81 protein-coding genes and 1 tRNA gene are annotated in these 86,509 nt (G+C 53.3%); 40 read left to right on the top strand and 42 right to left on the bottom strand.

Features of this window, described 5'->3' with window-relative positions:
• Positions 1-94: 94 nt before the first annotated feature.
• Together QWY20_RS10935 and rpmE are read right to left on the bottom strand one after the other, a co-directional pair.
• Positions 95-1,963 carry a pre-peptidase C-terminal domain-containing protein gene (locus tag QWY20_RS10935; protein ID WP_330129048.1) on the bottom strand — a complete coding sequence of 623 codons (1,869 nt, stop codon included), beginning with the start codon at positions 1,961-1,963 and terminating at the stop codon, positions 95-97.
• Positions 1,964-2,333: 370 nt separating this feature from the next.
• Positions 2,334-2,546 (bottom strand): 50S ribosomal protein L31, encoded by a 213-nt coding sequence (rpmE, locus tag QWY20_RS10930; RefSeq protein ID WP_091338805.1) that lies wholly within the window; start codon positions 2,544-2,546, stop codon positions 2,334-2,336.
• A 229-nt stretch (positions 2,547-2,775) separates the two neighbouring features.
• Here rpmE and priA point away from each other — a divergent pair, with 229 nt between their 5' ends.
• From priA to QWY20_RS10905, 5 genes are all read left to right on the top strand, one after another.
• A complete protein-coding gene (gene priA, locus QWY20_RS10925; protein ID WP_330129055.1) occupies positions 2,776-4,950 on the top strand; it encodes a primosomal protein N' in 2,175 nt (724 codons plus the stop codon).
• Between the two features lie 94 nt (positions 4,951-5,044).
• Entirely contained in the window at positions 5,045-5,572 is a 528-nt protein-coding gene (locus QWY20_RS10920; protein WP_330129047.1) for an SPOR domain-containing protein, read from the top strand.
• Positions 5,573-5,641: 69 nt separating this feature from the next.
• Complete coding sequence (gene hslV / locus QWY20_RS10915) at positions 5,642-6,160, top strand: ATP-dependent protease subunit HslV (RefSeq protein ID WP_330129046.1); 519 nt, start codon at positions 5,642-5,644, stop codon at positions 6,158-6,160.
• Positions 6,161-6,172: 12 nt separating this feature from the next.
• Complete coding sequence (gene hslU, locus QWY20_RS10910) at positions 6,173-7,501, top strand: HslU--HslV peptidase ATPase subunit (protein ID WP_330129045.1); 1,329 nt, start codon at positions 6,173-6,175, stop codon at positions 7,499-7,501.
• Between the two features lie 2 nt (positions 7,502-7,503).
• Positions 7,504-7,905 carry a DUF971 domain-containing protein gene (locus QWY20_RS10905; protein ID WP_330129044.1) on the top strand — a complete coding sequence of 134 codons (402 nt, stop codon included), beginning with the start codon at positions 7,504-7,506 and terminating at the stop codon, positions 7,903-7,905.
• Positions 7,906-7,923: 18 nt separating this feature from the next.
• Here QWY20_RS10905 and QWY20_RS10900 read toward each other — a convergent pair whose 3' ends face one another.
• Complete coding sequence (locus QWY20_RS10900) at positions 7,924-8,652, bottom strand: substrate-binding periplasmic protein (RefSeq protein ID WP_330129043.1); 729 nt, start codon at positions 8,650-8,652, stop codon at positions 7,924-7,926.
• Positions 8,653-8,711: 59 nt separating this feature from the next.
• Positions 8,712-10,580 carry a methyl-accepting chemotaxis protein gene (locus tag QWY20_RS10895; RefSeq protein ID WP_330129042.1) on the bottom strand — a complete coding sequence of 623 codons (1,869 nt, stop codon included), beginning with the start codon at positions 10,578-10,580 and terminating at the stop codon, positions 8,712-8,714.
• A 462-nt stretch (positions 10,581-11,042) separates the two neighbouring features.
• On the opposite strand from QWY20_RS10895, the gene rraA reads away from it, so the two are divergent.
• Both rraA and QWY20_RS10885 read left to right on the top strand, forming a co-directional pair.
• Entirely contained in the window at positions 11,043-11,528 is a 486-nt protein-coding gene (gene rraA, locus QWY20_RS10890; RefSeq protein WP_330129041.1) for a ribonuclease E activity regulator RraA, read from the top strand.
• A 3-nt stretch (positions 11,529-11,531) separates the two neighbouring features.
• A complete protein-coding gene (locus QWY20_RS10885) occupies positions 11,532-12,611 on the top strand; it encodes a formimidoylglutamase (RefSeq protein WP_330129040.1) in 1,080 nt (359 codons plus the stop codon).
• Here the strand turns inward: QWY20_RS10885 and QWY20_RS10880 are convergent.
• Together QWY20_RS10880 and hutI are read right to left on the bottom strand one after the other, a co-directional pair.
• Positions 12,559-14,094, bottom strand: coding sequence for a putative bifunctional diguanylate cyclase/phosphodiesterase (locus QWY20_RS10880; protein ID WP_330129039.1), 1,536 nt, complete (start codon positions 14,092-14,094; stop codon positions 12,559-12,561). The two genes, QWY20_RS10885 and QWY20_RS10880, sit on opposite strands and share 53 nt — an antisense overlap.
• Positions 14,095-14,153: 59 nt before the next feature.
• Entirely contained in the window at positions 14,154-15,386 is a 1,233-nt protein-coding gene (hutI, locus tag QWY20_RS10875; protein WP_330129038.1) for an imidazolonepropionase, read from the bottom strand.
• Between the two features lie 123 nt (positions 15,387-15,509).
• Between hutI and hutC the strand changes: the two genes are divergently transcribed.
• The 4 genes from hutC to QWY20_RS10855 all read left to right on the top strand — a co-directional run bounded on the left by hutC (position 15,510) and on the right by QWY20_RS10855 (position 21,638).
• The gene (gene hutC / locus QWY20_RS10870; RefSeq protein ID WP_330129037.1) at positions 15,510-16,238 is read left to right on the top strand and encodes a histidine utilization repressor; all 729 of its coding nucleotides are present in this window, start codon (positions 15,510-15,512) and stop codon (positions 16,236-16,238) included.
• On the top strand, positions 16,238-17,917 hold the full coding sequence (gene hutU / locus QWY20_RS10865; protein ID WP_330129036.1) for a urocanate hydratase: 1,680 nt from the start codon (positions 16,238-16,240) through the stop codon (positions 17,915-17,917). Before hutC ends, hutU begins: the two co-directional genes overlap by 1 nt.
• Before the next feature lie 3 nt (positions 17,918-17,920).
• Positions 17,921-19,456, top strand: coding sequence for a histidine ammonia-lyase (gene hutH, locus QWY20_RS10860; protein WP_330129035.1), 1,536 nt, complete (start codon positions 17,921-17,923; stop codon positions 19,454-19,456).
• Positions 19,457-19,610: 154 nt separating this feature from the next.
• Complete coding sequence (locus QWY20_RS10855; RefSeq protein WP_330129034.1) at positions 19,611-21,638, top strand: methyl-accepting chemotaxis protein; 2,028 nt, start codon at positions 19,611-19,613, stop codon at positions 21,636-21,638.
• Here QWY20_RS10855 and QWY20_RS10850 read toward each other — a convergent pair.
• From QWY20_RS10850 to typA, 6 genes are all read right to left on the bottom strand, one after another.
• Complete coding sequence (locus QWY20_RS10850) at positions 21,594-22,241, bottom strand: restriction endonuclease (RefSeq protein ID WP_330129033.1); 648 nt, start codon at positions 22,239-22,241, stop codon at positions 21,594-21,596. The two genes, QWY20_RS10855 and QWY20_RS10850, sit on opposite strands and share 45 nt — an antisense overlap.
• 121 nt (positions 22,242-22,362) lie before the next feature.
• Positions 22,363-23,172: a Rossmann-fold NAD(P)-binding domain-containing protein gene (locus QWY20_RS10845; protein WP_330129032.1), complete on the bottom strand. Its 810-nt coding sequence runs from the start codon at positions 23,170-23,172 to the stop codon at positions 22,363-22,365.
• Positions 23,169-24,074: a bifunctional GNAT family N-acetyltransferase/hotdog fold thioesterase gene (locus tag QWY20_RS10840; RefSeq protein ID WP_330129031.1), complete on the bottom strand. Its 906-nt coding sequence runs from the start codon at positions 24,072-24,074 to the stop codon at positions 23,169-23,171. The genes QWY20_RS10845 and QWY20_RS10840 overlap by 4 nt, the downstream gene beginning before the upstream one ends.
• A gap of 3 nt (positions 24,075-24,077) precedes the next feature.
• The gene (gene dtd / locus QWY20_RS10835; protein ID WP_330129030.1) at positions 24,078-24,524 is read right to left on the bottom strand and encodes a D-aminoacyl-tRNA deacylase; all 447 of its coding nucleotides are present in this window, start codon (positions 24,522-24,524) and stop codon (positions 24,078-24,080) included.
• On the bottom strand, positions 24,521-25,393 hold the full coding sequence (locus QWY20_RS10830) for a virulence factor BrkB family protein (RefSeq protein ID WP_330129029.1): 873 nt from the start codon (positions 25,391-25,393) through the stop codon (positions 24,521-24,523). The genes dtd and QWY20_RS10830 overlap by 4 nt, the downstream gene beginning before the upstream one ends.
• Before the next feature lie 106 nt (positions 25,394-25,499).
• Positions 25,500-27,338, bottom strand: a complete 1,839-nt coding sequence (gene typA, locus QWY20_RS10825) for a translational GTPase TypA (RefSeq protein ID WP_330129028.1) — start codon at positions 27,336-27,338, stop codon at positions 25,500-25,502.
• Positions 27,339-27,684: 346 nt separating this feature from the next.
• Here typA and glnA point away from each other — a divergent pair, with 346 nt between their 5' ends.
• The 4 genes from glnA to glnG all read left to right on the top strand — a co-directional run bounded on the left by glnA (position 27,685) and on the right by glnG (position 32,359).
• A complete protein-coding gene (glnA, locus tag QWY20_RS10820) occupies positions 27,685-29,091 on the top strand; it encodes a glutamate--ammonia ligase (RefSeq protein WP_330129027.1) in 1,407 nt (468 codons plus the stop codon).
• 160 nt (positions 29,092-29,251) lie between these two features.
• Positions 29,252-29,770: a DUF4124 domain-containing protein gene (locus QWY20_RS10815; protein ID WP_330129026.1), complete on the top strand. Its 519-nt coding sequence runs from the start codon at positions 29,252-29,254 to the stop codon at positions 29,768-29,770.
• A gap of 79 nt (positions 29,771-29,849) precedes the next feature.
• Positions 29,850-30,941 (top strand): nitrogen regulation protein NR(II), encoded by a 1,092-nt coding sequence (gene glnL, locus QWY20_RS10810; protein ID WP_330129025.1) that lies wholly within the window; start codon positions 29,850-29,852, stop codon positions 30,939-30,941.
• Positions 30,938-32,359 (top strand): nitrogen regulation protein NR(I), encoded by a 1,422-nt coding sequence (gene glnG / locus QWY20_RS10805; protein WP_330129024.1) that lies wholly within the window; start codon positions 30,938-30,940, stop codon positions 32,357-32,359. Before glnL ends, glnG begins: the two co-directional genes overlap by 4 nt.
• On the opposite strand, the gene QWY20_RS10800 is transcribed toward glnG, so the two are convergent.
• Positions 32,346-32,888, bottom strand: a complete 543-nt coding sequence (locus tag QWY20_RS10800; protein ID WP_330129023.1) for a Spy/CpxP family protein refolding chaperone — start codon at positions 32,886-32,888, stop codon at positions 32,346-32,348. The genes glnG and QWY20_RS10800 overlap by 14 nt on opposite strands.
• 165 nt (positions 32,889-33,053) lie before the next feature.
• Between QWY20_RS10800 and QWY20_RS10795 the strand changes: the two genes are divergently transcribed.
• From QWY20_RS10795 to QWY20_RS10785, 3 genes are read left to right on the top strand one after another with little or no spacing between them, the layout of a single operon-like run.
• Complete coding sequence (locus QWY20_RS10795) at positions 33,054-33,755, top strand: response regulator transcription factor (RefSeq protein WP_330129022.1); 702 nt, start codon at positions 33,054-33,056, stop codon at positions 33,753-33,755.
• The gene (locus tag QWY20_RS10790; RefSeq protein ID WP_330129021.1) at positions 33,749-35,140 is read left to right on the top strand and encodes an ATP-binding protein; all 1,392 of its coding nucleotides are present in this window, start codon (positions 33,749-33,751) and stop codon (positions 35,138-35,140) included. Before QWY20_RS10795 ends, QWY20_RS10790 begins: the two co-directional genes overlap by 7 nt.
• A complete protein-coding gene (locus tag QWY20_RS10785) occupies positions 35,127-36,122 on the top strand; it encodes an alpha/beta fold hydrolase (protein WP_330129020.1) in 996 nt (331 codons plus the stop codon). Before QWY20_RS10790 ends, QWY20_RS10785 begins: the two co-directional genes overlap by 14 nt.
• 8 nt (positions 36,123-36,130) lie before the next feature.
• Here the strand turns inward: QWY20_RS10785 and trmL are convergent, their stop codons facing one another.
• Positions 36,131-36,595 carry a tRNA (uridine(34)/cytosine(34)/5-carboxymethylaminomethyluridine(34)-2'-O)-methyltransferase TrmL gene (gene trmL, locus QWY20_RS10780; RefSeq protein WP_330129019.1) on the bottom strand — a complete coding sequence of 155 codons (465 nt, stop codon included), beginning with the start codon at positions 36,593-36,595 and terminating at the stop codon, positions 36,131-36,133.
• Positions 36,596-36,938: 343 nt separating this feature from the next.
• On the opposite strand from trmL, the gene QWY20_RS10775 reads away from it, so the two are divergent.
• A complete protein-coding gene (locus QWY20_RS10775; protein WP_330129018.1) occupies positions 36,939-38,675 on the top strand; it encodes a putative bifunctional diguanylate cyclase/phosphodiesterase in 1,737 nt (578 codons plus the stop codon).
• A gap of 65 nt (positions 38,676-38,740) precedes the next feature.
• On the opposite strand, the gene secB is transcribed toward QWY20_RS10775, so the two are convergent.
• Genes secB through QWY20_RS10760 form a run of 3 tightly spaced genes read right to left on the bottom strand, consistent with a single transcriptional unit; the run spans position 38,741 to position 39,962 of the window.
• Positions 38,741-39,241: a protein-export chaperone SecB gene (gene secB / locus QWY20_RS10770; protein ID WP_330129017.1), complete on the bottom strand. Its 501-nt coding sequence runs from the start codon at positions 39,239-39,241 to the stop codon at positions 38,741-38,743.
• Positions 39,242-39,268: 27 nt separating this feature from the next.
• Positions 39,269-39,523, bottom strand: coding sequence for a glutaredoxin 3 (gene grxC / locus QWY20_RS10765; RefSeq protein WP_330129016.1), 255 nt, complete (start codon positions 39,521-39,523; stop codon positions 39,269-39,271).
• A gap of 7 nt (positions 39,524-39,530) precedes the next feature.
• A complete protein-coding gene (locus tag QWY20_RS10760) occupies positions 39,531-39,962 on the bottom strand; it encodes a rhodanese-like domain-containing protein (protein ID WP_330129015.1) in 432 nt (143 codons plus the stop codon).
• A gap of 161 nt (positions 39,963-40,123) precedes the next feature.
• Between QWY20_RS10760 and gpmM the strand changes: the two genes are divergently transcribed.
• From gpmM to QWY20_RS10745, 3 genes are all read left to right on the top strand, one after another.
• Positions 40,124-41,668: a 2,3-bisphosphoglycerate-independent phosphoglycerate mutase gene (gpmM, locus tag QWY20_RS10755; protein WP_330129014.1), complete on the top strand. Its 1,545-nt coding sequence runs from the start codon at positions 40,124-40,126 to the stop codon at positions 41,666-41,668.
• A 2-nt stretch (positions 41,669-41,670) separates the two neighbouring features.
• Positions 41,671-42,801 carry a murein hydrolase activator EnvC family protein gene (locus QWY20_RS10750; RefSeq protein WP_330129013.1) on the top strand — a complete coding sequence of 377 codons (1,131 nt, stop codon included), beginning with the start codon at positions 41,671-41,673 and terminating at the stop codon, positions 42,799-42,801.
• A 133-nt stretch (positions 42,802-42,934) separates the two neighbouring features.
• A complete protein-coding gene (locus tag QWY20_RS10745) occupies positions 42,935-43,708 on the top strand; it encodes a divergent polysaccharide deacetylase family protein (RefSeq protein ID WP_330129012.1) in 774 nt (257 codons plus the stop codon).
• A 54-nt stretch (positions 43,709-43,762) separates the two neighbouring features.
• Here QWY20_RS10745 and QWY20_RS10740 read toward each other — a convergent pair whose 3' ends face one another.
• The 3 genes from QWY20_RS10740 to rpoH all read right to left on the bottom strand — a co-directional run bounded on the left by QWY20_RS10740 (position 43,763) and on the right by rpoH (position 45,611).
• Complete coding sequence (locus QWY20_RS10740) at positions 43,763-44,101, bottom strand: zinc ribbon domain-containing protein YjdM (RefSeq protein ID WP_330129011.1); 339 nt, start codon at positions 44,099-44,101, stop codon at positions 43,763-43,765.
• Between the two features lie 102 nt (positions 44,102-44,203).
• A complete protein-coding gene (locus QWY20_RS10735; protein ID WP_330129010.1) occupies positions 44,204-44,632 on the bottom strand; it encodes a lysozyme inhibitor LprI family protein in 429 nt (142 codons plus the stop codon).
• 127 nt (positions 44,633-44,759) lie between these two features.
• On the bottom strand, positions 44,760-45,611 hold the full coding sequence (gene rpoH, locus QWY20_RS10730; RefSeq protein WP_330129009.1) for an RNA polymerase sigma factor RpoH: 852 nt from the start codon (positions 45,609-45,611) through the stop codon (positions 44,760-44,762).
• A 182-nt stretch (positions 45,612-45,793) separates the two neighbouring features.
• Here rpoH and QWY20_RS10725 point away from each other — a divergent pair, with 182 nt between their 5' ends.
• On the top strand, positions 45,794-47,002 hold the full coding sequence (locus QWY20_RS10725; protein WP_330129008.1) for an EAL and HDOD domain-containing protein: 1,209 nt from the start codon (positions 45,794-45,796) through the stop codon (positions 47,000-47,002).
• An 18-nt stretch (positions 47,003-47,020) separates the two neighbouring features.
• Here the strand turns inward: QWY20_RS10725 and ftsX are convergent, their stop codons facing one another.
• The 3 genes from ftsX to ftsY are packed head-to-tail and all read right to left on the bottom strand — an operon-like array spanning position 47,021 to position 49,778.
• Positions 47,021-48,001: a permease-like cell division protein FtsX gene (gene ftsX, locus QWY20_RS10720; protein WP_330129007.1), complete on the bottom strand. Its 981-nt coding sequence runs from the start codon at positions 47,999-48,001 to the stop codon at positions 47,021-47,023.
• Positions 47,998-48,681 carry a cell division ATP-binding protein FtsE gene (gene ftsE, locus QWY20_RS10715; RefSeq protein ID WP_330129006.1) on the bottom strand — a complete coding sequence of 228 codons (684 nt, stop codon included), beginning with the start codon at positions 48,679-48,681 and terminating at the stop codon, positions 47,998-48,000. The genes ftsX and ftsE overlap by 4 nt, the downstream gene beginning before the upstream one ends.
• A gap of 2 nt (positions 48,682-48,683) precedes the next feature.
• Positions 48,684-49,778, bottom strand: a complete 1,095-nt coding sequence (gene ftsY, locus QWY20_RS10710) for a signal recognition particle-docking protein FtsY (RefSeq protein WP_330129005.1) — start codon at positions 49,776-49,778, stop codon at positions 48,684-48,686.
• Positions 49,779-49,857: 79 nt separating this feature from the next.
• Here ftsY and rsmD point away from each other — a divergent pair, with 79 nt between their 5' ends.
• Positions 49,858-50,445: a 16S rRNA (guanine(966)-N(2))-methyltransferase RsmD gene (rsmD, locus tag QWY20_RS10705; protein ID WP_330129004.1), complete on the top strand. Its 588-nt coding sequence runs from the start codon at positions 49,858-49,860 to the stop codon at positions 50,443-50,445.
• On the opposite strand, the gene rnr is transcribed toward rsmD, so the two are convergent.
• From rnr to tsaE, 13 genes are all read right to left on the bottom strand, one after another.
• Positions 50,442-52,799: a ribonuclease R gene (rnr, locus tag QWY20_RS10700; protein WP_330129003.1), complete on the bottom strand. Its 2,358-nt coding sequence runs from the start codon at positions 52,797-52,799 to the stop codon at positions 50,442-50,444. The genes rsmD and rnr overlap by 4 nt on opposite strands.
• Before the next feature lie 65 nt (positions 52,800-52,864).
• A complete protein-coding gene (locus QWY20_RS10695) occupies positions 52,865-53,500 on the bottom strand; it encodes a tetratricopeptide repeat protein (RefSeq protein ID WP_330129002.1) in 636 nt (211 codons plus the stop codon).
• A 123-nt stretch (positions 53,501-53,623) separates the two neighbouring features.
• Positions 53,624-55,006 (bottom strand): S41 family peptidase, encoded by a 1,383-nt coding sequence (locus QWY20_RS10690; protein WP_330129001.1) that lies wholly within the window; start codon positions 55,004-55,006, stop codon positions 53,624-53,626.
• 87 nt (positions 55,007-55,093) lie between these two features.
• A complete protein-coding gene (locus tag QWY20_RS10685) occupies positions 55,094-56,395 on the bottom strand; it encodes an adenylosuccinate synthase (RefSeq protein ID WP_330129000.1) in 1,302 nt (433 codons plus the stop codon).
• A gap of 81 nt (positions 56,396-56,476) precedes the next feature.
• Positions 56,477-57,652 (bottom strand): aminotransferase class V-fold PLP-dependent enzyme, encoded by a 1,176-nt coding sequence (locus QWY20_RS10680; RefSeq protein WP_330128999.1) that lies wholly within the window; start codon positions 57,650-57,652, stop codon positions 56,477-56,479.
• Between the two features lie 66 nt (positions 57,653-57,718).
• Positions 57,719-58,600 carry a protease modulator HflC gene (gene hflC, locus QWY20_RS10675; RefSeq protein ID WP_330128998.1) on the bottom strand — a complete coding sequence of 294 codons (882 nt, stop codon included), beginning with the start codon at positions 58,598-58,600 and terminating at the stop codon, positions 57,719-57,721.
• Between the two features lie 3 nt (positions 58,601-58,603).
• Positions 58,604-59,764: an FtsH protease activity modulator HflK gene (gene hflK, locus QWY20_RS10670; RefSeq protein ID WP_330128997.1), complete on the bottom strand. Its 1,161-nt coding sequence runs from the start codon at positions 59,762-59,764 to the stop codon at positions 58,604-58,606.
• Between the two features lie 37 nt (positions 59,765-59,801).
• Positions 59,802-61,082 carry a ribosome rescue GTPase HflX gene (gene hflX, locus QWY20_RS10665; RefSeq protein WP_330129054.1) on the bottom strand — a complete coding sequence of 427 codons (1,281 nt, stop codon included), beginning with the start codon at positions 61,080-61,082 and terminating at the stop codon, positions 59,802-59,804.
• A 43-nt stretch (positions 61,083-61,125) separates the two neighbouring features.
• On the bottom strand, positions 61,126-61,386 hold the full coding sequence (gene hfq / locus QWY20_RS10660) for an RNA chaperone Hfq (RefSeq protein ID WP_330128996.1): 261 nt from the start codon (positions 61,384-61,386) through the stop codon (positions 61,126-61,128).
• Positions 61,387-61,480: 94 nt separating this feature from the next.
• Positions 61,481-62,407 carry a tRNA (adenosine(37)-N6)-dimethylallyltransferase MiaA gene (gene miaA, locus QWY20_RS10655; protein WP_330128995.1) on the bottom strand — a complete coding sequence of 309 codons (927 nt, stop codon included), beginning with the start codon at positions 62,405-62,407 and terminating at the stop codon, positions 61,481-61,483.
• A gap of 1 nt (position 62,408) precedes the next feature.
• Complete coding sequence (gene mutL, locus QWY20_RS10650; RefSeq protein ID WP_330128994.1) at positions 62,409-64,196, bottom strand: DNA mismatch repair endonuclease MutL; 1,788 nt, start codon at positions 64,194-64,196, stop codon at positions 62,409-62,411.
• Positions 64,196-65,515, bottom strand: a complete 1,320-nt coding sequence (locus tag QWY20_RS10645) for an N-acetylmuramoyl-L-alanine amidase (protein ID WP_330128993.1) — start codon at positions 65,513-65,515, stop codon at positions 64,196-64,198. Before QWY20_RS10645 ends, mutL begins: the two co-directional genes overlap by 1 nt.
• On the bottom strand, positions 65,502-65,996 hold the full coding sequence (tsaE, locus tag QWY20_RS10640) for a tRNA (adenosine(37)-N6)-threonylcarbamoyltransferase complex ATPase subunit type 1 TsaE (protein ID WP_330128992.1): 495 nt from the start codon (positions 65,994-65,996) through the stop codon (positions 65,502-65,504). The genes QWY20_RS10645 and tsaE overlap by 14 nt, the downstream gene beginning before the upstream one ends.
• 151 nt (positions 65,997-66,147) lie before the next feature.
• Between tsaE and queG the strand changes: the two genes are divergently transcribed.
• Positions 66,148-67,275, top strand: a complete 1,128-nt coding sequence (gene queG, locus QWY20_RS10635; RefSeq protein WP_330128991.1) for a tRNA epoxyqueuosine(34) reductase QueG — start codon at positions 66,148-66,150, stop codon at positions 67,273-67,275.
• A 73-nt stretch (positions 67,276-67,348) separates the two neighbouring features.
• On the opposite strand, the gene QWY20_RS10630 is transcribed toward queG, so the two are convergent.
• Both QWY20_RS10630 and orn read right to left on the bottom strand, forming a co-directional pair.
• Positions 67,349-67,424 (bottom strand) — tRNA-Gly (locus QWY20_RS10630).
• A 71-nt stretch (positions 67,425-67,495) separates the two neighbouring features.
• Positions 67,496-68,047: an oligoribonuclease gene (orn, locus tag QWY20_RS10625; RefSeq protein ID WP_330128990.1), complete on the bottom strand. Its 552-nt coding sequence runs from the start codon at positions 68,045-68,047 to the stop codon at positions 67,496-67,498.
• Between the two features lie 140 nt (positions 68,048-68,187).
• On the opposite strand from orn, the gene rsgA reads away from it, so the two are divergent.
• From rsgA to QWY20_RS10610, 3 genes are read left to right on the top strand one after another with little or no spacing between them, the layout of a single operon-like run.
• A complete protein-coding gene (gene rsgA, locus QWY20_RS10620) occupies positions 68,188-69,216 on the top strand; it encodes a small ribosomal subunit biogenesis GTPase RsgA (RefSeq protein ID WP_330128989.1) in 1,029 nt (342 codons plus the stop codon).
• Between the two features lie 17 nt (positions 69,217-69,233).
• Positions 69,234-70,103 carry an archaetidylserine decarboxylase gene (gene asd, locus QWY20_RS10615; protein WP_330128988.1) on the top strand — a complete coding sequence of 290 codons (870 nt, stop codon included), beginning with the start codon at positions 69,234-69,236 and terminating at the stop codon, positions 70,101-70,103.
• A 57-nt stretch (positions 70,104-70,160) separates the two neighbouring features.
• The gene (locus QWY20_RS10610; protein WP_330128987.1) at positions 70,161-70,859 is read left to right on the top strand and encodes a glycerophosphodiester phosphodiesterase; all 699 of its coding nucleotides are present in this window, start codon (positions 70,161-70,163) and stop codon (positions 70,857-70,859) included.
• A gap of 3 nt (positions 70,860-70,862) precedes the next feature.
• Here the strand turns inward: QWY20_RS10610 and QWY20_RS10605 are convergent, their stop codons facing one another.
• Complete coding sequence (locus tag QWY20_RS10605; protein WP_330128986.1) at positions 70,863-71,291, bottom strand: MerC domain-containing protein; 429 nt, start codon at positions 71,289-71,291, stop codon at positions 70,863-70,865.
• 143 nt (positions 71,292-71,434) lie between these two features.
• On the opposite strand from QWY20_RS10605, the gene QWY20_RS10600 reads away from it, so the two are divergent.
• Positions 71,435-71,746 carry a prephenate dehydrogenase gene (locus QWY20_RS10600; protein ID WP_330128985.1) on the top strand — a complete coding sequence of 104 codons (312 nt, stop codon included), beginning with the start codon at positions 71,435-71,437 and terminating at the stop codon, positions 71,744-71,746.
• A 47-nt stretch (positions 71,747-71,793) separates the two neighbouring features.
• On the opposite strand, the gene QWY20_RS10595 is transcribed toward QWY20_RS10600, so the two are convergent.
• Complete coding sequence (locus QWY20_RS10595) at positions 71,794-72,357, bottom strand: DUF3016 domain-containing protein (protein WP_330128984.1); 564 nt, start codon at positions 72,355-72,357, stop codon at positions 71,794-71,796.
• Between the two features lie 904 nt (positions 72,358-73,261).
• Here QWY20_RS10595 and QWY20_RS10590 point away from each other — a divergent pair.
• Positions 73,262-73,699 carry a hypothetical protein gene (locus tag QWY20_RS10590; protein WP_330128983.1) on the top strand — a complete coding sequence of 146 codons (438 nt, stop codon included), beginning with the start codon at positions 73,262-73,264 and terminating at the stop codon, positions 73,697-73,699.
• A gap of 66 nt (positions 73,700-73,765) precedes the next feature.
• On the opposite strand, the gene groL is transcribed toward QWY20_RS10590, so the two are convergent.
• Entirely contained in the window at positions 73,766-75,409 is a 1,644-nt protein-coding gene (groL, locus tag QWY20_RS10585; protein ID WP_330128982.1) for a chaperonin GroEL, read from the bottom strand.
• 38 nt (positions 75,410-75,447) lie between these two features.
• A complete protein-coding gene (locus QWY20_RS10580) occupies positions 75,448-75,741 on the bottom strand; it encodes a co-chaperone GroES (protein WP_330128981.1) in 294 nt (97 codons plus the stop codon).
• A gap of 242 nt (positions 75,742-75,983) precedes the next feature.
• Here QWY20_RS10580 and QWY20_RS10575 point away from each other — a divergent pair, with 242 nt between their 5' ends.
• The 10 genes from QWY20_RS10575 (at position 75,984) to QWY20_RS10530 (ending at position 86,460) form a co-directional block, all read left to right on the top strand.
• Positions 75,984-77,768, top strand: coding sequence for a protein-disulfide reductase DsbD (locus QWY20_RS10575; protein WP_330128980.1), 1,785 nt, complete (start codon positions 75,984-75,986; stop codon positions 77,766-77,768).
• A gap of 241 nt (positions 77,769-78,009) precedes the next feature.
• Positions 78,010-78,468 carry a type II 3-dehydroquinate dehydratase gene (aroQ, locus tag QWY20_RS10570; RefSeq protein ID WP_330128979.1) on the top strand — a complete coding sequence of 153 codons (459 nt, stop codon included), beginning with the start codon at positions 78,010-78,012 and terminating at the stop codon, positions 78,466-78,468.
• Positions 78,469-78,487: 19 nt separating this feature from the next.
• Positions 78,488-78,943, top strand: a complete 456-nt coding sequence (accB, locus tag QWY20_RS10565) for an acetyl-CoA carboxylase biotin carboxyl carrier protein (protein WP_330087314.1) — start codon at positions 78,488-78,490, stop codon at positions 78,941-78,943.
• An 18-nt stretch (positions 78,944-78,961) separates the two neighbouring features.
• Complete coding sequence (accC, locus tag QWY20_RS10560) at positions 78,962-80,302, top strand: acetyl-CoA carboxylase biotin carboxylase subunit (protein ID WP_330128978.1); 1,341 nt, start codon at positions 78,962-78,964, stop codon at positions 80,300-80,302.
• Between the two features lie 127 nt (positions 80,303-80,429).
• On the top strand, positions 80,430-81,311 hold the full coding sequence (gene prmA, locus QWY20_RS10555; protein ID WP_330129053.1) for a 50S ribosomal protein L11 methyltransferase: 882 nt from the start codon (positions 80,430-80,432) through the stop codon (positions 81,309-81,311).
• Positions 81,312-81,500: 189 nt separating this feature from the next.
• Complete coding sequence (locus tag QWY20_RS10550) at positions 81,501-82,850, top strand: hypothetical protein (protein ID WP_330128977.1); 1,350 nt, start codon at positions 81,501-81,503, stop codon at positions 82,848-82,850.
• Between the two features lie 255 nt (positions 82,851-83,105).
• Entirely contained in the window at positions 83,106-84,077 is a 972-nt protein-coding gene (gene dusB, locus QWY20_RS10545; RefSeq protein ID WP_330128976.1) for a tRNA dihydrouridine synthase DusB, read from the top strand.
• A 15-nt stretch (positions 84,078-84,092) separates the two neighbouring features.
• On the top strand, positions 84,093-84,383 hold the full coding sequence (gene fis / locus QWY20_RS10540; protein WP_330128975.1) for a DNA-binding transcriptional regulator Fis: 291 nt from the start codon (positions 84,093-84,095) through the stop codon (positions 84,381-84,383).
• A 92-nt stretch (positions 84,384-84,475) separates the two neighbouring features.
• A complete protein-coding gene (gene purH / locus QWY20_RS10535; protein WP_330128974.1) occupies positions 84,476-86,062 on the top strand; it encodes a bifunctional phosphoribosylaminoimidazolecarboxamide formyltransferase/IMP cyclohydrolase in 1,587 nt (528 codons plus the stop codon).
• A 119-nt stretch (positions 86,063-86,181) separates the two neighbouring features.
• The gene (locus QWY20_RS10530) at positions 86,182-86,460 is read left to right on the top strand and encodes an acylphosphatase (RefSeq protein WP_330128973.1); all 279 of its coding nucleotides are present in this window, start codon (positions 86,182-86,184) and stop codon (positions 86,458-86,460) included.
• Positions 86,461-86,509: the final 49 nt, after the last annotated feature.

Here is an 86,509-nt window from a genome sequence, read left to right as displayed (position 1 = left end):
ACCATCCTTGAAGGTTATGAACTTGCTCAGTCTCTTGGAGCTGACTTGTGATCAAGAGACAGACCATACGGCGGGGGCTGTGTTACATGGCAACTTAAAACTGCACCCAAAGCGGAGCGGTACAAAGCCCATTCTGATCGCACAGCTGATAACTAGCGCCTGCGGCACTGGTTTTAAACTGATCGTTGTAACGACCTGGCCGTGTCAGAACGGCTACGGTTTCACCATCGCGCTGCAGCAAGAGTGGCTGTGTCGCACTGTCCCAGCGCAATTGCACCAGGGTTGCGCCTGAGCGTCCCTGATTGACCCGGATCACTTCTAACTGAGAATCCGTATCGTAGGCGGGCCCGGTATGCACATGAATAGCGCAATCGGATATCACTGATTCGACCCGGTAGTTTTGCTGCAACAGCTCACCGTAACAACCACTCACATCGGTGATTTGCCAGCCATCTTCCAGATTAATCTGAAACTCAGCTGGCTCGCCGGCGATGACATAGCGCTCTGCCGGTGTCACACTGGCGCCTTCGTCGCTGTCCGCTGTCAGGAAAAAGCTGGTGTAGTAAGGGTATGGGTTGGTTGGATGATAAGCCTGGCTATAGGGCTGACTGCCATCAATGCTCAACCGGATAGGCCGAACATCCGAGCTGTCGCTGAATAAATTGTACTGATCACCCGCCACCAAACGGTGCCGCAGCAAGTCCTGAATGATCACCGGTTGACCACACTCAGCTTGAACAAACACCGTTTGCTCATCGGCCCGCAGCACATAGACTGCACCAGTGCCATCGACAATGCCTGTGCCATCAGCGCCCACAAATAAAGAAGCACGCTCATCAATCGACACTGTGCGCCCTGACGTACCAAGATGCGCCAGCAATACCGCTGAACGTCCCATACGGTCACGGTTGGCAAAATGAGTGTCATTCAGTGTGCCTTCCAGTTGAGGAAACTGCAGGAAATCAGTGCTGATATGAATGGAGTTATCACAAAAATCTGCCACCAGCTCGCGACTGATAGCATTAGGGCGAGAGCCCGGATCGTACACGAATTCACTCAACACCATGCTACCGGCTGAAGTACCACCAATCACCCCACCCTTGCTGTACACGTATTGAATGGCCTCTTGCACCTTGGTCCCTTGCCAGTAATCGACGTAGGTGGATTGATCGCCGCCAGCCATCCAGACAAACTCGGCAGTACGAATGGCCCAGTCGACATAATCGCTGTTGGCTTTGTCACGGGAGTTAACAATAATCGACTCGACCGAAGCCGCTTCCGTCAGCTCCATAAAGTAATCGTTGTAGCCATCGGCACCCGAGGTACGTAACACCACAATATTGCCGCCCTGCAGATGTGGCCGGATCCGCTGACTAAAAGCCGCATCAACATCCGAGCCGCCCCCCATTAACAGCAAAGCCGGGCTGTCCGCATCCAAATCGATGCAGACATCGCTCGGAGTGCCCGTCAGATAACTGGTAATGTTGCTTGGCTTGGCTGGCCTGAACCCGTAACCACAATCCACTTCCTCAAACACCTCAGGCTCTGCCAGGGTCACGGTCAGTTGGTAACTTGGAGAGCCGCTCCAGCGATTCACTTCAATGTAGTAACGTCCAGCTTCAACATTACTAACGGTCCCCACTTCCGGGTTCATACTGGTGGCGCGCCGGGCAATATCCTGATTTACCGAGGTACGGCCGGCTTCATAAAAGTACCAATCGGCATCTGCTCCGGATTGATGGCTGAGCGTGATGGTGACATCACTAAGCTGTGGGATATCGATAAAAAACCAGTCGCTGCTGTCGGTGCGGCTAACACTGCCACTGACAGGGACAGCGTCACACACCGGGCCATTCGCTGCGCTGGCGGAGTTATTGGGTTCTGTTTCTGCGGTGATGCATGCAGCCGAAACGGAACCGGCAACGCAACACAGCATCGCTGTTATCGCAATGATCGCTTTCATTTTATTGCTTCCTGAGTTGTTTTTGTGGGTCTGCCAGGCAAAAGCCATGGCAACAGGCACAGGCTCAGTCAGACAGAGCCTGTTAAGGTGCTACGGTAAAGAGGGAATTTATTCGTCGAACCACTCGGATAAATGGTAGTCGACCGAGCAGGCATGCAAACCACTCAGCAAGAAAGCCGGGGTTTTTACAACAATAACAAGGCATGCTGCAATCATAACGAGGAATGAGTTTATCCAAAACACATTGGATAAATATTCGCCATCTTGTATAGATTGTCAAGCGTTAAAACTGTGGCAAAGGGCTTTGTGAAGCAAACAACAGGCACAAAAAAAGCACCCGCAGGTGCTTTTCTGTCGGTGCAAAGCGTGATTAGCGCTTACCCACCATGCTGAAACGCTTCTTGAAGCGATCAACACGACCACCAACGTCCAGTACTTTTTGCTTGCCGGTGTAGAACGGATGGCAGGCAGAGCAGACGTCCAGATGGATGTCTTTGCACAGGGCTGAACGGGTTTTAAACGTATTACCGCAGGTACAGGTTGCAGTAATTTCTTGGTATTCTGGGTGAATTCCTGGCTTCATGGGTTACCTCAGTTTAAGGCCGTATCGCCACCTGGTCGCTTAACGCCGGGCACCATACGCGGTTACAGTTCAATTAGGGCGCGTAGTTTATTCGATCTGCTTTAGGCTTGCAAGCAACTGCTGCACGATTCAGCATGCTTTTTCGGTTGCGAAGCCATGGGCCCTGTCGATACACTAACAGCTTCATTCATCGGTGGCCCTGGGCCACACTCAACGGGTAGCCGTGCCAGTGTCAGTGATCCGGGTTGCTTTACCAGTCCCCTTGCGTCAATCCTTTGATTATTTGCTACCAGCCGGTAGCGAAGTAAAGGTTGGTTGCCGCGTTCTGGTGCCTTTTGGCAAAAGGGAATTGGTAGGGATTGTCTGGCAGCTGCAACCTGCGGATGCTTATGCCGAGGATACGTTAAAACCCATTATTGAGCCACTGGATAGCACCCCGGTATTGTCTGAACGTCTTTGTCAGTTGCTGTCCTTTGCTGCCGATTACTACCATCACCCCCTGGGGGAGGTGCTGATCTCCGCCATCCCGGCGTTGCTGCGCGAAGGTAAGCCACTTCCCAGCTGCCAGTCGCTAAACTACCAGCTTACCCAGGCAGGTCTTGCTGCCACTGAGATGGATTTACAGCGCGCGCCTAAGCAGCTGGCGCTGTGGCAGCAGTTACAACAAGGGGATGTAGCCGCTGACGACATCCCCGCCGAACAACGACCGGCACTGCGGGCGCTGCTGCAAAAACAGCTGGTGGCAGCAATTGAAGTGCCTTTTGCTCCCTACCCGGTAATAACCACTGCCAGTGCCGGTTTAAAGTTAACCACCGATCAGGCGCTGGCGGTCTCTGCCATTGTGCAGGCACAGGGCCGCTTTCAGCCATTGTTGCTCGAAGGTGTGACCGGCTCCGGCAAAACCGAAGTGTATTTGCAAAGCATCGCCCCTTTACTGGCAGAGGGGAAACAGGTGCTGGTGCTGGTACCAGAGATAGGCTTAACCCCGCAAACGCTGGCACGTTTTGCCGATCGATTTGCCGTGCCGGTGCTTAGCTGGCATTCCGGACTCACCGATACCGAACGTCTGAGGTGCTGGCAGCAAGCGGCCACCGGCAGCGCGGCCATTGTGATTGGCACCCGCTCGGCATTGTTTCTACGCTTTGCCAACCTGGGGCTTATCGTGGTGGATGAAGAACATGATGCCTCGCTCAAGCAGCAGGATGGCTTTCGCTACCATGCCCGTGATCTGGCCATTAAACGGGCCGCACTGGAGCGATGCCCGGTGGTGCTGGGTTCGGCCACACCCAGCCTGGAAAGCCTGCACAATGCACTGCAAGGCCGCTTCCAGCTGTTAACGCTGAGCAACCGGGCCAGTGGTCAGCAATTGCCTCAACTTGAGCTGATCAATTTACAACAGCAACCGGTGCAGTTTGGCCTGGCCGAAAGCACCATTCAGCAAATAAAAAAGACCCTGCAGCAAGGTTTTCAGGTGATGCTGTTTTTAAACCGGCGCGGCTTTGCTCCGGCTTTGTCATGCGATGAGTGCGGCTGGGTCGCCGATTGCCAGCGCTGCGATGCCAGCATGACCTGGCATAAAAGCGATCGTCAGCTCAATTGCCACCACTGCGGCAGCAGCCGGCCGGTCCCCCGCCAATGCGGCCACTGCGGCAGTACCCGGCTGGTGCCACTGGGCCAGGGCACCGAACAACTGGAAACCCAGCTGCAACCGATGTTTCCGGATGTTCCAGTGGTACGACTGGATCGCGACAGCACCCGGCGCAAAGGCAGCCTGGCCGAAGCCCTGCAACACATTACCGAAGGCGGGCCCCAGCTGATTGTCGGTACCCAGATGCTGGCCAAAGGCCATCATTTTCCAAAAGTCACCCTGGTGGTGATTGTTGATGTCGATGGCGCTCTGTTTAGCAGCGACTTTCGCGCACCGGAGCAGCTGGCGCAATTGATCACCCAGGTGGCTGGTCGCGCTGGCCGGGCGCAGCATGCCGGCAAAGTACTGCTGCAAAGCCGCTATCCGGACCATGGCATCTTGCAGGATATCATCCACAACGGCTACGACTCCTTTGCCCGACTGGCACTGACTGAACGACAGCAAACCTTATTGCCCCCCTACCAGTTTCTGGCGCTGTTTCGCGCCGAATCGCATCAGGACGACGTACCGAGGCAATGGCTGCAGCAGTTGGTCGAGCTGGCGCAAACAGCAGCCCCGGCTATACAACTGCTGGGGCCAATCCGGGCACCGCTGGAGCGCAAAGCCGGCAAATACCGCTGGCAGCTGCATTGCTACAGCGCCAGCCGCGCTGGCCTGCACCAACTGCTTGATCAGCTGATTGCCGCCAGTCAGGGTTGGCCACTGAGCCGCAAGCTGCGCTGGCAACTGGATGTGGATCCGGTGGACTTATCCTAAACCTGGCCGAGTAGCTCTGCGGATGTCGATTGCACTGCTGTCCCCTAAACCGCTAGAATAGCCCCTGATTCGATGTTGGAGTACCAGGCCCGCCATGCCAAAACGTGATTATGTAAAAACCGCCCGCCCACAAGCCAAATCCCGTAAAAAAGCGCCGGCCAAAGCGCCTTTTCCCTGGCTGGTGCTGTCGGTCACGGCTGGGCTGGTGTTTGTTTTTGGCTGGTTTCTCTGGACCATCAACCAGCAGGAGCCGGTCGCTACCAAGCCGCAGCCAGCTGCGGTGGTCAAAGATGAATTGCCTGAGCGCCCCACGGAAGAGCCGTACCAGTACATCCGCGAACTGGAAAACCGCGAAGTGGTGGTGGAAGTGCGTGAGCTTGAGTCGCGCGGGCCGTTTCAAATGCAGTGCGCCTCCTTTCGCAGCGAGCAGCAAGCCGATGCGATGCGGGCGCAGATTGCCTTTGCCGGCTTTTCCTCCACCATTCGCCGCACCGAAGGCAGCAATGGTGTCTGGTATCGGGTAGTGCTAGGCCCTTACGACAGCCGGCGTCAGGCCGAAGCCGATCGCAACCGGCTTCGCCGCAACGGCATCAACAGTTGCCAAATCTGGAACTGGAACTAGCAAGCGCCCTTGAAAAGCGAGCATGAAGCCCTCAGATAGCCGTTATCTGAAATGCCATAAGGGCTCCACATGACTACCATCGTTTCTGTTCGCCGCAATGGCCAGGTCGCACTGGGCGGCGATGGCCAGGTTTCGCTTGGCAATACCGTAATGAAAGGCAATGCCCGCAAGGTGCGCCGCCTCTACCACAACAAAGTGCTGGCCGGTTTTGCCGGCGGTACCGCCGATGCCTTTACCTTATTTGAACGTTTTGAAGCCAAATTGGAGATGCACCAGGGCCACCTGATGCGGGCTGCGGTGGAGCTGGCCAAAGACTGGCGCACCGATCGTATGCTAAGACGCTTAGAGGCGTTGCTGGCAGTAGCCGATGCCAACACCTCGCTGATCATCACCGGCAATGGCGATGTGATCCAACCGGAACATGATTTGATTGCTATAGGCAGTGGCGGCCCTTTTGCCCAGGCTGCTGCGACCGCCCTGCTGGAAAATACCGAACTAGCCGCCCAGGACATTGTTGAAAAAAGTCTGACCATCGCTGGCAATATTTGCGTATTTACCAACCAGCACCACACCATTGAACAGTTATAAGCAGGTTACCTTATGTCCGATATGACACCCAGAGAAATTGTGCACGAGCTGGATCGGCACATCATTGGCCAGCATCAAGCCAAACGCGCTGTTGCCATTGCGCTGCGTAACCGCTGGCGCCGCATGCAGCTTCCTGAAGCCTTGCGCCAGGAAGTCACGCCTAAAAATATTCTGATGATAGGCCCAACCGGGGTGGGGAAAACCGAAATTGCCCGGCGTTTGGCCAAGCTGGCCAATGCGCCTTTTATTAAGGTTGAAGCGACCAAGTTCACCGAGGTGGGCTATGTCGGCAAGGATGTGGAAAGCATTATCCGCGATCTGGCCGACAGTGCTGTGAAAATGCTGCGCGAGCAGGAAATTGCCAAGAATCAGTACCGGGCCGAAGAAGCCGCCGAAGAACGCATTTTGGATGCGCTCTTGCCACGCGCTCGTGATAACTGGCAAGACGACCAGCCAGCAGAAAACAGCAACACCCGTCAGGTGTTTCGCAAAAAGCTGCGCGAAGGCCAGCTGGATGATAAAGAAATCGATATCGACATTGCTCAGCCGCAGCTTGGCATTGAAATCATGACCCCACCAGGCATGGAAGAGATGACCTCGCAATTGCAAAGCATGTTTCAGAACCTGAGCAGTGATCGCAAGAAAAAGCGAAAATTGAAAATCAAAGATGCCTTCAAACTGCTGGTGGAAGAAGAAGCCAGCCGTTTAGTCAATCCGGAAGAGCTGAAACTGCAAGCCATCGAATTGGTCGAACAAAACGGCATTGTGTTTTTGGATGAAGTGGACAAAATCTGCAAGCGGGAAAACACCGGTGGCCCGGATGTCTCCCGTGAAGGCGTGCAGCGTGACCTGCTGCCGCTGATTGAAGGCTGTACCGTCAACACCAAGCACGGCATGATAAAAACCGATCACATTCTGTTTATCGCTTCGGGTGCCTTCCAGATGAGTAAGCCATCGGATCTGGTGCCGGAGCTGCAGGGCCGCCTGCCCATCCGGGTGGAGTTATCTGCGCTGACTGCGGATGATTTTGAGCGGGTCTTAACTGAGCCAAAAGCATCGCTAACCGAGCAAAGCATTGCCATGCTGGCGACCGAAGGGGTGAAACTGGAGTTTACCAAAGACGGTATTCGCAAACTGGCCGATGCCGCTTTTCATGTCAATGAAAAAACAGAAAACATCGGTGCCCGTCGTCTGTATACCGTGATGGAGCGTTTGCTGGATGAAATCTCGTTTGAAGCGGCTGATCATGCCGGTCAGAGCGTGCTGGTCGATGCGGCTTATGTCGATAAACATCTGGATGCACTGGTGCAGGACGAAGACTTAAGTCGCTTTATTCTGTAATCATGGTCAAGGCTGCTGAGGTCCGCAAGCTGCATTATCACAAGCGCAGCAAACTGCTGGAGCTGCATTTTTCCGATGGCAGCAGCGCCAGCCTTTCGGCCGAGTTTTTGCGGGTGCACTCCCCCTCGGCCGAAGTACAAGGCCATGGCAAGCCAGTACTGGTAACAGGCAAACAGCAGGTTGGCATTGAGCGGCTGGAGCCAAGTGGTCATTACGGGGTGCGGATTTGCTTTGACGATGGCCATCAAACGGGCATCTACCGCTGGGCTTACCTACAGCAACTCGCCAGTGAGCAAACCGAACTGTGGCAGTACTACCAACAGCGACTGGCAGCGGCCAAAGCCAGGCAAGACAGTGTCCCCATTCGTTTTATTGATGCCGCAAAGAGCAGCAAAGACCATTGATGCGACATTGACGGGCCACTAGTCTGGTGGCCCGGTTTCCATTTCTTGTTGCTCACCGTACAATCTTTGCCAGGCCTGCTGCAGACGCTCTACCACCGCAGCACGGGTTCCTTTACTGGCCGCCAGATAAACATCCGCCCGTGATGCCGGAATAGGCAGCAACACTTGCACAGCATCGCCGGGTAATTGATAGGGCTTTAATAACTCCGGCAACAGCAAAGGGTTTTCCAACACTGCATCGATCCGGCCATTCATTAACAGCTGCAGCGCTTCATCGGTGCTGGCGGTATAAAACACATCCAACAATTCCGCTTCAGGCAAGCTTTGTACCAGGGAAGCAGCCGCATGACCTCTCGCTAACGCCAAAGATAGAGGCTGCTGATGCTGCAAACGACTTTGCAAAGACAGAAAATTATCAGCTTTTACCAGCACAGCCAGCTCAAAGCTGGCAATCCGACCAATCCACTCAAACTCCGCTTCCCGCATTGCAGTACGGGCTATGGGATAAATCAGTACATTAGATTCAGAGCGGGCCAGTTGATAGGATCTAGCCCAGGGATACATAGCAAACTCAGCCTCGACACCAGCTTCGGTTAACAGTCGGCGCACCCAATCGGTGTTGCTGCCTGATACCTCACCATGCTCCAGTGTCTGATAAGGGCTCATCGGGGTTGTCACCGCTTTCAATGGCTCGGCCTGACACCAGCCAAACAACCCCACAGCAATCGCCCATAGCAATAGTCGCATCACATCGTCCCTAATTTAGCGCATGCCTTGACTATAGAGCTGTCCCTAAAAATGTCAACTCAGGCTTTGAAGCGATCCACCGTCTGATGCAAACGAGCTGCCTGCATCGCCACTTCGTCACTGATTTCAGCATTGTGCTGCGCATGCTGATACGACTGTACTGAAATATCACGAATTTTTACCACATTTTGGTTCACTTCTGCCGCCACCTGACTTTGCTCCTCAATGGCCGCCGCGATCTGGGTGGTCATGTCCATAATGCCACTGACATCCTCAGTAATTTGTTCCAGCAGCTGCCGCGCCAGCTGCGCCTGCTCGGCACTGGATAAACCCTGCTCACGGCAGTGCAGCATGACCTGCACAATGTCCTGGGTACGGCCCTGCAAGCCACCAATGATCTGCTCAATTTGCCGGGTGGACTCCTGGGTACGCATCGCCAGGTTTCGCACCTCATCTGCCACCACAGCAAAACCACGTCCCTGCTCCCCTGCCCGGGCAGCTTCAATAGCAGCATTCAGTGCCAGCAAATTGGTTTGCTCGGCAATGCCCCGGATCACATCCAATACCGAGCCTATGGTCTGGCTGTCCTGCTCGAGTGCCTCAACTACCTGGGTCGCATCCTGCAATTCGGCCGATAAACGCTGAATACCAGCAACTGTTTTCTCCACCTCTTGTTGGCCATGCTGGGCATTGTCATTGGTGCTGCTGGCCCGACTGGCAGTGCTTTCGGTATTGCCAGCGATTTCATTGATGGTGGCCCCCATCTCAGTGACTGCGGTGGCCACCATATCGCTTTCCTGCTGCTGCAGCTGCATGCCATCGCTGGTTTCATTGGTCGATTTTGCCAGCTGCTGAGTGGCCGTATCCAGCATCTCCAAGGCCTGATTGACGTTGTTGACCAGGTCCTGAAAGTCGCCAATCATGCCATTGACGTCGGTAGCCAACTGGGTCATTTCATCTTTGCCTTCCATCTGAATACGCTGACGGAAATCATTGTCACGCCGGATCAAACCAACGGTCTGGCAAACCGCCAGGATCGGCTGCAAAATGCTGCGGCTGGTTAAAAATACCAGCCCTAGTACCACCAACAGTACCAGCACAAAGAAGCTTAGCGCCAGCCACTGGGTGCGGGCAACCGCATCGGCTATAGCCTGACCAGTCGCATCCGATAACTGCTTCAAACTTTGCTCAGTCGCATGAATAGCTCGGCGCATCTCCCCTTGTAAACCAGAGTTTTGATCCAGTCCGGCCTGCTGATAGGCAGTCACCAGATTACTAAAGGCTTGCTGATAAGCAGCTGACAATTGCTGTAGCTGCTGGCGCTCTGCGCTATCTGCAGATTGAATCGCACGCTGTAGCTGCTGGAAGTCTTGTCCAAAGCGTTGGTAATAATCTGCGTTGCGGCGCAATAAAAAATCTTTTTCGTGGCGGCGCAGCTGTAACAAGAGTGCCATCAAACGGTCATCCCCGCGTTGCTGCACCAATTGTTCTATCTCTTGAGCGGCCTGGCGCAGCTCCCCTTGCAACCCCTCGGCAGGCGTTAAGCCCATCAACTGATATTGTCGTACCAAGGCAGCAAAGCTTTGCTGGTATCGCTCGGTCAATTGACTGAACTCCTGCAAAGGCTGACGATCAATGCCATGCTGCTGTAGATCCGCATCCAGACTGGCGGCTAATTGCTGCATACCACTGTAGTGTTGTTGCATTCGCTCCAGGTAGCGCGCTTCAAACCGGAGCAAAAAATCTTTTTCATGGCGGCGAAACATCAACACATCGGTATTGAGGCGCTGCACGCTTTCCTGTGCCTTAGCCAGACTTGTCAACTGGCTGCTTTGATAAAACAGTAGCCATAACATCACCAACATCGCCAGCACCAAAGCAATGCCATTCGCCATCAACCGCTGTTTAATACTAAATTGACGAAACATAATCTCTCCCGTCAGAGCACTCCTGAGTTCATTAACAAGAATAGTGAGTAATTTCTGATACTGCGCGCAAATCAAAGAAAAAATTGATGCACCGCTAAGATTCTGCAGATAAAGGACAAAGAGCCAGGATAAGCGCTTGAGCTGTCACACCAGCGAGCTATACCCAAGTAACCTCAAGATGCAGAATTCAGCGGGAGATAAAATCACTTGAGGCAAGGCTGCTGTTGGAAGCTTTGGTGGTTCCAAAGCGAGAACAGTGAACGCGGCATCAAGCGATTTTAGCGCCGCCCTGCGGGAGCCGCTGGGCGCTTCCACTGCGGTGTTACCATGGCTAGCAAGGTAGTCGACATTGCGTCGCCAGGGTGCCTTGCATTGAAAGCGCCCAGCGTCTCTGAAGCTCGCATCTTGAGGTTACTTGGGTATATACTAGAACTCACCTCGCGCTGTTTACCGGAGCCACCCATGGAATACAACACCTCTGAACTTTCTGATCTGTACGCCGACTCAATTGATGTGGTGGAGCCCATCTTCAGCAACTACGGTGGCCGCCGCTCTTTTGGTGGCCAGGTTCGCACCATTAAGTGCTTTGAAGACAATGGCCTGATTCGTCAGGTACTGGCTGAGCCAGGAGTTGGTAAGGTGCTGCTGATCGATGGCGGCGGCTCGACCCGCCGGGCTTTGCTCGATGCCGACCTGGTGTCACTGGCCAACAGTCAGGGTTGGGAAGGGATTGTTTGTTATGGTTGTGTACGGGATGTCGATGCGCTGGAAGACTTCGACGTCGGAGTTCAGGCCATCAATGCCATCCCAGTCGGCGCCGATGATAAAGGCTTTGGCGAGCTGGATGTTCCTGTGAACTTTGCCGGCGTTACCTTTTTACCGGACGATCACCTCTACGCCGATAACACCGGTATTATTTTATCGCCCGATCCACTGGATATCGAATAAACCATGGCTTTACTGCGCTACCAAACCGAACAGCTCAAGGCCTGGTTCAACCCTCGACCAGATGAACAAAAGCAAGGCCAAAGCCTGTTGTTGCTTGATGATGCTCTGCCAATCATCGAAGCACTGCAACAGGCCAAATCGCGAGGCGCCCGCTTTGCACTGCTGGGGATCCCGGAAGATATTGGCCCAAGGGCGAATCTTGGCCAGGGCGGTGCTGACCTCGGCTGGCAAGCCTTTTTGCGCTGTTGGCTTAACCTGCAGGCCAATCAGTTTACGGAAGCAGCAGGCCCGATTTTACTGGCCGGTGAAGTGGACTGCGCGGACTTGCAGCAGCAAAGTCAGGCTTTGGACAGCAGCAAACCAGTCCAGCTGCAGCAATTACGGCAGCTGTGTGCCGAGCTGGATGTTCGGGTAGCGCAAGCCATCCAACCTTTGTTTGATGCCGGCTTTGATGTGATGGTGATTGGTGGTGGCCACAACAATGCTTATCCCATCATCAAGGCGTTGGCGCAACAAACCGGCTTGCCTGTCAGCTGCGCGAATCTGGACCCACATGCCGACTTTCGCGCGCAGGAAGGACGCCACAGTGGCAACGGTTTTAGCTACGCCAAAGCAGAGCAATTACTGGATCATTACTTTGTGCTTGGTCTGCACGAATTAAAGAACAACAGAGCCAGCCTGACTGCGCTGCAACAAGCCGGCGCTGAGTTTATCAGCTTACAAAAACTAAGCCCCCGCCAGGAGATTTCATGGCCAGAGGCCTTGGATCAATGCGTTGATTTTGTCGCCAGCTCTGAAGGGGCTATAGGTATTGAACTGGATACCGACAGCATTGAGTTGATGCCGGTCAGCGCCTTTACCAGTTGCGGCCTTTCGGTAAAAGCGGCTGAGCAATTCGTCTACCAGATGGCACAATTACCACGCTGCCGTTACCTGCATTTGGCAGAAGCCGCCCCTGGCCGCCACCCGGCCGGGCAGGCTGCCGGTATGCAACATGCGGGGCAGGTACTTGCAGCTTTATGCTATGCTTTTATTCAGGCGAGAGCGGTCCTGCCTGACCAGACGAGTGGTGCCATTGCCTAAGCCAGGGCTCTAATCCAGCTAATTCAAAAGGCCGGGAGTAATAAAACCCCTGGCCCCGGGTGCACCCCATACGCACTAACTTCTGTTCCACTAACTCTTCTTCGATCCCTTCGGCAACAACCCCCAAACCAAGATTACGGGCAATATCAATAATCGCCCCGGCAATGGCAATGTGAGTATCACTTTTGTGAAGATCATTGATAAAGCTACAGTCAATTTTGACGTGGCTGATGGGCAACTGACGCAGATAAAACAGCGAAGAAAAGCCGGTACCAAAATCATCCAGCACCAATTCCACTCCAAGATTCTTTAAACGCTGCAACATGGTAAGTGCCCGCACAGGATCATCCGTCAGAACCCGCTCGGTCAGCTCCAGTACCAGACTGGCTGGTTTTACCTGATACTCCAGCAGCAAAGCTTGAAGATAATCCACCAGCTCATCCTGCAATAAATCTTTACTGGATAGATTCACAGCCAGCTTCATGGCTGGAAACTCCCTTTTTAACGCCGCTAGACTGGCAACAGCGTGCTGCAATACCCACTCAGTGAGTGAGTAGATCACCCCCAGCTCCTCAGCGGTTTCCAGAAAGTCTTCCGGTGACAATAATCCCAGCCGAGGGTGTTGCCAACGAACCAGCACTTCGAACGCCAGCAGTTGGCGCTGTTTTAACTCGATCTGGGGTTGCACATAAAGTAACAGTTGATTTTGCTCAATACCCTGCCGTAATTCAGCCATTAAACGTAGCTTGCCGTCCGTATAATTAAGTAAAGAGGGATCAAAGACGGCATTATCCGGCGCCTGACAGCGATGATGTTGTAGTGCAAGATAGGCGCGATCCATCAGCTCATTTAGTTGACTGCCGTGCTCAGGAAAGCAGGCAATACCACTGACCAATTGATAGCTCATAGCACTACTTTGCAACACCAGAGGCTGCGTGACCGAGTCTTCAACCTGTTTAGCCAATTGCTCAGCCAGATAAGGTTTAGTGGTGATATCAACCCATGCCATAAAAGCAACCCCACCCAGATGACACAACCGAATGGCTTTTTGCTCGCGCCACTCCAGACAAAGCAATTCTTCGTGCTGATGCAACTGCTCGTTGATACGATGCGCCAGCTGCATCAGCAATAAATTACTGTTCTGATAACCTAATGCTTCGTTAATTTGTTCAAACTGAGTCACTTTAAACAACACCAACGCGAAACGTTTGCCTTCGGATTGTTGCAACACGGGTTTCAGCTGTCGCCGCAACAGCTCCTTGTTGGGATAACCACTGATTTCGTCATGCAGTAAAGCATGCTCTGGCTCAGTCAGCGGCACTCGCTGACGCAGTTGCTGCTGCAGCACCCGGATCCGCCATAACAACAGCAAGATCACAACCACCAGCGCCAATGGCCACCATAGCAACCAGGCCGGCACTGATGAAATTGCGGCAAAGGTTGGTAAGGGGATCGCCAGCAGGCAAGCAGTTAAAACGCGCATTCTTTACAACTCAGTAGCATTCATCCGCCTAGCATAGCTGCTTTGGTCTAATTGTAAAGTCAGGGACAGCCGGGTATCACTACTGGCATGCCATTCACCACCAATTGCCGCAAGGAATTCACCCCCTGCTGGTACACCAGCTCCGCCGGCTGGCTGATGGCATAACAGCCAAAGTCAGCTTTGTTGCCAATGGCCAGGGTGCCGGCATCACGGATACCCAGCGCTGTCGCGGCATGGCGGGTCACGCCAAGCAAAGCTTCTTCCGGGGTTAGCGCAAAGAAGGTGCAGGCCATATTCAGCATCAGCGGCAAATTGCACAGCGGCGAGGTGCCAGGATTGAGATCGGTGGCGATGGCCATCGGCACCTGATAACGGCGCAGCAGTTCAATCGGTGGCTTTTTGGTTTCTTTTAAAAAGTAAAAAGCACCGGGCAGCAACACGGCCACAGTGCCGGCTTTCGCCATCGCCTGCACACCGGCCTCATCCAGATACTCGATATGATCGGCCGACAAGCCACCAAACTCGGCCACCAGGGCACTGCCCCCCAGATTGGACAACTGCTCGGCATGGGCTTTGACCGGCAATCCCAGCGCTGTGGCGGTTTGAAACAGCCGGCGGCTTTGTTCGACGCTAAAGCCGATGCCTTCGCAAAACACATCGACCGCATCGACCAGCTGCTGTCGGTGCAGCTCGGGCAGCATGGTCTGGCACAGGTAATCGATGTAGGCATCGCTGTCGCTAAACTCCGGCGGCAGGGCATGAGCGCCCAAAAAGGTGGTATGGATACGAATGGGGTGATGCACCGCCAGCTCACGCGCCACCTGCAGCATTTTTTGCTCGCTGGCCAAGTCCAGTCCGTAGCCGGATTTAATTTCCACTTCGGTCACCCCTTGCGACAGCAAGGCATTGAGCCGGTCTTTGCCAAGCACAAACAGCTGCTCGGCACTGGCCTCGCGGGTGGCTTTAACGGTGGAGCGAATACCGCCCCCGGCTTTGGCAATGGCCTCATAGCTGGCGCCTTGCAGCCGCATTTCAAACTCATTGGCCCGGTTGCCACCATAGACCAAGTGGGTATGGCAATCGATCAGCCCCGGCATCAGCCACTGTCCCTGCACATCGTACAAAGGGGTACTGAGCGCATCAAAGGCGGGCAGTTCACTTTTCGGACCCAGCCAGGCAATGCGGCCGTCTTTTACCGCTATGGCAGCATCGGTGATGGCGCCATAGGGTTCGCTGCCGGCTTGCATGGTGGCCAGATTGGCATTGAGCCAAACCGCATCAAATTCAGTCATTAAGCTACTCCGGGATCAATTCAGTACTGTTTTCATAAAAATAGTGTACCGCAAAAACTTGTATATACAACCAAGATCGGCTATTTTTATTAGCAACCGTTGCCACCAAGGGATCGCCACCGCATGGCCGTCGCCAAATTTGCCGAAATCAAAGATTTCATGCTGACGCAGATCGAAATCGGTGCCTGGCCCGAACACAGCCGGGTGCCGTCCGAGAATGAGCTGGCCGAGCAGTTTGCCGTAAGCCGGATGACCGCCCGCCGCGCGCTGCAAGAGCTGACCGAGCAAGGCATTTTGTACCGCACCCAGGGTGTGGGCAGCTTTGTTGCGGCACTGAAATCGCAATCCTCCTTGCTGGAAATTCGCAACATTGCCGATGAAATCTACAGCCGCGGTCACAGCTACCGGGCCGAGCTGATCCAATTGACCGAGCTGCCCTGCCCGGCCACCGTGGCGGCGGCGCTCGGTTTAAAGCACAACGAGCGGGTGTTTTTCTCGCTGATTGTGCATTTTGAAGACCGCCATCCGCTGCAACTGGAAGCCCGTTACGTCAATCCGCGGCAAGTTCCGGATTACATGGCGCAGGATTTTTCCGCCATCACGCCGCACCTGTATTTAAGCCAGGTGGCACCGCTGACCGAGGCGGAGCATACGGTGGAAGCCATCTTACCGGACAGCTTCACCTGCCAGCATTTGCAATTGAAGAAACCCGAACCCTGCCTGCGTCTGACCCGTCGCACCTTTAGCCGCGATGGTGCCGTCAGCCTGGCGTACCTGACCTCCCCGGGCAGCCGTTACCGGCTCGGGGGCCATTTAAATTTCGCGCCAGCAGGCGCAACCAGGAGCTCATGATGTCTGATCCACGTATCGATAACAGTCGGGTGATCCGCGCCACCAGAGGTGCGGAAAAAACCGCCAAAAGCTGGCTGACCGAAGCCGCCAAACGCATGCTGATGAACAACCTGGACCCGGATGTGGCCGAGCACCCGCAATCGCTGGTGGTGTACGGCGGTATCGGCCGGGCGGCCCGCGACTGGGCCTGCTTCAATAAAATTGTTGAAGTACTGGACCGGCTGGAAGACGACCAGACCTTGCTGGTGCAAAGCGGCAAGCCGGTCGGGGTCTTCCCCACCCACCCGGATGCGCCCCGGGTGCTGATTGCCAACTCCAATCTGGTGCCGGCCTGGGCCAACTGGGAGCACTTTAACGAGCTGGATAAAAAAGGCCTGATGATGTACGGCCAGATGACGGCCGGCTCCTGGATTTACATCGGCTCGCAAGGCATCGTGCAAGGCACTTACGAGACCTTTGTCGCCATGGCCAAACAGCATTTCAATGGCGATGCCAGCGGCAAGTGGATCCTGACCGGAGGCCTGGGCGGCATGGGCGGCGCTCAGCCACTGGCCGGCACCATGGCCGGTTTTCATATGATTGCCTGTGAAGTGGATGAAAGCCGCATTGATTTCCGCCTGCGCACCGGCTACGTCGATGTCAAAGCCACCAGTCTGGATCAGGCGCTGGAGTTGCTGGAGCAAGCCAAAGCCTCCGGCAAGCCCACGTCCATCGGTTTGCTGGCCAATGCCGCCGATGTCTTTGCCGAGCTGGTAGAGCGCAACATCATCCCGGATGTGGTGACCGATCAAACCTCTGCCCACGACCCACTGAATGGGTACCTGCCACAAGGCTGGAGCATGACTGAAGCAGCCGAACGCCGCCTGCAAAACCCGGATCAGGTGGTCAAAGCCGCCAAGCAGTCAATGGCAGTGCAAGTTCAGGCGACGCTCGATATGCAGAGCAAAGGCGCCGTCGCAGTCGATTACGGCAACAACATCCGTCAGATGGCCAAGGACGAAGGCGTGCACAATGCCTTTGATTACCCGGGCTTTGTGCCGGCCTACATCCGGCCGCTGTTTTGTGAAGGTGTTGGACCATTTCGCTGGGTGGCGCTGTCGGGCGATCCGGAAGACATTTACAAGACTGACCAAAAAGTCAAAGAGCTGATCCCGGACAACCCGCACCTGCACCACTGGCTGGATATGGCGCGTGAGAAAATCCACTTTCAGGGCCTGCCAGCCCGCATCTGCTGGATTGGCTTAAAAGATCGCGCCCGGATCGCGCTGGCCTTTAACGAGATGGTAAAAAACGGTGAGCTAAAAGCCCCTATCGTGATTGGCCGTGACCATCTGGACTCCGGCTCCGTTGCCAGCCCGAACCGTGAAACCGAAGCCATGCTGGATGGCTCGGATGCTGTCTCCGACTGGCCACTACTGAACGCCTTGCTGAACACCGCCGGTGGCGCCAGCTGGGTTTCCCTGCACCACGGTGGTGGTGTCGGCATGGGCTACAGCCAGCACTCAGGTGTGGTGATCGTGGCCGATGGCACCGAAGCAGCTGCCAAACGACTGGGCCGGGTTCTGTGGAACGATCCGGGGACCGGCGTGATGCGCCATGCCGATGCCGGCTACGACATTGCCCAAAACTGCGCCCGCGAGCAAGGGCTGGATTTACCGATGTTGAGCACCAAGGAGTAAGCCATGACCACCCCATTTACATTGACACCCGGCCAGCTCAGCCTGAGCCAATTGCGCCAGCTTTGGCAAAATGACCAAGCCATTGCCCTGGATAAAGCCGCTTACCCGGCGATTGCCGCCTCGGCCAAAACCGTGGCCGATGTGCTGGCCAAAGGTAAAACCGTCTATGGCATCAACACCGGTTTTGGTCTGTTGGCCAATACCAAGATAGCCCCGGATCAATTGGAATTGCTGCAACGCTCCATTGTGCTGTCGCACGCGGCCGGCTATGGCGAGCTGATGGCCGACCAGACGGTGCGGCTGATGATGATTTTAAAGGTCAACTCCCTGTCGCGGGGCTACTCTGGCATCAGGCCAGAAATCATCGATGCGATGATTGCTATGATCAATCAAGGCGTGTACCCCTGCATTCCAGCCCAGGGCTCAGTCGGCGCCTCCGGCGATTTGGCCCCGCTGGCGCACATGGTACTGCCGCTGATTGGTGAAGGCGAGGTGCGTTATCAGGGCAAGCAACTGCCAGCCAAACAAGGCTTGCAACTGGCTGGGCTTGCACCTGTGGTGCTGGCGGCCAAAGAAGGTCTGGCACTGCTGAACGGCACCCAGGCCTCCACCGCCCTGGCGCTGGAAGGCCTGTTTAAAGCCGAAGACTTGTTTGCTGCGGCCAGCGTAATTGGTGCACTCAGTGTGGAAGCCGCCCTTGGCAGCCGCTCGCCCTTTGATGCCCGCATTCATGCCATCCGTGGTCAGCAGGGTCAGATCGATGCCGCCGCCATTTACCGCCATCTGCTCAGTGATCGCTCCGAGCTTGGCGACTCGCATCAGGATTGTGAAAAGGTGCAGGATCCTTACAGCCTGCGCTGTCAGCCGCAGGTCATGGGCGCTTGCTTGACGCAAATCCGCCAGGCGGCTGTGGTGCTGGAAACTGAAGCCAATGGCGTCACCGACAACCCACTGGTGTTTGCTGAAGAAGGCGATATCCTCTCCGGTGGTAACTTTCACGCCGAGCCGGTGGCGATGGCGGCCGATAATCTGGCGCTGGCGATTGCCGAAGTCGGCTCTTTGTCCGAACGGCGGATGGCGCTGCTGATTGATGCCAGCCTCAGCAAACTGCCGGCCTTCTTGGTCAACAACGGCGGTGTTAACAGTGGCTTTATGATTGCCCAGGTTACTTCGGCGGCTTTGGCATCGGAAAACAAGTCGCTGGCGCACCCGGCCAGTGTCGACAGCCTACCGACCTCGGCCAATCAGGAAGATCATGTGTCGATGGCCACCTTCGCCGCCCGGCGGCTGGCACAAATGGCCGACAATACCCGTGGTGTATTGGCCGTCGAGTACCTGGCTGCCGTGCAGGGACTGGATTTTCGCGCACCGCTCAAATCCACCGAGCGGCTGGAGCAGGCCAGGGCGCTGTTGCGCGACCAGGTCAGCTTTTATGCTGAAGATCGCTACTTCGCGCCGGATATCAAAGCCGCCGCCGAGCTGCTGGCCAGTGGCCGCTTAAGCAGCCTGCTGCCTGCGGCCATGCTGCCCAGCCAATAAGCGCTCACGCCCAGGTCCACTGCAGTGGGCCTGGGTCTTCTTGATAGCTCCAGAGCACACTTACTACCTCTTTATCTGGCTAGACCAGTTGTGCAAAATTTGCTAAGGTCAGGACCAGCTATAATAAAAAAAACAATCAGGCCGGGACCTTACCATGACGCTAACCATTGCTCACCGCATCATCCTTGGATTTGGCTTGATTGTCTTCTTGCTGGTAGTAGCCAGTGGCTCTGCACTGCTTAGCTTTCTATCGATTGAAGAGTCAACCCGCAATGTCAATGAACGCGCCATACCCACCCAGCAACTAAGCAATCAGGCCCAAATACGGCTTTTGAGTATGGCCAATGCCAGTGCCCAGGGCTTTTCTGCCGAAGAACCCGCCCTGATCAGTCAGCAGCAACAGCTCTTTACCCAGGCAGATAGCGGCCTGCAGCAACTGTTGCAACAAGCAGCAGAGTTAACAGAACAACATCGTGAACTGCAACAGACCCTGCAACAAGCCAAACAACAAAGCAGCGCCTACCGCCAATCCGTCCGACAGATGTTTACACTGAGGCTGGAAGTAGAGCAAAGCCGTGCTGAAGTACAGCAGGTATTCCAGCACTTAGAGCAGCAATTGGATGCCCTTGGCGCCCTGTTACTGGATTTATCCTATCTGGATGGCGCCGATAGCGATACGTTGGAGCTGATCGAAGGCACCGCCGGTCGTATTGACGGCCAGCTGCTGGGCCTCATCAATACCTTGCGGGAAGTGGCTAATGCCAACGAGCTGACACAATTACAGCGTAGCGAAGACAATATCAATTTTGCTTTTAGTGATATGCAGGTCAATATCGACTACCTGGCTCAGTTGGTGGCAAACATTGATACCGGCGGGCTTTGGTCGGATTTCGAAGCGCAGCTGCAACAACTGGAGCAACAGCTGGTGCAGCACCAAACATTGCTGAGCCTGCAACTACAGCGGCTAACGCAACAACAGGCAGCGCGTCAGCATTTACAACAGGCAGAACTGGAGTTTAGCAATGGCATCACTGCCTTGCAGCAGATGGCTAGTGCAGCTGATCAGCAGGTCAGTCAACTGCAGCAAGCCGTTAGCCGTACCATTTCGCAAGGCAATTGGCGCAATGTCATCATTTTGCTGGTGCTTATCGTGCTGGCCAGTGCTATTGCCTGGGTCACCATCCGCGCTATGCTGCAACCATTGGCCAAAATCAACCAGGTGCTGGGGGTGATGGCGCAGGGCGATCTGAGCCAGCGCCTGACCATTCAGCGGGATGACGAGTTTGGTAAGCTGGCAAGCAACGTCAATCAGCTGGTTGAGTCGCTCAGCAGTCTGGTACAACGCATCCAGAACTATGCCAGCGAACTTAACCACAGCGCGCAACGCTCTGGTACGGATGTGCAGGATATTCGTGCAGCACTGCAGCAGCAAACCAGCCAAATCGCCAGCATCAACTCAAGTACTCATCAACTCAGTGAACAAAGCCAGCACATTGCCGAGCAGGCAGCTCAGGCCGTACAAGAAATGCAACAAGGCATGCAACACAACAAGCAAGTGCATCAACTGTCTGAACAAAACAATCAGCGTATTGGTCACCTGGCCAAGCAGCTGCACAGCATTGATGATCGGATGCAGCAGGTCAATGAGCAAACCAAACAAATAGGCAGTATTCTGGATACGATTGGCAGTATTGCTGAGCAAACTAATCTGCTGGCACTCAATGCCGCCATTGAGGCAGCTCGGGCCGGTGAGCAGGGGCGCGGTTTTGCGGTGGTCGCCGATGAAGTGCGCACCCTGGCAGGCCGAACTCAGCAGGCAACCAATGACATTCAAACCATGATAGAGACACTGCAGCAAGGTACCAAAGCAGCTGTGCTAGCGGTGCAACAAGGCAATAACGATGCAAGCCAATGTGTGCAGGAAAATCAGGCGCTGCTACAAGCATTGCAACAGATTCACCATGCCATTACCCAGATGCACGGCATTAATGCCAGCATTGCTGATGCCACCGCCTTGCAACTAAGTCAGGGAGAGCAAATCAGTCAGTCCATGGAGGTCGTTGTGCAACTGGCAGAGAACAGTACCGAAAAAGCAAGTAGCACCCAGGCTCACAGCCAGGATGTGACACGGTTGGCCTCAGAATTGGAGCAGGCCAGTGCGGCTTTCCGTTTGCGACAGTAAGCCTGAGCGACTGAGCCCCTGCTCCAGTAAATTTGGTTGGTATTCAAGCAGCTCTATATTGGCTTCACGGGCAAAAATACGCTCCTGGCTGGTGAAGCCCTGAAAACTAACCAACATACCTTGCTGGCAATCGTGACTTAGCATCTGCTGAAAACGTTCACGTAAGCATTCCATCGTCACCATATTGTCTGCATCCGGATGAAAATACACCAGGGTTTTGCCGGTTTTACTGTGCCAGAAAAACACCTCAGTACCATCTGTGCTGGCAGGCTCCATCGCCCCCTGCTGCTGCAACTGCTGCTTTAAGCGACTGAAAAAAAACTCCTGCTGCTCGAATCGATCCTGTTCACGTTGAAATCGTTTAGGAAGTGCCAACCAACGATTGCCAGAATCCATTTCGATAAAAGCGATCAGATTAAACATCAGAGCCGAGACAAACAGCAGGACAAACGCCCACAACAGGAAAGTGGACCAAAACTCTGATAACACCAGAGCTGATTGGGAAAACACAATGGAATGTTCAGAAAACAACAAGAATAAAGCCCCTGCCGCTATCCCTAGCAAGGTGCTGATGGTAGATAATAACAACCATTGACTGCGCATGATAACTCGACCTTGAGTAGCAAATACTGTGAGGTGGAGTATGGGGTTTTAACAGGAACAAGTCCTGACAAAAGCCTGATAAAAGTCGGATAAAGTCACCAGCAAGCTGATAAAAATGTGTTTAAGACCTATCTTCCAGTGCTTGCAGTGCCGATGGATAGCGATATTGAAAAGGTAACTGCTGTTGAATACGCTTAGCCACTACTCTGCGCTGACTATCCGTAGTGTTCCCATCATTCAATGCATTTCGCTGTAACAGCGCCCGGGCCTTGGCATAAAACTGCTTACGGGAAACAAAATCCGGGCAGCATAGATTGTACAGTCCAGGCCATGCCTGTTGCTGCAAAATCACCCGCACTGCCTCGATCACATCACTGCTATGCACCATGTTGACCGGCGCATCCGGATCAGTCAGCACATCGTTTCGTAGGAAGTTCCCGGGGTGTCGCCCCGGGCCAAACAGGCCGCCCAACCGCAAAGTACAGGTTGGCAAAGCCTGTTGCAGCAGTTGCTCGCCCTGATAAAGCAATTGTGCTTTAGCATCCGTCAGTAACAACTGACTCTGTTCATCCACTTCACCGCTCAGGCCGCTATAAGCGCCGGTCGAACTAAAATGGATGCAAGCCAGGCTTTCAGCAGCCTGCATCAACCTGACCAAAGAATTCAGGCTATCCAGATAACCAGCCCCAGACTGTTTACGCCAGCCCGGTGTAATCGCGCAAATCACTACCGCCTGCTGAAACTGCTGCAGCACAGTGGACGAATGTGGCAATGACAACGGCAGGCTGAGCACCTGGGCTGGCACACCTTGCGGCAGCTCTGCCAACCCAGCCTCAGACTGACGGGTCAGCAGCAGTTGGTGCCCCTCTTGCTGCAAAACAGGCAACAGTTGCTGTCCCAACCAGCCACAACCCAGCAGGATGACTTTCATGGTGCGCTCCGTGGCAACAGTGCTTTGTACTGCCCTTCAAACAGGGCAACAACCTTACCGGCACTTAGCAACTCGACCCTGATGCGCTGACTGGCATGCCTGCCGTGCTTTAAGACCGTTAAATCCCCTTTGGCACTCAGTAAGGAGCAACGTGCTTCCGGCTGAGCTTGCATCGGTTTCAGGTAACGGATGCTGGCATCTGCCAGCACCAGGTCCGCTTGTAACTCAAGCGCTTGCAGCTGCAAATGCAGCAACCCCCAGCCCGTCAGCGTAGCCAGACTGTACAGGCTACCGGCAAACATGGTGCCGTGCAGATTGATGTTTGGCTCCAGCGGTGCCTGACAACGAAGCTCAGTGCCATCAAAGGCTGCAATCTCAAGTTGCATAAAGCTACTCAGCGGAATTTGCTGATGCCAGCTTTGCTGCAATTGCTGGCAGCGTTGCTGCCAAACTGCTTCAGTCCCTGGCAAACGCAAATAACGGTGCATGCGGTAATGCGCTACTCCGAACTGGGTGGGGGCCGGCTGTTGCACGCTGTAACCAAGCCGTTGATAAAAGCCCTCTGCGCTGTCGCGGGCGTTCAGCACCACCTCAGTACAGCCAAGCGCAAACGCCTGCTGCTCCAGCTCCGCCACCAGACGGGCACCCAGTTGCTGCCCCTGATACTTAGGGTCTACCGCCATGTAGCGAATTTGCGCGCTACCATCACCGAGCTGATGCAACCGGCCTACCGCTATCAGTTTGTTACCATCCAGTACCATACGATGGTAACTCTGTTGCTCCAGCTCATCACGCTCTGAACCCGGAGGCTGCTGCCAGGGCGCCCGAAGCTGTTGCCAGCGGAACTGGAAGTACGCCTGCCAATCGGCATCAGTTTGAGGGGAACTAATACGAATCGTCATGGTTTAATTACTTTTGCTTTCAAGTAAAAAGGTCACAGGACCATCGTTGACCAAGGCGACCTGCATATCAGCGGCAAAGCGGCCGCATGCCACGATCAAGTTATGTTCTTCGCAACGCTCGATAAAATGTTGGTACAACCGCTGTGCCTGCTCTGGAGCAGCTGCTTGAGAGAAGCTGGGCCTGAGCCCGGTGTTGGTATCTGCTGCCAAAGTAAACTGTGATACCACCAGCAACTGACCTTTTACCTGTTGCACATTCAAATTCATTTTACCGTGCTCATCACTGAAAACCCGATACTTACAGACTTTATCGGCCAAAAGTGCTGCACTTAGCTCTGTATCTGCTTGCTCCACGCCCAGCAATACCAGCAAGCCCTGCCCGATCTGTGCAATTTGTTCGTCAACCACACAAACACTGGCGCTACTTACCCGTTGTATCAAAGCTTTCATTCGCAGCACTCCTCCGACTCACTGACTTTATCCGTTCGCAACTGTTCCCAGTCTTTCAGGTAAGCGGTCAACTCAGCACCGACCAAGACCACCAGCCAGCACAGGTACACCCACAGGAATAAGATGGGCACCAAGGCCATGGCACCATAGATCACCTGATAGGATGGAAAGTGAGTAATGTAAAGTGCGAAACCATACTTCAATAACTCAAACAATAACATGGCCAGTAATCCACCCCAAAAAGCATGCCGGATCCGAACCTTGGTATTGGGCACCACCAGATACAAAATACAAAATGCCAGCAAAGACATCAGATAAGGCACCAGTCCCAATAAAAAGCTGGACAAGCCAGGGGTAAAGTCCTCGGCAAAACGTGTCAGCGTCACCAGGTAAGAGCTAACCGCAATGGAGGTACCGAACAGGATAGGGCCCAAAGTCAGGATCATCCAGTAGATGGAGAAGGAAATCACCGGTCGGGGTCGCTTGTTGATGCGCCAGATTTTATTCAACGTTTTATCGATGTTATGGATAAGCAGCAAGGCCACTACGATCAGTGCAGAAATACCAATGGCCGTCATACCGCGGGTATTGCCAATAAACTCATTCAGATAATCTTTGATTTCATCACCACGCGACGGTACTACATTGGCATAGAGTAAACCTTCCATGCTCTGACGAAACTCAGCAAACATCGGAAAAGCGCTCAGCATCGAGAACATCACCGCAATGAAGGGCACCAGCGATAACAGGGAAATATAGGCCAGATAGCCACCCACCAGATTAATCTGATCGTGCTGACAGCGCCCGATATAGCCTTTGACGAACTGCGAGCTGGCGTTGATAAACTCACGCCACTTAATGGCTTGCACCAAAGCACTCCTTGGTCTTCGATTTGGCTTCAGTGTATAAAAAAAGCCGGGAACTGACCAGCAGTTCCCGGCTTTCAAGCCAGTTTAACCGTTAGCTGAGCAGCAATCAGGCACCTGATTGACGGCTGGCCCGTTTGCGATCATTTTCAGTCAGATGGCGCTTACGAATACGGATCGAAGCTGGGGTCACTTCCACCAGTTCGTCGTCATCAATAAACTCCAGCGCCTGTTCCAGCGTGAAACGGATAGGTGGTACCAGATTAATGGCTTCATCGGTACCGGATGCCCGTACGTTGGTCAGCTGCTTGCCTTTTAAGCAGTTCACCGTCAGGTCATTGCTGCGACTATGAATACCAATCACCTGGCCTTCGTACACTTCTTCTGCATGGCCAATAAACATCCGGCCGCGCTCCTGCAACGAGAAAATCGCATAACCGGCCGCTTTGCCCATGGCATTCGAAATCATCACGCCATTGTTGCGCAGACCAATGGTGCCGCCTTTGAACTCTCCATAGTGATCAAAGCTGTGGTACATCAGGCCAGTCCCAGAGGTGAGCGTAATAAACTCGGTACGGAAACCAATCAAGCCACGGCTTGGTACCACGAAGTCCATCCGCACCCGGCCTTTGCCGTCCGGCTGCATGTTGGTCATCTCCGCTTTACGCTCGCCCATTTTCTCCATCACGGCGCCCTGATGCGACTCTTCACAGTCGATGGTCAGTTGCTCGTAGGGTTCCATTTTCACACCATCCACGGTCTTCATGATCACTTCCGGCCGGGATACTGCCAGCTCGAAACCTTCGCGACGCATGCTTTCGATCAAGACACCCAAATGCAATTCACCACGACCGGAAACACGGAACTTATCACCATCTTCGGTTTCCTGCACCCGCAGTGCTACGTTGTGTTTCAGTTCGTTTTGCAGGCGCTCTAAGATCTGGCGCGAGGTGACAAACTTGCCCTCTTTACCGGCAAACGGCGAGGTGTTGACCTGAAAGGTCATGGTCACGGTTGGCTCATCGACCGACAAGGCAGGCAGAGCCTCAACCGCAGACGGCGCACAAATGGTATCGGAAATTTTCAATTCACCCAGGCCGGTAAAAGCGACGATGTCACCCGCAGTTGCTTCGGTGGTGTCAATCCGCTCCAGGCCAAGGTAACCAAAAACCTGACCGACTTTGCCATTGCGCTTTTTACCATCGGCACCAATGATGGTGACTTGCTGATTAGGACGCAAGGTGCCACGCTTGATCCGGCCAATACCGATAATACCCAGATAACTGGAGTAATCGAGTTGTGAGACTTGCAGCTGGGTGTCACCTGCGGGGTCAACATCCGGTGGCGAGACATGATCAACAATCGCCTGGAACAGTTCGGTCATGTCTTCTTTTGGCTCGCTGTGATCCAACGTCGCCCAGCCATTTAAGGCAGAAGCATAGACAATCGGGAAGTCTAGCTGTTCATCACTGGCACCCAGGTTATCAAACAGATCAAACACCTGATCAATGACCCAATCCGGGCGGGCACCAGGACGGTCGATTTTGTTCACCACGACAATCGGTTTCAGACCGTGGGCAAAAGCTTTTTGCGTGACGAAACGGGTTTGTGGCATCGGGCCATCAACCGCGTCGACCAACAACAGCACTGAGTCGGCCATGGAAAGCACCCGCTCTACTTCACCACCAAAATCGGCGTGGCCCGGGGTGTCCAGAATATTAATGTGGTAATCGTTCCAGCGCACAGAGGTGTTTTTTGCCAAAATGGTAATGCCACGCTCTTTTTCCTGATCGTTGGAGTCCATCACGCGCTCTTGCAGTTTGGCCCGCTCATCAAAGGTGCCGGACTGCTGCAGCAGTTTATCAACCAGGGTGGTTTTGCCGTGGTCGACGTGCGCAATGATGGCAACATTACGTAGTTTTTGAATATCGGTCGCGGTAACGCTCATGCTTTCTCTTTCCTCTGTGGCACCCTGTGACCGTCAACGTGACCACCTGGCAAACAACAAACTCTTTAAATAAGGGCGCATATTCTACTCTGTTTCGCGCAAAAGAAGAACAAAAGTCGGATTTTTTTCCCTCAGCCAACCAAAGCCCCCTGCCAGACAGCAAAAATGTGCTAGGCTGGTATGCACCATCCTGGAGAATGCCTGCACCATACTGGTGCGCAATAGCAGTGCAGAGACACTAGTGACGTTTTATCTATTTGATTTTTAAGGCTCTGAATGAGTGGCACATATCTGGCATCTATTCGGGCGATGAAAAATTTTCCTATGGAACCAACTGGAGGAACCCATGGCTGCATCTGTAATGAAGATGATTGAAGAGAACGAAGTAAAATACGTCGATCTGCGTTTTACCGATACCAAAGGCAAAGAACAGCACGTCACTGTGCCGGTGAGCCAAATTTCGGAAGACTTTTTTGAAGACGGTAAAATGTTTGACGGTTCTTCCATCATGGGCTGGAAAGGGATCAACGACTCCGACATGATTTTGATGCCAGATCCAGACACTGCTGTGATGGATCCTTTCTTTGAAGAAAGCACCCTCAATATCCGCTGCAACGTCATCGAGCCAGGCACCATGCAGGGTTATGATCGTGACCCGCGCTCCATCGCGCTACGTGCTGAAGAGTACCTGAAGTCCACCGGCATCGCCGATACTGTGCTGTTTGGGCCAGAGCCAGAGTTCTTTATGTTTGATGACATTCGGTTCCATACCGATATGTCCGGTTCATTCTTCAAAATCAACGATGGCGAAGCCGCCTGGAACTCAGGTGCTGAAATGAGCGATGGCAACAAAGGCCACCGCCCACGCGTTAAAGGTGGCTATTTCCCACTGCCTCCGGTCGACTCGTCGCATGATATCCGTAGCGCTATGTGTACTGTGCTGGAAGAAATGGGCCAGGTGGTGGAAGCTCACCACCACGAAGTGGCTACCGCTGGTCAGAACGAAATTGCGACCCGTTTCAATACCCTCACTAAAAAAGCCGACGAAGTACAAATTCTGAAGTACGTCATCCACAACGTCGCGGATATTTACGGCAAAACAGCCACTTTTATGCCTAAACCACTGTTTGGCGATAATGGCTCAGGTATGCACTGCCATCAGTCATTGGCCAAAGACGGTGTCAACCTGTTTGCCGGTGATAAATACGCTGGTTTGTCTGAAATCGCCCTGTATTACATTGGCGGTATCATTAAGCATGCCCGCGCCATCAATGCCTTTACCAACCCATCGACCAACTCGTACAAGCGTTTGGTACCTCACTACGAAGCACCGGTCATGTTGGCCTACTCAGCCCGTAACCGCTCTGCTTCCATCCGTATTCCCATGGTCCCAAGCGCCAAAGCACGCCGTATTGAGTGCCGTTTCCCGGATCCGGCGGCTAACCCTTACCTGGCCTTTGTGGCTCAGTTGATGGCCGGTCTGGATGGTATCCAAAACAAAATTCATCCTGGCGATGCCATGGATAAAGATCTGTACGACCTGCCAGCAGAAGAAGCCGCCAATATTCCGCAGGTTGCTACTTCACTGGATCAGGCGTTGGATGCGCTGGATGCGTCACGTGAAATCTTTACCAAAGGTGGCGTCATGTCGAATGATATGATTGATGCCTACATTGCCATCAAACGTGAAGAAGCGCGTCGGGTGAATATCGCGATTCATCCGCTGGAATTCGAGCTGTACTACAGCGTTTAATGGATCCGGTATGATCTTCGTGGCCCGCCAACTGGCGGGCTTTTTTCTGCCATCAGCTCTGCAACAGGTCCTGCCTGCGCAACAAATCTGGTCAAATGCTAAAAACAGGCGTACAGTTAACATTGACAGTTTGACTAAATAAGCAACAGGATCCAACACCGTGATAACACGACTACTGACCCTTGTGTTTTTACTTTTGCTTTGTTTGCCTACGCCGGTAGATGCCAGTGGCAAAGTCTATGTCTGGCGAGATGCCAATGGTGTGCTGGTCTTTTCCGACAGCCCCAGGCCTGGTGCTGAAGAGGTCAACCTGACTACCCGGGTCAATCTGATGGAAACGACCGAACCATTCCGACCGCAGCAACAAGAAAAATCCACTCCGATTAGCATTGAAATTACCAATCCGGAACAAGAAGCCACCGTTCGCGACAACACAGGCACAGTGCATGTCACAGGTCGGGTTTTACCTCGCTTCACCAGAGGGTTTCAGGTGGCGCTTCTTGTAAACGGCAGCCGTTATGGCATCCCTCAAACCAGCACCACTTTTGTGTTACGCGATATGGATCGAGGCGAGTATCAGCTCCAAATGGAACTACTGGATCAAAGCGGCAAGCAAATTGCAAAGAGTGATGTCATCACCTTTTATTTGCACAGAGCAACGGTGATATCCCCTAGATAGGGCATTTGTGATGCAATTTTCAGCGGACTAACGTACACTGGCATCACAAATGCACCACAATGGTGCATGAGGATTGACCGTGACCGGAGCAGAACCAGAGTCCAACAAAACCGTACTTTTCCAACCTGAGCAGCTGAGCGATCTACTCAGTACTGCTGTGTTGGTGTTGGATCAACAACTGCAAATTTGCTTTCACAATGCAGCCTGCAGCCAGGTACTGAGTATCAGTGCCAAACGACTGAGTGATCAGCCCTTCCTAGAATTATTTCAATACTGCGAACTGGGTAAAGAGCCCTTGCTGCGAGCTTTGCAACAACAGACGAGCTTTGCCATCAGCGATGTACAAACCATCTTGCACGACGGCCACCCGACCTTACTTGATGTGTATTTAAGCCCGTTCGAGCATCAACAGCAGTGGTATTTGCTGCTGGAGATCCGCCAGATTGAGCGCCAAAGGAAAATCAGCCAGGAAAATGTACAGCAACACCAACATCATGCGGCCCGTGAGTTGGTTCGTAATCTGGCACATGAAATTAAAAACCCACTGGGTGGTCTGCGTGGCGCAGCCCAGTTGCTCGAGTCCTCATTGTCTGACGAGCAAAAGGAGTATACCCAGCTGATCATTGCCCAGGCCGACCGGCTGCGCAAACTGGTAGACCGCTTGCTCGGCCCTTACCGGCCACCACAGCAGCAATTTGCCAACCTGCACCAGGTGATTGAACGGGTGTGTCAATTGGCACAGCTGGACAACCCGGCGCAGGTCCGTTTTCAGCGCGACTACGATCCCAGCATACCGGTATTCCGCTTTGATCCGGAGCTGATTGAACAAGCATTGCTGAATATCGTTCGTAATGCCCAACAAGCGTTGGAGCAAGGCGGTCATATCCTGCTACAAAGCCGCATTTTGTATCAGCACACCCTGCACGGCCAGCGGCATAAATTAGTGGCTGCCATCAAGGTCATCGACAATGGCCCGGGTATCCCGGCGGATATCCGCGACACCTTGTTCTACCCCATGGTCAGCGGTAAGCCTGGTGGCAGCGGTCTGGGCCTGACCATCGCTCAAACCCTGCTGCATCAGCATGGAGGCTGGATCGACTGCGACAGTTGGCCAGGCCATACCGAATTTACCTTGTATCTTCCCATCAGTGACACAGAGGAAACCGTATGAATCAGGATGTATGGATCATTGATGACGACAACTCCATCCGCTGGGTGCTGGAAAAAGCCCTGCAGCGGGCTGAGATCCCATGCGAAAGTTTCGCCAGTGCTGATTTGATGTTGCAGCGCCTCGACTACCATCAGCCTGCGGTAGTGCTGTCCGATATTCGCATGCCCGGCACCGATGGCATGGCCCTGCTGGCACGGTTGCAACAACTAGCACCTGAGCTCCCGGTCATCATTATGACCGCCCATTCGGATCTGGACAGTGCCGTTAATGCCTTTAAAAGTGGTGCTTTTGAATACCTGCCCAAACCCTTTGATATGGATGAAGCTGTGGCGCTGGTGAGCCGGGCGCTGGAGCACAGCAAAGCCAGCTTGCGTAAAACCAAAGCCAGCCAGCCACAACTGCTGCCCGAGATCATTGGGGAAGCCCCGGCGATGCAGGAGGTCTTTCGCGCCATCGGCCGACTTAGTCGCTCCAGCATCAGCGTGCTGATCAATGGTCAATCGGGAACTGGTAAAGAGCTGGTGGCCCAAGCACTGCATAAGCACAGCCCTCGCAGCGACCAGCCCTTTATTGCACTGAATATGGCCGCCATACCAAAAGACTTGATTGAGTCCGAATTGTTCGGCCATGAAAAAGGCGCTTTTACCGGGGCAGCCAATGTGCGCAAAGGCCGCTTCGAGCAGGCCGATGGAGGCACCCTGTTTCTGGATGAGATTGGCGATATGCCACTGGATGTGCAAACCCGTCTGCTGCGGGTGCTGGCTGATGGCCAGTTTTACCGGGTAGGGGGTCATCAGGCCATCAGCGTCGATGTCCGGATTATCGCTGCAACCCATCAAAACCTGGAACAGTTGGTGGCGAAACATCAGTTCCGGGAAGACTTATTTCACCGGCTCAATGTGATTCGGGTGCATCTGCCACGCTTAAAAGAGCGACGCGAAGATATACCCGCACTCGCCCGGCACTTTTTACAGCAAGCGGCTCGCGAGCTGAATGTCGAAGCCAAACAACTGAGCAATGAAGCAGAAAAATTTCTGCAACAGCTGGACTGGCCCGGCAATGTCCGTCAACTGGAGAACACCTGCCGCTGGCTTACCGTGATGGCCAGTGGCAAACAAGTCTTGATTGCCGATTTACCCCCTGAGTTATCAGGCCCGGCCCCCCAGGAGCACGCCGCTGCTGATAGCTCAGAAAGGCCAGGTGGCTGGCAGGACAGTTTTCGTCACTGGATGCAGCAGCAACTGAAGCTTGGCCGGATGGATATCCTGAACGAAGCCAGTCAGCAACTCGAAAGCATTGCCTTGCAACAGGCGCTGCAGCACACCCATGGTCACAAACAGGAAGCGGCCCGCTTTTTAGGCTGGGGCCGCAATACGCTAACACGGAAATTAAAAGAGTTGGATCTTAGCCAGCATTAGTCCGTCGTTGACTGCGCTGATAGGGGCGCTGCTCTGAGCGCTGTTGCAACTGCTCGCGCTGCTCTGCGGTTAATAATTGCCAGAACTGGTGACGAAACTCCAGCATGGCTAACTGGCGTTCCAGTTGCTGTTGCTGGCGCTGCTCCAGCAGCAAGCGAGCAGCAGTGGCATCAAAACTATCGGCCTGAACCAGCTGCTGCAGTTGTTGCCGCTGTGCTCGCTGCTCAGCCCGATCGCCGTGCTGTGCCCGCTGCGCCTGGCGTAATGCCTGCAGTTGCTGTTTTTGCTCATCTGTCAGCGCCAGTTGGCGATGCCCCTGCCCTTCAGCAGCGTGCCGGCGGTATTGACTGTTATACCGATTACCCTCTTGTTTCATTCCAACACGCTTAGCACCATGCTGCCAACGCTTACCATGGGGTTGCTGCTCTGCAGTCACGGACTGTGCAATCAGTTCAGTAGCAGAAATGGGCGCCGCTGCCATACTGAGCGAACCGGCCATCAGCAGTGAAATCATTGTGGTTACTTTCATGGTCTGTCTCCTTTTGCTTGACGGTTTCAGCTTAGCAGCCCGAATGCAAAGGAGTGCAAAGGCTGTGTAAAGGTTGGGTAAAGGCCTGTTCGTCTCGCTCTGATGGCGTTAGACTGATCACTAAAGCAGAGTCAATTCCCAGTGCAATCAACAGAAGTGAGCCAGATGAACCGTATTTTGATGATCGATGACGATGTCGCGCTGACTGAGCTGGTCAAAGATTACCTGCAACTGGATGGCTTTGCCTTTGATGCCTGCCACGATGGCGTCACAGGCCTCACCCAGGCACAAAGTCAACAGCATGACTTACTGCTACTGGATGTGATGCTACCTGGCATGGATGGTTTTAGTTTGTTGCAGCAGCTGCGTAAAACCAGCAACTGCCCGGTGCTGATGCTGACCGCCCGAGGTGATGAAATTGACCGTATTGTTGGGCTGGAGCTTGGTGCCGACGATTACCTCGCCAAGCCGTTTAATCCAAGGGAGCTTGTCGCACGCATTAAAGCCATTTTTCGTCGTATCGAGCTGGTGCAGCAAAACAAAGAGCGGCAAGTAACCACCATCACACTGCACGATCTGCAGCTGGACAGTTCCAGCCACCAACTGACAGTGCAGCAACAGCCAGTACAGCTCACCGCCACCGAGTTCCAACTGCTGGATTATCTGATGCGCCGGGCCGGTCAGGTCATTAGCAAAGAAGAATTAAGTAAACAAGTGCTGGGGCGCAGCCTGCAACTGCATGATCGCAGCCTGGATATGCACCTGAGCAACATCCGCCGAAAACTGGCAAAGCACAGCGCGCAAGAATACATCCAGACACTGCGTGGTAGCGGCTTTCGTGTTGTTCCGGAGCCTGAATCATGCTGAAGAATCCGCTGCACTATCTGGCCAGCCGAATCTTCCTCTGGTTTTGGTTGGTGATCCTGGCTACCGTGGCGGCCACCTTACTGATTGCACGTGGCCTGCCGGAGCAAACCGAGATACGACGATTGCCACCGGCTATGCAGCACCAACTGCATGCAGCAGCCCGTTTTTATGGTGACGCCCACTCATTGGAAGATTTGCTGCAGCGGCTGGAGCGTCGACGCCAGGGCCGCTGGCTGCTGGTCGACCCAGAGCGACAGCAAGTTCTGAATCCGGCAGGGCTGCCTCGGCAGTTTGACCACAACTGGCTGACTGAGCTATCCGATCTGGAACAACCACGCCTGTTGCATCACTCCAACCTGCTGCTGGCAGGCCCAATCGCTATCGAAGTTGAAGGTCAGGCTCTGGCATTGTATCAACAGCGACAGCGCCCACAGCAGCCCTGGTGGCAACTAAACGCCCTGCCCCAATCCTTGTTATTGCTCAGTCTCTTCCTGATCTCAGCTATTGCCAGCTTGTTTCTGGCCATCTCCATTACCCGGCCACTGCGTGAGCTCTTACACAGTTATCAGCATTTTGCTGCTGGTGATCTGTCCAAACGCAGTCGCGCATTGGCAAAACGCAACGATGAGCTAGGGACTTTAGGCCGGGGCTTTAATACCATGGCAGAGCGGATCAGCGGCTTATTGCAAGCACAGCAACGTTTACTCCGCGATGTGTCGCATGAGTTGCGGACCCCTTTAACCCGGGCACAACTGGCACTGGCACTGGAAGAGCGTCAGGGCCAAGGGAAACAATTGCCGCGCTTACAATACGAGCTGGAGCAAGTTGATGCGCTGCTGGATGAACTCCTTACCTACAGCCGGCTGAACAGCGGTCACTATCCGTTTGAGCAGGAACCGCTGGATCTTTCCGAGTTGATGCAAGAGCTGGTGGATAGCAGTCAGTTGGAAGCCGAACACAAACAACAAACTATTCATTTGGATTGTCCTGCCAACATTGAATTGCGAGCCGACAAGCGCCTGCTGTGCAGGGCACTAGAGAATATCCTGCGTAATGCACTGAAATACAGCCCTGAGGGCAGCTCCATCCAGTGCCAGCTGAAAGTTGTTGATTCGAAGCTGCATATCAGCATTTGCGATCAAGGCTGCGGGGTTCCGGCTACGGAACTCGAGGCCATTTTCACCCCATTTTATCGGGTCAGTGACAGCCGCAGCAGTGACACGGGTGGCTTTGGCCTCGGGCTGGCCATCGCAGCGGAGTCGATACGACATCATGGCGGCCAGCTGCAAGCCAGTTTAAACCAACCACAAGGATTGTGTTTATCGCTTACCTTGCCGTTTTCTCATCACTCACCACTTGAGGAACGAAGCAATGCCAAACAGTGACCAGACGCTGATTGAAAACCCGGTGCAGCAAGGCTGGTTGCAACACTGGCAGCCGCTGTGGCAACAAATGCAGCATGGTACCTTGCACAACCAGCGGGGGCTGGCTTTGCACTACAGTCATTACCAGTTGCCCGGAGCAGACACAGCGGTGGTGATAAGCTCAGGGCGCATCGAAATGGCCATCAAGTACAGTGCAGTCATTTTTGAACTGGTGCAAGCAGGGTACAGTGTCTATATTCTGGATCACCAAGGCCAGGGCGCTTCAGCTCGTGAGCTGAGCAATCCACATAAAGGCTATATCAGCAATTTCGATCAGTACAGCGATGACTGGCAACAGTTTATGCAACAGGTGGTCCTCCCTGGCCAGCATCAATGCTATTTGGCGCTGTGCCACTCAATGGGCTCTGCTATTTTTGCCAATTACCTGCTGCGCCACCCGCAACATCCCTTTGCCGCCGCCGCGCTGTGCTCACCCATGCTGGGTATTTATTCCGGGCCCATCCCTTTTGCTGCCGCAATGCCCATTGTCAAAGCGCTGCACTGGTTAAACCACCAGTTGTCAGCCCAAAGCTGGTATCTACCCGGCCAGGGCAATTATCGTCCCGAAGCTTTTGCCCGCAACCGGCTAACCAGTTGCCCGGCTCAGTACCAATGGCTGCTGTCGCTGTATGAAGCCGAGCCAGCTTTGCAACTAGGAGGAGTGACGCTGGACTGGTTACTGGCGGCCGATCAGGTCATGCGCCGCCTGGCAGAAAGCGGCCACAGCATTGAGCTGCCTTTGCTGGTGTTGCAAGCTGGGGATGATAAGGTAGTGGATAATAAAGCTCAACAACGCTTTGTTGCTCAGCGACCAGAGCGACGGGAGCTGAAAGTTCTGGCTGGCGCGAAGCACGAGCTGCTGCTGGAGCACGCACCTATCCGTCAACAGGCCATGCATTCCATTATGCTGTTTTTTGCCCGCTATCGGGCCAGGCAGGGCTGACAACAGCCCTAACTGCCGCCAACAAAGCCCTGTTGGCGCCAGGCTTCATAGCTAATAATCGCCACGGCATTGGCCAGGTTCAGACTGCGGCTGTTTTGTTGCATCGGAATGCGGATACGCTGCCCGGTAGGGAATGCATCCCGAATTGCATCTGGCAGACCAGAGGTTTCTGAGCCAAACAGCAGCACATCACTTTGCACAAATGCCACCTGATGATAAGGCTGGCTGCCTTTAGTCGTGCACGCCAGGATGCGGCGCGGCCCAATCGCAGCTAAAAATGCCGCATAATCGGCATGACGGTGAACCCGGGTAAGATCATGATAATCCAGTCCCGCCCGGCGTAATTTCTTTTCCTCCAGTTCAAATCCCAGCGGTTCAATCAGGTGCAACTGAGCGCCCAGGTTGGCACAGAGTCGAATGATATTTCCGGTATTTGGCGCAATTTGCGGCTCAAATAGGGCGATGTCAAACATAGAACCTCGATAGTGGTGCGAAAAGCCATTGCAAAAGCCGAAATATAACAGATAAAGCAGGAGCTGACATCCGCTCTATCCTTGAGCTGTAAAGGCTTTTGACAGCAAACGTCACTTTAGTTTGCACTAAAATACTGTTTTCGAATTATTACCGGAGAAACCGCATTAAAAGTTGCAATCTTTTACCTGGCAACGCTATAGTTAATGCTCATATATTCGTCGACACAGGGATGTTGTTACCATGGCGCAGCTCGGCCGCATTTTTTGTACTGCCACGCTTCTGCTTGCGAGCGGTCCGGTGTCTGCTTTTTCCATCACGTCAACGACCGTTCCTGCATACTTGTTGTTGCTTATTCTCGCAGTGGCGAGCCTGTCGCTCTGGTTCAAATTACACTCAGCAAACCGTACTGCCAAACAACTTCGCACCTACATCGAACAGCACAGGGATGCAGTCTGTCTGCTGGATGAGGCCCTGAATATTCAACAGGTAAACCCTGCTTTTTGTCAGATAACGGGTTTTAGCAAAGAACAGATCCTGGGTCAGCCATTGAAGGTATTTAACAGCCAGGGAGAGCCGGAAGATCTTGCCTGTAGTATTCAGCAATCGCTGCAAAAGCGCAGGTTTTGGCATGGGGATATCTGGAGCAGAAAAGCCAACCAACAGGTCTTTGCTCTGGATTTGGCCATCAGCTGTTTGCAGACAGCCACCAAGTCAAAACCCGCTTTGTATCTTGCGACTTTTGCTGACATCAGTACCCGTAAAATGAATGAGCTGGAATTACGCCGTGTTAATACCAAAGATCCTGGCACCCGGCTGCCCAACCGGGCAGTGTTTATGGATTATCTGGAGCGAGAGCTGCAATCTGTGACAGAGCAGCATCCAGCTTTTGCAGTGATGATCTTACAGCTAAATAGCACCGGCTTTGATCCCATGACACAGCCATTGCCCTTGGCCGAATTAGCAGCAGCCATTCGCTCACAGTTACCAACCAATGTACTGCTGGCGCGCTTAAGTACTAATGAGTTTGGTATTTTATTGCCCGCTTACCTGGCCAGTAAACGGCTTGATCTGCACTGCTATCGATTAGCGCGGCAAGTACTGAATGTCATCGAACGTTCAGCGGACAGAGGTCCTTTCTCTCCTGCCGTTGGGATTGCCTTGTACCCGGACGACGGCCATAGCTATGATCAACTGCTGCGCAGTGCCGATCATGCGCTGCAGCGTGCCCACTCAGCAGACTCGCCCATTCAATTGTTTAATCAGGCCGCTCTACCTCGCTCCAGCGATTCGTTTGTGCTGGAGCAAGAGCTGCAGCTTGCACTGAAAAATCAGGAAATTCGGCTGAGCTTTCAACCGAAGTTGTGTGTCAGCAGCAACCGGGTATCAGGCCTTGAAGCTCTGGCCCGCTGGCAGCATCCGCAACGCGGCTTAATGCTACCCGCACAATTTCTGCGCATCGCAGAAGAAACCGATACCATCATTCAACTGGATCATTGTGTACTGCAACAAGCCTGTGAGCATTTGCAGCACTGGAGTAAAACAGGCTTAATGCGCGGTCGTCTGGCCTTAAATATAGCCAGCCAGACCTTCTTTCAGCCGGATTTTTTGGCTTATTATCTGCTCCAGCTGCAGCAGTACCAGCTGAAACCTGAGCAGTTTGAGCTGGAACTCGATCAAACCATCTTGCAGCAACAACCCGAGCAAAGTAAACGGATCTTACACAGTGCCAAAGAAGCTGGTTTTTTCCTGGTACTGGATCGCTTTGGTGCCGGTTTATCCGCGCTACAACATCTGCGTGAGTACCCCTTTGATCAAATCAAAATTGATGGCAGCCTGGTGCAGAAGCTGGAGCAATCAGAGCTGGATCGCAATCTCACCGCCAGCCTGATTCGAATGGCCGGTTACCTGCAATTAGGTGTGGTTGCCTGCCAGGTAGAAAATGAAATGCAAGCCTATCTGCTGCATGTGATGGGCTGTGAAACAATTCAGGGCAATGTATTTAGCAAAGCCGTACTCCCTTCGGAGTTAGCCGGGGTAATTGCCAAAGAAGCACGCGCTATCCGACAGCAAACCGGTTAAAGCCGCTCTGCTGTAGCATAAAAAAACGCGCTACAAAGAGCGCGTTTTTTTGCTTTAGCGGAAGCTTAGTTCATCTGCTGTGGCGCTTCACCGGCGTCAGCCTGTCGCTGCTGGACATACTGGGCGAACAAGGCATCAAAATTAACCGGTGCCAGGTTCAGCTGTGGGAAAGTACCACGGTTGACCAGGTTGGATACGGCTTCGCGAGCGTATGGGAACAAAATGTTCGGGCAAAACGATGCCAGCATGTGTGCTAACTGGTTCTCAGGCAACTGCGCAATGCTAAAAATACCCGCTTGCTGCACTTCACAAAGGAACGCTGTTTCCTCACCTACCGTAGTGGTCACGGTCAGGGACAGAATAACCTGATACACATCATCTTCCAGCTTCTCACTGCGGGTATCCAGATCAAGTTTTACTTCCGGCTTCCACTCTTTGCGGAAGATGGCAGGTGCATTTGGCGCTTCAAAGGAAATGTCTTTGACAAAGATGCGCTGAATGGCAAATTGCAGTGCCTGTGGATCCTGTTGCTGGTTTGCAACGCCGTTTGCTTGTTGTTCGGCCATGATAAGTCCTAAATTCTAAGTAAATAATTAATTTAACAGCGGGTCCAGTTTACCGGCTGCATCCAGAGCAACCAGATCATCGCAACCGCCAATGTGCTGATCATTGATAAAAATTTGCGGAACTGTGCTACGACCGCCCGCTTTTTCAATCATCTGTGGGCGCAATTCAGGCTGTGCATCAATGCGAAACTCCTGGAACTGGACCCCTTTGCTGTTGAGCAATGCGACTGCGCGTACACAATAAGGACAATACGCCTTGGTGTAAATAGTTACGTCTGCCATCAAATCCTCACTTTGTACGGACAACAGGTAGGCTTGCGCCAAGCCAGCTGTTCATCCCGCCCTGCAGCACTGTCACCGGATCACAGCCTTGTTTGGCAAGGGCTGCGGCAGCTTTTTGTGCAGAAACACCAGCCTGGCATACCACAATAATGGGGGTCGCTTTTAGTTTTTCAAGGCCTTTAGTCTGCCCTTGCACAATGTCGTTTAACGGCAGATGTTTCGCCCCGGTAATATGGCCTTTTTTGTAGTCTGCCTCCGGGCGAATATCCACCACAGTGGCATTCTGCCGGTTCACCAGCATGGTAAGCTCGGTTGGGCTCACCAGCTTGATGGTGGAAAAGCGGGATTTAATCATGCCAAAAATCAACATAAATGCCAGCGCAGCCCAGATCAGACTTAGTATAAGGTTGTTACCGATAAATTCTATCCACTGCTCCATGACGCTCTCTTGCACTCTTGCCAAATTGAAAGAGCAAGAGTATACCCGCTTTGTGTCAATAAAACAGCCCCGACAGCCTCGCTACAGGGCTGCAGCCTGCAGAAAAAACAGGTAAGATAGTGATGAAGAACGACGCATAATCCGATGGAGAAACCGACAGCATGAGCATGGCAAAAAAACCGTTAGTATTAATGATTCTGGATGGTTGGGGTTACCGTGAAGACAAAGATGCCAATGCCATCGCTCAAGCCCACACACCAGTGATGGATCGGCTGTGGCAGGACTACCCCCATACGCTGATTTCAGGCTCAGGCATGGATGTTGGCCTGCCCCACGGCCAGATGGGCAATTCCGAAGTGGGCCATGTCAATCTCGGTGCCGGTCGCGTGGTGTATCAGGACTTTACCCGGGTGACCAAAGCCATCGATGATGGCAGCTTCCAGCAGAATCCGGTGTTACAACAAGCCATCAGTAAAGCTGTTGCAGCAAACGGTGCCGTGCATGTGATGGGATTATTATCACCTGGCGGTGTGCACAGCCATGAAGACCATCTGCTGGCCATGCTGGACATGGCCAGAACTCAGGGGGCTCAAAAAGTGTATCTGCATGCCTTTTTAGATGGCCGTGATACTCCGCCACGCAGTGCTGAAGCCTCTTTACAACGGGTGCAGAATTACTTTGCGCAGCACGCTTGTGGCCAGATTGCATCCGTGGTGGGTCGCTATTACGCGATGGACAGAGACAATCGCTGGGATCGGGTAGAAAAAGCCTATCGGCTGTTAACCCAAGGGCAGGCTGAATACCTGAGCGGGGATGCCATCCACGCTTTGCAGCTTGCTTATCAGCGTGATGAAAATGACGAGTTTGTTAAGCCAACGGCCATCACAGACAGCGCTGGCGATGTGATTCGCATGAGGGATGGTGACAGCCTTATCTTTATGAACTTCCGCGCCGACCGGGCCAGACAGCTTAGTCAGACCTTTATTAATGATGATTTCACCGGCTTCGATCGGGGTCAGCGCCCCAAACTAAGCCAATTCACCATGCTGACCGAGTACGCCGCGGATCTGGCTGCGCCAGCAGCCTTCCCACCGGAAAGTCTGGACAATGTGCTCGGTGAATGGCTGGCCAAACACCAGAAAACCCAGCTGCGGATTTCTGAAACAGAAAAGTACGCTCACGTTACCTTCTTTTTCAGCGGCGGCCGTGAAGCGCAATTCCCCGGAGAAGAGCGCATTCTTATCCCGTCACCGCAAGTTGCTACCTACGACCTGCAACCTGAAATGAACTCAGAAGAACTTACTGATCAACTGCTAGCTGCCATTCACAGCGGTAAGTACGATGTCATTGTCTGCAACTATCCGAATGGCGACATGGTCGGCCATACCGGTATCTTATCCGCCGCCATCCAGGCGGTCGAAGCCGTTGATCACTGCATTGGCCGGGTGGTCGAAGCGCTGCAACAAGTCGGTGGTGAATGTCTGATTACGGCCGATCATGGCAATGCCGAGCAAATGACCGATCATCAGTCTGGCCAGGCGCACACCGCCCACACCAGCTGCCCGGTACCACTGATTTATGTGGGGCGACCGGCAACAGCGGCCAGTAAAGGTATTCTTAGCGACATTGCTCCGACCATGCTGCGACTGATGGATCTGGCCATCCCGGCAGAAATGACAGGCCACAACCTGTTTGAACTGAACTGATAATGACTGGGTGTAAGCTATTGCTGGTGACGGGCCTGCTGCTATTGAGCGCTCAGCTGCAGGCTCAGGACCCCCGCACCAGCTCGGAACAAGAGCTGGCAGAGGTTCAGGAGAGTATTCGCCAAACCGAGCAACGTCTGCAGCAGCAACAGCGAGCCTTGCAACAAGCAGAGCAACAACTGCAGCAAGCAGATCGAACCCTGGCCAATGCCAGCCAGCAGGTACGGCAACAACAACAGGCGCTGCGAGATACCGAACAAAGGTTGCAACAGTTGCTTGCCCAGCAGGCCCAGTTGGAACAAGACTTTGCCAAGCAGCAGCAACAGCTGGCCGCACAACTTCGCAGTGCCTATCAACTGGGGCAGCACGATTACACTCAGTTACTGCTCAACCAGCAAGATGCCAGTCAGTTGGAGCGGGTACTGATCTATTATCAGTACTTCAACCGGGCCCGAATGCAGCAATTAAACGCTATCCGCAGCACCGCCGAGCAGCTGGAAAGCGTGCAGGCAGAGCTGCAATCCCGTCAGCAATTGCTGCAGCAGCAGCTACAAAGCCTGCAACAGCGACAGGAGCAGTTGCAATTAGCACGGACAGAGCAACAAAGCACGGTACGCTCTTTACAGCGTCTACTGGAAGAACAGGGCCAGCAACTCAGCTATCTGCGCCAAAATGAAAGCAGCTTACAAGCCACCATCGATGCGCTAAAAGCTCAGGCCCAGCAGGTACAGCTGGCCGGTTTAACCGCGCTAAAAGGCCAGTTGCAATGGCCATTGCAAGGCCGGCTGGTGCAACGCTTTAATGAGTTGCGTCAGGGCGGCTTGCGCTCTCGCGGCATTCTGATTGAAGGCGCCGAAGGTAGCGCCGTCAGCGCCATTGCCAACGGCCAGGTGATTTATGCTGATTGGCTCAAGGGCTATGGCTGGGTGCTGGTGCTGGATCATGGTGAAGGCTTTATGAGCCTCTATGGCCACAACCAGAATCTATTAAAGGAACCCGGAGAGCAAGTGATGGCTGGTGAGCAAATAGCTCTGGTGGGTCGCAGTGGTGGTCAGGCAACAGCAGGGGTATATTTTGAGATCCGGGACAAAGGGGAAGCCGTCAATCCGCAAAGCTGGTTGCAGAGTCGTTAGCACAGCGCGGAGATTCGGTTAAATGACAAAATTTGCACTTTCCCTGCTCAAAAAACGACTTATAATGAAAAAAAGCTGAAGGCAAAGTGCTCACCAGTACGTTTGCCACCAACAATAAGAACGAACGCGACCTGTGCACGGATTACTAAAACTGCTTTGTCTTTGTTTGCTTGGCTACTGCACCAGCGTAGCAGCCAAGCCACAAATTGCCATCATCATTGATGATATCGGCTACCAGCGCAGCGATCTGGAGATGGTGCGCCTGCCCTACCCACTCACCATTGCCGTGCTGCCCTTTACCCCTTATGGCCAGCAATCCGCTCAGCTCGCCTACAGCCAACGCAAAGACGTGATGCTACATATGCCCATGCAAGCCACGAATGGTAAGGCTTTAGGGCCTGGTGGTCTCACCCGCGATATGAGCCGGCTGGATTTTACCCGCCAGCTCAGTTACGCCTTGCAGGATATTCCCTACGCCATTGGGGTCAATAATCATATGGGTAGTTTGCTGACCGAGCTCGATCAACCGATGAGCTGGCTGATGCAGTATTTGAAACAGCGGCAATTGTTTTTTGTTGATAGCCTGACCACGGTGCACAGCCGGGCCCGTTATCAGGCCGAGCAACATGGCGTTACCAGCCTGAGTCGGCATGTATTTTTGGATAATGATGTCAGTGAAGAAGCGCTGCAGCAGCAGTTTGATTTATTGATCCGTATCGCCAAGCGCCATAACAGAGCCATTGCCATTGGTCACCCTTACCCGGAAACCTACCGCTTTTTGCAGCAGCGCCTGGCGGAACTGCCAGAACTTGGAGTAGAGCTGGTGCCTATTTCAGCCTTTTTACCCGAGCACCACCGGGTAATTGCCGCTGGCTTCACAGCACCAGCTATTGCCGCGCTGGAATAACAGGGAATGAAAAACCGGCGAGACTTTCGGCTATAAACTAAGATACTTTGCTTCTCAGGCTTTTTTCACAAACTCGGATTTTAGCTTCATCGCCCCGATGCCATCGATTTTGCAATCGATGTTGTGGTCTTCATCGACCAGGCGGATATTCTTCACCTTAGTACCTACTTTCACGACCAAAGAGCTACCTTTGACTTTCAGGTCTTTAATCACCGTGACACTGTCACCATCATGCAGCAACGTACCGTGAGCATCTTTGACCACCAGGCCATCATCTTGCCTGGCTTCTTCGCCCGCTTGCCATTCATGGCCACATTCAGGGCAAAGCAGCATAACCCCATCCTGGTAGGTATACACAGAGCCACAGCTTGGGCAGGCAGGGAAATCACTCATCGGTCAACGCTCTTCTTGGTCTGAACTATACAAAGGCAGGACCATACAACAAAGAGTAGCCATTTACCACCAGATAGCTGCACTCAGGCCCCTGCTTTTCTATCAAGCCCCCGGCTCTGGTAGCACGGCAGGCGTGCTATCCATAAAGGTAAGGAAGCGCTGCCAAAGCTCGTGTGTGCGGGCATGAGTCTGTTGTGTCATGCAGGACAGCGCCATCACCCCCCGAATGGTGCCATCACGCCATTGGGTATAGACCGCCTGGCAATGCGCGTTGGCATAACGCTCCCAATCCTGCTGGGCTACCTGGATTGCCGCCACCAGTTCAGTATCGTCACTGTGGTGCTCCAGTGCAGTTTCCAGGTAGTAAGCCAGTTGCTGTTTGGCTTTGTCCAATTCCATGGCTGCACACTGATTAATCTCATAAGTACTATAGGCCTTGTCGCAGTCGATACGGTGCTCATCACAGGAAAAAGCTGCCAGCGAACAGAAAGCTAAGCACAAAACTAAGACAGCCGGGGTAGCTCGAAACATGAAGCCAGCTCCTTATCGCATTCGACTACCAAGCGTACACCTTGCTGAAAATACGTCAATTGGTATATCTGACTCTAAGAATACAAAAACCACCGCATGCGGTGGTTTTTTCAGGAAGTTGCTCGATTTAACTCATCGCAGCTTGCAGCTTTTTCATGGCATTTTTTTCCAGCTGACGTACCCGCTCGGCAGAGACCTGGTAACGCTCGGCCAGTTCCTGCAATGTCATCTTGTTTTGTGCCAACCAGCGGGCCTGGATAATGTCCTGGCTGCGCTCGTCCAACGTCCGCAGCGCGGCATGCAATTGGTCGTGAGCCATATCACCCGACTGCTGATCCTGTACCTGACTGGCCAGATCCGAGCTTTTATCTTCCAGGTAATAAGCCGGTGCGGTGTAGGCCTGATCGTCGTCGCCTTCCGGCGCGTCGAATGGCATGTCGTAGTTGCTCATGCGTGATTCCATCTCACGCACTTCGTGCTCAGCCACGCCTAAGGATTCGGCTACATGCTTCACTTCATCCTGGCTGAACCAGCCCAGATGCTTTTTCGATTTCCGCAGATTAAAAAACAGTTTGCGCTGCGCCTTGGTGGTGGCAATTTTTACAATGCGCCAGTTTTTCAGCACGTACTCATGAATTTCAGCTTTGATCCAGTGCACCGCAAACGAAACCAGACGCACCCCAACAGAAGGGTCAAAACGTTTGACCGCTTTCATCAGGCCGATATTGCCTTCCTGTACCAAGTCGCTGACCGGCAGGCCATAGCCTGAATAGCTGCGGGCAATGTGCACCACAAAGCGTAAATGCGACATAATAAGTTGGCGGGCAGCCTCTAAATCGCCATGCTGGTGCAGACGCTCAGCCAGGCCTTTTTCCTCTTCCGCGCTTAACATCGGAATGGAGCTAACCGTCTGGGTATAGGCTTCAAAGCTGCTGCTGGCACCTAGGGTCAGGGTCATAAGTTCAGATGATTTTGTCATGCTGTGCTTCCATCCATCTCAAGTTGAAAAGTATCTTAGCACTCTTTGATGGAGAGTGCTAATTTTAGTTTCCGCTTTGACAGAATTAATTTGTCTAAGGCCGGTATCTTCATAGCCATCAGTAATATACGGCAGGAAAAAATTGCATTACACTGAGCTAAGCAAGCAAAAGGACCCATGCTATGTACGGTTTTGTAGCACGCCAACCTATTTTTAATAAAAAGCAGCAGCTGCTCGGCTATGAGCTGTTGTTTAGGGATGGTGACCACAACCGCTTTCCAAATATAGACCCAGATGAAGCCACCAGCCGGCTGCTCTCTGAACACCACCTGCTGTTTGGTCTGGAGCGTATTACCGGCAATAAACTCGCTTTTATTAACTTTGCTGAAGACAGTCTGCTGTACCAATTCCCAACCGTACTGGACCCGGAGAAAACGGTCATTGAAATTCTGGAGTCGGTGCACTTTAGCAGCGAGCTACTTACCGCTTGCCGTGAGTTGCATGAACAAGGCTACCAGCTGGCCTTAGACGACTTTAACTTTCATTCGCAGTGGCAGCGCTTAATGCCTTACATCAGTTATCTGAAAGTAGATATAAGGCAGACCCCATTGGACGGCCTGGCAGCCAAACTGGCCGGGCTAAAAGACTTTCACGGTAAACTTTTGGCCGAAAAAGTTGAAACCATGGCCGAGTTTGAGCAGCTCAAACAGCTGGGGTTTGATTATTTCCAGGGCTATTTCTTTGCTCGGCCCGAAATGCTCAAACATAAGCGCCTTGGTCATCATCAGATACACCTGCTCTCGCTGATTGCCGAAGCGGCCGAACCAGAGCTGGATTTTGAGAAACTGGTGCAGGTGATGGAGCGGGATCTGGGGTTATCTTACAAGCTGCTACGCTTTATCAACAGCGCCTATTATGCCCGGCCCAATCCTATTCAGTCACTCAAGCATGCCATGGTCTTTATGGGCGAGGTGGAACTGAAAAAATTCATCGCTCTGGTCGCACTGTCGAACCTGTCAGAGAATCAGCAGCCTGAGCTGCTTAAGCTATCCATTATCCGTGCTCGCTTTTGCGATCTGGTCACCAAAGCCGCTGGCCAAACTGAGCTGCAATCCAGTGCCTTTTTAACCGGCATGCTATCTCTCATTGACGCTCTTCTGGAGCAGCCATTAGACCAGGTGCTATCGCAACTACCGCTTGAAGCGAACATCAAACAAGCGCTATTGCAGCAACAAGGCCCACTAAGCCAGCCGCTGAAACTGATGCTGGATTACGAGCAAGCCAACTGGCAGCAGTGTGAACAGGCCAGCAGCCAGCTACTCCCGGCCAACACCGATATGCGCGCCTTGTACCTGGATGCCATAGATTGGGCTGAGCAACTGCAACTCTAGCAGCCCATACCCTTAATATCAGGGACCACTTGGCTCAATGGCGCGAATATGACGGCTGACAGAAAGGTAAGAGCCGGCCAGCCCCAGTAACACCGACAGCAGCAACAAGGCCAAAAACTCGCTGAAACTCATCGTCATCAGGGTAAAGTGGCTTTGATATAAATCGGTGATGTGACCAATCGCCCCTTCCAGCCACCAGACCATCAGTTCCACCACCAAAAAAGCCAATAAACCACCAAACACACCAAACCAGACACCGGTGTACAAAAATGGGCGTTGGATAAACGCATCGGTGGCACCCACCAGCTTCATCACTTCAATTTCTTCTTTTTTATTGATAATGGATAACCGAATGGTATTGCCAATGATCAAAAGTACTGCGGTTAGCAGTAATAACGCGATAGCCAGCACCGCCTGGCGCATCAGCAACAAGATAGCATCCAACCGCTCCAGCCAGGCGATATCCAGCTTACCAAAATCGACGATTCGCTCCTGCTCGATACGGCGGCGCAATTGTTCGGCTGCCTGCGGTTGGGTATGGCGCGGTAACACCAGGATCACATTGGGTAAAGGGTTATCATCCAGTAATTGCAGTGCCGGCCCAAAGCCCGATACCTGCTGAAACTCCGCCATAGCATCGGTTTTGGAAATAAAACGCACCTGCTCTACATCGGGATCGGCACTTAGCATGGTGACCAGGGTGCTGATTTGGGTGTCACTGGCTTCGTCTTTGATAAAAAAGCTGATTTCGGCGGCCTGGGTAAAGCTGCCGCTGATGCTTTGCACATTTTTTACCAGCAAATGCAAGGTAGTCGGCAGGGTCAGGCTGACACCCAGCACCGCAATGGTCATCAGAGAGGCCAGTGGTGTGCGCCACAATTCGCCCAGGCTGCCAATGCACTGGCGCAAATGCTGTACCCAGAACATCAACCAACGCTGCAACGGGTGGATCTGCTTGCTGCTGGCACCGGCAGCGCGGCCGGAAAACAGAATACTCACAGCGGCTCCTCGTATTGCAATAAGCCATCGTTGATCATTTTGCCTTGCTTGAGTGTCAGGGTGCGGTAACGCATTCGGGCGACCAAGCTGTGATCGTGGGTCGCAACCAGCACCGAGACCCCAACCTGATTAAAGGCTTCAAACACCCGCATAATATCTTTCGACAGCTCAGGATCCAGGTTGCCGGTTGGCTCATCAGCCAGCAGCAAGGGTGGTTTGTTCACTACAGCACGGGCAATGCCTACCCGCTGCTGCTCGCCACCGGACAAGGTTTCCGGTAAACAGCGCACTTTATCCAGCAAACCGACTTTATCCAGCGCCGCATGCACCCGCTTCACCATCTCTTTGCCGGTAAAGCCCTCGATCACCAAAGGCAGTGCCACATTATCGAATACCGTATGCTCCATCAGCAGGCGGTGATTCTGGAAAATAATGCCAATGTCCCGCCGGATATAGGGTACCTGAGAGCGACGAATGCGTTTTAAATCTACATTGTTGATCAGCACCCGGCCACTGGTCGGGCGTTCAATCAGACTGATCAGTTTCAGCAGGGTACTCTTACCTGCCCCTGAGTGGCCGGTTAAAAACGCCATCTCGCCTTTGGCCAGTTCGAAACTGATGCGATCCAGCGCGATAAAACCGCCGGGATAACTTTTACTGACCTGATCGAACGTCAGCATACTCAGGAGTCCTTGTTAAACAGTGCCTGGATAAAATCGGTACTGTTGAAGGTACGCAAATCATCAATCCCTTCCCCAACCCCAATGTAACGGATAGGCACCTTAAACTGATCGGCGATGGCAAAAATCACCCCGCCTTTGGCGGTACCATCCAGTTTGGTCAGGCTGATGCCGGTTAAAGGGACGGCCTGGTTGAAAATACGTGCCTGACTTAATGCATTCTGCCCGGTTCCAGCATCCAGCGTCAACATCACTTCGTGCGGTGCATTCGGCTGAATTTTTTGCAGCACCCGAACAATTTTTTTCAGCTCTTCCATCAGGTGGGCTTTATTCTGCAACCGGCCTGCGGTATCGGCGATCAGGACATCGGCGTTACGGGCTTTGGCAGCCTGGTAAGCATCGAAAATGACCGAAGCACTGTCGGCACCGGTATGCTGCGCCACCACCGGGATCTGATTGCGCTCGCCCCACACCTGTAGTTGCTCGACCGCAGCGGCACGGAAGGTATCGCCGGCGGCCAGCATCACCGTTTTACCTTGCTGCTTAAACTGCTGTGCCATCTTACCGATGGTGGTGGTTTTGCCAACACCATTTACCCCAACCATCAGGATCACAAAGGGGCCATCACTGCTGCTCGGCACCAACGGTTGCTCGACATCCTGCAGTAGCGTTGCCATATCCTGCTGCAGTTTTTGATACAGCAAGTCGGCGTCTTTTAACGCTTTGCGATCGGCATGCTGAGTGAGCTGGCTAATTAACTTTTGGGTGGTTTCCACCCCCACATCAGCCAGCAGCAACTGCGTTTCCAGCTCTTCGTACAGTTCTTCGTCAATTTTCCGGCCGGAAAACAAACTCGCCAAGCCTGCACCCAGGTTTTGGCTGGTTTTGCTGAGGCCCTGACGCAAGCGGGCAAACAGGCCTGGTTTATTGGCGGGAGCTGGCTCGGTCTTAGTCGCGGGCTGCGATGCAGACGCTGGCAAAATAGCTGGCTCAAGGCTATCTGCAGGCGTTGTTTGCTCTACTGGATCGGAGCTATCCGCTGCTGGCGCTTTCTTGCCAAAACCAAGCCAGGAGAAGAGTTTGGATTCTTTGCTCATAAGTCGGTGTCTGTGCACTTCAGATCGGGTAAAATTGGGGGTTATACTAGCATCTTCACTGACAGGCATAAACCATTAGATGAGACGACCAGCGACAGCAAAAAAACCAGCCACTCCAGGGCAAATCCGAATCATCAGCGGCCGCTGGCGGGGGCGCAAAATTCCGGTTGCAGATGCCGAAGGGCTCAGGCCTACGACCGATCGGGTGCGGGAAACTTTGTTTAACTGGTTAATGCAGGAAGTCGCCGAGCGGCGGGTACTGGATTGCTTTTCCGGCAGTGGTGCTCTGGCACTGGAAGCCTTATCCCGTGAGGCTAGTTTTGCCCTGCTACTGGAAAAAGACCGGCAACAGGCACAGCAGCTAAACAGCCTGTGTCAGACCCTGGGTGCCAACGCTGAGGTGCAACAGACCGACGCACTGCACTATTTACAACAGCGCTGCAGCCACCCCTTCGATCTGGTGTTTATAGACCCACCATTTCGCCAGCAGCTGGCCGAACCTTGTTGTCAATTGCTGGAGCAACAAGGCTGGCTAAGTGCCGATGCCTGGATTTACCTGGAAACCGAGAAAGAGCTGCCATTGCAGGCGGTACCAGCCAACTGGCAGCTGTACCGGGAAAAAATCGCCGGTCAGCTGGCCTATCGTCTGTTCCGCCGCCAGGCTTAACCTTTCTTTCTGGCTTTCGGCTTGCCTTTACCAGCCGGTTTCCCTGGCCGGCCTTTGGTTGCCGGCTTGGCCGCAACCGCTTTACGCCTGGTGCCAGCCGGCTTTTTCGCACTTTTTACCACCACCTTGCCAGGTAGCGACTTGGTGGCATCTTGGCCTTTGCGTTTGCTGGGCCGTGGTGTACCAGCTTCTTCCAGTGCCAAATCAATGGTGCGGCTTTCCAGATTCACTGCCATCACCTTCACCTTGACCAGATCGCCGAGCCGGTAGCCCTGACGCGAATGCTCTCCCATCAGGATCTGACGCTCAGCATCAAAATGGTAGTAATCGTTTTTCAACGAGGTCACATGCACCAAACCTTCGATGTAAAGCTCAGTCAACCGGACAAAGAGACCAAAACTGGTGACGGTAGACACCACCCCATCGAACTCCATGCCCAGATGATCCTGCATGTACTCACACTTTAGCCAGTCCGATACTTCGCGGGTCGCATCATCGGCCCGGCGCTCGGTCATTGAGCAGTGCTCACCGAGTTGCTCCACCTGCTCAGGGCTGTAGCGATGAGCCCCTTTGGTATGTTGCCCCTGTTGCTGCAAAATGGACTTGATGCTGCGATGCACCACCAAATCCGGATAGCGCCGGATGGGGGAGGTAAAGTGCGCATAAGCTGGCAGCGCCAGTCCAAAGTGTCCTTCATTGTCGCCCTGATAGACCGCCTGCTTCATGGAACGTAATAAGGTGGTTTCAATCAGCTCGCGATCCGGTCGGTCAGCCAGCTTTGCCAGTTCCTGCACCAGTTGCAGCGGCTCAGGCTCATCCGGCAAGGTGGTTTCGATGCCAAGCTCAGCCAGGAAGCGGCGGAAATTGGCAAATCGATCCGGGTCCGGTTGCTCATGCACCCGATACAGCGCCGGTGTTTTATGCTTCTCGAGAAAGCGAGCCGCAGCCACATTGGCCATGATCATGCACTCTTCAATCAGCTTATGGGCGTCGTTGCGGTGCACCGGCACGATTTGCTCAATTTTACGATGGCTATTGAAAATAAAGCGGGTTTCCACCGTTTCAAACTCGATAGCACCCCGTTGGGCACGGGTTTTCGCCAGCCGCCGGTACAAGCTGTACAAGGTTTCCAGTGCCGTCAGATTGGCCTGGTATTGCTCCCTCAGAGCCAGATCGCCCTGTAAAATTGCATACACTTTGCTGTAAGTCAGTCGGGCTTTAGAGTTCATCACCGCTTCGAAGAAACGGTAATTCATCAATTTGCCATTAGCGCCTATATCCATCTCGGCCACCAGACAAAGCCGGTCGACATGGGGGTTCAACGAGCAGAGCCCATTGGACAGCGCTTCCGGCAACATCGGCACCACCTGATCCGGGAAGTACACCGAGGTGCCACGCAGCAGCGCCTCCTGATCCAGCGGCGTATCCACCTTCACGTAACTACTGACATCGGCAATGGCGACCCAAAGGCGCCAGCCACCATCATCGCGCGGTTCGGCATAGACGGCGTCGTCAAAGTCGCGCGCATCCTCGCCATCAATAGTGACAAAAGGCATGCTCGTTAAATCCACCCGGCCGGCTTTGTCGTTGTCGGCGACTTCCTCACCATACTGGCTGACTTGTTTGCCTACTGCTTCCGGAAACTGATGTGGGATCTGATGGTTGCGAATGGCCACTTCGATTTCCATGCCGGGCGCCATATGCTCACCCAACACTTCCACCACCCGCCCAACCGCATTCACCCGCTTGGTTGGCCGCTCGGTAATCTCCACCAGCACCACCTGACCGTGACGTGCTTCACCTTGAGCTCCCTCGGGCACCACAATATCCTGGCCAATGCGCGGATCATCCGGCACCACCACCGCCAGGGCGTAATCGCGGTAATAGCGACCAACCACAGCTTCAGTCCGAGGCTCGAGTACTCGCACAATCCGGGCTTCGGTTTTCTGCCGGCCGCGACCTTCCGCTAAGGTAGCCAGCACTCGGTCGCCGTGCAGCAAACGCTGCATCTCGTGATTGGGTATAAACCAATCCGGCCCGCCTTCATCCAGCTTTAAAAAACCGAAACCATCGCGATGGCCAATAACCCGGCCCTGCTTTAAATCCATCCGATCGACCAGGCCGTAGCGCCGGTTCTTGGTAAAAATCAACTGACCATCGCGCTCCATAGCGCGCAGTCGTTTTTTTAAAGCGAAAATGGCATCATCATCACTCAGCTTTAACTCGGCAACCAACTCCTCAAAGTAGGCAGGTTGTTGCCGCTTTTCGATGTGCTCAAGAATAAACTCACGGCTTGGGATGGGGTTGTCGTACTTTTCCTGCTCACGGGCAAGGAATGGATCTTTAATGGTCATGCATGACCCTTCTGTAACCTAACTAATCTTCAGTGTAACACCTTCAGCGGATCCTTGTATGACATTCAGGAGACCGGACGACGAGCCCGCTGCACCACCCGCTCTGGCATCCGTTGTTCAAACTGACGTAGTAACTGACTAATTTTTTGATGGGTGGCGCTATCGGCCGTCACCGAATGGTGCAACAAGCGGTAGACCTGCTCGTAATCCCGTGGGCTGCCGTGATCGCCCAGCAGGATCTCCGCCAAGCGAATGGTCGCCGCTAAATTGCCAAGCGCAGCCGCTTCACGCAAATAGACAATGGCTTTCTCGGCATCAGGCTGCACAAAACGGCCAATATGGTAATAACGACCAACCTGCTCCAGCCCTTCCGGTAACCCCTGAGCGGCTGCATCCTGCATCAGTTGCCAGCCTCGTTCAATATCCCGCGGCACACAGACTGCATAGGCCAGCATATCGCCCCACAAAAACTGGTAGGCCGGTAACTTCATAATATCAGCCCGGGCTTCAATATCCCGCACCAACTGGCAGTCATCATCCTGTACCCGTCGCAAATGGCTGTTGGTACGGATCAAAGCCAACAGCTCATCCTGGGTATAGAGTTGCACGGCTTCGAGCTGACGGATCCGTACTTCCTCTGCCACTACCTCGCCAGCTAGCAATACACTGACCAACACTGCTGCATAGAAAAACTGTTTCATCGTATCTCGCCTGGCTGTTTGCTCGCAGAGCAACAGCTCTGTGCACATGAAGTATCTAGTATAAAATGTAGCAAAAAAAAGGCCAACTCTGTTGGGTTGGCCTTTTTTGCACAGCATCCATGCTTAGTGTTCATTCCATGCTTGCCAGAATGGCCGTGCCAGGTTTTGCTGAGGTGCGCTCAATCGAACCGGACTATCGGACTGCAACAACAGGGTATCAAACCACTGTTGGGAGTTATCCGAGCAGGCATCGTTCGCGACATAGTGCAAGGCTTCCTGCAACAAAGCTTCGGAAGCTACCCCCCAGTCCCCCGGAATGGTTGCACGGGCAGGGCAGTTCGGCATTAAACCGTCAAAGTAGTCGCCAAAACCAACGGCATTCACCGTCTGGAAATTGACTGCAAACATCACCTGGCGACGGCGGTCAAAGTATTCCGGCTGTTGCCCGACAGGCTTGCCACAGGTGGCTTCACCAATTTGTACCACCTCAACAAAAGGCGTCAGTGAATTGATCACCAGCTCGCTGGATGAGCAGGAACCAGGAGTAGTCAGCACCAAAACCCGTGGTAAATCCAGAAAAGTCTGGCCACGCTGTCCCAGACTGAACTGCCAGGTTTGGTTTTTCTGTGAGTTCTTATCGTTGTAAGCAAAAGTGACAAAGTTTTTACCCTGTACGGTCGGCCAGGCAATATGCGAAGCCAACTGACTGGCCACCCGGATCAGACCGCCGCCGTTGTAGCGCACATCCAATACCAGCTCATCGATGTTTTGCTGTTTAAAATAACTAAAGGCCTGCTCCAATTCAGTTTCTGACAGCTCGATAAAGGAATTAAATACCAGATACCCCACTCGCTTGCCAGCTTGCTCTATGACAGAGCGGTGCAGCACCGTATTGGTCGTCACTTCACGCTTAATAAAATCCGATTGCAACACAGTGCCATCCGGCTGGCTCCAGACAAAGTTGCGCATCACGCCGTCATCATTGGTACCAAACATGTCATCATTGGTGGCGCGGCCTGCATTGATATCGGCATACCACTGTGCCACCGACTTGCCTTCAATTTCAGTGATGCGATCACCACGGCGTATGCCATTCTCGGCGGCTGAGCCATCGTCGTACACAAAACGGATCAACAGAGCGCTGTCGTTGTCGACTACCTGAAACGACATACCATAGCCAAAAAATCGGGCATCAATAAAACGTGATTCATAATCTTCGGCCGACATGGTGTAACTGAAACGATCATCTGGAGCGCTCAGCGCCTGCACCAGTTGATTGGTAGAACTGTATTGGGTCAGGTTAACGGTTTGCGGCATCTCGCGGTACCACAAGTAGTCACGAAACATCAGGCAAAAAGCTTCTGCATTGGCCGAAGCCGTCGAAGGGCAGTTTTGACCGGAAAACTGTGTCGGGCTGCCAGCGCCAGAGCCTGAAGAGCCCGAGGAACCTGAACCACCACAAGCAATCAACAGAAGTGATGTCAAAACAACAAGATATGACTTCATTTTAATAACCTCATCTTTACCCAGACTATGATGATATAAAAAAAGCTGCCCGAAAGCAGCTCATTTTTAGTCGGCAGCCAGCAAAGCTCAGGCTTCAATAAAAGGATGCCGTAAAGTAATCGTTTCATTTCTGTCTGGGCCGGTTGAAATAATATCAATCGGTACCCCGGTCAGTTGCTCTAAACGGGCAATGTAGTTACGCGCAGCTTGTGGCAAATCACCAACCGACTGACAGCCAAAGGTACTGTCCTGCCAGCCTGGCATGGTTTCATACACGGGCGTTACCTGCTCATAGCCCTCAGCTGCCAGTGGCGGCACATCCAGTACTTCGCCCGATGGCATCTGGTAGCCGGTGCAGATGCTGACCGTTTCCAGACCATCGAGCACATCCAGCTTGGTCAGGCAAAAACCAGAGATGCTGTTCAGCTGCACAGCGCGGCGTACAGCAACTGCATCGAACCAACCGGTACGGCGTTTACGGCCAGTGGTGGCACCAAACTCATGGCCTTTGACACCCAGGTGCTCGCCAGCGGCACAGCTCAGCTCGGTAGGGAATGGGCCAGCGCCAACCCGGGTGGTGTAAGCTTTGACAATACCCAGTACATAGTCCAGGTAGCGAGGGCCAAAACCACAACCCGTTGCTACACCACCAGCGGTAGTATTGGATGAGGTGACATAGGGGTAAGTCCCATGGTCAATATCCAGCAGAGTGCCTTGAGCACCTTCAAACATAATGGCCTTGCCATCACGACGGGCTTTATCCAGCAAATCAGTGACATCGGCTACCATGGCTTTTAGCGTATCGGCAATGGCCAGCGCATCATCCAGCGTTTGCTGATAATCGACTGCATCGGCCTGGTAGAACTGAGTCAGCGTGAAGTTATGCAGTTCCATCACGGTTTTTAGCTTCTCAGCAAACAGCTCCGGATTGAACAAGTCACCGACCCGCAGACCACGGCGGGCAACTTTGTCTTCATAGGCTGGGCCAATACCGCGGCCGGTGGTGCCAATGGCTTTAGCACCACGTGCTTTTTCGCGGGCGATATCCAGGGCGACATGGATAGGCAGGATCAACGGACAGGCTTCGCTCAGCACCAGGCGCTCTTTTACCGGGATGCCACGTTGCTCCAACATCGCCATCTCTTTGAGCAAGGCTTCTGGCGAAACAACCACACCATTGCCGATCACACAAGTGACGTTGTCACGCAGAATGCCGGATGGGATCAGGTGCAGAACCGTTTTCTCACCACCGATCACCAGGGTATGACCTGCATTATGACCGCCCTGATAACGCACCACATAGCTGGCTTTATCAGTCAACAAGTCAACGATTTTACCTTTACCTTCGTCACCCCATTGGGTGCCCAACACAACGACGTTTTTGGCCATGGTTCCTACAACATGGAAAAAAAATAGGCGTGGATTCTACCAAAACTCTGAGCAAACTGCATCTGGATGGCTGAAAAAAAGTCAGTCGCTCGTCGTAAATTGCTCCAGACAACGTAAATCGAACTGCTCAGCACACTGATAGAGCGCAAAACCAAAGCGTAGCCTGTTGCCACGGTAATCGGTAAGGATATGATGTTGCTTCAAAAATCCAGCCAACGCAGCAGCGCCATCAGCCGTTGGCAAAGCAAAGGTTAAAAAGTGACCATGCTGCTTTAGATCTCGCTGCAATAACTGTTCTTGGCTGAGTGCCAATTGCGACAAGCTGCTTAACTGCACTAAAAAAGCCTGCTGCAGCTGCTGCACATAGCGATGAATGGTAGCAACACCGATCTGCTGCTGTTGCAATAGACGCAGCACCGCATGCAAGCGAAATAAGGCACTGTGATCCATGGTCGCACCGGCAAAGCGAAAGCCGTCGCTGCTGTAGGGTACCTGCGAGCTGCGCTCCGAACTTAAAGCGCCAAACTCAGCAAACCAGCCGGTATAAAGCGGCCGGTATTGATTGTCCTTTGGGCACAGCATAAAACAGCAGCCTTCGCCGGCCTGGGCATACTTGTAACTACCTGCCAGATAAAAAATGCGATCTTCAATGGCCGATAAATCCAGCGGCAGCGCCATAAAAGCGTGGTAGCCATCTATCGCTATCATCGCTTGCGATACGTTAGCCAGCTGCCTGACAAAATCGGTGAGATCCGTCAGTGCTACACCGGAGTTAAAAAACACCTGGCTGCAAAAAATCAGCTCAAACTCGTGCTCGGCCGCAGCCGCCACAAAGCGCTGTTCGAAATCGGCAAAAGGTTCGGTTGGGATCACCGTCAGTTGCACCAGACTCTCTTCTTGCAGTCGGCTGACCTGACGCTGAAAACTGTAAAACTCGCTATCGGTGGTCAGGATCCGGATAGGTTTGCGCCAATCAAAACAACTGAGCAAGCGCATGACCAGCTCATGGGTATTAGGTGCAAACACCAACTGCTGTGGTTGTTCGCTACCCAGTTGAGCAGCCAGCAAGCGCTGTGTTTCGGGCAATACCACACCAAAAATATGCTGCCATTTTTCATCTGAGTTGCGCGCACTTAAGTCCCAGTAATCCAACATGGCCTGCCGGGTCACATCTGGCCAGAAGTGGTGCGAATGACTGGCAAAGTGTTGCTTGCCGGCATGGCCCTGCAAAAAGTGCTGATACAAATGTTGATACATCTTACGCTACCTGTTTTACGCCAGCTACGAAAGAGGCCCCGCAGGGCCTCTTGGTTGATACATGGTTTATGGACGTTGTATCGTCTTCATGTGCCTGAAGAAGTCGCTATCCGGTTGAATCACCAGCACATCATCCTTATTGCGGAAGCTGCGCTTATAGGCTTCTAAGCTACGGATAAAGGAGAAGAACTCTGCATCACGACTGTAGGTTTCGGCGTAGATATTAGCGGCCTGAGCATCACCCTCACCACGAACAGTTCGGGAGTTACGCTCAGCATCGGCCAGCATTACCGTAATACGGGCATCCACATCGGCGCGAATTTTCTCGGCTTCTTCCATACCACGCGAGCGATGCTCACGCGCTACCGCCTGACGCTCGGCCCGCATCCGGGCAAAGATGGAAATACTGATTTCATCCGGCAGGTTAATTTGCTTCACCCGCACATCAATCACTTCAATACCCAGCTCAGCGGCCGCAATACCAGCTTGCTGCAAGGCACTTTCCATCAGCTCCGTCCGCTCACCGGAAACAATCTCCGGAATGGTACGGGTACCAAACTCGGTCCGCAAACCGTTGTTGATGTACTGGCGTAGGAGCACTTCGGCTTGGCGGGTGTTACCCCCTCCGGTACTTAAAAAATACTTACCGAAATCACGAATACGCCACTTAACATAGCTATTGACCAATAAGTCTTTCTTTTCTGCGGTCACGAAGCGATCAGCCGGATCATCCAGGGTTTGCACCCGGGCATCGAGCTTACGCACCGTTTCAATCATCGGTATTTTAAAATGCAGGCCCGGTTCAAACACCTGCACATCACCGGCCGCATCACGTTGGATCTTACCGAACTGGATGACAATGGCCCGCTCACCTTCCGGCACCACAAAGAGTGCCGAAGAGAGGATCAGGCCGGCAACCACCAGGATTGCTACAATTAAATTTTTCATGCCTTAACGTCTCCCATCACGAGTTGTGGTGCCGCGAATGCCATCCTGCCGCGGAGCGGTATTTTGCGATTCCTGCAAGGAACGCGGCGGCGTTACCGGCAAGGCACTGGATGAACTGGAGCTAGCCGCACCACCTTTGAGCATCTGATCCAATGGCAGATACATGATGTTGTTGCCACTGCTGACATCAATCAAGACTTTAGAAGTATTGCTGTACACTTCTTCCATGGTTTCCAGATACAAACGTTCACGGGTGACTTGCGGTGCAGCCAGGTACTGCGGCAGCAACTGCTCGAAACGGGCTACTTCACCCTGTGCGCGTAAAATCACCTGCTGACGATAAGCTTCCGCTTCTTGCATAATCCGGTTGACCTGACCACGGGCACGCGGTTCGATTTCACGGGCATAGGCTTCCGCCTCACGCACGAAACGCTCCTGATCTTCCTGCGCCGCAATGGCGTCATCGAAGGCATCACGCACTTCTTCCGGTGGGCGCGCGTCGCGGAAGTTGACATCAACCAATTCCAGGCCCATCCGATAGGGTGTGATGATGGTTTCCAGTTCCTGACGGGTGTTCTGCCGCACTACTTCCCGGCCACGGGTCAGCACATCGTCCATCAGCGAGTGACCAATCACAAAACGCAGCGCTGCATCGGTTGCTTCCTGCAGGCTGTTATCGGCATTGACCACCGAGAACAGATAAGCACGGGCATCATACACCCGGTACTGCACTTCAAAGGTCACCCGCACCAGGTTTTGATCCTGAGTCAGCATAAAGCCATCGGTACGAAAGGAACGAACGTTAGTAATATCGACCGGGCGCACCTGATCGATAAAGGTCGGTTTCCAGTGAATGCCATCACCCACTTCGGTATGGAACTGGCCAAAACGTAGAATAACACCACGCTCCGATGACTGAATTATGTAAAAGCCACTGAAAGCCCAGACCAGGGCTGCCACAATAGCTACCAACAGCAACAGGGTAGACACTGAGCCACCGCCGGAGGAGCCTTGGTTGCCCCCGCCAGAACCGCCAAAGATGCCACCAAACTTCTTACCAAAATTACGAAACACTTCATCTAAATCGGGCGGGCCCTGATCACGACCACCTTGTTTCCAAGGATCGTTATCTTTGCCATTTTTGCCCGGCTCATTCCAAGCCATGGTCTACTCCACTGATAGTACGATTTGGGTTAATGTATCAAAAAACCGCTTCTCTGACGATATAGTTTTCCAGCCTGCCTTTACTTTGCTGCAGCAGCCGGCCCCAGTCTGTTGCCGATACGCTGATGCGCAGCTCCGTGGTCCCCTGCTCGGTAAAATGCTCTTGCTCTACGGCACGCAACTGGTGCAGACGTGCCCGCCAGATCCCTGCATCAGCCGGTAAGGACAACGTCAGGCGCAAATAATGCTGCGCCAGCCTCTGCCGGATGGCATCCAGCAACAAAGGGACACCCGCTCCGGTATGTGCCGATAAATACACTGCCTGAGGTAAGCCATCTTCATCACAATCAATACGAGGCGCCAGCGTACACTGATCAATTTTGTTCCATACCAACAATTGCGGCACTTCGGAAGCCTCAATTTCGGCCAGTACTTTTTGCACCTGTGCCAGCTTGGCGGCATGATCGCTGTCGGCATAATCGACTACCAGCAACACCAGGTCGGCATCCTGGGTTTCCTGCAAGGTAGATTTGAAGGCAGCAACCAAATCGTGCGGCAACTCACGGATAAAACCAACCGTATCGGCCAGCACCACATCGCCGAAGTGCGGCAGCTCCAGTCGACGTAACGTAGGATCCAGGGTGGCAAACAGCTGATCCGCTGCATGCACATTGGCCTGGGTCAGGCGGTTAAATAACGAAGACTTGCCGGCATTGGTGTACCCGACCAGTGCCAGCACCGGTACAGCAGCACGCTGCCTGGCCTGGCGGCCTTGTTCACGCTGCCGGGTCATTTTATCCAGCTTTTGCCGCAATGCGGTCACACGCTGACGCAGCAAACGGCGGTCCGTTTCCAGTTTGGTTTCACCTGGCCCACGTAAACCAATGCCGCCTTTTTGCCGCTCGGCATTATCCCAGCCACGCACTAAGCGTGACGATAAATGCCGCAGTTGCGCCAGCTCTACCTGCAACTTTCCTTCGTAGCTGCGGGCCCGCTGTGAAAAAATGTCCAGAATTAACGTGGTGCGATCAATCACCCTGCACTGGCAACAACGCTCCAGGTTACGGGTCTGCGCCGGGCTCAGCTCGTGATTAAAAATAAGGACGGTCAGCTCGGATGCAGTCACCTGCTCTGCCAGAGATTGCGCAATACCTGAGCCAACGTAATAGCGGCTATCCGGTCGTTGCCTACGGCAACGCACGGTATCCACCACCTCAACCCCAGCCGAGCCAGCCAGCAACACCAGTTCTTGCAAAGTTTCCTGCTGTTTTTGCGCAGAAAACTCGACCTGAACCAATACAGCCCGCTCCAGATCCATGCCTGATGGCCCGGAACTGTTTGGCCCGGTGGCGGCGGAAGGATTAATCGTCTGCTTCGTCAGAGTCGTTCCCGCTGTTGGCATGAGCCATCATGGTGTTCACTGCCCGCGAAGGCACCACCGTTGAAATGGCATGTTTGTACACCATTTGGCTGACTGTATTTTTTAACAGAATGACGAATTGATCAAACGACTCAACCTGTCCCTGCAATTTAATACCATTGACCAGATAAATAGAAACCGGGATACGCTCCCGCCGTAAAGTGTTCAGGAAAGGATCCTGTAATGATTGGCCTTTTGCCATGTGCCGCATTCCTTATTGTTATAAGTCCGCTTGATCTATGGATTGATTCAGATATTTCAAGTTAAACAACTGACTATTTTTTTGCGTCCCGAGTTTAGCTTAGCGAAGTTAACACCGCTTGCAAGTTTTCCGTCAGTTTTGCTTCAGTTTTCAACCAGTTTACATTCTGCCAGCCCCGCAACCAGGTCAATTGCCGCTTGGCCAGCTGCCGGGTAGCCGCGATCCCTTGTTGCTGCATCTGCTGGTAATCAATGGTCCCATCCAGATAATGCCACATCTGGCGGTAACCAACACAGCGCATCGAGGGCAATTGCAGGTGCAAATCCCCCCGCTGTTTCAGCTGCTGCACTTCCTGTTCAAACCCAGCCGCCAGCATCTGCATGAAACGTATCTCTATACGCCGGTGCAGCTCGGCCCGATCGGTCGGCGCTATCGCAAATTGCCGTACCGGAAACGGCAAGGCGCTGCCTTGCTGCGCGGTCAGCTCTGTCATGGTCTGACCACTGATGCGATATACCTCCAAAGCGCGGTTGATCCGCTGTGGATCATTTGGATGTATCCGAGCAGCTGAGACCGGGTCAATCACCGAAAGTTCCTGGTGCAATGTTTCCCAGCCTTTTTCAAGCGCTTCTTGTTCAAGCACAGCCCTTACCTGCGCATCCGCCGCCGGTAAGGGCGAAATGCCTTGCAACAGCGCTTTGTAATACAACATGGTACCACCCACCAGCAATGGCAAACGACCACGCTGCCGGCTTTGCTCAATACAGGCCAGAGCGTCACTGCGAAAATCTGCCGCCGAATACGCTTCGGCCGGATCTTTGATATCAATCAGATAATGCGGTGCCGCAGCCAGCTCCTCTGCCGTAGGTTTGGCGGTGCCAATATCCATACCCCGGTAAATCAAAGCACTGTCGACACTGATAATATCAACCGGCAACTCTGCGGCCAGCGCCAGCGCCAGCGCCGTTTTACCGGATGCTGTGGGGCCCATCAGAAACACAACTGGTGGTTGCTCTGACATCTTAGAGCTCCAGTGCCGAAATAGCCGGGTTGATATCTATGGCCACAGTCGCGGCCTCCAAACCAGCCTCAAGCAGTTCCGGATAGTAGTGTAAAAGGGTATCGGCCTGAAGCCAATGCGCCTTTAGCAGTATATCGAAGGCACTGGCCAAATCCGTCTGTTGCAGCTGCTGAAAAAATGGCAACAGGCACTGTTGCAGTGGGCTTCGCTGCAACCACAATGGAATAGCCCGCACAATCAGCACCTGATCGCGCAACAGCACATCAAAACCAAGCCCGACCAGCTTATCGGCCAGTTGCTGCAGGAAAGTCACCTCGTACTTACTGACGTTAAGCCGCATCGGTACCAGCAAAACTTTACTGGCGGCATGCCCGTCTGCCTTTGCTTGACACAACAGCACCATCGCTTTGGCCACGCTGCGTAGCTGGATATTGTCATCACTTTGCAACAGCAAGAAACGGTTTTGCACAGTCCAGGGTTTCGCTGCAGCAGGTACTGCTGTGTTGGTGCTTTCTGACTGCGGCCCCAGCACGTAGGACCCCTTGCTGGTATCCTGCAACTCGCTGACGCTGTGTTGCTGACTGCCTTGCTGCAATCCATGCAAGTACTGCAACTGGCGCGCGACCTCGGCCACTGCCGGTTTCGCTGGTGGTTTGTAGCTGAAAGCACTGCGGCCGCTACCTGCTGGCCTGGCCTGATCAACCTTGGGCATCGAATGGCTTGCAACCGCCAGTGTCGGCTCTGCTGAGGCAGCAAAGTTGGCATTCTGTGAGGCACGCAATGCCTCTGGTTGCAGCTGCGAGAGCGCATTGCCTAGCGCACTGGCCACGAAGTCATGCACTAAGCGCGCCTGATGAAAGCGCACCTCATGCTTAGCCGGGTGCACATTGACATCCACTTCTGTTGCTGGCAGCTCCAGATAGAGCACAAATACCGGCTGCTGCTCGGCACTCAAATGCTCACCATAGGCCTGGCGGATGGCATGGTTCAGCAATTTATCGCGCATCATCCGGCCATTGACGTAACTGTACTGACAGCCTTGTTGCCGTTCGATAGCAGCAGGGGGTAACAACCAGCCCCAGAGCTTTAATTGCTGATGCTGATTTTCAATCCAGCAGGCACTGTCAGCAAAACGTCGGCCACAAAGGCTGGCTACCCGTTGCAACTGCTGGGCTGGGGTACTGGCAGCTTTTAAACGCCGCACGGGCTGTCCATTGTGACTGAGTGTCCAGCCGACATCAAAACGACTGAGCGCCAGTCGTTTAATTAGCTCATCAATGTGAAAGAATTCGGTTTTCTCGGTGCGCAGGAATTTGCGACGGGCCGGCGTGTTGAAAAATAAATCCAACACCTCCACCGTGCTGCCGACAGGGTGAGCCGCCGGTCGAAGCTGCACCTGCATGTCCCGCCCTTCGGCATTGGCCTGCCAGGCGGTTTCCTGACTGGCGGGCCGGGAGGTCAGACTTAACCGGGCTACCGAACTGATACTGGCCAGAGCCTCGCCACGAAAGCCCAAACTCAGGATCTGTTCCAAATCATCCAAGCTACTGATTTTGCTGGTGGCATGGCGACTGAGTGCCAATGTAAGCTCTTGCTGAGCGATACCACAGCCATTATCCCGAATACGAATGAGCCGGGCACCGCCTTTTTCAATGTCAATGTCGATTTGGCTGGCACCGGCATCCAACGCATTTTCCACCAGCTCTTTCACTACGGAGGCAGGGCGCTCGACCACCTCTCCCGCCGCAATCTGATTGGCAAGCTGCGGCGGTAAAATCTGAATGGGCATTATTCTGGGATCCGCAGCACCTGGCCAATCCGAATGGTATCGCCATTAAGCTGATTGTGTTGCCGCAGTGCCTCGACCGACACATTGTAACGCTGAGCTACCAGGGATAACGACTCCCCCCGCTCGACCCGGTGTTCGCGTGAGCGATGCTGGGCAAACAGTGAGTCGGCTGGTGGTGATTCACGAAAATGCCGACGCAACCCCTGAAACATCGATTGTGCCAGACGTTGCTGATGCTGAGCGGTACGAAGTTGCTGTTCTTCCTGTGGGTTGGAGATAAAACCGACCTCCACCAATATTGAAGGAATATCCGGTGAACGCAGCACCGCCAGGCTGGCCGCCTGTGGTTCACGCCGGTGCAAGCGGGTGATTTGGCCCAGCTCCGACAGCACATGAGTGGCTGCCTGGTGGGCCGAGACCATCGAATGGTTCATCGATAAGTCCAGCACCGTTTGTGCCAGATAACGCTCCTGCGTTGAGTCACGAATGATTTCACCGACCCCACCGAGCAGTTCGGAATGACGCTCTTTTTGTTCCAGCATCCGGCCCACTTCCGAGGTGGCCCGGCGCAAGGATAATACCCAAACCGCGGCACCACGTGGCTGTGGTGAGGTAAACGCATCGGCGTGAATCGAGATCAGCAAATCGGCCTGCATTTCACGGGCAATATCGGTGCGACGGTTTAGGTGCACAAAGTAATCGCCGGTGCGCACCATCACTGCCTTCATGCCCGGCTCGTTGTTAATCAGTTCTGCCAGACGGCGGGCAATCGGCAATACCAGGTTTTTCTCGAAGGTACCAGCAGGCCCGATGGAGCCTGGATCCTCGCCACCGTGGCCAGCATCGATGGCAATGATAATGTCACGGCCAGGCTGGCGCTGCGCCCTGGCCTGTGCCACCGGCAACTCACGCTGTTCACCTTTGAAATCAACCACCAAGCGATGACCATAAGGCCCGGTGGGTGGCAGGCTAAAAACGTTGGCAGAGGCCTTTTCCGATAAATCCAGTACGATGCGTAAGGTCTGATTGTTGGCGGTATAGCTGGAGCGGATACTTTGGATCAAACTGGCTTCACCGCTGGCTGCAGGCAGGCGGCTTTGTGCTTTGTGCTGGCGCAAATCAATCACGAAACGGTGCGGATTCTCCAGCGCAAAGCTGCGTTGATCCGGTGCCGCGGCCAAATCAAACACCACCCGGGTATTTTCCGGCGAAGGCCAGATCCGAATGCTTTGCACTTCATTACTGGCAGCCCACAAGGAGCCAGCCCAGCAACACAGCAGCCACCACAGCCAGTGAACTCTTTTGTTATCGTTCTTCATGCGCACTCATCGTTGTTACTATCGAACGGCCAAGTTCACTCTGCCCATGGATGCTCAAGATGCGAACCGGCTCATCGGCAGCGGCGTGATAACTTAGCTCCAGCACCAGATCTGGCTCTGGCAAAAAGCCAAGCCCACGCTCGGGCCATTCAATCAGGCAAATCGCCTGGTCGCTGAAATAGTCGCGACCCCCAATAAATTCAAGCTCTTCCGGATCTGTTAACCGGTATAAATCAAAATGATAAATTTGTCTAGTCGCCAGCTGATAGGGCTCCACCAGAGTATAGGTTGGGCTTTTGACAGCGCCCTGATGCCCCAATGCCTGCAGCAATCCACGGCTAAAGGTGGTTTTGCCGGCGCCTAATGGGCCCTGCAAAAACAGCACTGCCTGCTCTGGCAACAGCAAAGCCAGCCTGGCGGCAACCGCTTGGGTTACCGCTTCATCCAGTAACGAGATCTGAAAGCGATTTACTTGCTGCACGCGATTTGCCTTAAGGGTTTTGCTGCTATGACCGCAGATTTTAACAAAAATTCCGTCCAACTGTTATCCCTGATGGTGCCAACGCGAAAGATTACCTGCGACCTTTGCTTATGCTACCATCGTTGCATCCGATCTTTACTACCCTCATGGCATGAGCTTAGCAGCACTGGCAGCGAACATTAAAACCTGGGCCAAGGAACTTGGCTTTGCCGACTGCGGCATCACCGATACCGATCTGACGCGGGAAGAGCCACGTTTGCAAGCCTGGCTGGAGCAAGAGTTTCACGGCGAAATGGAGTACATGGCGCGCCATGGCATGGTAAGAGCAAGGCCAGGGGAATTATTACCGGGTACCCAGAGAGTCATTTCGGTGCGAATGGACTATTTGCCAGAGCGGGCGGCTTTTGCCAGCAACTTACAAGATCCCAGTCAGGCCTTCATCAGCCGTTATGCGCTGGGGCGTGATTACCACAAAGTGATCCGTAAAAAACTGAAACAACTGGCCGATCGCATAGAGCAGGAGGTGAGCGACCTGGGTTACCGGCCTTTTGTCGACTCAGCCCCGGTGCTGGAGCGGCCGCTGGCGCAAAAAGCCGGGCTTGGCTGGGTAGGCAAACACAGCCTGTTGCTTAATAAAGAAGCGGGTTCCTGGTTTTTTCTGGGCGAGCTGCTGGTGAACCTGCCGCTGCCCATCGATGAGCCGCACCAGGGCGATTGCGGCAGTTGTGTGGCTTGCATCACCAGTTGTCCCACTCAGGCTATTGTAGCCCCTTTTATCGTGGATGGCCGGCGCTGCATTTCCTACCTGACCATTGAACTCAAAGGCGCGATTCCAATGGAGTTTCGCCCTTTGCTCGGCAACCGGATCTATGGCTGCGATGATTGCCAACTGGTTTGCCCGGAAAACCGGGCGGCGCCGCTTAGCCTTGAGGCTGATTTTCAAATCAAAGACCATTGGCGTGATCAAAGCCTGCTGGCCTTGTTTCGCTGGGATGAAGCTACCTTTTTGCAGCGTACTGAAGGCAGCCCGATCCGCCGGATAGGTTTTGAGCGCTGGCAGCGTAACCTGGCAGTCGCGCTTGGCAATGCGCCTTTTTCAAAGGACATCATACAGGCACTGCACCAAGCCCAGGCTGACGCATCTGAGCTGGTGCAAGAGCACATCGACTGGGCCTTGCAGCAACAGCAGAAAAAACAGTGGCTGGAGACCTCGATCCTGCCACGGCAAACCGAGCGGCTGGTGCGGATTGTGAAAAAAGGCTTGCCCCGCGATGCCTGATACAGTGTCAACTGCACGGCTAAGCAAAGAGCAGAAAGCAAAAAAGCAGCCAAAAGGCTGCTTTTTCAAAATTTGGAGCGAGTTACGAGGTTCGAACTCGTGACCTCGACCTTGGCAAGGTCGCGCTCTACCAGCTGAGCTAAACTCGCAATATACATCAGGGCTGGTAACGTTCCTGATGCCGCGCATTTTACAAAAACCAGCGGCCAATGCAAGCCCTTTATTGCGGAATTTTGAAAAAATGCGTGCGATAGGTGACTAATTCGCCAATGGAGTCGCGGATATCATCCAGTGCCAGGTGACTGCCCTGCTTTTGCACCTGCTTCAGTACCTCTGGTGCCCAGCGCCGGGCCAGCTCTTTCACGGTACTGACATCCAGGTTGCGGTAATGGAAAAAGGCTTCCAGCTCTGGGGCGTACTCCACCAGAAAACGGCGGTCCTGACCAATGCTGTTGCCGCACATCGGCGACTTACCGGCTGGTACATACTGGCGTAAAAACGCCAGGGTTTGCTGTTCGGCATCGGCCAGACTGACCGTGCTGTTGCGACAGCGCTCGGTCAGGCCGCTTTTACCGTGCTGCTCGACACACCAGGGATCCATGCCATCGAGTACCGCATCCGGCTGCTTAATGGCCAGCGAAGGCCCTTCCGCCAGAATGTTCAGCTGGCTGTCGGTGACGATGGTGGCGATTTCCAAAATCACATCTTTTTTCGGATCCAGCCCGGTCATTTCCAAATCCAGCCAGATTAAATTGTGTTCATTCACTGCCATCGCTGCCTCATCTGCTTACCCGCTGAAAACAGCAGGATGCTTTGTAACTTGTTGGATAAGCGGTATCATACACCGCAATTTCCCATGCGACCAGCCGGCTTACTGCTTCAGCCGAGCCCGCGCACAACAGGCAAAACCGAGTGAGCCCGAAACGACGCTTAACCAAACAACAACAGGCACGCATTGCCCGTCAGAATGAGAAACGCTTAGACACTAGCAAACAAGGTGCTTCAAGCGATGACGATCTGTATTTGTCAGCTGAGCCGGGCTTGATTTTAAGCCGCTTTGGCAAGCATGCAGATGTTGAAGCGGCAGATGGCAGTGTGATCCGCTGCAATCTGCGCCGCACGCTAAGTTCGGTCGTGACTGGCGATCGGGTCGCCTTTCGCCGGGTCCGCCAAACGCAAGGCAGTGTCGATGGCATTATTGATGCGGTAGCCGAACGCGACACAGTGCTGCTGCGCCCAGATTTTTACGATGGCTTAAAACCGGTCGCTGCCAACATCGACCGCATTGTGGTGGTATCGGCGGTGCTGCCCGAATTCTCTGCCCACATCATCGATCGCTATCTGGTGGCGGCCGAAGTGACCGGCATTCCGCCGGTACTGGTGCTGAATAAAACCGATCTGCTGAGCGCTGAACAGCGACACGCCTTGCAACAACAGCTGGAGCTCTATCGCGAGCTTGGCTATGCCAGCTTATGGCTGAGTGCTAAGCAGGGCGAAGGCATGGACGCACTGCAGCAGTTGCTGCAAGAAGGCACCAGCATATTGGTTGGGCAATCCGGTGTTGGCAAATCGTCGATTATGAATGCCATTTTGCCAGAGCTCGCGCTTTCTACCCAACAAGTGTCGGATGTATCTGGCCTTGGCCAGCACACCACCACCGCCTCACGGCTGTACCACTTACCCGGCGGCGGCCAGCTCATCGACTCACCTGGTATCCGTGAATTTGGTCTGTGGCATTTTAGCCCGGAGCAGGTCACTGCTGGCTTCGTCGAGTTTCAGCCGCTGCTTGGTCATTGCAAGTTTCGGGACTGCAAGCACATCAAAGACCCCGGCTGTGCTATTCTGCAAGCAGTGACCGATGGCGACATCAGCGAACAACGTTATCAGAGCTATCTGCGCATTCTGACCAGCATGGCAGAAGACAAACCCAATCATTTCTAACGTCAAAAGAGCCTGTTATGGACCAAGTAAAAATCATTCTGCAATACATTCTGCCTAAGCACCTGATCTCACGCCTGGTCGGTTACCTGGCGGCTGCCCGGCTTGGCTTTTTCAGTCATTTGCTGATCAAGCTGTTTATCAAGGCTTTCAAAATCGATATGACCGAAGCCAAATACGAGCAAGCGTCTGATTACCGCAGCTTCAATGAGTTTTTTACCCGGCCATTGAAAGAAGGCATCCGGCCACTGGCGGACGCTGCCGATATCATTGCCCATCCGGTCGATGGCACCATCAGTCAGTTGGGGCCCATTACCGATGGCAAGCTGGTGCAGGCTAAAAACCACGATTATTCGCTGCAAACCCTGCTGGGTGGTGAAGCCGATACCGCAGCGCCTTTTTTAGGCGGTCAGTTTGCTACCATTTATCTGGCACCGAAGGATTACCACCGCATCCATATGCCGGTGAGTGGCACCTTACGGGAAATGATCTATGTACCGGGCGATTTGTTTTCGGTGAACCCACTGACAGCGGAGAATGTGCCCAACCTGTTTGCCCGCAACGAGCGGGTAGTCACTATCTTTGATACCGAGCTGGGCCCGATGGCGCTGGTATTGGTAGGTGCGACCATTGTTGCCAGCATCGAAACGGTCTGGGCAGGCACCATTACACCGCCCACAGGTAAAACCGTGCATCGTTGGCAGTACCCGGCCACCGGCCCCACTGCGGTACGGCTGGAAAAAGGCGCCGAAATGGGTCGCTTTAAACTGGGATCGACGGTAGTGCTGGCGTTTGCCCCTGAGCAACTGGAGTTTTTAGCCGACCAGCAGCTAGGCAGTACCACTCGCATGGGAGCAGCTTTTGCCAAAAGACTGCAGCCAAACGACTAACGGCAACCATTGACGGCCATTTAGGCAAAGCACCAGCATCGTTTTTAAGGAGCCTGTATGCAGATCATTGCCCATCGCGGAGCCAGTGGTGAATTTCCGGAAAATACCTTGCTGGCCATCGCTCAGGCCATTTTGCAGGGTGCCGATGCCATTGAAGTGGATGTGTATGCAGTAGAAGGCGAACTGATCGTCATTCACGATCCCAAGCTGGAACGCACCACCAACGGCAACGGCACCATTTACCAGCACAGCCTGGCTTATCTGCGACAACTGGATGCCGGCGAAGGCGAGCCCATTCCAACGCTGTGGCAGGTGCTGGAGCTGGTCCATGGTCGCTGCTGGCTGAATATCGAACTCAAAGGCAAAGATACTGCTCCGCCCTTGCTGGCCATGCTAGCCAGAGCACAGCAAGTGCTTGGTTTATCCCTCGATGAGGTGCTGGTGTCGTCTTTTAACCATCACCTGCTGCTGCAGTTAAAACAAGCCTTACCAGAGCTGAGATTGGGCGCTCTGACCGCCAGCCTGCAACTGAACTATGCCCAGTACGTGCACGATTTAGGCATGTACTCGGTACACTGCGATCTGAATTTTATCGACCAGCAACTGGTACATGATGCGCATCAACTGGGCTTGAAAGTTTTTGTCTATACCGTGGATGGGCTGGATGACATCAGTGACATGCAGCAGCTGGGTGTGGATGGTATCTTTACCAATTACCCGGCGCGCAGCCGGGTGTGGGCCTTTGAAGGTGGCTAAGCCTTAACTTTGCTGAGGCGTAGCCTCATTCTCTTTGCAATCAACCACTGTTTTGCAGCTGCTGCAGCGCTGGCATAGCCGCATATTCAGCACATGCGCCAGCACCACAAAAGCAGCCCCAATAGTAAGCACTGCCGGCTCCCAATGATGGCCAAAGATGTCTTTGTGCCAATAGATAAAACCGCCTAAAAACAGTGAGTAGAAGGGGTAGAGTTTACGGTGGTAACGGTGAAAACCTGAAAACAGTGCAATAAACCCCAGCACCATCGTCAGCAACAATGCAGCCCGCTCAAAACTCTCATTGGCCAGAAAGCTAGCGCCAAGCAACGGCAGTACGGGCAACAGGACAGGCAGCATAATGCAATGCACCGCACAGAGCGATGTCAGCGCAATTCCTGCTTTATCCAATACATTTCGACCCAGGCTAAGCACAGCAGTTACCACCCAATCAGCAATAGTAATGAGATGATATAACAAATCGGCAAAAAATGAAATACGAAGCAGGCATAAGCTGCTGCTTGCAATCAGGCTTTATGGCATAATTCGCCCTATTTTGTTGTACGAGACCGCAAAGCATGGATCAATTACTGGACCAACTGGATGCCAACCTGAAAGAGTTGTACCGCAAGGCGCTGGATGCCGATCAGGCGCTGGACGCACTGAAAAAACAAGGCAAAGGGAAGTATCAGGCTATTTTCCCAGCCAGTGCTGGCTTTCAGGTACAAAGTCCCCGCTTTATGCCTTATCTGGCAGAAACGGCTGAGCTGGTTGCTGCCATGCGCCAAAGCCAACAATTCAGTACCACTACGTTGCAACAAGCGGTGCAACAACTAAAGCACCTGCACCAGACGTTGCAGGAATTTCAGCAGGCTTTAAAAGACCAGTAAGCAAAACGGCAAGCTCAAGGCTTGCCGTTTTCATCCATTAAGGCAGCTTACTCGCTGACTTTAGGTAACTTGGCCTGGTGCTCTTCAATTTGTGGCATCAGGTTGCGCTCAAACCAACGCTTTAACATGGTGTATTCGTAACGTAACTCCTGGTGGCGAGGGCCTACCATGCGTGGGCTCTGTAAAAAGCCCATATCACGGATATTTTCATCACCACCCGCTACCCTGGCTCCATACCCATCACGCAGCTCGTGAGTAAAGGCCACCCGCGGTGAATAAATATCTTTTACCATCCGGATATCCTGGCCCGAACGGGTGTACATTGGGTTTACATCACCGGCCAAATCAATATCGGTCACGGTTACCTGCCACTGATACCCCTCCGGCAATTCAGCCGCGAACTCCTGGAAAATTCGCTCAAAGCTTGCCAGAGTCCGCTCACGAAACCGCGCCCGGCTTTCGTTAGCCGGCCGGATATCGGTGAATTTTTCCGGCTCCTGGAAAGTCAGCGTTAAGTTGGATGCATCCTCCGCCAGACCATGAAAGCTCGCGCTCATCAGCCCAGCCAGGGCACCTGCCATCATTAGTTTGCGCCAAATAGGTGTGGTCATTGTTGCCTCCAATTAATAGCATACACCGCTACAAAGCCCGACGACACAGCGATCGAGCCTGACTAAATTCTAGTCAACTTTATATGACTATAGACTGAATTGGATTCATTAAGTTGTCATTTTTTGTTATTTATTGTGCCAGCTGCCATAGCAACAGCCAAAAGAAAACCCAGCACCAAGGCCGGGTTTTCAGGGATTCAGACGGGGCCTGAGCGCATGTCGGGTAGCAGCAGTGCATTACTGCACCGCCGCCCCCTAAGAACCGTACAAGCAAGTTTCTCCGCATACGGCTCAAGACTTTCTAAGCCAATACCTAAGTACTGACCAGCCACGATTATCAGAAAAAGATTCTGATAAAATCCGGAATGTAAATTGGCGCAATGAAAAGCATACTCACGTGCAGGTAAAACTTTCTGATAGATGACAAGAAAAGATTTAACTCATTTACCAGTAATCTACCTTGTTCTATGTGTGCAGCTATTTTCTTGCCCCAAAGCGGTTTTCTATATACTTTCGGCGATTTGTCAGCCATGAGCATTAACCTTTGATAAGGATTAATATTCTGCTAAGCAATAAATGCCTAGCGCCGAAAGCAGGATTTGCAAAGAGTACTACTCTAGACATGCTGTCACTGACAGGCTTGCCTCGCAAATGCTGCGAAGGAAACATCAGTAAATGGATGCAATCTAAATTTAGTCAGGCACTGCCTGTATTGGATTGAACACGAGCACAGCTCACATTCCGAAGCACTGCTTCGTTTGACTTCACTTGGCACTGCCAAGCTTTAATCCCAAGCGGCCACTGGTCGGATGAGATTCAAAAAATAATAATCCAATATTACTACTTTTGCAAATATTTTCACTGAGACTAAAATGTTAAAACGTCTTAAACGAGCAGGGTTTGCATGAGAACTATAGTGTTATTGCTAGCTTGCATGGTCACTTTGAATGTTGCTGAGTCTATCCATGTCCCTATTCCCTCACAGCTTTGCAGTCAGCAAGACTCTATGTTTGCGGGTGCATCCATTATTTACTCTGAGTGTCAGGATGACATCGATGCCATTGTGGTTCATGGGATTCAAAGTAGTCACAGCTTCGAAGCACTGTTGCAATTCGCACAAAGCTATCAAAATGAGCAAGTCGCGCTTGATGAGGCTATCACAGATCCGCTATTTGACGGCTTAGTCGTTGCATTAACACCATTCGATCCGGCAATGTCCATCAGCCACGATGAAGTGAGTACTATTGAGTTTTCACTCAGTGATAAAGCGGTATTTTTTATTCGTGAAACCGGCCGCTGGCAAGTGATCACTGTACTACCGGCTAACAGCTCCCACTACTGACTTGTCTCAATAAAAAACCCGGCACCAAGGCCGGGTTTTCAGGGATTCAGACGGGGTCTGAGCGCATTACATCATGCCGCCCATGCCACCCATTCCGCCCATGCCACCCATATCTGGGGCAGCGGCTTCGTCTTTTGGTACTTCGGTCACCATGGCTTCGGTGGTGATCATCAGTGAACCAACAGAAGCAGCGAACTGCAGTGCAGAACGGGTTACTTTGGTTGGATCCAGGATACCCATTTCCAGCATGTCGCCGTAGGTTTCGTTGGCCGCGTTGTAACCGTAGTTGCCAGAACCGTCTTTCACTTTGTTCACAACCACAGACGGCTCTTCACCGGCGTTGGAAACGATTTGACGCAGAGGCGCTTCCATCGCACGCAGGGCGATTTTGATGCCGTGGTTCTGGTCTTCGTTCTCTGCCGTCAGGCCTGCCAGCTTGGCAGCAACACGTACCAGAGCGACACCACCGCCAGGGACCACGCCTTCTTCCACCGCAGCACGGGTTGCGTGCAGCGCGTCTTCAACGCGGGCTTTTTTCTCTTTCATTTCGATTTCAGTCGACGCACCTACTTTGATCACGGCAACACCGCCAGCCAGCTTGGCCAGACGCTCTTGCAGTTTTTCTTTGTCGTAATCCGAGGTCGCTTCTTCGATTTGCTGACGGATTTGCTTCACACGGCCAGCAATGGCGGCTTCGTCACCAGCACCATCGATGATGGTGGTGTTGTCTTTGGTCAGTACCACGCGCTTGGCAGTACCTAAGTCTTCCAGCGTAGCTTTTTCCAGCTCCAGGCCGATTTCTTCAGAAATCACAGTACCGTTGGTCAGTACAGCGATGTCCTGCAGCATGGCTTTACGACGGTCACCGAAACCTGGCGCTTTGACTGCCGCTACTTTGACGATACCGCGCATGTTGTTCACCACCAGCGTAGCTAAGGCTTCACCTTCCACGTCTTCAGCGATGATCAGCAATGGCTTGCCTGCTTTGGCCACGCCTTCCAGCACCGGCAACAGCTCACGGATGTTGGAGATTTTTTTATCCACATTCAGGATAAACGGGCTTTCCAGTTCAACCTGGCCAGCTTCCTGATTGTTGATGAAGTATGGAGACAGGTAACCACGGTCAAACTGCATGCCTTCAACCACGTCCAGCTCGTTGGCCAGCGCCTGGCCTTCTTCGACCGTGATCACGCCTTCTTTGCCTACTTTGTCCATCGCATCGGCGATGATCTGGCCAATTTCTGAGTCCGAGTTCGCAGAAATAGTACCTACCTGAGCAACTGACTTGCTATCAGCACACGGCTGAGACAGGTTTTTCAATTCAGCAACAGCTTCAACCACGGCTTTGTCGATACCGCGTTTCAGATCCATTGGGTTCATGCCAGCAGCAACGGCTTTGACACCTTCGTTGATAATGCTTTGAGCCAACACTGTGGCGGTGGTGGTGCCGTCACCGGCTTCGTCGTTGGCTTTAGAAGCAACTTCTTTTACCATCTGAGCGCCCATGTTTTCGAACTTGTCTTCCAGCTCGATTTCTTTGGCGACAGAAACACCATCTTTGGTGATCAGAGGTGAACCGAAGGATTTATCCAGGATCACATTGCGGCCTTTCGGACCCAGAGTGACACGAACGGCATTGGCCAGAATATTGACGCCTTTCAGCATTTTATTGCGGGCATCATCACCAAAACGAACTTCTTTTGCTGCCATTTTCATTTTCCTCTAAATTCAGTTAGTGCAATGATTGATTAGGCTTCAACTACAGCCAGGATATCGTTCTCACTGACGATCAGCACTTCTTCACCATCAATTTTTTGCGTCTTAACGCCGTAACCATCGTTGAAAATCACTGTGTCGCCAACTTTGACATCCAGCGCTTTCACCTCGCCGTTATCCAGAATGCGGCCGTTGCCAACAGCAACTACGGTGCCACGGGTGGATTTCTCGGCGGCAGAGCCAGTCAGAACGATGCCACCGGCTGACTTGGTTTCAGCTTCCTGACGTTTGATGATGACGCGGTCATGTAAAGGACGAATATTCATGCTCTATCTCCTAAAGCGAGTTTGCGTTTTAACATGGGTTGTTAAAATGGGTTGCGCTGTATATGGGGCAAGCAAAAACTGAATCCAAGGGGGAGGCTAAAAAAATTTTCTGCAGAAATCGGCGTGACAACAGATTTTGCTAATGATAGCAGCAAACTGGTATTGTATCGCTTCGAACAAGACCGGAACCTGTCGGGCAGCGTATAGCCTGACCTGCCTGAAACCAAGAAGAGAGCCGATAGATGTTACGATCGTTATTGACTGGCGTGTTGTTGTGCTGGCTGGCGCTGTTGCCGGCCCAGGCTAATGAGAGTGTCTTGGCTGCCATTACCGGTGAGTCGTCACGCTTTTTACCGGTCGATCAGGCCTTTCAGTTTGATTTTCGCCAACAGGACGATGAGCTGCTGCTTAGCTGGACCATTGCCGACGGCTATTATCTGTACAAAGAGCAATTCAAGTTTGCCGGCATTGCGGTTAGCTTCTCACACCCAAGCTACCCGGCGGCCATGACCATTGAAGACGAATTCTTCGGTGTGACCGATGTCTACTACCATCAGGTGATTTTGCGTCTGCCTTTATCGGATATCGGCGAGGACGCCGAGTTACGGGTGCGTTATCAGGGCTGTGCTGAAGCCGGCTTTTGCTACCCGCCCACCACCAAAACGGTGCCTCTGAGCCAGGCTGCAGGTGGCTTAGCCGCTGATGCTGGCAATGGCGCTGCAACCGCTTCCTCTGCACCGGTATCCAGCCAGAATACCCTGGCCGAGCGCCTGGCAGGCTCCGGCTTTTTACTGACGCTGGGAGTATTTTTCGTCCTGGGCCTTGGCCTGGCATTTACGCCGTGCGTGTTTCCGATGTACCCGATCTTATCCAGCATTATTGTCGGTCAGGGCAAGGATTTATCCCATAAGAAAGCTTTCAGCCTGTCCTTTGCCTATGTACAGGGCATGGCTCTCACCTATGCCTTGCTCGGTTTAGTGATTGCCAGCCTGGGGGTACGTTTTCAGGCCATGTTGCAACACCCGGTGATATTAGTGCTGGTCAGTCTGCTGTTTGTGCTGCTGGCTCTTGCCATGTTTGGTGCGCTGAATTTTAGTCTACCCAGCGCCTGGCAGGCCAAAGTGGCGGCCATCAGCAACAAACAACAACGTGGCTCGGCCAAGGGCGCTTTTGTGATGGGCAGCTTATCCGGCCTGATTGCCTCCCCTTGTACGACAGCCCCCTTGACTGCCGCCCTGCTGTACGTCGCGCAAAGTGGCGATCTGTTGCGCGGTGCCATTACGCTCTATGTACTCAGCCTCGGCATGGGCTTGCCACTGCTGATCCTGGGTAGCTCGGGCGCTAAGCTGCTGCCTAAAGCCGGCCAGTGGATGTATGCGGTGAAAAATATCTTCGGCTTTTTGCTACTGGCGGTGCCGGTCTGGTTATTGGATCGTTTTGTGCCCGGCTGGGTGACTTTGCTGCTGGGCTCGGTACTTGCCTTGTCTGCCGCCTTGTACCTGCATTATGTATCGCAGCAGCTCAGCAATGCCAAAGCCCGTAGCGCGCTCTGGCTACCAGCGCAATTGCTGCTGATTTTAACTGTACTGGTTAATGTGCAACTGCTGTGGCCTCAATCGGCCAGCCCTTCGATGGCAACAACTGTTGCAGGGCAACAAACCCCGGGCCAATTCCGGCTGGTAGCCGATCAGGCAGAATTGGATCAGGCGCTGGCCGAGGCTAAAGCCAATGGCCAGGTGGTATTACTGGATTTGTACGCGGAGTGGTGCGTGGCCTGCAAAGAGTTCGAGCTGCTGACCTTTCCGGCCGAGCAAGTACAGCCCTACTTGCAGCAAATGGTGCTGCTGAAAATTGATGTCACCCGCATGACCCGGGCCAATCAGCAATTATTGGATCGCTACCAGGTGCTGGGCCTGCCTACGCTGCTGTTCTTTGATGCTGATGGGAAAGAAATGACACAATCCCGTGTCACCGGCTTTATGGCGGCCCGCCCCTTTGCCCGTCACTTAGCAGCCATTCTGGAGTAACGGCCAGGTCGGATCGCGCTGCCATGCTGGCATAGAGGGCAGCTTCATCGCAACAAACTGGTCTTTTCCTGCTGATTAGACCAGTATTTTGCTGCCATTTGTCACGATTTCACTATAATAAGCCGTTAAATCGAAACCAAGCGCGCGTTATTTACGCATCTAGCCCGAGGCAGCTGTTTATTCTGGCCGCTTCAGGCATAATGCAGAGAAATAACGTGAACGTGCAGGAAATGTGCAGCTTATGGTGAATAAAACGCGGATTCTGTTGTTAAATGGCCCCAATCTAAACATGCTGGGTGTGCGCGAGCCTTCAGTCTATGGTTCGCAAAGCCTGGCTGAACTGGTGCAACAGCTGCAGGATTATGCCACAAGCCTGAATGTGGAGCTTAGCCACTTTCAGAGCAACGCCGAGCATGAACTGCTCGACCGCATTCACCAGAGCCTGGGCCAGATTGACTTTATTGTCATCAACCCCGGTGCTTTTACTCACACCAGTGTGGCTTTACGTGATGCCCTGCTGGCTGTGGCCATTCCTTGCATTGAAGTCCATTTGAGCAACGTGCATGCCCGCGAACCATTCCGGCAGCACTCGTATCTTTCGGACATTGCCAAAGGTGTGATTTGTGGCCTGGGGCCACAAGGCTATCGCTTTGCCATTGAGGCGGCAGTGTCTTTTACGCAATCCAATCCATCCACCTAGAATGACAGGTTAAATCTTTATGGACATTAGAAAAATTAAGAAACTGATCGAGCTGGTTGAAGAGTCCGGTATCTCTGAACTGGAAATCACCGAAGGCGAAGAATCGGTTCGCATCAGCCGTCAAAGCACAGCACCACAGCAAATCCACTATGCGGCGGCACCAGCCCCTATGGCTGCACCTGCCCCGGCAGCAGCACCAGCGGCAGCACCAGCCGTTGCCAGTGCACCGGCGGAAACCTCAGGCCACCGGGTACGCTCACCCATGGTAGGCTCTTTCTACCGCTCGCCTTCGCCAACCTCCAAGCCATTTATCGAGGTCGGCCAAAGCGTGAAAGTCGGCGATACTCTGTGCATCGTTGAAGCCATGAAAATGATGAACCAGATCCAGTCCGACAAGGCTGGTGTGGTAAAAGAAATCCTGGTTCAGGACGGCGAGCCGGTAGAGTTTGACCAACCACTGGTTATCATCGAATAAGCGAAAAAGGCCAATCCTATGTTAGAAAAAGTCTTGATTGCCAACCGGGGCGAAATTGCACTGCGTATTCTGCGCGCCTGCAAAGAGCTCGGGATCAAGACGGTCGCCGTACACTCCACGGTCGATCGTAATCTGAAGCATGTGCTGCTGGCCGATGAAACCATTTGCATCGGTCCGGCGCCTTCGCCAAAAAGCTACCTGAATGTCCCTGCCCTGATTGCAGCCGCGGAAGTCACCAATGCCCAGGCCATTCACCCGGGCTACGGCTTTTTGGCAGAAAATGCTGAATTTGCCCAGCAAGTGGAAGAAAGTGGCCTGGTCTTTATTGGCCCGCGTCCCGACTCCATTCGTCTGATGGGCGATAAAGTATCTGCCATTGAAGCGATGAAAAAAGCTGGTGTACCTTGTGTGCCGGGTTCTGATGGTGCCGTCGGTGACGATGCCGCCACAAACAAAGCCATTGCCAATCGCATCGGTTACCCGATCATTGTCAAAGCTGCTGGCGGCGGCGGTGGTCGCGGCATGCGGGTGGTGCGCTCTGAAGCCGAACTGGTCAGCTCGATTGAAATGACCAAAGCCGAAGCCAAAGCCGCCTTTGGCAACGACATGGTCTACATGGAGAAATTCCTGGAAAACCCGCGCCATGTCGAAATTCAGGTACTGGCCGATGGCCAGGGCCATGCCATTCACCTGGGGGAGCGTGACTGCTCGATGCAGCGCCGTCACCAAAAAGTGGTGGAAGAAGCGCCAGCTCCGGGCATTGACCAGAAGCTGCGTGATTTCATTGGTGGCCGCTGTGTCGAAGCCTGTAAGGTGATGAACTACCGTGGTGCCGGTACCTTCGAGTTCCTGTTTGAAAACGGCGAGTTCTTCTTTATTGAAATGAACACCCGTATTCAGGTGGAGCACCCGGTTACGGAAATGATCACCGGTGTCGATCTGATTAAAGAGCAGCTGCGCATTGCTTCTGGCTTGCCGCTGAGTATCAAGCAAGAAGACATTGTGATTCGTGGTCATGCCATTGAATGCCGGATCAATGCCGAAGATCCAGCCACCTTTATTCCGTCGCCGGGTACCATCACCCGCTTCCATCCACCGGGTGGCCTCGGGGTTCGCTGGGACTCGCACATTTATGCTGATTACACCGTGCCACCGAACTACGATTCGATGGTTGGCAAGTTGATCACCTACGGCGACACCCGCGAAGTGGCAATAGCTAAAATGCGCAATGCGCTGTCTGAGCTGCTGGTGGGTGGGATCAAAACCAATATCCCGCTGCACAAAGACATTATGAATGATGCTGGTTTCTGCGCTGGCGGCACCAATATTCATTATCTGGAAAAGAAGCTCGGTTTATAAGCCGGGAGTTCTCCTTTTCAAAACAGGCTCTGCGGGGCCTGTTTTGCTTTGTCACGTTGCTTTTTTTCGGTTTTGCTGCAAGCAGATGATAGAATACTGCTTTTACAGCTGAACCATGAGAACCGCCATGCCCTGGATCCAACTGCGAATTCAAACCACCGAACACCATGCCGAACAAGTCAGTGATATGCTGATTGGCTGGGGAGCCCAGGCCGTGACTTTTATTGATAGCAAAGATACGCCCATTTATGAGCCCCTCCCCGGCGAGGTGCTGTATTGGCATGACACCACAGTGATGGGCTTGTTTGAGGCCGATCATCCGATGCAGACCGTGCTGGATAAACTGCAGCAAACTGCTTTGTTTAAACAGGGTTTAAACTACAAGCTGGAGCAACTGGAAGACAAAGACTGGGAACGCGAATGGATGGATAACTTCCACCCCATTCAGTTTGGCGAGCGGCTTTGGGTTTGCCCAAGCTGGCGCGACATTCCTGATCCAACAGCCATCAATGTGCTGCTGGACCCGGGTATTGCCTTTGGCACCGGCACCCATCCCACTACAGCACTGTGCATGCAATGGTTGGACGCACATATCGAGCCCGAGCAAACCGTGGTGGATTTTGGCTGCGGCTCCGGCATTTTGGCCATAGCGGCGCTAAAGCTTGGCGCTAAGCGCGTTGTCGGCATCGATATCGATCCGCAGGCGATTCAGGCAAGTCTAGCCAATGCCGAACGCAATGAAGTAGCCGATAAACTGGAGCTGTATTTACCGAAAGACCAGCCCAACCTGAGTGCCGATGTGGTGGTGGCCAATATTCTGGCCGGCCCTTTGGCCGAGCTGAATCAAGTGATTGCAGCTTATGTCCGTCCGGGTGGTAGCCTGGTGATGTCCGGCATTTTACCTCAACAGGCCGAGCAGGTGATAGCGGCCTATCGTGACCGTTTTGAGTTCGATGCTGTGGTCGAGCAAGACGAATGGGTGCGACTAAGCGCCCGTAAACTGAACTGATTCGCTTCCATCCTGCAACGGCATCCATGCCGTTTCGCCCAGTTGCCAGGAGAAACACCGTTTTCCCTGGCTCGGAATACAACTCCGATCACCGCTCAACAGCTTAAAATTCGAGCCCAACAGGCTAGTCAGACTCGCCGGTTTAATGTTATGTTATAACAAATCACAACACAACACCGGAGATTTGCTGTGCGCAATTCAACTTCTTTTCCTTTGGCTGCCACCTTGGCCCTGGCCAGTGGTTTATTGTTAACGGGCTGTAATGACAGCCACACCTACCAAGATACCGTGGCTGATGATCCTCATGATCATGGCCATGATCACGATCATGACCACGGCCACCACAGCACGGAAGGCGGCCGTCTGGTTATCACCGCAGCGCCACACCATGACGGTGATCATAGCCATGACCACGATCATCACCATGTCTATGTGTTTGATTTGCATGAAAACGAAATCATCGCTGAGTTGGAAACCGAGCATGAAGTATCCCAACTCTATGCCAGCCCGGGGTTTCGCTTTGCACTGTTGAATCAACGCAGCGAAAATAGTACGCAAATTCTCGATGGCGGCCAGTGGCAGGAAGATCATGGCGATCATATGCACGACTACGTACAGGCGCCAGCTATGCTGAGCTTTGAACTGACAGGGCCGGCGCCCACCCACTACGAAGCGCATGAAGGCCTGGCTGCGCTGTTTTATGATGGCTACGCCGATCCTCAGCAAAACGCTGCAGTATTCGTATTCAGTGATGATGACTTGGCCCATGGCCGCATTGGTGCCAGCCTGACGCTGGATATCAACCAGCATGGCACGGCCGAAGTGCGGGGTGACTATCTGCTGACTACCTATCGGGCAGCGGGCACAGCCACGACACTACCAAGCCAGGTTGAGCTGTACCATCGCCACGATGATCACTACGATTTTGAAATTCGTTTTAACGAGCCTTGCGCCAGCCTGCATGGCAGTTACTCGATTGAAGATTACACCCTATTTGGCTGCGCCGACGGTGTACTCTTGGTAGAGCAACGCGGTACTCAATTTTTAGCCAGCAAAATTGCCAATGCCGATGGTTTAACTGGTCGTATTGGCAGCTTCAGCGGCCATAAGCACCAGCATGAAGTCATCGGCTATGCTGGCCAGGCCATCTGGATCATTGACGCTGTGCACAGCACCATGCGTGAGCTGGACTGGCGTGGTGATAGCGAAGTCACGCGCATTGCTTCAGCAGTAGATGCACATGGTGAGCATTATGCGGTATTAGACAGCAGCGGTACTCTGCATGTGTTTGACTGGGATGCAGACTTTGCCCTGAAAGACAGCCTGGCGCTGATTGAGAGCATCGACAACAACAACAGGCCACGCATTGCGGTGAATCAACAAAATGAAACCATCTACCTGACTGATCCGGTTGCCAAACAGCTGGTGGTGGTCGACCTGCACAGCCTGACGGTTGAGCGCATTGCGCTGGATTTCGAGCCGGCACTGATCACCTGGCTGGGTGTGGCTGAACCAGCCGACGATCATCATGATCACTAAAGGGTACTAACCCTCCCTGTTTCCTGCACCTCTGTTCCTGAGTGTTGGATATTGGCGCTGCCTTTGGGTAGCGCCTTTTTTATCACCCGGTCAGGCCAGTCCCGATGCAGGCTAAAATTCAAGCAGTTAGCTTTTGTCAAGGCTTCAGGGCTTAATAAATTTCAGAATTGTTTAAATATTAGCCTTTGCAAGGCGGGCAAAAATCCGTAAACTTGCGCCCCCTGAGGGTAAGAGCTGTGCGAGCTGGACGAAAAAGTGCGAATCGGTCCCTATCAACTGCCGAACAATGTGATTTGTGCTCCGATGGCGGGGGTAACGGACGTCGCCTTTCGTCAACTGTGCCGCCGTTTTGGTGCCGGCCTGGCCGTATCGGAAATGCTCTCCAGTAATCCGCTGGTGTGGCAAAGCGAGAAATCGCAAAAGCGCATGACGCATCAGGCTGAAAGTGGCATCCGTTCGGTGCAGATTGCCGGTGCCGATCCGGCACAAATGGCCGAAGCCGCGCAGTACAATGTGGAGCTGGGCGCCGATATCATTGATATCAATATGGGCTGCCCAGCCAAGAAAGTGAATAAAAAACTGGCTGGTTCTGCGCTGCTGCAATTCCCGCAATTGGTGGAACAGATCATCCAGGCCGTGGTCCAAGCCGTGTCGGTGCCAGTCACGCTGAAAATCCGCACTGGCTGGCACCCGGATCACAAGAATGGGGTGGAAATTGCCCGTATTGCCGAAGCCAATGGCATCCAGGCGCTGGCGGTTCATGGCCGTACCCGCGCTTGTATGTACAAAGGGGACGCAGAATACGATACAATTCGCGCCATCAAACAGGCAATCACCTTACCGGTGATTGCCAATGGTGATGTAACCTCACCGCAAAAAGCCAAAATGGTGCTTGATACCACCGGCGCAGACGCCATTATGATTGGTCGAGCGGCTCAGGGTCGCCCTTGGATCTTCCGGGAAGTGGTTCACTTCCTGGCCACAGGGCAAGAATTAGCGCCCCCTGAGCTTTCGGAGGTCGAGTCCATTTTGCAAGAGCATGTGCAGGGACTGCACCAGCTCTATGGCCCGCACTTGGGGCCACGCATCGCGCGCAAACATGTTGGCTGGTATCTGGCCGAACATGATGCTGCCGGTGCATTTCGCCGAGAATTCAACGCCATCGAACTGCCCGAGCAGCAGTTGGCAGCGTTAACTATGTATTTTCATCAACTAGCAGCAACTTAAGTAAAGAGAATCGCAATGTTTAATGAAACTGTTTCTTCGCCTTTTATCACCAATGCCCATGTGCAGTCTCAGGAAAAACCACAAGCGCTGAGAACCGCTGCGCAAAAAGCCGTTGCTAACTACCTGCAACAGCTGAATGGTCAGGACGTCAACGACCTGTACGAGCTGGTATTGTCTGAGCTGGAGCGTCCTTTGCTGGAGGAAGTGATGAAATATACCCGTGGCAACCAGACCCGTGCTGCCAACCTGATGGGTATTAACCGCGGTACACTGCGGAAAAAGTTAAAACAGTACGGCATGAGCTGAGACTGACGCAGGGGCCCCGGCCCCTGCTTAAAAGCACCGCAAGGTGCTTTTTTCATTTTTAATCACCCCGTTTAAGCAACAGAGAAACAAACATGACTACCTATCGCCCCATTCGTCGTGCACTGCTGAGTGTGTCGGACAAAACCGGTATTGTTGAATTTGCCAGCGCTTTGCATCAAATGCAGGTGGAAATCCTCTCCACTGGTGGCACCGCCAAACTGCTGGCTGAGCATGGTATCCCAGTACAGGAAGTATCCAACTACACTGGTCACCCGGAAATCATGGCTGGCCGCGTCAAAACCCTGCACCCGAAAGTGCATGGTGGCATTCTGGCTCGCCGTGGTCAGGACGAAGAAGTCATGGCCGAGCATGGCATCGGTGCCATCGATCTGGTTGCTGTGAACTTGTATCCTTTTGCGAAAACCGTCGCCAACAAAGATTGCAGCTTAGAAGACGCCATCGAGAACATCGACATCGGTGGCCCAACCATGGTGCGCGCAGCGGCGAAAAACCACAAAGATGTGACCATTATCGTCAATGCCGGTGATTACGAGACCGTGTTGGCAGAAATGCGTTCGCATCAGGGCGGCACCACCCATGCCACTCGCTTTAGCCTGGCCATTGCTGCGTTTGAACACACCGCTCAGTACGACGGCATGATTGCCAATTACTTTGGTGCCATGCTGCCAGCCTATGACACCCCGGCCGAGCCGGCCAGCCGTTTCCCGCGCACCTTCAACAGCCAGTTCGTGAAAAAGCAGGATTTGCGTTACGGCGAGAACAGCCACCAGCAAGCGGCTTTCTATGTAGACCCGGCAGCCCAGGAAGCATCGGTATCCACCGCCACCCAGCTGCAAGGCAAGGCGTTGTCGTACAACAACATCGCCGATACCGATGCGGCGCTGGAGTGTGTGAAAGAGTTTAGTGAGCCGGCCTGTGTCATCGTAAAACACGCCAACCCTTGCGGTGTGGCCATTGGCGACAACATTCTGGTTGCTTATGAGCGTGCTTACCAGACTGATCCAACCTCCGCTTTTGGTGGCATCATCGCTTTTAACCGCGAACTGGATGAGACCACCGCCAAGGCCATCATTGATCGCCAGTTTGTCGAGGTGATTATCGCTCCGGCAGCAACCGAAGCGGCTGTTGCGGTGATTGGCAGCAAGCCAAATGTCCGTTTGCTGGTGTGTGGCGCCTTTAGCACCCCAGCCCCGGCTGTTGATATCAAGCAGGTCAATGGTGGTATTTTGCTGCAAGACCGTGATCAGGCCAGCATCAGCGCCAGCGATCTGAAAGTAGTGACCAAGCGCCAGCCCACTGAGCAGGAGCTGAGCGATTTGTTGTTCTGCTGGAAAGTAGCCAAGTACGTCAAATCCAACGCCATTGTGTATGTGAAAGACAGCATGACCATCGGTGTTGGTGCCGGCCAGATGAGCCGGGTGTACAGCGCCAAAATTGCCGGCATCAAAGCGGCTGATGAACAGCTGGAAGTGAAAGGCTCAGTGATGGCTTCCGATGCTTTCTTCCCGTTCCGTGATGGCATCGATGCGGCCGCTGCTGCCGGCATTACTGCGGTGATCCAGCCAGGCGGCTCGATGCGCGATGCCGAAGTGATCGCCGCTGCCGATGAGCACGGCATGGCCATGGTGTTTACCGGCGTGCGTCACTTCCGCCACTAACCCCACGGCTTCCCATGCAACGGCAGCCATCGGCTGCCGTTTTTATTTGCTGCTTTGCCACGCTTGCCAAACAGGCTAATCTATACTTCAGTGTCCAACAGAGTATGAATGGAGGCTCCATGCACCACGAACGCTGGCAACTGCTGATCCATGGCAAAGTGCAAGGCGTGTTTTACCGCGCCTCTACCCAGCAACAAGCCCGGATGCTGGGCCTGACCGGTTACTGCCAGAACCTGGACAATGGCCGGGTGCAGGTCGTGGCAGAGGGTATGCCCGATCAATTGCAACAACTGCTGGAATGGTGCTGGCAAGGCCCTGCCGGGGCAGAAGTAACCACAATTGATGTCGATAAAGATTTACCCACTGATGAATGGCAGGACTTTCAGATCCGGCGTTAGTTTAGATTCCCTTAATTCAGGGATGATTCAGAGAGCCAGCCTATACTGA

The organism is Alkalimonas cellulosilytica, assembly GCF_036325985.1.
Taxonomy (GTDB): Bacteria; Pseudomonadota; Gammaproteobacteria; order Enterobacterales; family Alteromonadaceae; genus Alkalimonas; species Alkalimonas cellulosilytica.
The sequence above is the reverse complement of the archived record's forward strand: the minus strand, read 5'-3'. Positions and strand labels throughout refer to the sequence as shown.

Coding starts and splice junctions, on each gene's coding strand:
- hslV (WP_330129046.1), top strand. CDS start 5,642: ATGACTACCATCGTTTCTGTTCGCCGCAATGGCCAGGTCGCACTGGGC.
- orn (WP_330128990.1), bottom strand. CDS start 68,047: ATGGCAGTGAATGAACACAATTTAATCTGGCTGGATTTGGAAATGACC.
- prmA (WP_330129053.1), top strand. CDS start 80,430: ATGCCCTGGATCCAACTGCGAATTCAAACCACCGAACACCATGCCGAA.
- QWY20_RS10895 (WP_330129042.1), bottom strand. CDS start 10,580: ATGTTTCGTCAATTTAGTATTAAACAGCGGTTGATGGCGAATGGCATT.
- asd (WP_330128988.1), top strand. CDS start 69,234: ATGGACCAAGTAAAAATCATTCTGCAATACATTCTGCCTAAGCACCTG.
- dtd (WP_330129030.1), bottom strand. CDS start 24,524: ATGAAAGCTTTGATACAACGGGTAAGTAGCGCCAGTGTTTGTGTGGTT.
- trmL (WP_330129019.1), bottom strand. CDS start 36,595: ATGTTTGACATCGCCCTATTTGAGCCGCAAATTGCGCCAAATACCGGA.
- QWY20_RS10840 (WP_330129031.1), bottom strand. CDS start 24,074: ATGACGATTCGTATTAGTTCCCCTCAAACTGATGCCGATTGGCAGGCG.
- QWY20_RS10880 (WP_330129039.1), bottom strand. CDS start 14,094: ATGCGCGTTTTAACTGCTTGCCTGCTGGCGATCCCCTTACCAACCTTT.
- rpmE (WP_091338805.1), bottom strand. CDS start 2,546: ATGAAGCCAGGAATTCACCCAGAATACCAAGAAATTACTGCAACCTGT.
- QWY20_RS10590 (WP_330128983.1), top strand. CDS start 73,262: ATGAGAACTATAGTGTTATTGCTAGCTTGCATGGTCACTTTGAATGTT.
- miaA (WP_330128995.1), bottom strand. CDS start 62,407: ATGTCAGAGCAACCACCAGTTGTGTTTCTGATGGGCCCCACAGCATCC.
- QWY20_RS10735 (WP_330129010.1), bottom strand. CDS start 44,632: ATGTTTCGAGCTACCCCGGCTGTCTTAGTTTTGTGCTTAGCTTTCTGT.
- QWY20_RS10790 (WP_330129021.1), top strand. CDS start 33,749: ATGCTGAAGAATCCGCTGCACTATCTGGCCAGCCGAATCTTCCTCTGG.
- QWY20_RS10900 (WP_330129043.1), bottom strand. CDS start 8,652: ATGCGACTATTGCTATGGGCGATTGCTGTGGGGTTGTTTGGCTGGTGT.
- QWY20_RS10905 (WP_330129044.1), top strand. CDS start 7,504: ATGGTCAAGGCTGCTGAGGTCCGCAAGCTGCATTATCACAAGCGCAGC.
- hflC (WP_330128998.1), bottom strand. CDS start 58,600: ATGAAAAATTTAATTGTAGCAATCCTGGTGGTTGCCGGCCTGATCCTC.
- secB (WP_330129017.1), bottom strand. CDS start 39,241: ATGGCCGAACAACAAGCAAACGGCGTTGCAAACCAGCAACAGGATCCA.
- hutU (WP_330129036.1), top strand. CDS start 16,238: ATGTCTGATCCACGTATCGATAACAGTCGGGTGATCCGCGCCACCAGA.
- grxC (WP_330129016.1), bottom strand. CDS start 39,523: ATGGCAGACGTAACTATTTACACCAAGGCGTATTGTCCTTATTGTGTA.
- accB (WP_330087314.1), top strand. CDS start 78,488: ATGGACATTAGAAAAATTAAGAAACTGATCGAGCTGGTTGAAGAGTCC.
- QWY20_RS10750 (WP_330129013.1), top strand. CDS start 41,671: ATGACTGGGTGTAAGCTATTGCTGGTGACGGGCCTGCTGCTATTGAGC.
- QWY20_RS10760 (WP_330129015.1), bottom strand. CDS start 39,962: ATGGAGCAGTGGATAGAATTTATCGGTAACAACCTTATACTAAGTCTG.
- QWY20_RS10645 (WP_330128993.1), bottom strand. CDS start 65,515: ATGAAGAACGATAACAAAAGAGTTCACTGGCTGTGGTGGCTGCTGTGT.
- QWY20_RS10725 (WP_330129008.1), top strand. CDS start 45,794: ATGTACGGTTTTGTAGCACGCCAACCTATTTTTAATAAAAAGCAGCAG.
- QWY20_RS10530 (WP_330128973.1), top strand. CDS start 86,182: ATGCACCACGAACGCTGGCAACTGCTGATCCATGGCAAAGTGCAAGGC.
- purH (WP_330128974.1), top strand. CDS start 84,476: ATGACTACCTATCGCCCCATTCGTCGTGCACTGCTGAGTGTGTCGGAC.
- QWY20_RS10795 (WP_330129022.1), top strand. CDS start 33,054: ATGAACCGTATTTTGATGATCGATGACGATGTCGCGCTGACTGAGCTG.
- hfq (WP_330128996.1), bottom strand. CDS start 61,386: ATGGCAAAAGGCCAATCATTACAGGATCCTTTCCTGAACACTTTACGG.
- QWY20_RS10845 (WP_330129032.1), bottom strand. CDS start 23,172: ATGAAAGTCATCCTGCTGGGTTGTGGCTGGTTGGGACAGCAACTGTTG.
- QWY20_RS10610 (WP_330128987.1), top strand. CDS start 70,161: ATGCAGATCATTGCCCATCGCGGAGCCAGTGGTGAATTTCCGGAAAAT.
- hutI (WP_330129038.1), bottom strand. CDS start 15,386: ATGACTGAATTTGATGCGGTTTGGCTCAATGCCAATCTGGCCACCATG.
- ftsE (WP_330129006.1), bottom strand. CDS start 48,681: ATGCTGACGTTCGATCAGGTCAGTAAAAGTTATCCCGGCGGTTTTATC.
- QWY20_RS10600 (WP_330128985.1), top strand. CDS start 71,435: ATGGATCAATTACTGGACCAACTGGATGCCAACCTGAAAGAGTTGTAC.
- hflX (WP_330129054.1), bottom strand. CDS start 61,082: ATGGATCTGGAGCGGGCTGTATTGGTTCAGGTCGAGTTTTCTGCGCAA.
- rnr (WP_330129003.1), bottom strand. CDS start 52,799: ATGACCATTAAAGATCCATTCCTTGCCCGTGAGCAGGAAAAGTACGAC.
- typA (WP_330129028.1), bottom strand. CDS start 27,338: ATGAGCGTTACCGCGACCGATATTCAAAAACTACGTAATGTTGCCATC.
- hutC (WP_330129037.1), top strand. CDS start 15,510: ATGGCCGTCGCCAAATTTGCCGAAATCAAAGATTTCATGCTGACGCAG.
- QWY20_RS10850 (WP_330129033.1), bottom strand. CDS start 22,241: ATGCGCAGTCAATGGTTGTTATTATCTACCATCAGCACCTTGCTAGGG.
- QWY20_RS10885 (WP_330129040.1), top strand. CDS start 11,532: ATGGCTTTACTGCGCTACCAAACCGAACAGCTCAAGGCCTGGTTCAAC.
- QWY20_RS10575 (WP_330128980.1), top strand. CDS start 75,984: ATGTTACGATCGTTATTGACTGGCGTGTTGTTGTGCTGGCTGGCGCTG.
- QWY20_RS10855 (WP_330129034.1), top strand. CDS start 19,611: ATGACGCTAACCATTGCTCACCGCATCATCCTTGGATTTGGCTTGATT.
- ftsY (WP_330129005.1), bottom strand. CDS start 49,778: ATGAGCAAAGAATCCAAACTCTTCTCCTGGCTTGGTTTTGGCAAGAAA.
- QWY20_RS10920 (WP_330129047.1), top strand. CDS start 5,045: ATGCCAAAACGTGATTATGTAAAAACCGCCCGCCCACAAGCCAAATCC.
- mutL (WP_330128994.1), bottom strand. CDS start 64,196: ATGCCCATTCAGATTTTACCGCCGCAGCTTGCCAATCAGATTGCGGCG.
- glnA (WP_330129027.1), top strand. CDS start 27,685: ATGGCTGCATCTGTAATGAAGATGATTGAAGAGAACGAAGTAAAATAC.
- hflK (WP_330128997.1), bottom strand. CDS start 59,764: ATGGCTTGGAATGAGCCGGGCAAAAATGGCAAAGATAACGATCCTTGG.
- QWY20_RS10580 (WP_330128981.1), bottom strand. CDS start 75,741: ATGAATATTCGTCCTTTACATGACCGCGTCATCATCAAACGTCAGGAA.
- QWY20_RS10595 (WP_330128984.1), bottom strand. CDS start 72,357: ATGACCACACCTATTTGGCGCAAACTAATGATGGCAGGTGCCCTGGCT.
- QWY20_RS10800 (WP_330129023.1), bottom strand. CDS start 32,888: ATGAAAGTAACCACAATGATTTCACTGCTGATGGCCGGTTCGCTCAGT.
- QWY20_RS10935 (WP_330129048.1), bottom strand. CDS start 1,963: ATGAAAGCGATCATTGCGATAACAGCGATGCTGTGTTGCGTTGCCGGT.
- hutH (WP_330129035.1), top strand. CDS start 17,921: ATGACCACCCCATTTACATTGACACCCGGCCAGCTCAGCCTGAGCCAA.
- rsmD (WP_330129004.1), top strand. CDS start 49,858: ATGAGACGACCAGCGACAGCAAAAAAACCAGCCACTCCAGGGCAAATC.
- QWY20_RS10740 (WP_330129011.1), bottom strand. CDS start 44,101: ATGAGTGATTTCCCTGCCTGCCCAAGCTGTGGCTCTGTGTATACCTAC.
- QWY20_RS10695 (WP_330129002.1), bottom strand. CDS start 53,500: ATGAAACAGTTTTTCTATGCAGCAGTGTTGGTCAGTGTATTGCTAGCT.
- groL (WP_330128982.1), bottom strand. CDS start 75,409: ATGGCAGCAAAAGAAGTTCGTTTTGGTGATGATGCCCGCAATAAAATG.
- queG (WP_330128991.1), top strand. CDS start 66,148: ATGAGCTTAGCAGCACTGGCAGCGAACATTAAAACCTGGGCCAAGGAA.
- QWY20_RS10785 (WP_330129020.1), top strand. CDS start 35,127: ATGCCAAACAGTGACCAGACGCTGATTGAAAACCCGGTGCAGCAAGGC.
- rraA (WP_330129041.1), top strand. CDS start 11,043: ATGGAATACAACACCTCTGAACTTTCTGATCTGTACGCCGACTCAATT.
- QWY20_RS10690 (WP_330129001.1), bottom strand. CDS start 55,006: ATGAAGTCATATCTTGTTGTTTTGACATCACTTCTGTTGATTGCTTGT.
- hslU (WP_330129045.1), top strand. CDS start 6,173: ATGTCCGATATGACACCCAGAGAAATTGTGCACGAGCTGGATCGGCAC.
- accC (WP_330128978.1), top strand. CDS start 78,962: ATGTTAGAAAAAGTCTTGATTGCCAACCGGGGCGAAATTGCACTGCGT.
- rpoH (WP_330129009.1), bottom strand. CDS start 45,611: ATGACAAAATCATCTGAACTTATGACCCTGACCCTAGGTGCCAGCAGC.
- glnG (WP_330129024.1), top strand. CDS start 30,938: ATGAATCAGGATGTATGGATCATTGATGACGACAACTCCATCCGCTGG.
- fis (WP_330128975.1), top strand. CDS start 84,093: ATGTTTAATGAAACTGTTTCTTCGCCTTTTATCACCAATGCCCATGTG.
- QWY20_RS10680 (WP_330128999.1), bottom strand. CDS start 57,652: ATGTATCAACATTTGTATCAGCACTTTTTGCAGGGCCATGCCGGCAAG.
- aroQ (WP_330128979.1), top strand. CDS start 78,010: ATGGTGAATAAAACGCGGATTCTGTTGTTAAATGGCCCCAATCTAAAC.
- gpmM (WP_330129014.1), top strand. CDS start 40,124: ATGAGCATGGCAAAAAAACCGTTAGTATTAATGATTCTGGATGGTTGG.
- QWY20_RS10685 (WP_330129000.1), bottom strand. CDS start 56,395: ATGGCCAAAAACGTCGTTGTGTTGGGCACCCAATGGGGTGACGAAGGT.